Source organism: Pseudoalteromonas sp. GW168-MNA-CIBAN-0100, from assembly GCF_040309225.1.
GTDB classification, from domain to species: Bacteria; Pseudomonadota; Gammaproteobacteria; order Enterobacterales; family Alteromonadaceae; genus Pseudoalteromonas; species Pseudoalteromonas arctica.
This window is the reverse complement of record NZ_JBEOOL010000021.1, coordinates 1-87,177: the sequence shown is the minus strand read 5'-3', so window position 1 is coordinate 87,177 and position 87,177 is coordinate 1. Positions and strand designations below refer to the sequence as shown.

Here is an 87,177-nt window from a genome sequence, read left to right as displayed (position 1 = left end):
GTTAATGGAAAACCTTAATAAATAGTGGATCAATATTCAAATGGTGGAGTGGATCACTTTTCGGTTGTTGTTGACATCATTTTTATCGTTTGTCGAAAATAAAGTTAAATATTAAAGTTACTTCATCAGCTCAAAACAACTTAGTTAATTTGTTTTTTAAGAGCAATAAATGCAACCTTTTGAGTTTTAGTAACTCAAACTTAGCAGTGAAAAGAATCTTATATTGTGTGTGTAAGATGTTGTCAGTGTGAAAAAGCGGTTCAAGTTAGGTGGTGACTTGGCTTGAACTGTTTTTATTCTTGGCTCAACCACATGATATGCATTACAAAGCTACTAAAGCGTAGCAAACCGAATCTTTATATTGTGTGTGAAGATGTTGTCAGTGTGAAAAGCGGTTCAAGTTAGGTGGTGACTTGGCTTGGACTGTTTTTATTCTTGGCTCAATCACATGATATGCATTACCAGGCTACTAAAGCGTAGCAAACAGAATCTTTATATTGTGTGTGAAGATGTTGTCAGTGTGAAAAAGCGGTTCAAGTTAGGTGGTGACTTGGCTTGAACTGTTTTTATTCTTGGCTCAAACCACATGATATGCATTACAAGGCTACGTAAGCGTAGTAAACAGAATCTTTATATTGTGTGTGAAGATGTTGTCAGTGTGAAAAGCGGTTCAAGTTAGGTGGTGACTTGGCTTGGCTTGGACTGTTTTTATTATTAAGCACATACATAATATAGCTATATACAGATTAATACATTTTAAAAAGCCCCGTAAGTTATAACTTACGGGGCTTTTTTAGTTAATTTTTTATTTGATACTCTTTTTTTAATTTACTTATTTGCACTTTATGTGAAAGCAAAAATGTATCAAATTGCTTAACTACCTCAGGATAGTCAATCGACGATAATAAAAAGGCTTGTAAATCTGTCGGCAATTCGTTTTGAAAATAAACGGGTCGGGTTAATTTGAAATATTTAACAATATTATAGTTTAATACATCGTTAGATATGTAAATACACTCCACTCGCTCTTTTAAAAGCATCTCTATTAATTCCATTACGTTAGCGGTTTCAATTAGCTCAACGTTTTCGTTATTCATTAAAGGTTTAAAGCTTTGAGACGTAAACCCTCTCACCGTTGCAAAACTAACGCATTCATCAATAGTGATATTTTTATTTAAACTCGCAATACCCGTTTTAGTCACAACGGTTGGCTGCGAATAAATAATTTCATTTAAATCACCAAAGGAAGCTTTATAACTTGGTTTCCATTGAGGGTTATCTGGATATTTAAAATCAACATGATGGTGATCAATAAATTCTTTATAAAGACGATTAATTGGCAGCGTGTAAAACTCAAATTCAAAATCGTGCTGCTGTGCAAATAAAGTGAGTAACTCTTCACTGAAGCCATAATAGTCAGCACCATTTGTTCCACTACCATCAAAGTAAGGTAGATACTCTATATTCTCTACGCCGACGACATAGTGGGTTGCCGACTTAGCATCTGTAATAAAAATTAATAAAGCTAAAGGCAAATACATTAACTGCGTTGTTATTTTTATAAATTGATTCATTTACAACCTAAGTAATATTATTGATGTGTAGCTCAACGCTTTAATTTTAAAAAATTTGCAAAGAATATGATAAATCTATTTTATTTTATGCAAAAAAAAGCCTGATTAAAATCAGGCTTTACAAAGTAAAAGGTTTAGCTTTTATCTCTTGGTACAAAATCGAGTACTGTTGCGTTTATACAGTAGCGGTCTGTGCCTCTAGGGCCTTCTCCTGGGAATAAATGACCAAGATGAATACCTGTACTTTTAGAACGTAGCTCAATACGTGTTATTCCCCAACTGCTATCATCATGCTGCGTTACACTACTTTTTACTGGGTGCTTAAACGACAACCAACCAGTACCGGAGTTAAACCTATCGCTTGTATCAAATAGTGGCTCTCCACTTAGTTTATCAACAAAAGTACCATCAGGTGTATTTTTAAACTCTTTGTACTCTTTACAATAAGGTCTATCTGTTCGTGCATCGAATGCAACTTTATAAGCATCACTGTTACCTAATTTAAAAGCGCCTAATGCTTTATAAAACTCTTCAGGTGTTGCATAGCCTTGACGGCCATATACCTCAACGCCATTTTCTAAAAACAAAATAGTCGGCGTTGCCCACGTGGCTGACTTAATAGTTAAATCATTAAGTTGGTCAGCATGGCGAAATGTCATAGGTATTGTGCCTTTGTAATCATTTGCGACTGCTTTTTTAAATTTGTCACAGTACGGGCAGTAATCACGAGAATCAAGTACCACTATTTGCTTACCTGCGATTAGAGCACTGTTGTCTGCTTTTTCCACGGGTGTTTTATTAAAAACAACACCGGTAGAGTGATCGGGACAATAGCCATTAGGGTTCTTTTCTAGATAATTTTGATGATATTCTTCTGCCGATACAAAACCTGCAAGTGGTTTAATAACCGTTTCGATTTTGCCGTAGCTCGCATCAGTTAAAAGCTGCTGATATTGCGATTTAACTTGCTCAGCTACTTTAGCTTGTGCATCAGTAGTCGTTAATACAATTGAACGATATTGCGTACCGATGTCGTTACCTTGGCGATTTTTTTGCGTAGGATCGTGACTTTCAAAATAGTTTTTTAAGAGATCTTCTGCTGAAATTATATTGCTGTTATACATAACTTGCACAACTTCAGCATAATTGTTCTCATCAAAACGACGAGACTGATCAGTAATATTTCTGTACGTTGCTTTAAACCCATTACCGTCAGCATAACCCGACTCAGCATCAATAACGCCATTAAGCGCTTCGTAGCGTTTTTCTGCTCCCCAAAAACAACCAGACCCCAGTACAATGGTTTCTACATGCATGGTGGCTTCTACATTACTGTGTTCTACCTTTTCCATAGATAAAGCAAAGCTGCCTGCGCTAAATATAATAGCAGCGCCTGATAAATATAATAAATGCTGGTGTTTCATAAAGTACCTCATAAACAAGTGCGTGCTAATTAAGACCTCCTTATCTTAATTTTCATTTCAACCTAATTACTTATTTAGTACGAAATGTATTAAGTTTTAGTCCTCAATAAGTTAAATACGATTAATTGAATATAAAAACACTCTTAAAGTAAGCTGGGTAAATAAACACTAAACATAACGACTTAGTCGCAATGGTGTAAATAAATTAATAAAACTGTGTTACGTTTAAATTATGTTGTACAAATAGGTTTATTTAATGAAGCCAGCTCCCCATATTTATGCATTAACAAACAGTAGTTTACTACTTGATGCATCGCATTTAGATGCTACAGATAGACTCTCTATTCAAAATAAAATTTGGGCTTTAACCAGCCACTGTAAATGCACTGCTGAATTTACCGATTTGGTGCCAGCCATGAACTCGCTCACTCTCTATCTAAAATCAGATAAACACTTAAATAAGTGGTTACAAGTACTACCTTCGCTGTGGAATGATATTAAAACGAGTACTTTTAAAGGGCAACATCACTTAATCGAAACCACCTACAAGGGTGAGGATATTAATTACGTGGCTCGTTATCACAATTTAAGCGCTGATGAGGTTATTAATATTCATAGTAAAACCAAATACCACGTTTTATTTTTAGGCTTTCAGCCCGGTTTTGCTTACCTACACGGCTTAGATGGGCAATTACATACACCAAGGCGTGATGAGCCACGCATTAAAGTTCCTAAAGGCTCTGTTGCGATAGGTGCTGCACAAACCGGAATTTACCCCGCAGATACCCCTGGCGGTTGGCACATAATAGGTCATACAGATACTGCTTTGTTTGATTCGACCTCTGAGCAGCCTTGTTTAATTCAACCAGGCGATACGCTTGAATTTGTTCCGCTAGTTAATAAAGGAGCAACTCATGATTAAAGTACTCAAAAGTGGTGTATTACTTACAATTCAAGATTTTGGCCGTGATGGCTACCGTCATTTAGGTGTAAGCAAAGCGGGTAGCTTAGACCCTTATGCACAAATAATTGCTAATAGATTACTTAACAATAGCGACAATGATGCCGTTTTAGAAATAACTGTTGGTTTGTGCGAGCTGGAATTCACCTGCGACACAGTAATTGCGCTTCATGGTGCAGATTTGCAAGCAACCCTTGATGGACAAGCAATTTACCCTGGTTGGACATACACAGTAAAAAACAAACAAGTACTGAGCTTTGCTACTGGTAGAGCTGGATTAAGAGCTTATTTAGCAGTGAAAGGCGGTATACAAAATACTGAAGTTATGGGCTCTAAATCTACAGATTTAAACGCATGTTTTGGTGGTATTGAAGGTAGAGCTCTCGCCACTGGTGATGAAATACCTATTACTCCTTATTATGGAGAGTTTATAAAAGTAGGCGCAATTGCTCCCGCCCAGCGCAAGCTTATACGACTGCACCCAAGTCCTCATGCTAATTTGTTAGGCGAGCCTTTACTTAACAACTTTGTATCTACCCCATTTAAAGTTAGTAGTAACAGCAACCGAATGGGCGTAAGGCTTGAGCATAAAAATAATTTGGCACATTCGCACTCTTTGCCATCACTAGGGGTGAGTCCTGGGAGTATTCAACTGCCACCGAATGGTGAACCTATCGTGCTACTTAACGATGGTCAAACAACCGGGGGCTATCCGCTTTTAGGGACTGTAATTGAAGCCGACTTACATCAATTTGCACAATTTAGACCTTTAGATACTGTTGAGTTTAAATATGTAACGTTTGAAGAAGCAGCAAAGGCGAAGCAGAAACTTGACGGGCACCTACATCAATTGAGCCTTGCACTTAAAAATAACCTATAAAATATTCTAGAATCAACACGCCCTAGATTTAAAAAATAGGTACCATGTAATAAAGGTTCAAATTCCGACGGCCGTTACCTTACTCGCCGTTAATATTATTTTAATGTATAGCTTGGTGTTTAATGACTAAATCAACTTCTACTATGCCGTGTGTATTAATAACTGGCTTTGCTCCTTTTGGTGGCGAAGCTATAAACCCTTCTTGGCAAGCAGTGCAAAAACTTGATGAAACTATCATCATGAAACACAAAATATGCACACTAGAACTTGCCTGTGAATTTAATACGTCTATCAGTCAGCTTATAAACGCCATTGAGTCGCACAATCCGGCGGTTGTTTTATGTATAGGCCAAGCTGGTGGGCGCAGCGAAATATCAATTGAGCGTATTGCAATAAACGTTGACGATGCACGCATTAAAGACAATGCAGGTAAGCAGCCTATCGATACACCAATAGAAAAAAATGGCCCTGATGCCTATTTTACAAACTTGCCAATAAAGCGCATGTTACAAGCATTGCACAACAGCAATATACCTGCTTCCATTTCCAATACAGCAGGTACTTATGTGTGTAATCACGTTATGTATGGTCTTATGCATTACATAAATGATCACTGCGCTGTAATGAAAGGTGGCTTTGTGCATATTCCTTATTTACCAAGCCAAGCTGTGCACCACAATGGCGCACCAAGCATGAGCGAAGAAACCGTTATTAATGCCCTGAGAGTTATGATTGCACAAGCTTTGAACAATAATAGCGACGTAAAAATAGCAGCAGGAACCACGCATTAACCACTTTGGTGCGATTACATCTAGCTTGGTGCATAAATTATTCTTAATTAATTGTAAAAGCTATGTGACTTGAGTAATTTTTTCTGATAAAACAAGGTTTCGCAGCACAGCAAATTGGCTCTGCTGCACACATAATAGGAATGAGGAGTTACTATGTGTTCAATTTTTGGGGTATTAGATATTAAATCTGATCCCACTCAATTGCGTACCCAAGCAATTGAAATGTCAAAGCTGCTTAGACACCGTGGCCCAGATTGGTCTGGTGTATATGCATCTGAAAAAGCTATTTTAGTGCATGAGCGTTTAGCTATTGTTGGTGTATCAAGCGGTGCACAGCCTTTATACAATCCTGAAAAAACAAATATTTTAGCGGTTAATGGCGAGATTTATAATCATAAAGAACTTGCAGCAGAGTTAGACGTTGATTTTACTTTTCAAACTCAATCAGACTGTGAAGTTATTTTAGCGCTGTATAAACAAAAAGGGCCTGACTTTTTAGATGATCTAAATGGCATTTTTGCATTTTGTTTATACGATGAAGAAAATGACGCTTACTTAATTGGCCGTGACCATATTGGTATTATCCCGCTTTACACCGGTCACGACGAGCACGGTAACTTTTACGTTGCTTCTGAGCTAAAAGCACTTTCTCCAATTTGTAAGCATATTGAAGAATTTCCACCAGGGCATTACCTGTACAGCAAAGATGGCAAAATGACGCCTTATTACAAACGTGATTGGGAAACATTTGATGCAGTTAAAGATAACAGCGCAGAAGCGCAAGACGTTAAAGATGCATTAGAAGCGGCCGTTAAACGCCAATTAATGTGTGACGTGCCTTACGGTGTATTACTTTCTGGTGGTTTAGACTCATCGGTTATCTCTGCTATTACCCAGCGCTTTGCTGCAAAACGTATTGAAGATAACGACGAAAGCGACGCATGGTGGCCTAAGCTGCATTCTTTTTCAGTAGGCCTTGAGGGCTCACCTGATTTAGCGGCTGCACAAAAAGTAGCTGACATGATTGGTACTATTCACCACCCTATCATTTTTACCATTCAAGAAGGTATTGATGCATTACGTGAAGTGATTTACCACATAGAAACCTACGACGTAACAACAATTCGTGCCTCTACACCTATGTACTTAATGGCTCGCCAAATTAAAGCTATGGGCATTAAAATGGTGTTATCTGGCGAAGGTGCTGATGAGCTATTTGGTGGTTATTTATACTTCCATAAAGCCCCTAACGCACAAGAGTTTCATGAAGAGCTAAACCGTAAAGTATCAAAACTGCATATGTTTGACTGTTTACGTGCTAATAAATCAATGGCGGCATGGGGCGTAGAAGCACGTGTACCGTTTCTTGATAAAGAATTTGTTGATGTTGCTATGCGTATCAACCCTGAAGCTAAAATGTGTAAAGATGGAAAAATTGAAAAACACATTTTACGTGAAGGCTTTGAAGGTTACTTACCTGATGAAGTGCTATGGCGTCAAAAAGAGCAATTTTCAGATGGTGTTGGTTACAGCTGGATTGATACGTTAAAAGAGTTTGTAAACGAGCAAGTAAGCGATCAAGAGCTTGCAAATGCAAAATTTAAATACCCTATTAATACACCAGATTCAAAAGAAGCTTACTACTACCGTACTATTTTTGAATCGCATTTCCCTGGTGATGCATCAGCTAAATGTGTACCGCATGGTAAATCGGTAGCGTGTTCGACTCCTGAAGCACTTGCATGGGACGCATCGTTCCAAAACAATGCTGATCCATCAGGTCGTGCTGCGGGCGTTCATAACGACGCATATGCAAGCAAAGGTTAATACTCTTTGTTTAGCAAAGCGTAAGCCTAAATGGCTTACGCTTCGCTTTATAGAGTTCACTTCCACCGAATCTGTTTTTTATAGCTCTGCAAATAACTTAAAAGGCTCAAGCGCTTTAATTGTTATTTATAAAAATGGGTTAACATCAAAAACAATGCAATATATTGCATCACAATCAATTCACCCAGCTACCGTATTTTTAAATCAAAATGAGATAACTAAACGCCATTGCAATATTCGCTGGTTTAACCAAACAAGTGAAATTAAACGCTGCGGACATGGCACTTTAGCGGCCGCTAATTTTTTAATAAAGTATTTTGGTTATTGCCCTGAAGTATTTACATCAATGAGTAATGAGCGCTTTACTATAAGAGTAAAAAAACAACGCGCACAGTTGTTACTAAAAAGTATAGAGTCTAAAAAAAGCGAATTAGCTAAAGGTGAGTTACAAAGTGTGTTTTCATTAGCAATAAAAGCAGCCTACAGTGCCGGCGAAAATAACGGTTATACGTTTGTGTTATTTAATGAAGAATTTAATAAAGAGTTTAGTAAAGACGTTGAAAAAGACGATTTAAAAAGCTTACACGTTGATTTTAAAGCGTTAAATAAACTCCATAAAAATGCTGTTATAGCGCTTAGTATAAAAAATATAGACAAAAAAAATGCTATAGCGCATTTTAGATACTTTGCACCCCAGTTTGGAGTAAATGAGGACAGTGCAACGGGCTCTGCGGTGTCTATTATTGCCCCCCTTCTATTTAGACTGCATGGTTTAAATAAAGCTAAACTTATACAGCAATCAAATAATGGCGCATTGCTAAACTATGAGTTTAGCAATGCTAAAGTTGTCATTTACTAGGGCGTGTTGACCTTTGCGAATTGAAATTTGTTCAATCTAGGGGCGATTAAATCGCGGCGCGAGGTTTGTAACCTAGTGGGCTGAGTAAAAATCGAGCAACAAAGAGTTTATCGCCCCTAGGCAGAACCCGAAGGGCAGCACATGTTTGGCATTTATGCTGCGTTATCAACTATTTATGTGGAATAACCACACTTCATAGGCTCTGCCTTGCCTAAAAACCAAACATATTGCTGCAAATTCAACTATCAAAGATCAACACGCCCTAAACATATTAAGTAAACGTTTATAGCGGCCTTAATAAGCACAGGGCAAAATAGTTACTATCGTCTTGCCATGTTTGCTCTAACTTTAAATTAGCTTGCGCTGCAAGCTGCTTAAACGACTCAAGCGTGTACTTGTGAGAGTTTTCCGTATGAATGCTTTCACCTTCTATAAAGTCTATTTGCTGATCATTTATAATCACGCTTTGAGTACAATTACTTACTAAATGCATTTCGATACGGCTATGTTGCTCGTTAAAGCGTGACTCGTGGCTGAAATTGTCTAAGTTAAATGTGCCATTTAACTCGTTATTAATACGTTGTAGTAAGTTTTTATTAAACGCGGCGGTTATACCTAACTTATCGTTATATGCATCAAGTAACACTTGGCGCTCTTTTACTAAATCAATGCCAATTAGCACATAGCCATTTAAACCACATAAGCGATGGAAATTATTCATAATTTCAATTGCTTTTACAGGTGCAAAATTACCAAGAGTAGACCCCGGAAAGTACACCAAATTAGTTTGACTGTCTAAAGCGGTGTCTTTGGTTAGCTGTTTGACCATTTGGCTATGTGTAAAGTCTCCTAATAATGGAGAAATTGCCAAATCTGGAAATAATGGTGACAAATGTGCAAGTGAATAACTGAGCATCTCCTCAGATATTTCAAACGGTACAAAGGTTTTAACGTTTGCCATATGCGCTAATAAATAGGCTACCTTTTTACCCGAGCCACAGCCGGGCTCTATAATAGAGAGGTTTTCAGGTAGCATTTGAGCAATCGACTTTGAGTGTTGCTCTAATATAGAAAGCTCAGTACGTGTAACATAATACTCTTGTAAGGTTGTTATTTGCTCAAATAATGCAGCACCTTTATCATCATAAAAATATTTACACGGAAGCGTTTTTTGTTGTTGAGTTAATCCGCTTATCACGTCGTTTAGAAATTCAGTGTCGGTTATGTTGCTTTGCTTAATCGCTGTTACTTGGCTCATACTATATCCTTAGCTAGTCTTATCCCGCTGCACATCCACGCTTGATGCGGGTAATAAAAATTTCGGTATGTTTGTCGTAAATGGTTTTGAGGGGTAAACACACACCCACCACGTAACACCATTTGGTTATTCATAAACTTACCATTGTATTCCCCTGCTACTCCTTCAATAGGCTTAAAACCGGGGTATGGTAAATATGCACTGTTCGTCCATTGCCAACACGAATCAGTTAACTGATTTATTTCAGTATCACTCTTTGCTTGCTGAGGTGTTAGGTAGTGATTATTAATCTCTGTTGAAGGTGTATTTTTAGCTGCATATTCCCATTCGAACTCTGTAGGCAAGCGAGCCTTTACAAAATTAGCATAGGCGCTGGCCTCAAAATAACTAACATGACAGATCGGGGCATTTAAATTGAGAAGCTCTAATCCATAGTGTGTAAACTCAAACCACTCGTTATCTATACAATGCCAATATAATGGTTGCGTTAGACTGTTGCTTTGTATATTTGCCCAACCGTCACTTAACCAATACTGTGGATTGCTGTATCCACCTGCATTTATAAAGTCTAAATATTCACCATTGGTGACCAACCTATTAGCAAAGTTAAATGAATGAATTAATACTTGGTGTTTGGGGCGCTCGTTATCATATGCAAATTCATCGTCGGCATTTGTACCTATATTAATAATGCCTTGCTCAAAATTTATAAAATTGAGAGGCTTAATATCTGCTGATTTGTTTTGGCTGTTTAAAGGCGATGTTTTATATTGCGGAAATAATGGATTTACTGAAAAGTTATATTTGATGTCCATAAGCATTAGTTCTTGATGCTGTTGCTCGTGGTGTAACCCAAGTTCAATAATATCTTTAATTTGTGGACTAACTTCAGTTTTAAGTAATTCAACCACACAGCTATCTACATGCTCTCTATAAGCTAAAACTTCATCTAAACTAGGTCTAGATAAACTACCTCGGTTTGCCCGTTTAAATTGCTCTCCAATCCCATTGTAGTAAGAATTAAAAAGCATTCGGTAGTGAGAGTTAAACACAGTGTACTGTTTACAGTAAACACTAAGTAAAAACGTTTCAAAAAACCACGTGGTGTGCGCTAAATGCCATTTGCCTGGGCTGGCATCTGCCATAGCTTGTAATTGGCAATCTTCTACAGTGAGTGGTTCAATAATAGCCAGGCTTTCGCCCCTAACGCTGCAAAAGCGTTTAACAAGTTCGTTTTGATTGGTATTGTTTAAAGCGCATTCACGCATAATAGTATTAATCCTTTGCCTATCTATTTATAAAATATAGCTTAGTGTTGTGTTAAATCATATTCATATTACAACTTGATTAAAGATGCTTATCAGCTTATAAATTTATACTAGCCCTAAAGGGAAATTTGCTCTTTGCAGCTCGTTTTTTAATTATTCTTACGTGCATGTAAGCATGCAGAATAACGCAGGAGCAGTTATCGAACCGTTAGGTTACAAACCTAGGATCGATTAAACAGCTCCTAAATTGAACAAATTTTAATCCTAAAAGATCAACAAGCCCTAGTATTTAAGCATTAATTAAGTTGCTTAAAAGTGATCTTTTTTTACTTAACTAAGTAAATTAATACTTTTAATAGCAAACTAAATTTTAACGTTCACTGAATTTATAATTTTAGGGCTTTTTAAATAAAAGAATCATTAATTTGGCTATATAAACAGCGTTTTAAATACAAATTCATTTACATTTAATATTTAACTCATACACTACTAGCTGTATGATCACTCTTCAAATTAGTTAGTCTTCAAATAATTACGGTATTACTTTTTACTTAATATTTAAAGGCTAATGTAATTCGATATGACGCCGAATTTATTTTGGCTTGTTAGGACAACTAAAGAGGTATTGCATGAAGGAAAATCATGACAAATATAGTATTGACAATACGGACTACACCGTAGGTCAGGACAACGTACAAAAGTGGGGTTTTGATATACACAACCCTGTTTTTGGAACTAGTGCGGGCCTGATTGTCATCTTTTTAATCGCCATACTTGTTACCGACCCACAAACTGCAAAAACAGCGCTTGATAGTATCAAGACCGATATTATTAATAATTTTGATGCCCTATTTATGTGGGCTGCTAACTTCTTTGTACTCTTTTGTTTAGCACTTATTGTTTCTCCTTACGGGAATATTCGCCTTGGTGGTGATGATGCTAAACCTTCTCACTCTCGAGTTTCATGGCTTGCTATGTTATTTGCTGCAGGTATGGGTATCGGCCTTATGTTTTGGGGCGTTGCTGAACCGGTTGCTTACTTTACTGGTTGGTACGAAACACCACTTAATGTAGCCGCTAATACACCAGAAGCTGCAAAATTAGCAATGGGCGCAACTATGTTCCATTGGGGTCTTCATCCTTGGGCTATTTACGCTGTTGTTGGTTTATCTCTTGCATTTTTTACGTATAACAAAGGTTTACCGCTTTCTATTCGTTCTATTTTTTATCCTATATTAGGTGATAGAGCATGGGGTTGGCCTGGTCATATCATTGATATCTTAGCTGTACTTGCTACGTTATTTGGCCTTGCAACATCTTTAGGTTTAGGTGCTCAACAAGCCTCTGCAGGTATTAACCATGTATTTGGTACAGAAGGTGGCATTGGCTCTCAAATTCTAGTTATTGCGGGTGTAACACTTTTAGCCATTGTTTCTGTGGTTCGCGGTATTGACGGTGGTGTGAAACTGCTAAGTAATGTAAACATGTTAATTGCTTTCTCATTATTATTGTTTGTTTGTTTAGTGGGCTTTGCTGTAGCAATGGGTAATGTACCGACTACCGTGATGGGCTATGTAGAAAACATTATTCCATTGAGTAATCCTCACGGCCGTGAAGACGAAACATGGATGCATGGCTGGACTGTATTTTACTGGGCTTGGTGGATTTCTTGGTCACCGTTCGTAGGTATGTTTATCGCGCGTGTATCACGTGGTCGTACAATTCGTGAGTTCTTAATTGCGGTATTACTCGTCCCTACTGCTGTTACCATTTTATGGATGTCTATATACGGCGGTATTGCTATTGATCAAGTAGTTAATGGTGTTGGTGCACTAGGCACTAATGGTTTAACTGATGTCCCTTTAGCTATGTTCCAGATGTTTGATGCATTACCTCTATCTAATATCTTATCATTTATTGCGATTATATTAGTGTTAGTATTTTTTATTACGTCATCTGACTCAGGCTCATTAGTCATTGATTCAATTACAGCTGGCGGTAAAATTGACGCACCGGTGCCACAACGTATATTTTGGGCAACGGTAGAGGGCGCAATTGCAGCGGCCTTACTTTGGATTGGTGGTACACAAGCAATCGAAGCACTACAAGCAGGTGCTGTTTCTACAGGCTTGCCATTTACTATTGTATTGTTGTTTATGTGTTTAAGCTTAGTTTTAGGTTTACGAACTGAGCCTCGCCCAGTTAAATAATACTTTTAGTAAGCAATACTTTTAATTAGTAACGAAAGCGCCGCAATTTTTGCGGCGCATTTTTATTTAACTATTTAAGGTTATACCCATTCGCTTAATAAAGTGATCTATTTTGTGGCAGGAAAAACTTCTCGATAGTAAGGCAAAATTTCTTTATTTAGTTGCTCTAAATGAGAAATTTTTAACGCAGCTAGCGTCAGGTTTAACCCTCAATATGATTAAAGTATTATTGCGTATTAGTATTATACCCACAACTCTGAGATTGGAGTATCTACACGGTAATGATGACTCAGTTGCGCTTGTAAAAGCTCAGCTGTGGCAAGTGCATCCGTTAACGCATTATGATTTTGGTACGCAGGTAGGGAATAACGCGCACGGCAATCTGTTAATCTGAGCGAGCCTAGTTTTGTATTAAATAATCGGCCTAATAAACCTTGCCTCTCTTTTAGTGCTCTTTTTTCTAGCTCCATTGTGTCAACAAGAGCAAACTCAATACCTTCTTTAAGCCTTAGTAATAACGCATTATTTAAAAAATGGCGTTCTATTGCGGCGTAATGTACCACGACAACTTTACCACTTAGCGCTTCAAGTAAAGGCTCAATAATTCGATTAAAGTCTGGGGCGTCATCGACCTCAGAGTGCGTTATTCTATGGATTAAAATAGACTCTTCATGCAGGTTACGTCTTGGTTGAACAACCCAATGCCGGCTGTGTTTGCAATAAATACGCTTTAAATTAAACGGCACTAAGCCAACACTCACAATATCGTCGTTTTGGCTATTTAAACCTGTTGTTTCAAAGTCCATTGCTACGAAAGGCACATCTTCTACAGCGGCTTTATCTTGATTATAAGCACCTGCATAAAAGTGTTTTAGAAGTTTATTTTCGGTGCTGTTGGCAAGCTCGTTATATCTAGCTTGCCAATCAACTGCTTTGTAATTACGCGGGTTCATAGGCTACTTCACACCTGAGTTTGCTGTGTAGCTAAATTTCAAATAGCTTTGTGCTTTTTCTAAAATAGCGAATGCCTCTTTCAAGTTTCGCTGTTCAAAAGGAGACAGTAAATGTGGGTCTAAGTCGTTATCAGGCTCTTCGCCCTTCTCTATTTGCCACGCTTGATGGCGAATTCGCATCATGGCAATATACTCAAGTGAATCACGTAAATCTTGCGCTTTACCCTGCGGTAATAGCTTAGCTTCAATAATGTCTTCTAATCGCTCAAACGAGTTTTGTTTACGCGAACCAATAGCTAATGCGTGTACACGTATAACATCAGAAAGTGGTGCAGTACCTCTTCGTTTTAAGTTCATTGAACGCTTATGTTGGCCGTTATGCTCCATAACAAAGCCTTTAAAAAAGCCAAGAGGTGGTGTCCTATTTCGAGCATTTGCCGCCATATTTGCTAGAAATATACGATTCACTTTACTTTGTTTCGCTATAAATATTTTAAGCTCGTCGGCCCACTTGGTTTTGCCCCATACACCGTCTAAATCAAAAAATATAGAGCTATTAAGCAGTGCTTGTGGTTTTGGCTGGGCTATCCAATCAGCAAATTGATCAAACCACTCTGAGCGAGTTTTACGCCATTTTTTAAACGACGCCATTATTTCTCCATCACAGTAGGTGTAACCACACTGCGCTAAGCCATCACACACAAAATCGGCAATACTTTGAAAATACGCGTTATGTTTTTCGTCATCGTAACTGTCATCTAAAATTAGTGCGTTATCTTGATCAGTTACAATAAGTTGCTCGTCGCGAGCCATTGAGCCCAGTGCAATAAAACAATAAGGAACGGGAGGTGGACCAAAATTTTCTTCAGCTAATACAAGTAATCTTTGTTTAAATGTACGTCCTATAACGGCCATGGCAGTACCAATCATGTGTGAATTTGCATCTTCATTAACCATACGGACAAATACATTGGGCAATTGGCGTGCATAATGGGCTAAATCCTCAATTGTTTGTTGAGCAAGTATGCCGCGTACAAGTAATAAGCTGCTTTGCGATTCGTAACGTAAAATATCAGAGAGGGAGATAACTCCTATAGGACGTCTTTTTTGTACTACGGGCAAATGATGGAGATTATCTCTGAGCATGGCAAGTACTGCTTCAAAAATATAGTCATTAGCGTCTAAAAGCACTAAGTTAGTAGACATAATATCTTTTGCTTGTGTATTAAAGCTAAGCCCTTTAGCCACTACTTTTGATCGTAAATCCCTATCGGTTATAATGCCAACGACTTGTCCATCATCTTCCTCAGGATCGTCGTTTATTGGTTTATTTACATCGGTTACCAAAACTGACGATACCGCCTCTTCGGTCATTAATTTAGCGATATCTTGTATTGTAGAGGTTGCATCTACGGTGACTACATCTCTGTGAATTAATGATTTTACTTTAGCTGTTGTAAGGTCATTGCCATCGGCTTGTTCAACAATAGCTTGATGCAAACGTACGTTACCGTCTGTTTCAAAGTAATCAGCAAACGCATCAAACTCATCACAGTAACGATTGAATAGCTCAACATTTATACAATAAACTAACGTATCTTCAAGAGCAGTTGCAGGAAAACGCACCTTACGGTTCATCAATAAACCCATTTGACCAAATATCCCTGCGATGGCCAAACGATTGTATAGCTCACCATTTCGGCGATACATTTCTACAGAACCACTTCTAATCACATACAAATCAGATATGTCTTGTCCAAAACTCAAAATATCTGTTTTTGCTCTAAAATAAGCAACTTCTACTTGTTGAGCTAGCTCATTAAGCGCTTTTTGAGGTAAGTCATCAAAAGGAGGATGTTGTGCTAAAAATTGTGCGATTTCAACTTGTTCGGCTTGCATAAATCCCTTCCTGTATGCGCATTAAAATGACTAAATCTGTTTTGCAGATTAACACTATCATCGGAGTGTGAAAACAATTACTGCACAATTTTGGGCACAAAAAAAGAGTCTAAATAGACCCTTTAAATGTAATACTTATTGTAAAAATTTATTTACCGCGCTGAGCGTCTTTTTGGGCTTTTTTGGCTTCTTTACGTTGCTGTAAAACAGCCTGTGCCTCATTACCAATATGGCCTTCACCACGGGCTTGCGCTAATTCTATTTGCTTTTGGCGCTCCGCAAAACGTGTCCGTTGCTCGTCTGTCACTTCTTCAATACAATGATGACAAGATACACCTTCCATGTATTCAGGCTTTAACTTTTCGTCTTCTGTAATTGGCATACGGCACGCGTGGCATTGATCATAAGAGCCTTTTTGTAAGTCGTGATCAACCGCAACGCGATTATCAAATACAAAACATTCGCCTTCCCACATGGTTTCTTCTTTTGGCACTTCTTCTAGATATTTTAAAATGCCGCCTTCAAGATGATAAACTTCGTCAAAACCTTGCTCTTTCATGTAGGCCGTCGATTTTTCGCAGCGGATACCACCTGTACAAAACATCGCTACTTTTTTATGTTTTTCAGGGTCTAAGTTTTCTTTAGCCCACTGTGGAAATTCGCGAAAGGTTTTAGTATTTGGATCGACTGCATTTTGAAATGTACCAATTTCAATTTCGTAATCATTACGTGTATCAATTAAAATTACTTCTGGATCAGATATAAGTGCGTTCCACTCATTTGGCTTTACATAGCTACCCACAACTTTAAGCGGATCTACGCCTTCAACGCCCATCGTTACAATTTCTTTTTTTAGTTTTACTTTAGTGCGGTAAAACGGGCATTCATCATCGTAAGATTCTTTTGTTACGATGTTTTTTAAATTTGGTTGCTCATCAAGCCAGGCTAATAAGTTGTCTATCCCTTCACGTTTTGCAGAAACAGTGCCGTTTATACCTTCGGCAGCGAGTAGTAAAGTACCGCGTACTTCATTTGCTTCCATCACTTCAAGCAAAGGCTTACGGATAGCTTCAAATCCAGGTAAACCAACAAATTTATACAGCGCACATACTACAAAGTGATCGCCCGTTACATTATCTTTATGAACAACAGTCATTATATTTCCTATTTTGCCTTGTTAGCCAGTATTGGCGTTTACCGAATCGTAAATCCGGCGCATATGGGGCGCGTATTTTACGCTTTTTTAGTTTAATTGCAAAAAATAGCGCTATAGATTGGTTTTTACTGTTAGCGACCTATCTGTGTAAGCTATAATGCGCTGATAAATTTATAGACTTAATTTGCTCATTTTGGAGAAACACACATTGCAGTTTACTGATCTTGGGATTGATACACGCCTTGAAACACAACTAGCACATCAAGGGATCACCCAGCCCACCGATATTCAAGCGCATGCAGTGCCTACCGCACTTGCAGGGCATGACATTTTCGCTCAGTCTAAAACTGGGTCGGGCAAAACCTTGGCGTTTTTATTACCTGCTGTACAAAGGGTTATGAAACAAAAAGCACTCAGTAAACGCGATCCTCGTGTACTTATTGTTGCTCCTACTCGTGAGCTTGCTACGCAAGTATTTACCCAGCTGCGTTTATTAATTGCAGGCACAGCCATTAAGGCCGTAAAAATACTTGGTGGCGAAAACTTTAATGACCAAATAAAAGCACTTAGAAACGACCCACAATTCGTAGTTGCTACACCTGGGCGTTTAGCTGATCACATTACAAAACGCTCATTACAATTGAGTGGACTAGAACTGCTTATTTTTGATGAAGCCGATCGTATTTTAGATTTAGGCTTTACCGAGCAGTTAAAAATGATTAACGAGCAAGCTAATCACCGCTTACGTCAAACGTTATTGTTTTCTGCAACACTTGACCATGCACAAGTAGATGCTCTATCACGTAACCTATTAAAAAAACCAAAGCAAATTACGCTAAGTGCAGCGAACGAGCAACATAGCGATATTAAACAAACTTTATATCTAGCCGATCACCTTGACCATAAAGAAGCGCTATTAGAGCACTTTTTGAATCAAGATGATGTTGGTCAATGCATTATCTTCACAGCAACACGTTCTGACACGAGTCGCTTGAGTGAAGCGCTTAATGCTAAAGGCTTCAAGTCTGTAGCGCTTGCTGGTGATTTAACACAAAATAAACGTTTAGATATAATGGATTCGTTTAGTCGCGAAAACTTTAAAATATTAATCACAACCGATGTTGCATCTCGTGGTTTAGATTTACTAAGTGTAACGCATGTTATTAACTTTGATTTGCCAAAACACGCTGAAGAATATGTACACCGCATAGGTCGTACAGGACGAGCAGGCTTTAAAGGTAACGCAATTTCATTAGTTGGCCCAAAAGATTGGGCAAGTTATTTAGCTATTAAAGCATTTTTAAATGATGAGTTAAAATTTGCGAGCGTAGAGGGCTTAAAAGCTAAGTTTAAAGGTTTAAAAGAGAAAAAGCCTGAGGCAACGTGGGATAAATCTAAAGAAAAATCCGCCGCTGTTAAAAAGCCTGTATTTAAACGCAAAGCCAAACCTAAAAAGCCAACAGCACCAATTAAAGCACCAATGAACATTGATGGCGATACACCAATGCGCCGTAAAAAAAAGACTGAGCAGGAATAATTATGAGTTACCTAGGAACCACACAAACATTATTTGTAAAAGAAGTGAGTAACGAAGGTGCTTACTTAGACGGTCATGATTTAGGTGAAGTGTTTTTACCAAAACAAGAAATTAAACATGAGCTTGAAGCGGGCGATAGCATTAGTGTATTTATCTTTTTAGACAACGCTAACTTAGCAACTGCCACAACTAAAAAGCCACACGCACAAGTAGGTGAATATGCCCTGCTTCGCGTTAAAGAAATTAATAGTATTGGTGCATTTTTAGATTGGGGTCTTGAAAAAGATGTACTAACCCCGTTTAACGAACAAAAACCACGCATGCAAGAAGGTCACTCATATTTAGTTCGTTTGTACCTTGATAATGCAAGCCAACGTATTTGTGCATCAAATAACTTTAATCGCTTCCTATCTAAAGATGAGCCACAATATACTCACTTACAAGAAGTGGATTTAATTGTTGCTGGCAAAACAGATATTGGCTACAAGGTATTAATTGAAGAATCGCATTTCGGTGTTGTTTTTTACAATATGGTATTTAAAAGCTTATTTGTGGGTCAAAAGCTTAAAGGCTTCATTCAGAAAGTACGTGAAGACGGAAAAATTGATGTTGTATTAGAAAAGCCAGGTATGGGAAAAGTAAGTGACCTTGGTGAAACTATTATGCAAAAACTAAAAAATGAAGGTGGTGTTATCCCATTAGGTGATAAATCTGAACCTGAAGCTATAAAAAAGATGTTTTCTACTAGTAAAGCTAACTATAAAAAAGCAATTGGTGGATTATTCAAACAAGAGTTGATAGATATTGAAGCGAAATCCATTCGCTTAAGATCTTAATTATAAATAATAGGCTGTAATTACTAATATTATCTGTTTGTAATTAACCTAAAATATACTTATAAGGCAATGTACATTGCGTATATTGCCTTGAATAATCAAGCACTTCACCTTTTGACTCTAGGTTAAGCGGTGCCAAACGAAAAACCTTCTTTTCGCATTCTATTTTTTTATCATCAAGCTTAGATATGCAATCAGTTACTGTTATATGCTGAGATGTAAGTGTATCCTCATTTTTGTAACATAGGTGGTGTGCATAATCTTGCATTGTTTGTTTAAAATCGAACATATTGACAGGGTAATTCGTGATTATATCTGTTACTGATGTAACATCATCATATGCTTTATTAGAAAAAACGTACTTATTTACTGAAAAACCCGCAATAACAATTACTATAGAACCTAATAATAACTTCAAAACAAACCCCTACTACATTTCAATCCTAATAATGTAACATAAAATACACATGAGGTAAGGGCTTTTAGCACTATATTGCTGCTTTTTGTTAAATTATGCTATAGATCTATTAACATCACTAAGCACTTTTACGGGATCATCCGCCTGAGTAATAGGTCGGCCTATAACTAAATAATCACTTCCTGCATCTATTGCTTGCTTAGGAGTCATAATACGCTTTTGATCGCCAGCATCACTGCCTTCAGGACGTATACCTGGTGTTACAAGTTTAAAGTTCTCACCTAACTCTGCTTTTAAAGCTTTTGCTTCTTGTGCAGAACACACAACGCCATCAAGCCCTGCTTCCTTTGCAAGCTTAGCTAAATATATAACTTGCTCTTGAGCAGATTTATCAACGCCTAAACGCTTTAGTTCTGTTTCATCCATGCTTGTTAATACAGTAACCGCGATAAGTAATGGCGCTTTATCGCCAAATTGTTCTAGAGCCGATTTAGCTTTGCTCATCATTTCAAAACCACCAGAAGCATGAACGTTTACCATCCACACACCCATTTTCGCAGCTGCAGTAACAGCTTTAGCTACTGTATTAGGGATGTCATGAAATTTTAAATCTAGAAAAACATCAAAACCTAAATCAATTAACTCTTTAACAAATGCAGGTCCAAAATAAGTAAACATCTCTTTGCCTACTTTAAGGCGACATGTATCAGGAGAAAGTTGTTTAACAAAGTTTAAAGCAACCTCTTGATCATCGTAATCTAATGCTATAAGAATTTTTTTTGAGTGTTCGAAAGACATGACTATCCTAATGTATGGCTATAATACCAATCCGCAATAATACTTAATCAATTTGAGGACCAAATCTGACGCTAACTGCGTTAAAAATTTCTTATATAGAACAATAATATTACGAAATTTTTTGCCTTGTTATCGACACGATTTTCTTACCTCAAAACAGACCACTTAATTAAGCGAATTGATATAAAGTAATTGTATAAGTAGATTTAATGCAATAGTGCTAGCTGGTAATTTGAGAGAAGGTGTAGAGAAATTTATATAGACACAACATCAAAAAATTCCAACCCAGTAAACTCTCAGTTTAATTTGCTAAAATTATCATAGTTAAATCCGATATTATTTAAGGGATTATTAAAATCCGTCTAAGCCTCGACTTGGAACAATGGTTTCCCAATGCTTACAAGAAGGGCAATTCCAATATATGGTGTAGCTTGTAAAACCGCAATGCTGACATTGGAAATCAGGTTTTGTAGCAATATAAGAGGTTACAAGCTTATCAATTTCATTAAGTACTTCTTTAGTATTTTTATTTTGGTCACCCATTAATTGCAGTAAAAAACTGAAACCACGTATAGTAGGTTGACGTTTTAAGCTATCAGTTAGAAATTCAAAGGCTTGTTTAGTGTGTCCTTGCTCAAGCAATGCCTGGCAATGTTTTATTTTAATTAATACACCGCCCTTTTCTAACAAGTCACTGACTAATTCATGAAATTGATGCGTTAAATTTAATTGTTTATAGCTGTGAGCCAGCTCATCAATAAACAACGGCGCAAACAAAGTGAATTGTGATACAAGCTCACGCCAGTAATAAATAGCTTTAACGTAATCTTCTTTCGCGTAAGCAACTAATCCTAACTCGTAAAGCGGACGTACGGCTTTATAATTTAAGCTAATCGCTTTTCTCATTAGTTGGGGCGTGTTGTCACTTAAAGCTGACTCACAATAAAAATTAGCAATCGCTTTAAATTGCTGTTCTTTTGAAAATAGTTCGCTGTGGGCTTCAAACATTTTGATGCCTTTTTCCCATTCACGGGTTTGCGAATATAAAGTAATAATAGGGTCTAGCGCTTCTACATGGCCAGCCTTAACTAACCAAACTAAGTGCTCTTCTGCACTATCTAGTAGACCAGCCATTATATAATCTTCGGCAAGTTCTAAACGGCTAGTTGCAGCTTGTTGTTCATTTAAGCCTGGGTGTTTTAATAGAAGTTCATGAATTTTAATTGCGCGGTCCAATTCACCTCTACGGCGAAACATGGTGGCAAGTGTAGAATAGTGTTCAACAGAGTCAGCTGAAACTTCAAGCAAATTAATCAAGTGCTCTAAGCCTTGGTCTTCTTCTCTGTCGAGTAGAAACTTTAAGCCTTTGCTGTATTCAGAAGTGATCTGACGATTTAGTTGATGAGCTTGGTTTTTAGCACTGTTTTTACCCATAATCCAGCCGTAACCGGCGGCAACAGGTAATAGTAAAAACAAAAGCTCAATCATAGTTAGGTGTCTTTATTCGCGGCAAGCTTTTTTTTATCTTTTTCAGGCGCTAATTGCTTTTTTAAGCGGTAGTTTTGCCACTTTAATTGTGAAAACAATTTAAAGCTAATAAAACAACCCACTAAAACACCTAATAAAAAGCAGATACTTATTATTACAGCTAAAGGTAGTGTATTACTGGCTATAATATAATTTATTTGTACTAACTGTGGGTTTTGTGACCCTAATACAAATGCACTGATAAGGCATAGCGCAACCAGAATAATTTTTAATACCTTGAACAAGTAACTACTCCACTAAGTTAACTAGGCAATGCTTTCATTTACGCGGTCGCGTAATTCTTTGCCTGGTTTAAAATGAGGTACATGCTTTCCTTCAAGCTCAACTGTATCGCCAGTCTTAGGATTACGACCTGTGCGAGGAGCGCGGAAATGCAAAGAGAAACTACCAAAACCTCTGATCTCAATACGATCTGAAGTAGATAATGAGCCGGCCATTTGTTCAAGAATTTCTTTTACAGCATTCTCAACATCTTTCACTGGAACGTGTGCGTGTTGTTCCGCAAGTGTTTCTATCAGTTCTGACTTAGTCATAGCGTTTCCTTAAAAAGAGATATAGGAAGGGCAAAAAATGCCCTTCCAACTAAAAACTAATTATATATTAGTCTTTTTGTGCATTTGCGAAAGCAGCTGCCATTGCGTTTTCAAACACTGGCTCTTCTTTCTTAAGCTTCTCTAGTACTTCTTTCTCTTCTGCTTCGAAAAGAGCTTTTACAGATAAGCTTAAAGTGCGGTTCTTACGATCAACACCAACGTATTTAACTTCAATCTCGTCGCCTACAGAAACAACAGTAGTTGCATCTTCAACGCGTTCTTGAGCGATATCAGCTACACGGATGTAACCTTCAACGCCTTCGATAAGTTCAACAGTTGCGCCTTTCGCATCAACTTCAGTCACTTTACCTTTAACAATAGCACCTTTTTTGTTTGCATCAAGGTAGTTATTGAATGGGTCAGCTTCGATTTGCTTAACACCTAGAGAGATACGTTCACGCTCTGGGTCAACTTGCAATACGATAGCAGTGATTTCGTCGCCTTTCTTGAATTCACGTACAGCTTCTTCGCCAGGTGTATTCCAAGAAATGTCTGAAAGGTGTACAAGACCGTCAATACCACCGTCAAGACCGATAAAGATACCGAAGTCAGTGATTGATTTGATCTTACCAGTAACTTGATCGCCTTTGTTTTGTAGACGAGCAAATTCCTGCCAAGGATTAGCAATACATTGCTTAAGACCAAGAGAAATACGACGACGTTCTTCGTCAATTTCTAAAACCATAACTTCAACAGTGTCGCCTAAGCTAACAACTTTTGAAGGATGGATGTTTTTGTTAGTCCAATCCATTTCAGAAACGTGTACTAAACCTTCAACGCCTTCTTCGATTTCCACGAAACAGCCGTAATCTGTAAGGTTAGTAACACGACCAGAAAGTTTAGAACCTTCTGGGTAACGACCAGCGATAGCTGCCCATGGATCTTCACCAAGCTGTTTAAGGCCTAGAGATACACGAGTTTTATCTTTGTCGAATTTTAGAACTTTAACTGCGATTTCGTCGCCAACATTAACGATCTCTGAAGGGTGCTTAACACGCTTCCAAGCCATATCAGTAATGTGTAGTAGACCATCAACACCACCAAGGTCAACGAATGCACCGTAGTCAGTAAGGTTCTTAACGATACCTTTAACTTCTTGGCCTTCAACAAGGTTAGCAAGAAGCTCTTCACGTTCTTGTGAGTTTTCAGATTCGATAACTGCACGACGTGAAACAACAACGTTGTTACGTTTTTGGTCAAGCTTGATTACTTTAAATTCAAGCTCTTTGCCTTCAAGGTGAGTTGTGTCACGTACTGGACGAACATCAACAAGTGAACCAGGTAGGAAAGCACGGATTGAATCAACTTCAACTGTGAAACCGCCTTTAACTTTACCGTTGATAACACCAGTAACAGTCTCTTGCTCTTCACATGCTTTCTCAAGACGGATCCATGCTTCGTGACGCTTAGCTTTCTCACGAGAAAGTATAGTTTCACCGAAACCGTCTTCAATTGCATCTAGTGCAACATCTACTTCGTCGCCAACAGCAACTTCAAGTTCACCAGCAGCATTTTTGAACTGCTCAGCAGGGATAGCACTTTCTGATTTAAGACCAGCATCTACAAGTACAATGTTGTTCTCGATTGAGATTACTGTACCTTTAACGATAGAGCCTTGCTCTGCTTCAAAACCCTTTAAGCTTTCTTCAAATAACTGCGCAAAATTTTCTGACATACGAATATACGTCTCTATATATTATACCAATAAGCAACCATGCTGCATGGGGTTGTTAAAATAGCACTGGCATCCTGCTGGCGCATAAAATGTGTTTTAGCTTCGTTTAGGAAGCTTACCTTCAGAGATTGCAATATCTAATAAAGTTATTACTTTATCAAACACTTGCTGTGCATTGAGTTCGCTAGTATCAAGCTCAATAGCATCTTCTGCAGGTACAAGCGGAGCAACGGCACGATTCATATCGCGCTCGTCACGAGCTTGAATGTCCTGTAATAGACCACTTAGTGTAACATCAAGACCGCGCGTATTCAACTCAACAAAGCGTCTACGAGCACGCTCTTCTGCACTTGCTGTTAAATATATTTTTAACGGCGCATCTTGAAAAACCACAGTGCCCATATCACGGCCATCGGCAATTAAGCCGTTTTCAGTGCGAAATGCACGCTGGCGACGTAATAACGCTTCACGAACGCGAGGTAATGCTGCAACTTTTGATGCTGCAGCGCCTACTTCTTCATTACGAATAGTAGTAGTTACATCTTCGCCTTCTAAAATAACTTTTCCTGCATTAGTTTGGCTATCTACCAAAAACTGCACATCTAAATTTGCAGCAAGAGGGACAAGCCCTTCTTCATTGTCTAATGCAATTTGGTGATGAAGTGCAGCTAAAGATAAAACGCGATAAATCGCACCGCTATCTAATACATCCCACCCTAACTTGTCGGCTAACAAGCGACAAACAGTTCCTTTACCTGAACCACTTGGGCCATCAACGGTGATCACGGGCATTAATAACGCCTGCATTTAAAACCTCCTGCAATGCACACCTAAATAAACCGCGACATTATACGTCAGTTATTAAAATATATCTGCTATTAGTGTGTAACTTTTGTAATTACTTCTAATTAGCTTATTCACTGACTGACGCTAAAACATTGAAAAATGTAGGAAATGTTTTATAGGTACACTTTGGATCATTAATCGTTATTGGCTTTCCACCAACGGCAACCATTGCAAAACACATGGCTATACGGTGATCGTCGTAAGTGTCTATTGCTACATCGTTGAAGTGTTTAGGCGGTGTAATTTCTATAAAGTCATGCCCTTCTACCACTTCTGCACCTACTTTTCTAAGCTCAGTTGCCATCGCATATAAACGGTCTGTTTCTTTTACTCGCCAGTTATAAATGTTACGAATGGCAGTTGGGCCTTTAGCGAAAAGAGCAACAGTTGCAAGGGTCATAGCAGCATCAGGAATTGCATTAGCGTCAATATCTACGCCTTTTAATTCGCCTTTGCGAACAACTAAACGCTCATCATACCAATCGATTTTCGCGCCTACTTGCTCCATTACTTTAGCAAAGCCTATATCACCTTGAACTGATTTAGCACCCACGCCTTTAATTTCAATCTCGCCGCCAGCAATTGCAGCCGCAGCAACAAAGTAAGAAGCAGAAGATGCATCGCCTTCAACCATAATTCGTTCGAGTGATTGATACTGTTGACCACCTTTAACTTTAAAAGTTGCATAATCACTGTGTTCAACATTAACACCAAAACGTGCCATTACATCAAGCGTAATATCAATATAAGGTTTAGATACTAAAGTACCTTTAATAGTTATCGTTGTATCACCGCTAAATAATGGCGCTGCCATTAATAGAGCCGTTAAAAATTGACTTGAAATACTACCGTCAATTTCAACCTCACCACCTTTTATTTGACCACCTACAATTTTAAGTGGTGGATAGTCTTTGTGTTTTGTATAGGTAACATCACCACCAAGCGCTTGTAGAGCATCAACCAAGTGACCTATCGGACGCTCTTCCATACGTGGCTCGCCAATTAGCTCATACTCACCAGCAACGGCAGCAAGTACAGCCGTTAAAGGTCTGTAAGCAGTACCTGCATTACCTAAAAACAAGGGCTCAGTAGGTGTATTAAACACACCACCAACTCCCTCTACGGTCGCTACAGTGTGTTCATCATTTAAAGTTACATTTACACCTAATAACTTTAAAGCACCCAGCATATGGCGTATATCGTCACTATCAAGTAAGTTTTCTACAACGGTGGTACCGTTTGCCAGTGCTGCTAATAATAAAATTCTGTTCGATAGACTCTTTGAACCTGGTAGGGTTACCGTGCCATTTACTTTAGAAATAGGTTCTAAACGGAGCTGCTCCATTAGCTGTGCTCCTTTGCAAATGCAGCCATAAAATCTACAAGTGCTTGAACACCTTCAAGAGGCATAGCGTTATAAATACTTGCGCGCATACCGCCCACAATTCTGTGACCTTCAAGTGCAAGTAAACCGGCCTCGTTTGATTGAGCAACAAATTTGCTATTTAAGCTTTCATCGTTTAACCAAAATGGAACATTCATGCGTGAGCGGCAATGTTTAGCGACTATATTTGAATAAAAATCTGAGTTATCGATAAAATCATACAGTAAATTTGCTTTAGCAATATTTTGTGCTTCCATGGCTTTTACCCCACCATTGCTTTCAAGCCATTCAAATACTTCAGCCGCTAAATACCAAGCAAAGGTAGGTGGGGTATTAAACATACTGCCCTGCTTTGCTTCAAGTGCGTAATCTAAAATACCGGGCTTTGGCAAACCTTCGCGCTCAAGTAATGTTTTACGAACAATAACAATTGATATGCCCGATGGACCGATATTTTTTTGCGCACCAGCGTAAATCAAATCAAATTTATTAACGTCTATCTCACGCGATAAAATAGTTGAAGACATATCAGCAATAATCGGAGCTGTTGGGTGGCTTGGTACATCAAAAATCTCTAAGCCATCGACAGTTTCATTAGGGCAATAGTGGATGTACGCAGCGTCTTCTGGTAATTCCCAGTCAGCAACGTCTTTAATTGAAAACTCACCATCAGCATCATTACGGACATCCGTAAAAGACGTTTGAGTAAACTTATTCGCTTCATCTCTGGCGCTTTTCGACCATACGCCATTCTCGCAATAAAACGCTGTTTTGCCTTCTTGGTGTAAGTTTAATGGCACAGCACTAAACTGGCCACGACCACCACCATGCATAAACAGCACTTCAAATTCATCACTAATATTCATTAGGCGACGAAGGCTAGCTTCACATTTAGCTGTAAGCGCTAAAAACTCTTTACTACGATGGCTAATCTCCATCACAGACACACCTAGGTCTTGCCAATCTAGAAACTCTTTTTGCGCTTTTTTCATAACCGCTTGCGGAAGCATAGCTGGCCCCGCACAAAAATTATATTTACTCATTACCTTTGCCTCATTCCAGTAATTTAACTACTAAGCATGAACATTTAATACCAATCCGCTAAACCTTTAAAATTTAATGAATAATACCAATCCGCAATAATACTTAATCATTTTGCGGGGCTAAACGTGTCGCTACTTGCGTTAAAAAATTCTCATTTAGAACAACTAAATAGCGAATTTTTTGCCTAGCTATCAACACGTTTTTCCACCCTCAAAATAGATCTCTTAATTAAGCGAATTGGTATGAGTATAATTTCACACCCTATTAATTTTTTTCAACAACATTAAAAAAAGCGGCCAAGGCCGCTTTTTCAATATCAATTATTCTGAAGGAGGATTATCATCCGCTACTTCATCAATAACCGTATCTACTGTTTCAACGTCTTCAATATCAATTAAGTCACTTTCTGTAACTTCAATCTCTTCTATACGTTGTAAACCAACTACTTGCTCTCCGTCAATAGTTCTGATCAAAATAACACCTTGTGTGTTACGTCCAACCGTTGAAACTTCATTAACGCGAGTTCGTACTAAGGTACCACGATTCGAAATAATCATTATTTCATCGTTGTCATCAACTTGCACAGCACCAACAACAGCGCCGTTACGTTCACTCACCTTAATTGATACAACACCTTGTGTTGCACGACTCTTAGATGGGTAATCTTCAAGTTGTGTACGCTTACCGTAACCATTTTCAGTTACCGTTAGAATAGCACCGTCAGTTTTTGGTACAATTAACGATACTACGCGTTGCTCGTCTGGCATTTTAATACCACGAACACCTGTAGCAGTACGACCCATTGGGCGAACACCTTTGAAGCGAATCTCAGGGTTACCTTCTTCGTCTAATACTGGGTTACCGTTTTCATCAACAACTGTTGTTTCTTCAGCTTCTTTGAACCGTACAACTTTACCTGCATCAGTGAACAACATAATTTCGTTGCTACCATCGGTAATATCAACACCAATCAAGCTATCGCCATCATTTAAGTTAACAGCAATAATACCGCTTGCACGTTGACGACTGTAAGCCGTTAATGGTGTTTTCTTAACTGTACCGAATGCAGTTGCCATAAAGATATATTTATCTTCTGCGTACTCGCGTACTGGCAATATAGCAGTAATACGTTCATCAGCTTCAAGTGGTAACAAGTTAACAATTGGCTTACCGCGCGCTGCACGACTTGCTAGTGGTAACTGATACACTTTAAGCCAATATAAACGACCGGCCGTAGAGAAACATAAAATAGTATCGTGTGTATTTGCAACTAACAGACGTTCAATGAAATCTTCATCTTTCATCTTCGTTGCTGACTTACCTTTACCACCACGACGCTGTGCTTCGTAATCAGACAATGCCTGATACTTCACATACCCTTCGTGAGAAAGCGTTACAACAACGTTTTCTTCGGTAATTAAGTCTTCAAGGCTGATATCGTGAGCCGCTGCATTGATCTCAGTACGACGTTCGTCGCCATACTGCGCTTTAATTTCAACTAGTTCGTCACGAATAACTTCCATTAAACGCTCAGGTGTTGCCAAAATATAAAGTAGCTCAGCAATTAACTCTAATAACGCTTGATATTCAGTTAAGATTTTTTCGTGTTCAAGACCAGTAAGCTTGTGTAAACGCAAATCTAGAATTGCTTGAGCTTGTTGCTCAGAAATATAGTATTGACCGTCGCGAATACCTAAATCATCAGCAAGCCAATCTGGACGGGCTACATTATCTTCGCCTGCTTTTTCAAGCATACCTTGTACATGACCTAATTCCCACGGACGTGCAGTTAAAGCAATTTTAGCTTCAGCAGGTGTAGGTGATTTACGAATAAGCTCGATAATTGGGTCAATGTTTGCAAGCGCAATTGCTAAACCTTCAAGCGTATGAGCACGGTCACGCGCTTTGCGTAAATCAAACACGGTACGGCGAGTTACTACTTCACGGCGGTGAATAATAAACTCTTCAAGCATTTCTTTTAGATTAAAACACTTAGGTTGGTTGTTAATTAATGCAACCATATTCATACCAAACACAGTTTGTAACTGAGTTTGTGAATACAAGTTATTTAAAATAACTTCGCCTACATCACCACGTTTAATTTCAATAACGATACGCATACCGTCTTTATCTGATTCATCACGTAGTGCACTAATACCTTCAATTTTCTTATCTTTAACAAGCTCAGCAATTTTTTCAATTAAACGGGCTTTATTAACTTGATAAGGAATTTCGTGAACGATGATTGTTTCACGGCCTGTTTTTTCATCGGTTTCGACGTCGGCGCGTGCACGCATGTACACTTTACCACGGCCAGTTAAATAGGCTTGTTCAATGCCTTTTTTACCGTTGATAATTGCAGCCGTAGGGAAATCAGGACCAGGGATATAATCCATTAACTCTAAAATAGTTAAATCAGGATTTTGAATAAGTGCCAAACAACCGTTCACAACTTCAGTTAAGTTATGTGGTGGTATATTTGTAGCCATACCTACTGCAATACCCGACGAACCATTCACTAATAAATTAGGGACTTTCGTAGGTAACACGTCAGGGATGAACTCAGTGCCATCGTAGTTAGGAACGAAATCAACCGTTTCTTTTTCAAGATCGGCTAATAACTCATGCGACATTTTTGCCATACGTACTTCTGTATAACGCATTGCCGCTGCTGAATCACCATCAACCGAACCGAAGTTACCTTGGCCATCTACAAGCATATAACGTAGTGAGAATGGCTGAGCCATACGAACTATCGTGTCATAAACTGCACTGTCGCCGTGTGGATGGTATTTACCGATTACGTCACCGACCACACGGGCCGATTTTTTGTAAGGCTTGTTCCAGTCATTACTAAGCTCGTTCATTGCAAACAAAACGCGGCGATGAACAGGTTTTAAGCCGTCACGTACGTCTGGTAATGCACGTCCTACTATTACGCTCATTGCGTAATCTAAGTAGGAGTTTTTTAACTCGTCTTCAATATTGACTGGCAGAATTTCATTGGCGAGATCAGTCATTTGATATCACATTCCTTCAGTATCAGCTCTCAACAACCCGGTATTGGGTATTAAGAGTATTGTTATTATTTCTAACAGCCATGCTATCACAATTAATTTTAATTTACAGGCGCAAAACTTTGCGATTTATCAATTTAGCCCTATATAATGGCCTCAGATTGACGAGGAAGTATTTTATGACCGAACATCAAAATGTAGATCACGCAGAAATAGCAAAATTTGAAGCCATCGCTGAGCGTTGGTGGGACCTAGACGGAGAATTCAAACCTCTTCACGAAATTAACCCGTTACGTTTAGACTTTATAGCAAACAAAACGCAAGGCTTATTCGATAAAGAAACACTCGACGTTGGCTGTGGCGGCGGTATTTTAAGCCAAAGCATGGCGCGTATGGGTGCAAAAGTAACTGGCATCGATATGGGCCAAGAACCTTTAACTGTTGCTAAGTTGCACAGTTTAGAAACTGGCGTAAATGTAGATTATATAAAAGTGCCTGCAGAAGAGTTTGCAACACAGTACCCTGAGCGCTTTGATGTAATAACGTGTATGGAAATGCTTGAGCACGTTCCCGACCCAGCATCTATCATTCATGCTGTAGCTGCACTTGCCAAACCAGGCGCGGACGTGTTTTTTTCAACCCTGAACAAAACACCTAAAGCATATTTATACGCGATTGTTGGCGCTGAAAAACTCTTAAAAATGGTGCCTGAAGGTACACACGACCATAAAAAGTTTATAAAGCCTGCACAACTTATTGCATGGGCAGAGCAAGCCGGTTTAAAAGTTCGTGCAAGCACAGGGCTTTCTTATAACCCACTATCAAAGCAATATACGCTCAATAGTGACGTTAGCGTAAATTACATACTTTATTTTGAGAAGTTAGCTTAATGGCTAACTCTCAAGCCCCCCTACCCCTTATTGAGTACGATGCATTTTTATTTGATTTAGACGGCACCCTACTCGACACCGCTGATGATTTAGGTGCCGCTTTAAACGCAGTTCTTATTAGCAATAAAATAGAACCTGTTAGTAGTGATATATACCGTCCTGCGGCATCTAACGGCGCAGGCGCATTATTAGAGGCTGGTTTTAAAGAATTATGGGCTAAACAACCCCAAAGCGAGCTTATAAAGCAATTAGTTGACGAGTACGCCACAAACATAGCAAATCACACACGTTGCTTCAGCGGAGTTGAATCGTTACTTATCGCCCTTGATCAGAAAAAGATCAAATGGGGGATCATGACTAATAAACCAGGGTTTTTAACCGATCCTTTAGTGGCAGCTATTCCCGCATTAAAAAATGTCAGTGTAGTAATAAGTGGCGACACATTAGCTGAAGCTAAGCCATCACCTTTACCACTGCTACATTGTGCAAAGCTTATGCAGGTAGAACCAAGCCGTTGTTTATACATTGGTGATGCACAGCGTGACATACAAGCAGGCAAAGCGGCAGGTATGCATACCGCAACGGCACTTTGGGGTTACATCCCAAGTATTGATGAAGCCAACAGCTGGAATGCTGATTTTAACTGGCAAAGCCCAATTGATGGTTTTAACCATATATAGTGCTATTTTAATTATCAAACACTATATGCTGTGGTTTTGTTAGCTTTCACACAAAGCTTGCTGATAAAAAAAGCAGTCAGAATTTATTTTTAAAATGCGTAAATTTAGCAGATCACTAATTGATTTTTGCATATTTCAACTTAATTGATTGTTCGAAGGTGAGTCTCTACTAACACAAATGCGTTATCCTAAAGTTATCCACAAACAGGGGCAATTATGTCCCTTGCAAAACAACTCAGACCACATTAAAGTTTTATTAACACTTTGATGGAATTGATATTTCAACTAGGTGGAGGGGCTAACATCATACCCAAGGTTTGAATATGATGTTAGCAAAGACACTTGCTAAAATTTTAGGAAAGCGCCCAAGTGTGGAAGTTTGAGCGTAACTGATTCTTATATTGTCGGCAAGTGACTAACTCAGATTTAGGATAACTAAAGTTGAAACTCAATATTTCTATAGAAATTTCAGAGAGTGTAATAATGATTGTTTTTAAAATTATTACACTGGGTAGTTTGCTCGTAGTATAAATTTAAATGGGCTAATTTTTAGCCCATTTTTATATCTTACATTCCAGTATAACTATATCTGAAAAACTTACCTTGCCTCAATCTTATATATTACAACCATATACCCTGTACAAAAATTCGATTCAACCATATATAGTGCTATGTTAATTAATAAACACTATATATTGTGATTGAGTCAATTTTCACGCAAAGCCTGATGATAAAAAAAGCAGTCAAAATTTATTTTTAAAATACGCAAATTTAGTAGATCATTAGTTGATTTTTGCATATTTCATCTTAAATGATTGTTCGAAGGTGAGTGTCTACTAACACAAAGGCTATATCTCCTCATTATCAGATAATAGACACAATTCTACCTCTTGCAAAACAACTCAGACCACACTATCTTGTGATCATTAAATTGAACAGCACCAGATATTGTGGCCAAATGTTATTCAATTAAATTCTCCAATTTAATTAAATTTATACAAAACGAGTATCTACCTTGCTTCGGCGAGGCATAAACATTGGTCAAAATACATAATTCCCAAGGAATACAGGCAAATCTATGAACCAACAGTTATCTGTAAGCAAACGTGATGGGCGCAAAGAGCCTCTTGATCTGGATAAGATCCATCGCGTTATTGAATGGGCCGCCGAAGGTTTAAGCAACGTTTCGGTTTCGCAAGTTGAATTAAAATCGCACATTCAGTTTTACGACGGTATTCGTACTAAAGACATTCACGAAACCATCATTAAAGCAGCAGCGGATCAGATTTCAAAAGAATCGCCTGATTATCAATACTTAGCTGCACGTTTAGCTGTATTCCATTTACGTAAAAAAGCGTACGGTCAATTTGAGCCACCACGTTTATTTGACCACGTAACAAAAATGGTTGGCGATAAACGCTACGATGCTCACTTATTAGTAGATTACACAGAACAAGAATTAGACGAGCTTGATGCATATCTTGATCATTCTCGCGATCTTAACTTTAGCTACGCGGCTGTAAAACAGCTTGAAGGTAAGTATCTCGTTCAAAACCGTGTATCGGGTGAAATCTACGAAAGTGCACAGTTTTTATATATTTTAGTAGCAGCGAGCTTATTCTCTGACTACCCACGTGAAACACGCGTTTCTTACATTAAGCGCTTTTACGACGCAGTATCGTTATTTAAAATATCTCTACCAACGCCAATTATGTCGGGTGTACGTACACCTACTCGCCAGTTTAGCTCGTGTGTATTAATTGAATGTGGCGACAGCCTTGATTCAATCAATGCAACGTCGTCAGCTATTGTTAAATATGTTTCACAGCGTGCAGGTATTGGTATTAACGCTGGTCGTATTCGTGCGCTAGGTAGCCATATTCGTAACGGCGAAGCGTACCACACAGGTTGTATTCCTTTTTATAAGCACTTTCAAACAGCTGTTAAAAGTTGTTCGCAAGGTGGTGTACGTGGCGGCGCTGCAACATTATTCTACCCGCTTTGGCATTTAGAAGTAGAAAACCTACTTGTACTTAAAAATAACCGTGGTGTAGACGACAACCGTGTTCGTCACCTAGATTACGGCGTACAGTTTAATAAACTAATGTACTCTCGTTTAATTAAAGACGACTACATTACGTTATTTAGCCCATCAGATGTGCCAGGCCTTTACGATGCATTTTTTGAAGATCAAGCTGAGTTTGACGCGCTTTACGTAAAATACGAACAAGACGAATCGATTCGTAAAAAACGCATTAAAGCGATTGAGCTTTTCTCTATGTTTGCGCAAGAGCGTGCAAGTACAGGTCGTATTTATTTACAAAATGTGGATCACTGTAATACACACAGCCCGTTCATTGCTAAAGTTGCGCCTATTCGCCAATCTAACTTATGTTTAGAAATTGCATTGCCAACTAAGCCACTTAATAACGTAAATGACGAAGAAGGCGAAATTGCCCTTTGTACACTGTCTGCGTTTAACTTAGGTGCAATAGAATCACTTGATGAGCTCGAAGAGCTAGCTGAACTTGCAGTACGCGCACTTGATAACTTACTTGATTTCCAAGACTACCCAGTACCGGCTGCTAAAAATGCAACTATGGGTCGTCGAACGTTAGGTATAGGCGTGATTAACTACGCATACTACCTAGCTAAAAACGGTAAACGTTATTCAGATGGCAGCGCAAATGCATTAACACATAAAACCTTTGAAGCGATTCAATACTACTTGATGAAAGCATCAAACGAGCTTGCTAAAGAGCGTGGCGCCTGTCCTAAGTTTAACGAAACAACGTATTCACAAGGCATTATGCCAACAGATACGTACAAACGTGATTTAGATAAAATTTGTGATGAGCCACTTCATCTTGATTGGGATACACTACGTGCAAATATTAAAGAGCACGGTATGCGTAACTCAACACTAAGTGCGTTAATGCCATCAGAAACATCGTCGCAAATCTCTAATGCAACAAATGGTATTGAACCACCACGTGGACATATTAGCGTTAAAGCAAGTAAAGACGGTATTTTAAAGCAAGTTGTTCCTGAGTATGAGCGTTTAAAAGATCAATACGAGCTACTGTGGGACATTCCATCAAACGATGGTTACTTGCAGCTTGTTGGTATAATGCAAAAATTTGTAGACCAAACAATCTCTGCAAATACAAATTATGATCCAAACAAGTTCGAAGGCGGTAAAGTACCTATGCAAGTCTTATTAAAAGACTTACTAAGCGCGTACAAACTAGGTGTTAAAACCTTGTACTACCACAATACTCGTGATGGTGCCTCAGATATGCAAGAAGATACTCCAGAAGTGGAAGATGATGATTGTGAAGGCGGCGCGTGTAAAATATAACTGCTGATTTTTATTTTAAGCGGGCATTTAGCCCGCTTTTTCTGATAGTTTTTTGAGTGATAAACATGTCTTATACTACTTTTAGCCGAAACCATAATAACCAAATGCAAGAGCCAATGTTTTTTGGCCAAACTGTAAACGTATCTCGTTACGACCAACAAAAATACCCAATTTTTGAAAAATTAATCGAGAAGCAACTGTCTTTCTTTTGGCGTCCTGAGGAAGTAGATGTAAGTAAAGACCGTTTAGACTTTCAAGCGTTACCCGATCACGAAAAGCATATATTTTTAAGTAACTTAAAATACCAAACTTTGCTTGATAGCGTACAAGGCCGTTCGCCAAACGTTGCCCTACTCCCTATTGTATCGCTACCAGAGCTTGAAACATGGATAGAAACGTGGGCGTTCAGTGAAACAATTCACAGCCGCTCATACACGCATATTATCCGTAACGTAACACAAGCACCTGAACTTATTTTTGATGACATTGTTAGCAACGATAAAATTAGCGAACGTGCTGATGCCGTAACTAAATACTACGATGACTTAATTAACTCTGTATCGCTTTACAACTTATACGGTGAAGGCAAACACGAGATTAACGGTAAAACTGTTATCGTGAATTTGTTTGAGCTTAAAAAGAAACTTTACCTGGCTATGATGTCGGTAAATATTCTTGAAGCGATTCGCTTTTACGTAAGCTTTGCATGTTCGTTTGCGTTTGCTGAGCGTGAACTAATGGAAGGTAACGCTAAAATCATCAAGCTTATTGCGCGCGATGAAGCACTTCACCTTTCGGGTACTCAGCATATTTTAAACATTATGCAAGACGGTAAAGACGACCCTGAAATGGCGATTGTTGCAGCTCAGTGCCGCGACGAAGCGATTAAAATGTTTGTTGATGCTGCAGAGCAAGAAAAAGAGTGGGCTGAGTATTTATTTAAAGATGGTTCAATGATTGGCTTAAATAAGCATATTTTATGTCAGTACGTTGAATACATTACTAATGCACGTATGACTGCCATTGGCTTGCCAGCACAGTTTGAAAATAACAGTAACCCTATCCCATGGATAAACTCGTGGTTAGTGTCTGATAACGTGCAAGTAGCACCGCAAGAAGCAGAAATTAGCTCATACCTTGTTGGTCAAATAGACTCTCAAGTTGATGCATCAGAATTTGGTGATTTTGATTTATAATGAGTGACAAGTCTACTGCAAGCATAACGCTTGCAGAAAACAGCCAGTGTATAGAATTTACCGCTGGCTGCCCTTCTCTTTTACAGTGCTTAGAATCCATGAAAATAGACGTCGCATTCCAATGCCGTGAAGGTTACTGCGGCGCTTGTAGGGCAACGTTAGTGTCAGGTAGTGTTGAATATAACGAAGAGCCACTTGCGTTTGTGCGCGAAGGCGAAATACTCCTGTGCTGCTGCAAGCCTAATGGCAATGTAAGTATTGATCTGAAATAAAATTAATACTTACATCTATCGTTTATTAAACTTATCAATAGTGTGGAACAAACCGGTAATGCCCGGTAATTTTGTAATCAAAAAGCATATCGCTTTTTTGCGGACCACGCCCTATATTATGCACAATAAGTGGGTTACCCGTATCTTGAGATAACTCATTAATCACCATACCTATATGAGGTAAATTACCTGATAACATCCACGTTACTATATCGCCGGTTTTATAATCACTCACCTTACTGGATTTACTTAATACGTTTGCATGGCGCTCAAAGTAAGCTTGTAAATTTGGTACACGTCGGTGGTCTATATTTCTATCAGGCTTAGCTAAACCCCAAATACGTTTAGATGGATACAGTACAAAGTTTTTTTGCATGTCTTCATGCACGAGTTTCTGTAAGTCGATACCTAACTTTCTGTAACTTCTGATTATAACGTCGGTACATACCCCAATATTTTTAGGCACATCACCACCTGGGTAAGCAATTGAGTGATAAGCCCCATCGTAGGTAATATTGTGTTTTGTTCGCTCGAGTAAGGCTGATACTATACCTTCTTCAAACGTTACAGCTTGTGCATCAATACACATTAAAGTAAAAAAGCATCCTAACGTTTTGTTCATATAAATTCCTTTAAAATTCTGCGCTAATTACAGAGTATGAGTTACATATTTTGGCACATCTATTTTTTTACCACGACTAGCAAATTGATCATCAAGCGCGTATGCCATCTTTTCGAGCGGAGCATGGTGATATCCCTCTCGTTGAATTTCACTAATGTAACGAAGCATAAATGCGTTAGCGCCAAGCTCAAGCCACTGCGCAACATGAACAAGTTCATGAAAATGGACCCTTAAATTAGTAGCGACGTGGGGAAGTATATAATAAGTATTTTTATACGTTATACCCGCCGCGTCCATATCGACAAAATCACCTAGGCCCATTTCTCGCAGACCCGCAAAGTCTGGCTTTGGTATTTGGTCTACAACAACGTAATACGCGTTTTTTAAAAACTCGGTAGGATAAAACCCATAAAATTCATTACTGAATTTATCACAACTCACTTTTTGACTACTGTATTTTAAATTTGTAGCGTCAATCCAATTTTCTATTTGTTCTAGCACAGCTCCTCTCCTAAAGTACAAATGCAACACACCATGTGTAAACCTTAATCTAATATTGTAGTAAGTTTTTTAACCAGCACTTTTAGTATTAACACCTCGCAACTAGCGAAGAAAATAGAACGCATAGAGTATCTAAACAAAAAGCTCTAAATCAAAATTATCATATAAACATAACCAGTCTATAAACAGTAAAAACCTTTTTTATACTTTTTAAAGTGTTATTATTTGTAACTAAAACAGTAACACTTAAAATCATGTATAATTTTACTAATACACTCTTTCGCATGAAAATAATGCGTTTCAGTCCCATTGTCTTACTGGTCATATTAAGTAATACAGCAAATGCTGAAAATATAAAACCGTTCACATCAGATGGCTGTAGTGCTTTTCCGGACGGCACGACAAAAGATAAAAAGTTGTGGCTTGCATGTTGTAAAGCGCACGACTACGCCTACTGGCAAGGTGGCACTTATTGGCAACGTTTAGAAGCAGATAAAGCCTTGCAACAATGTGTTATTGAAGCCGGCGAAACGAGTATAGCGAACCTTATGCTTGCTGGAGTTCGATTTGGTGGCAGCCCTTATATACCATCGACTTTCAGATGGGACTATGGTTGGCCCTATCCTAGGTTATATCAAGCATTAACAGCTGATGAAATTAAGCAAATTGCTGCTTTAAAAACGGTATTAACTCAAACCAATTAACACATTGTGAAAAACTGTGTTATGCAAATAATATCAAAAGGAATTGAATCACTATGCTTATACTGCTAAGTATCATTTTAACTTTGTTTCCAACGGTAATATCTTATTTTGTTTCACGTAATTACGCTAAAAAGGCTAAAGCGACTAATAAAGGTGCTTACATCAGAGCAGTGCTTTGGCCTAGTGTTTTCTCGTGGACACTATTTGCTGCTGTTGGGCACGGCGCAATCATCTTCCCCTTACCTTCAACGTTTGCGGTCGTGTTATATGTGTTTCTATATGACGAACGTGGTATCTATTTTCATCCTCACATATTTTTAAGCCCAACGATTCCAATAGCCGTTTATTTAATAAGCTATTTCAAATACAAAAAAGCGGCCAATAAAGAGCTAACGCCCTAGCCCACTGTTGGCTCATAAGTATCTTGTAAGGTCCAAAGCTGCACTTACTCCTGCTGTACACTTCTTTGCTGTGAAACTACAACGTTATTATCTGAATACAATTGTGTAAATAACGGGTCTGGTAAATTAATAAAGCGTCATTACCAAAAATAACGAGTTTACTTATGCACCCAGATATACAAAAAAATCTTAAAGTAAAACCTGCTCACATCGTCTCATTTATTGTGTTTTTATTAGTTTCAATATCTACGTTTACCGTTCAAGTATATGCCGCTGATGCTGTATGGCCTTCAAAAACCACTTACAAATATGCAAATGTAAACGGTAAAAAGGTATTTTACCGAGAAGCTGGCATCCAGCATAAGCAAACCATTGTGCTTTTACATGGCTATCCGTCGTCTTCACACAGCTACCGAGAATTGATCCCGCTTTTATCAGGTCGTTATCATGTAATTGCACCCGATTATTTAGGCTCAGGATACAGCGAACGCCCAAACCCAGAAACTCAAAAATATACTTTTGAATTACTAGCTCAATACGTTGAAGGGTTACTAACAACGCTTAAAGTAAAGCGCTACAGCCTATATATACAAGACTTTGGAGCACCTGTAGGCTTTAGAATGTTGTTAAATAATCCTAATAAACTTGATGCACTTATTGTACAAAATGGTAATGCGTATTTAGAGGGGCTAACCCTACCGAGGCAAGCATTTTTTAAAGCCGCGAATGAAGATAGTTCGAAAGCTCAGCAAGATAAAATTTATTCGTTCACGTCTGAACAAGCCATTATTAATAAGCAGTATTTACGAGACGTACAAAGTAACCCAGAAGTGATGAGCCCAGATAGCTGGACGCACGATCTTCACTTTTTACAAACCAAATCCGATAGAGTAATTCAAGTTCAATTGCTACGAGATTACTACAACAACCTTCTCGACTATCCAAAGTGGCAAGCTTATTTACGCAAGTACCAACCACCAACGTTAATTGTATGGGGTAAAAACGATCCTGCGTTTATAGCCGCAGGCGCTAAAGCATACTTAAAAGATATACCGAACGCTGAACTGCACTTACTCGATTCAGGGCACTTTAGTGTTGAAGAAAAACCAGTAGAAATTGCAAAGTACATTATCGATTTTATGAATAAGCTAGCTCAATAGTAAGCCTTTTCTTTTGGTTTAGTATTTATAGCGAACATAAAAAAGCGCTGAGGGTATAAACCATCAGCGCTTTATTAAGCTCAAGCTAAATCCACAAAAATCACATTTAATATGGATAAGTTATGCTTTTATGTATTTAACCTTCTTCTTCAATAAGCGACTCTAGTAGGTCGTGTATTTCAGCTTTAAGCTCTTTGTCTTCAATTTTATTGGCGCTGACTTTAGCATTTTGAAGGTTTTTAATAGCTTCATCTTTTTGGCCAAGCTCAAGCTGTAATGTAGCCATTGAAAAAGAAACCGACGACATATGATCTTTGTTATTAATCGCAATCGACTTTTCTAATGCTTTTTCGTAAGTAGTAATTGCCTCTTCTAACTCTTCGGTAAAATCAGCTAAGGTTTCCCATTGTACAGGGTGATCTTTTGAGGTGTTTTCGTTTTCAATACAAATAGCTTTTAATTGAGCAAATAACGACTCAAACTTTTCACGGTTATTTTTGTTAGCCGCCGCCATTAAATCTTCTGCTAGATCATGTACCGCTTTGTATATTTTTGTATTCATCATCACTGGTTATCCTTTAATGCAGCTAAACTCATTTACTCACTCAATTTAGCTAAAATATATCATTACAGTCATTATAAAACGTATTTAAACAACTGATTTATTTAATTTGGTGTATAGCGTAATAATACATTAATAATGAACATCGCGTAGGCGTTAAACACTCTGTGATTAAACTTTATCGAAATTACTCTTGGTAAACTTACACGCTGAATAAACTTGCAACCCAATCCAACGTAAAGATGGTCGTAAACACTTTAAGTGCAATGACAACTGAAAATAATAGGATGATTGCCGCTTTAGCTTTGCTACTTTTAAGATTGTTCCAATACAATAACTTTGCATTAAATTCTGTTTTTAACTTAGTGACAGCCTCTTTCATAATAACGCCCTACTTAGGTATCCGCGCTCAGCAACATTTAACAATCACACAGTTGCTCAAGCGGGGTTTGTAACATTTTTCGCTACCTTTAGAGTAAACCATTAAATAAAGCCTGTACTATATAAAATGTAACAAAGGGTTTTAACTTAAGTTATTGTATCTAACTATTGTTTACACACCCAAAAATTAAAGGATAGGTAAATTCAGTAGAGCGTTAATAATAAATTTGGTGCTACACTAATAACTAACTTAAATTCGTTAACAGTCAACTAAATTAGCCAATTATGAAAGAATGCAACCAGTGTGGTAAATGCTGTATTAAATATGGCGGCGGCGATTTAAGCGCAACGAAAGAGGAAATAGATTTATGGGAGCTCTTTAACCCCGAAATTTATGAATATGTTAAAAACAACGAAATTTGGTTTGACCCAAAAACAGGCTTAAGACTTCAAGTGTGCCCATTTTTAGAAATTGCGCCTAAAAAAGATCCTCTCGCTAAAAATATGTATACCTGCAGTATTTACCTCGACCGCCCAGAAGACTGCCGCCACTACCCTAGCCTTATTTCAGAGATGATCCGCGACGAATGCGAAATGATTGAATCTGTAGATATAACAAATCAGACAAGAGCGCAGCATAAACTAGATGCGATAATGATAGATAGCCGCTATTAAATACATAGATTTACCGGCTAGCGCTATGAGTTCTTCGGTCAAATAGATAAGTTTTCTATTCACAAACCTATTATTTGAATTTTTATAATATTGGCTTAATCGTCATTTTTAGATTATTCATCGCAAAATACAAAGTTATACTATAACATTGTTGATTCGTTAATTTTGTGGTGTTATATTATATCACAACATAATAACCACGAACCAATATATCCATGACAAAGTTAACATTAATCTCCTCTGCTATTTTTTCTGTTTTATGTTCTCAATCAGCTTTGGCTGCAACCGTTACTGGTAAAGTAATGGATGATAAAAATCAACCAATTAAAAATGCCTCTATCCATGTCCATGGCAAAAACCAAAGCGTTAAAAGTAATGATTTAGGCGAGTTTGCTATCGATATAGATGCAAACAGCCAATTACATATTAGTAAAGACAACTACATAGACTCTCGTATTACTGTTACCGAATCTTCAAATAATCTGTCTGTGTCACTTAAACCAACATCGGTTGAAACAGTGGTTGTTTATGCCTCTGCACTTCATAAGAACAGCCTAGAAATGATATCGCCAGTAAGCGTGCTCTCAGGTGATGAATTAAGAAATAAATCTAAACCAACACTTGGAGAAACTCTTAAAGGTTTACCAGGCGTAAATGCAAGTTACTTTGGCCCTGTATCATCAAGCCCAATTATTCGTGGTTTAGATGGCCCTCGCGTTAAAATCACACAAAATGGATTAGATGCCAGCGATGCGTCGCGTATTGGCCCAGACCACGCGACATCAAGCGACAGCCTAGCGGCAGAACAAATTGAAGTGTTGCGCGGTCCAAGTACCCTACTTTATGGCTCTGGTGCAATTGGTGGCGTTGTAAACGTGGTTGATAACCGTATTCCTACTAGCAACATCGACGAGCTTACAGGCGCTGCTGAATACAGCAACGATACGGTGTCAAATTCAAACACCGTAGCTGCAAAACTTGAAACAGGTAATGAAGGCTTTAACTTTCATTTTGATGGTACTAAGCGCAGCGGCGATGATTACCAAACACCTACCTTTACTATTGCCGACGATGATGGCGATGTTGAAACTGAAAGATCGGTAGAAAATACTTTTATTGATAGCGAAACACTTAACTTTGGTACCAGCTATGTTGGCGATCACTTAACGATTGGTTTTTCTTACGGTAGCATTGATACTGATTACGGTATTCCTGGGCATGAGCATCATCACGATCACGAAGGTGAAACTGAAGAAGAGCATGCAGAACATGAAGATGAAGCTGCTGAAGAACCAGTTTATGCACATTTAGAGCAAGATCGCTGGCAAGGGCTTGTAAGTTACGCACTGCATAATAACTGGATTGAAACCATCAATCTACGTGTTGGCTATACTGATTACTTGCACAGCGAAATTGAAGATGGCGAAATTGGTACTACTTTTAAAAATAAAACGACTGAAGCACGTTTAAATGTAGAGCATAAGTTTGCTGATTGGCACGGAATGATGGGCTATCACTACAGCGATTCTGACTACGATGCAATTGGTGAAGAAGCATTTACACCCGCGAGTGTAACTACAACTAACGCATTATATTTACTAGAAGAGCGTGAATTTGGCGACGTGACAATAGAGCTTGGTGCACGTGTAGAAGATTACAAAATTGAAAGCCAAATCACGGCACACGAACATAGCCACGATGAAGTAGAAATAGATCATAGCGACGAAGAGACCATTGGGTATAATGAAAGCTTTACCAATTTAAGCGCCTCTGCCGGTGCCATTTGGCAATACAGGCCGGGTCATAGTATTGCAACAAGTATTTCTCATTCAGAACGAGCACCACTTTCGGCAGAGCTTTTATCAAACGGTTTACACATTGCAACTGGCACTTATGAGCTAGGTCTTGGTTACAGCATTGAAGATAATGAAGCGCATTTTGAGCCTGAAAATATTAAGCAAGAAACCTCAACAAACCTAGATTTGAGCTTTAGACGTTTTAGCGGAGACTTTGGTTACACCGTTAACTTTTTCTATAACGATATTAAAAACTTTTATTTCCAAGAAAATACGGGTTTAGTTTACGATGAAGAAGATGGTTTAGAATCAGCTATTGGTGCACATGACGATGCTGTTGCGGTTTATCAGTTTACAAGTAAAGACGCAGAGCTTTATGGAATTGAATTTGACGCACATTACCAAGTAGCCCCAAGCGCTATGGTTAAAGTATTTGGTGACTCAACTCGTGCAAAACTAAAAGACGACGAAGGCAACTTACCGCGTATTCCTGCCAATAAATTAGGCTCTGAGTTACAGTACGATTTAGGTGACTTACAATTAACACTGACGGGTACTCATTACTTTGATCAAAACGATGTAACTGCATTTGAAACAAAAACGGACGGCTATACGTTATTTGATGCACAAGCTAATTACCAATTAGGTTTAGGCGGTGTAGATGCACAGCTGTATATAAACGTGGATAACATTACTGATGAGTTAGGCTTTGTGCATAGCTCATTTATTAAAGATAAAGCCCCACTACCAGGCAGAAACTTCCGCTTTGGTGTTCGTGGTTATTTTTAATAATTAAAGATAGTTTTTAGTTTATATATTTACAAACCGCATTTTATTAATGCGGTTTTTTTATTTTTAAAATATATAATATCAATACGCAATAATACTTAATCGATTTGAAGGATCAAACCTGACGCTAACTGCGTTAAGAATTTCTGATATACGACTGCATGGATGCAGGAGGTAGAGCAATGCAAGAGCAATTAGTGATAACAACTAAACAACGAAATTTTCACCTTGTTATCGACACAATTTTCTTAGCGAAAAACAGATAACTTAATTAAGAGAATTGGTATAAAACTCTTAAATTACAAACACAAAAAAGCCGTATTCAAATTGAATACGGCTTTTTACACTTTTAAATTAAAATTTATTTAATTTAATTTAAGAAATGATTTCGTGTAGCTCAACGTCAAATACAAGCGTTGAGAAAGGTGCGATTGCAGCACCTGCGCCACGTTCACCATAAGCAAGCTCATGAGGAACGTAGATACGCCATTTAGTACCTACAGGCATCATTTGTAATGCTTCAGTCCAGCCTTTGATCACGCCACCAACTGGAAATTCAGCTGGTTGACCGCGCTCGTATGAGCTATCAAACACAGTACCGTTAATAAGTGTACCGTGGTAATCAACACGTACTGTAGACTCAGCTGTTGGCTTTTCGCCTTCGCCAGTTGCTAGTACTTCGTATTGAAGACCAGACTCAGTTACTGTGATTTCAGGACGTTTTGCGTTTTCTTCTAAGAATGAAATACCTTCTGCAGAAAGTACTTTAGACTCTTCTTCACGACGAGCTTGAATCTCTTCGTTGATTTTTTCAAATGCAGCTTGGATCTCAGGGATCTCAACTTGAAATGCGCTACCAGCGTACGCATCTTTCATGCCTTCAAATACTGAATTTAGGTTTAAGCCTTCAAAAGGATTAGACTTAAGTTGCTCACCCATTTGTAAGCCAATACCGTAACTTGCTTTTTCAGCATCTGTAGTAAAATTATCTGACATAATGTGTTTTTCACGTTTTGTTAGTTAAAAGACGCGACTATGCTATCACAAAATAAACCGCGTTTGGGGCTAGTTTTTGCTGAGTTTTAGCTTAATTAGGCCAACAATATAACTACAAAGCGGCAAACTGAATAAAATTCCAACAAGTAGAGGCATTGTTAGTAATCCTGATTCGCCAAACAGTAAAAATGGCACTACAAGCAGCCCTATACAACCAATAAAAACAGAGCCAATAACTGGCCAATGCTTATCGTATTTGGTAATAAGATGGGCAGCTAAAACATTAAAACCAACACCATAAATTAAACCGGTAATTAATGGATACTCTGGTTGAGCGTCTATAGCCATTTTTACTAATAAGCTAATAGCACTTTGATAGCAGTAACCAAATACCGTCCATAATAAAAGATGTTTTATTAATTTCTGCGAGGTTGGTAGGTTTGTTGCTTTAGTCATTTAGAAACTCCACAAAGCAAAAAACCGCCCATAAGGCGGTTTTTTTAAATAATGGTGGAGAGATAGGGATTTGAACCCTAGATGGGCTATAAACCCATGCCGGTTTTCAAGACCGGTGCATTCGACCACTCTGCCATCTCTCCGCACGGCGCGAATAATATGGCTAAATACATAACTTGTAAAGAGCTAAATAGAAATTAATATAAAATATTAACATATTGGATAAAATAGACCCACTTTGTTCTTTTGTTAAGCTCTTCACTTTAATAAAAGTGTAGTTAATGGACTAAAGTTAAACACATTAATAATATTGTTTAGGTCTACGTGCAATCCAAGAGCAGATTAAACAAGCCAATATACTCAGTGCAGTAAAGGTAACGCCTTGAAAAATTAAATCGAATCGATTTAAATCATCACTTGGTACTACAACAAACATAAAAGCTGGTAGCACACTAAGCGATAAAACGTAGCAACATACTTTAAATGCACGCCCAAAGTCGAAACGTTTGGACTGGTGCATCCACCATGTTAACAACACAAGCATACCCATCGCTGAACCGGCTATAAAGTGTGATGCATTTGTGCTCATTGCAACATACAGTGTTACAAAAGCACCAATGATTCCCCAAATTGACCATGCTAGCCAATTCTCTTTTTCACGTAAAAATAAATTTCCCATAGTTTTCGTCTTCTTTATCGTTATTTTTATTAAGACTTTCCATAATGTATCAAAAAACAACCGATTAAAAAACAAACTGAAGAAGATTTAGTAAATTTAGTGCTTCCAAGCGCTTCTTACAGCCAAGTCATTAACTTTTAAATAATACTCTTTGTAACCTTAATGAATTATGACTACGTAAGTTGCGCAAAGTTCATACTATTTCACAAATTACTAAAATAGTGTTCCGGCTTATGGCGAGGCGACTTTTTACAATCGACTTCGGGTGTACCTATATATAAATACCCTACTATTTCATCTTGCTCATGTAAGTTAAGCGCTTTTTTAACCGCGCTACTTTGAGCAAAGTAGCCTGTGCGCCAAACACCGCCTAACCCTTGGGCAAATGCAGCTTGTTGCATCGCTAATACACTACAGCCTGCGCTTTGTACTTGTTCTATTCTAGGAACTTTTGGGTGTTCTTGATATTTAGCAATTGCTATTACAATCATAGGCGCACGAAGGGGAAGCTCTTTAGCACGGTTAATTACTTTTTCTTCTTGTTGCTCTGCCACTGCACTTTGATGGTAAATTTCACCCAGTTTATTGCGTGCATCACCTTGAGCAACAATGAACTGCCACGGTGCTATACAGCCATGATCAGGAACACGTAATGCTGCTTGCTTAATTATGTCGAGCTGCTCAGGCGTAGGGCCCGGCTCTGTTAGTTTAGAGTCTGATTGGCGGGTAAGCAAAAGCTCGATAGCGTTCATAACGATTCCTCAAAATTCAAAACGCTAGAGTAACATTTAAACCCTTAAAAAATAAATACCGAGAAATTAAAATGCAAAACGGCCGCAAAGGGTCAACTATGCGGCCGTTAGTAAAGCAGATTAAATACGTTATTCTTTTACAATATTTCGCCTTAACCAGTAATCTATACTAACAAAACGCCCACCGCCCATAAAAAACAAACTAAGAAGCATAGCAAAATAAATTGCCGAAAATTCTATACCGTTATTTAAAATAGACGGCTTGCCCTTTTCGTATAGATAATCAGGAAACCCGTGTTCTTCAACTAAGCCACGAATTTTACCTATTCGGTCTTGTACTTCTAGTGAGTTTTCAAGGCTTTCTTTAGCGCCCGGAATTGATAACCAATCGAGCACTTGCGCAGCACTTGTTTCTGGGTTAGTTGGTGCTATTGCAAACCAACCATTATGCCAATGCACTGAGGTTGCAGCGACAACCATTGTGAACATAAGTGGGATACTGACCAAGCGAGTTAAAAGGCCAAGTAATAAAAACCAACCTCCTAAAAATTCACTCCAACCAGCTAAAAAGGCTAGTAAGTCAGGAAACGGTAATCCTAAACCCCATTCATTATTACCAAACCATTGAACTACATCTGGAGATGCTAAAAAATTATCAAAGAAACCTTCTGTCTCACCGCTTATAGCAAGTTTGTTATAACCTGCAATGATCATAACAGGGGCTAAAATCAAGCGAAATAGCAATGCAGGTAAACCATCTAAAAATGATAGTTTACCCAATATTGCATCATAAAGATTGGTTAGTTTATTCATGCGTATCCTGTGTGTTCACTGTTTATTAAGTTATAGACTATAAACAGCAAAGACCGCATGAATTGATAAACTATTTCAATTTATTTACAAAGGTTAAATACTTCTAGCGACCTGAAGTGCTTCAAAAATAGCGCGTTTAGCATCAATAGCTGCAGCTAGTTTAGCTCCGCCTATAACATGTACCTTTGCGTTATCTGTGTAATTTTCTAGCACTTCGTTGTTAGAAACCTGGCCAATACAGGCAATAACAGTGTCTACTGGCAGTACTTGAGTTTCACCAGCAACATTAATAGTTAGTCCGCTTTTATCAAAGCTTTGGTATTGGCAATCAGCAATTTGCTTAACGCCATGCTGCTTAGCAACTTGGCGATGTATCCAACCCGTTGTTTTACCAAGCTCGCTACCAAAACGACCCGCACTGCGTTTTAACATATACAATTGACGTTCGTCTTTATGAGGTTGGGCTTCACACTCAATCCCCCATTGCGTTTTAAACTCGCTAATAGTTTGCGATTTATGTTCGCTTAAAAACGCAACCATATCAAAACCTATACCACCGGCACCTAAAATAGCAATTGATTTACCCAGCTCTACTTCGCCGCGTATAACTTCGTCATAAGCAAATACACGCTTATCATCGCTACACTTAATAGAGGCTTCACGCGGCCTAACGCCAGTTGCGAATACGATGTCATCATAGCTTTTAAGCATTGAATCGTCATAAGCTTTACCAAGCTCTACAGTTACTTTTAATCGCTCTAGCTCATTAGTGAAGTAAGTAAGAGTATGGTTAAAGTCTTCTTTACCTGGTATTTGCATGGCTAAATTAAATTGGCCACCCATTTGCGATTTTTGATCAATTAACGTGACGTTATGCCCTTTTTGAGCCAAGTAACAACTTGCCGATAAACCAGCAGGGCCTGCGCCGACTACTAATACATTTTTAGCTTTGGTTGCTTGTTCTAACGGATAATCTAGCTCAAATGCAGCTTGTGGATTAACTAAACACGTAGCACGTTTATTTTTAAATACGTGATCTAGACAACCTTGGTTACACCCTATACAAATATTAATTTGCTTAGATTGATTCTTTGCGTATTTATTAAAAAACTCTGGATCGGCAAGTAGCGGCCTTGCCATCGAAATTAAATCAGCCTCGCCTGCATTTAAAATATCGTTAGCAATTTCTGGAGTATTAATTCGGTTAACAGCAATAACTGGCACGCTCACCACGTCTTTTAAACGTTTTGATGCTTCTTTAAATGCACCTGGCGGCACCATACTCGCAATAGTCGGTACACGCGCTTCGTGCCAACCAATACCTGTGTTAAAAATATCAACGCCCGCTTTTTCAAGCTCGGTAGCTTGTATGACAACTTCCTCTGGTGTTGAACCGTTTGGGATTAAATCAATGACCGACAATCTAAAAATGATTAAGAATTGCTCAGATACTTTTGCTCTTACAGCTTTAACTATTTCAAGCGCAAGTCGCATTCTATTTTCTAGGCTGCCACCAAATTCATCTTCACGTCTATTGGTGTGCGGCGCCATAAACTCATTAATCAAATACCCTTCAGAACCCATAACTTCAACGCCATCGTAGCCGGCTTTTTCAGCCATATAGGCAGAGTGCGCAAAGTCTTTAATTGTTTTTTTAATCGAGCCAAGCGACATCGCTTTAGGTTTATAAGGATTAATAGGTGCTTTTATTGCACTTGGTGCTTGATTGAATGGATGGTACGCATAACGTCCAGCGTGTAATAATTGCAAACAAATTTTTCCGCCGTGTTTATGCACAGCATCTGTGTAAGCGCGGTGCTTAAATACATCGTAATAACTATTAAATGAAGATGAAATAGGTGTTAATTTGCCACGTAAATTAGGGCTGTATCCGCCCGTAATTAACATTGCAGTGCCGCCTTTTGCACGTGCTTCGTAAAATGCACGTAAGCGTTTGCGGTTATGCCATCCCTCTTCAAGGCCTGTATGCATTGAGCCCATCACTAAGCGGTTACGTAATTGTGTGTGTTTTAATTGTAATTGTTGTTCTAACATCTTGTGCCCCGTTAACTGGTCTAACCTGTATACATTAGCTAATTCTGCTTTAATGGCAAGTAATAAGCAATATGTGCCTTCATTTAATTAAAAAAAGCCATAAAAACATGTATTAATAGCACCTCATAAACACTTCGTTACGATTTAGCAGTTAAATTTATTTTTATTCTAGGCTAAGATGGAACTAATGTATTAACTGTACCAAATTAAGGAGCTATTTTGATAGCAAAGGTATTTAAAGGTATTTGGGCTGGAATTAACTTTTCTCGTCGTTTAATACTCAACATTCTGTTTTTATTACTGGTAATTGTTTTCTTAGTGTCACTCTCAAGTGACGACGATAAAATAATAGTTGAAAATGGCTCTGTGCTTAGGCTTAACCTAAATGGCCCTATTGTTGAAGAAAAAACATACATAGATCCGGTCGAAGCTGCAATTAGTGATGCTACTTCTGGTTCTGAAGCGCCAAGCGAAATATTACTCGACGATATTGTTGAAGTAATAAACGAAGCGACTAAAGACGATCGCATTACGGTGATGCTGCTTGATTTACAAGAAATGCCTAAAGCGCATTTAAACAAACTTAAGCAAATTACCAATGCTATTGATGCATTTAAACAAGCTGGCAAAAAAGTGATTGCATCGGGTTATTACTATACCCAAGCACAATACTATATTGCATCACATGCTGATGAAATAGCTATGCACCCATACGGTAGCGTAGGTATTGAAGGTTACGGCATGTATCCGCTTTACTTTAAAGATGCACTTGAAAAGCTTGAAGTAACGCAGCATATTTTCCGTGTTGGTACATTTAAGTCAGCAGTAGAACCTTTCATTCGTAACGACATGTCTGAAGCAGCCAAAGAAGCTAACCGTGTTTGGTTAGGCGCTCTTTGGAGCGAATACAAACAAGATGTTGCTGCGGTTCGCCCATTTGATGAGTCAAATTTCGACGAGACAATGGACGTATACCTTGAAAAAATGAAAGCTGCAGATGGCGATGCAGGTAAATATGCACTTGACCACCAGTGGGTTGATTCTTTAAAAACAAATCAACAAGTTCGCAAACAATTAATTGATTTAGTTGGCGCACAAGAAGATGGCAAAACATTTAAGCAAGTTTCATTTCGTGAATACTTAAGCTTGGTTAAACCACCGATTGAATTTGATAACCCTATTACCGAAAAAGTCGCCGTTGTAGTTGCTAAAGGTACAATTGTTGATGGTGAGCGTAAAGCTGGCGAAATTGGTGGCGACTCTACAGCAGCCCTACTTCGTAAAGCACGCCTTGATGACAAAGTTAAAGCGGTTGTACTGCGCATTGATTCAGGTGGCGGTAGTATGTTTGCCTCTGAAGTTATTCGTGCAGAAGTATTAGCGCTTAAAGCTGCTGGAAAGCCTGTTATTGCCTCTATGAGCTCTGTGGCTGCATCGGGTGGTTATTGGATTGCTTCTGCTGCAAACGAAATTTGGGCAGCACCAAGTACTATTACAGGCTCGATTGGGGTGTTTGGTACGTTTATGACATTTGAAAAAACCTTATCTAAAATTGGTGTTTATTCAGATGGCGTTGCAACAACCGAAATGGCTGGTTTTTCTATCACTCGTCCCCTAAACGAAAAAATGGGTCAAGTAATTCAGATGAGCGTTGAAGAAGCATACGGTCGCTTTTTGAATGTTGTCGCTGATGCCCGTAATATGACGCCTGAGCAAGTTGATAAAATTGCCCAAGGCCGCGTATGGATTGCATCTCAAGCACTTGAACTAGGTTTAGTAGACAAACTTGGTGATAAACAAGATGCTATAAAAGCAGCAGCAGCACTTGCAAAACTTAATCATTATGAAGTTAAAACCATTAAACAAGATTTAAGCTCGCAAGAAAAAATGATTCAAAACATTTTTGGTAACGCGTCTATTAAATCGATGCTTGGTTTACAAACACAAAAAACATCTGTGTTAGCAACGCAAGCTAACTTGCAAAGCGTTATTAACCAATTAAGTACTGAAGTTGAAAACCTTAAAGATTACAACGATCCACAAGGTGTATATGCACGCTGTTTAGTGTGTAACGTTGCACAATAAAAGTGCATAGCTTTACCTAATCAGCTGTATTTAAAGTTACTTAACGTTATACTAAGCCCAGTTTTTTTACTGGGCTTTTTTTATGAAACGTAAACGCATTTATATCGCTTATACTGGCGGTACTATAGGTATGAAAAAATCGAGTCGAGGTTATATTCCTGCTGAAGGTTTTTTAACAGAAACCGTAGTGAGCAACGCAGAGTTTAACCGTGATGAAATGCCTTTGTTTGATATTCACGAATACTGCCCTCTTATAGATTCTTCAGATATGTCTCCTGAGCATTGGCAACTTATTGCTGATGACATTAAAGATAAATACCAAGATTATGATGGTTTTGTTGTGCTTCATGGCACCGATACAATGGCGTATACAGCCTCAGCACTATCGTTTATGTTCGAAAACCTAACTAAACCTGTGATTGTAACTGGCTCACAAATTCCGCTTTCTCAATTACGCTCAGATGGTCAAGTAAACCTTCTGAATGCAATGTATTTAGCGGCAAATTATCCAATTGCAGAAGTAAGTCTATTTTTTAATAACCAACTGTTTAGAGGTAACAGAGCAACTAAAGCCCACGCCGATGGATTTAATGCATTTGCGTCGCCTAATCTTGATCCTCTCGCGTTATCGGGTATTAGTATTCAACTTATTAAAGGCCAACTTAGTCCTTATGTTGAAAATGAGCTGCAAGTTACCCCTATTACACCTCAACCCATTGGTGTGCTTTATTTATACCCTGGTATTAGTCAAGAAGTGGTTAAAAGCTTAGTTAATGGCAATATTAAAGCCTTGGTGTTGCTTAGTTTTGGTGTAGGTAATGCACCGCAAGATCCTAACTTTTTATCAATACTTGAAGAAGCAAGTAAACGTGGCGTCGTTATTGTTAATTTAACCCAGTGCTTAAAAGGCCATGTAAATATGGGCGGCTATGCAACGGGTAATGCACTGTTAAATATTGGTGTTATTAGTGGATACGATATGACCCTTGAAGCGTGTTTAACTAAATTACATTATTTATTTAGCCAAAAGCTAGAAGTAGAGACGATTCGTCATTTAATGCAAGACAATTTACGTGGTGAATTAAGCCGTTAAATCTCACAGCGCCTAAAATACAAAAGGCACGCTAAATAGCGTGCCTTTATCGTTTTAAACAACTGTTTATTACCTAACTTTAGCGTCGATATCTACTAAGTCAGTTAAATGGCATGTTTCACCGCTATGGGTTTTAACGCCGTGCTCACCAAAGTAATCACGCTGGGCTTGAACTAAATGCCCATTACTCGGTGTGGTTAATGTTGCTAAATACGTTTGTGTAGCACCCAATACAGGGAATGCTAAACCAGTCATTATTGCTTGGCCGGTAATTTTGCGCAAAGAGTTAGACTCTTTCTCAAGGGTATCAATAAATTCAACACCTTGTGCAACGCTATCAAGGTAGTCAGCACGAATAATACAACCAGCACGCCACGTTTGAAGCGTTTTAGATAAATCAACTTTCCACTGATGAGTACGTGATGCACCTTTAATTAACGCTAAACCTTGGCGATACGCTAGTAAGCTTGCAAGTAAGAACGCTTCTTTTAGCTCTTCTAAATCAATTTCAACATTGTTAGTTGGTTTAGATGCATACGTCATCTCTTGTGCAGCCGTTGTATTACATGCATTAGTTAAATGACGAGCTTGTACAGCAGCAACAAGTGAAGGAACTGCAATACCAAGTTCTAGTGCATTTTGCGCAGTCCAAAGACCAGTACCTTTAGCGCCAACTTTATTATCAATTAAGTCCGCAAGCGGTACATTATTATGATTTTCAAGTGACAATATGTGGCTAGAAATAGACAGTAAGTAGCTATTTAATTGACCTTCTGACCAGTCATTAAATATCTCAGCCACTTCTTTTGGAGAACGATTAGTGCCTAAACGAAGTAATTGGTACACTTCTGCAATAAGTTGCATAAGTGCGTATTCAATACCGTTGTGAACCATTTTTACAAAATGACCACTTGCTGATTGACCAACACGTGCAAAACACGAGTCGCCATTATAGCTAGCAGCTACTTTTTCAAACCATGGCTCAATACGTTCCCAACCACCTTCAGAACCACTTGCCATCATTGCAGGACCATGACGAGCGCCTTCTGCACCGCCAGAAATTCCCATAGTGGCAAATTCAAATTTATTTTGGTATTTGAGTTTACGCGTTATACCATCTTTATAATTACTATTACCGCAATCGACTATCATATCGTCACAATTAACGCCGGCCTCTACAAGTTCATTACAAACTGTATCAACTAACTCACCAGCAGGAACAAGTAATAAAATAGAACGAGGTGCCTCCAAACGCCTTACCATGTCACTTAAATCAGAGACAATGTGAAGCCTATCAGCCATGCCTTGTGATTTGGCACAACTTAGTAACTCTTCACCCGCATGTGGGTTTTTATCATAAGCGACTAGCGTTATCCCTTTTTCAATCAAGTTTAGGGCAAGATTTTTTCCCATAACGCCTAACCCTACTAATGCAACTTGCATCTAGTGTCCTCCTCGGTAACAACTATTTGGTTAGAAAATTCAGTGTATAAATTAAATAATACCGCGTGCATTATACTCATACAGTCATAAAATACTAACTATGAGCCCATACAACATGCTTTTTTATTACAGATAAATAAGCTACGTAATTATATCAAACATCAATGCTCTCGGGGTGACTAAAAGCTACGCTAATTGAAATTAAGATCATTGACGCATTCTGACACCGGTGTCATAATGATGACACAATAGTTTTGTATAAAATAGTGGCAAACCTTTGAAGTTTGCACATAATTAAAATATTTTAATCTAATATAGATGTTTTAATTCAACAAAATAACGTCAACATGCTTTCACCAAGCAAACAGGAGAAATTGATGCTAAGACGCACGAAAATAGTCGCTACCCTTGGACCTGCTACCGATAGAGATAACAACTTAGAAAAAATTATTATCGCTGGGGCTAATGTAGTACGTTTAAACTTCTCACATGGTGTTGCCCAAGATCATAAAGACCGTGCGCAAGCTGTACGCGATATTGCAAAAAAATTAGGCAAGCATATTGCTATCCTTGCTGACCTTCAAGGCCCTAAAATCCGCGTTTCTACTTTTAAAGAAGGTAAAGTAACGCTTGCTGTGGGTGCAAAGTTCACTCTTGATGCAAAAATGGAAAAAGGCGAAGGCGATGTTAACTCTGTAGGTATTGATTATAAAGAACTACCTAACGATGTTAGCCCTAACGACCTACTACTCCTAAATGACGGCCTTATTCAACTAAGTGTTGATGAAGTAGCTGGGCACTTAGTACATTGTACAGTTACTGTTGGCGGTGTTTTATCTAACAATAAAGGTATTAACCGTTTAGGTGGTGGCTTAACTGCTCCAGCATTTACTGAAAAAGATAAAGAAGATTTAATAACTGCCGCTGAAATTGACGTAGATTACATTGCCGTATCATTCCCACGTAGTGGCGACGATATGCGCTACGTACGCTCACTTGCTGAAGCTGCTGGTTCAAAAGCACAACTACTTGCAAAAATTGAACGTGCTGAAGCCGTAGAAACACAAGAAGCTGTTGATGACATCATTCTAGCGTCTGACGCTGTAATGGTTGCTCGTGGTGATTTAGGTGTTGAAATTGGTGATGCAGCTCTTATGGGCAAGCAAAAACTAATTATTCGTCGTGCTCGTTCATTAAACCGTACTGTAGTAACAGCAACGCAAATGATGGAATCGATGATCGATAACCCTATGCCTACACGTGCAGAGGTTATGGATGTTGCAAATGCTGTTCTTGATGGAACAGATGCTGTAATGCTTTCAGCTGAAACAGCTGCAGGTGATTACCCTGAAGAAACTGTTGCAACTATGGCACGTGTTTGTTTAGGTGCTGAATCTCAAAAAGAAACGCATGTTTCTAAGCATCGTTTAGATAGTCGCTTTTCTAACAATGCTGAATCAATTGCGCTTTCTGCTATGTATGCAGCTAATCACTTAGATTCTGTTAAAGCAATTATCACACTTACTGAATCTGGTAGTACGGCTAAATTAATGTCGCGTATCAGCTCAGGCTTACCAATCTACTCGCTTTCACGTCATGCGAGTACATTAGGTCAAACAGCACTTTATCGTGGTGTTTACCCAGTATTTTTTGATTCTACAAAAACTGAAAAAGACGGTATGGTAAAAGCCGCGCTTGATACTTTAGTTTCTCAAGGGTCTTTACAGTCTGGCGATACAGTAATTATTACTCACGGTGACTCAATGGAAACTGTGGGCGCAACTAACACAATGAAAATTGTAACTGTTGCGTAATTAAACGCCGAATATAAAAAATGCGAGCTTAGCTCGCATTTTTTGTGTCTGTAATAAAAGCGTTGGCTTTAACTTGCTAATGCCGCTTTAACCTTATCTCGGTAGCTACGGCTCACTTTTAATTCTTGGCCATTTTCAAGTACTAATAAATACTCACCACTTACTTGTGTAACCAGTTTACTAATTTGTTTTGTATTTACTATTGCGCTGCGGTGCACACGCACAAATAACTGAGGGTCGAGCTCTTGCTCAAGCTCTTTCATTGTTTTACGTAGAATATGCGTTTGTCCGTCTTCACAGTGTAAACACATATAGTCACCTGCTGCATCAACCCATTGGATAGTCGCTACAGGTACCCGTATAATTTCACCCTGCTCTTTTACAGCAAGCGATTCTGGGTAACGTCTGTCTGTTAGCATATCGCCAGTGGCTAATTTTTTAAGTATTTCTTCGCAATTGTTACCAGTAATACCGGCTACAAAACTCGCTAGTTTTTTCTTATGGGCGTTGTCTTGCTGCGTTTTTAAGTAGGTATGCACTTTTTCTACCGCCTGTTTTAGTCTGTTATCATCAACGGGTTTTAAAATGTAATCGAGAGCATGAATTTCAAACGCTTTTACAGCAAACTGGTCAAAGGCCGTTACAAATACAATCGCTGGTAATGCTTTTGAGCTTTCGCTAAGGGCTCTTGCTACTTCAAAGCCATTCATACCTGGCATTTGAATATCTAAAAAAACCAAATCAATTTTCTCGCTTTGACACATTTCAATTGCATCAGCCCCTGAACTACACAATTTAATTACTTCAATATCAGAGTATTCTTCGAGCCTTACCGCTAAACCTTTTCGTGCTAACGGTTCATCATCAACAATGAGTGTTTTTATTTTAGTCATTTTTCACAGCCTTCTCAAAAGGTACTCGCAGATTAACTTTTAATCCACTTGGCGTATTATGTGATAATACAAACGAATAATTATTTTCATACAACGTTTTTAATCTATCTTTGGTATTAGCGACACCTACGCCTTGAGCGTTAACTAATTGGCCATCGAGTATGTCAGTACCTGGGCCGTTGTCGCCCACTTCTAGTAATAACTCATTCGCAAATACCTGTGCTTTTATATCAATTACTCCACCTTCTGTTAGATGGGCAATAGCATATTTAATCGCGTTTTCTATAATAGGTTGCAAGATTAAGCTCGGTACTAAAGCCTCTTTAGCTTGCTCGCTTATATCTACATTTACCTTTAATCGCTCATCAAAACGTACACGTTCTATTTCTAAGTAAAGCATGAGCGCATGTAACTCTTGCTCTAACGGTACTTTTTTTATTGGATCGGTATTTAATGTATAACGTAGAAAGTCACTTAACCTTGCTACCATTAAGTTAGCATCTTTGTTTTCTTTAACCAAAATTAAAGTAGAAATAGCGTTAAGTGTATTGAATAAAAAATGGGGGTTAAGCTGATACCTAAGCATTTTTAATTGCGCTTCGTGTGCCATAGTTGTGGCTTTTAGTGCTTTTTGTCGCTCACTTTGTAATAACTGATAATATTTAACGCCAAAGTACAAACCACTCCAACATAAAATAATATATACAGAATCTAAGCCTTGCTGCAGGTAATAAAACCACTCCTCTGGTCTATAACCATGGCGGTATATTTCCCACAAATTAAATTTTTGAACGACAGCCCATAAAGTACCTGTTACATAAGAGGCACCAAATACCACAATCATTAATACCCAAGGCGAGGCATTCCAAATTTTACGGTAAATATACCTAAGCGGTACTGTCATTAAGCAACCAGCGTAAGCATTTAATAAAATAACAAATACGTATATATCACGCATTTCAAATACTTTAGAGCCAATATAATTTACTAACGCATAACCAATCCAGCCTGCAATTTGCAAAAGCCAAAAAAAGCGCTGTCTGTTATCGACTAAAGATTGCCAGTTCAAAATAGATGTTTACTCCGTATAGTTAAAGACTAATTCCATAAAATAGGCGCTTGTTATTCTTTATTATTTTTACCTATGTAGAGCTAATTTTAATAAAATTAGATAGTCTTATTATATAGATTTATGAGTTTGCATAGCACTACAGCCTACCTTGCTTTTTAATAGTCTTACCGCAAACAAATAGTAGATACACTAAAAAAGCGAAAGGTTATTCACCTTTCGCTTTTTAAATATAAATAGCTTTGTGTAAATTAAGCTAGTTTGTCTGATGCTACTTTGTATGTTGGATCTTCAATCACATTCACTTCAACCAAATCGCGTGCTTTATGCAACAACTGCGTACAGTCTTTACTTAAGTGACGTAAGTGAAGTTGTTTACCTGCTTTTGTGTACTTATCAGCAAGTGTGTCAATTGCTTCTATTGCACTGTGATCAGATACGCGGCTATGCTTAAATTCAACAATTACATTTTTAGGGTCATTTTTAACATCAAATAACTCTGCAAAGTTTTTAACTGAACCAAAGAAAAGCGGGCCATGTAACTCATATACTTTAGCGCCTTCTTCGTCAATATAGTTAGTTGTGTATATGTGCTTAGCATGCTGCCAAGCAAATACTAATGCAGATACAATAACACCTACACATACTGCAATCGCTAAATCGGTAATAACCGTCACACCCGATACAAGTACTATTACGAACGCGTCAGATAGAGGCACACGCTTCATCATTTTAAAGCTGGCCCATTCAAACGTACCTAATACAACCATAAACATAACACCAACAAGTGCAGCTAGTGGGATCATCTCAATTAAGCTTGAAGCGAATATGATGAACGCAAGCAACATCAATGCAGCACTTATACCCGATAAGCGAGAACGACCACCTGAGTTAATGTTGATCATTGATTGACCAATCATTGCACACCCCCCCATTGCACCAAACATACCACAAGTAATATTTGCAGCGCCTTGGCCTATACACTCTTTATTACTGTGACCGCGAGTTTCTGTAATCTCGTCAATTAAGCTAAGCGTTAATAATGATTCAATTAAACCAATAGCCGCTAAAATAAGTGCATAAGGAAAAATAATTTGTAGCGTTTCGAAAGTAAACGGTACCATAGGAATATGAAACTGAGGTAAACCGCCTGCAATTGTTGCAGCTTCGTCGCCTGTCATTCCTTTTAAGAAATCAACTACAGTATGCGCTTCTAAATCCAAACCAATGACTAAAGCGGTCACTGTAATAATAGCGACTAATGTAGAGGGTACAGCCGTTGTTAGTTTAGGTAAAAACTGAATAATAGCCATGGTTAAAGCCACTAAACCAAGCATAATATATAACGGGTTACCCGTCATCCATTCTTGTCCGCCCATACCATCAGGCACTTTAAATTGTCCTAACTGAGCAAGAAAAATAACAATAGCTAAGCCGTTTACAAAACCAAGCATTACCGGATGAGGAACCATGCGGATAAACTTACCGAGTTTAAATACACCCGCGAGTATCTGCAGTATGCCCATGAGCAATACGGTCGCAAATAAATACTCAACACCATGATCAAGCACTAAACTTACCATAACAACAGCTAGTGCACCGGTTGCACCTGAAATCATACCGGGGCGGCCACCAAATATAGCCGTGATTAAACCAACGATAAACGCGGCATATAGACCAACTAAAGGTTCTACATTTGCAACAAAGGCAAACGCAACAGCTTCTGGCACCAAGGCTAGCGCCACAGTTAATCCAGATAGAATATCGTTTTTAGCAGAGCTAGGCGCCCTACTGAGTAAGTTAAACATTGAGTTCCTCAAATGGTGTAATGGGTATCAAAAAAAGCGCTAAATTCTACCAAATTAGCGCTCAGTTAACAATTGTCATTATGTGGTTAAACTAAACTAAAAGAGGTTTAGCTTTTAAAAGAAGTGCTTTTATAAAGGGAGGGAAGTACTGCGTTTTACACATGTCATTGTTACATTAGAATGTACTTCTTGTACATATTCTAAGCTTAGTAAATTATCGCGTACAAAGTGCTCATAACCTTCTATGCCTTGTGAAATTATGCGTAGCATAAAGTCCATTGTTCCGGCCATGGTGTAACACTCTGTTACTTGATCATAACTCATTATAAGTTTTTCAAATTCAGCAAGGTTCTTTTTACCGTGATTTGATAAGCGCACATGTGCATATACAAGCATATCAAAGCCAAGTTTTTTCTCATCTAAAAGAGCCACTTTGCTTTTTATATAACCATCTTGCTCTAGCTTGGCAATTCGACGCCAGCATGGAGACTGAGACAAGCCTACTTTATCAGCAATTTCTGCGGTTGATAAACTAGCATCTTGTTGTAAAAGTGCCAATATTTGGCGATCTACGTGATTTAGAGACATTTTATTTCTTATTTATCAAATAAACTGGTTAAATTATACAACCATTTTAAAACTCAGTCTGCTTATTTTTAATTTTTATGCAGTTTGCCAAACTTCAAATAAGTAACTTAACCAAACTTACCACTCACAAAAGGGTTTGTTTGTTTTTCAAATCCAACCGTAGTGTCGCTCCCATGCCCTGCCAATATTTTAGTATTATCAGGTAAGGTTAGAATATGCGTCTTAATCGACTCTATAAGTTGTTCGCTGTTCCCCTTAGGGAAATCAGTTCGCCCTACTGAGCCTTTAAAAATAACATCACCTACAATAACGCATTCATTGTCTTGTTGATAAAACACAATATGACCAGGTGTATGCCCTGGGCAATGCTTCACTAAAAAGCTAAGTTTACCTACGCTCACGGTGTCGTTATGGTTTAGCCAAATATCCGGATAAAAAGGCTCAATGGGTTTAAACCCGAACATTTGTGCTTGCATAGGTAAGTTTTCAAACCAGAAGTACTCATCTTTTTGTGGGCCAATAATTTGTACGTTAAATTGATTACGTAAAATATCAGCCCCACCCACATGATCTAAATGCCCGTGCGTTAACCAAATAGCACTTAATTCTAGTTTATGCTCATTAAGGGCAGCTACTATTTTATCAGGGTCGCCACCTGGGTCTATGACTACGGCTTGTTTAGTTTCACTACACCAAATAATACGACTATTTTGTGCAAATGCAGTGACGGGTATGGTTATAATTTGCATATTAGATTTCTTTACTTTTTTGATCTGGAATAACAACTTCTTCTTCAAATGACATCAATATTGGGTACTTTAAGTACGCTTGATCATAAAATGGACTTTGCTCATATAACCAGTTTAATCTCGCATCAGCGTCGCTTGCGAACGATTTATCTTTAAGCTTTTCATCAAACTTAAGCGCTAGCTTTGGATTGTCTTTTAGCATTTGGCGTGCAAACGGAATTAGTGCATAGTTTTCCATGTACTCAGTACGCTGAAAAATAGTATTAAATTCCCCCCATGCAAAAAACGAATCTGGTGCTTCAGGATGCAATAAATGCACGGCAAGCTCACCTGCTTTTTGTTGAGTATTGACTTGATACCAACCATCTAAATCTACATTTATTGCAGGGACATAATCAAAACTTGCTGACACTCTAAAACGGCCTTCAAATGGCGCTTTATCAAACGTGTAGTCTGCCACCTTTGCTACTTTTAAAGGCTGTGTGTTTGCCCCTACAAGTTTATTAATAGAGACACCATGTAACTTTAGTTTCTTAATAATATTGCGATATACAGGCGGAATAAAAAAAGCTTTAGGTACTTCAACTGTATGTTGTACATCTTTTTGCCAATAAATAGGTAAGTCGGTATATGTATGTGCTTTACCCAAATACTTCACTTCATTTTGGCCTGAGAGCGCATTCATGCTTGATGAATACTCAATACCTTTAAACTGCGCAATCGTATCAGCTTGCTTGGAATAGCCACGCTTTACTATTAACTGTTTAGGAACAAATTCCTGTTCTTTTTTTACTGCATTAGCTAATTCATGACTGTGCTTTGATAGCGCAGTAATAGCACCATCTAAAAATACGTAAGTTCCTAATACACGTTGCTTGTAAGGCTTCAATGAATGATTTTCAACTAAAATAGTCGGTAATGACTTTAAATCACCCCAACCATTTGAAAAGCGCGGCGTAGCAACCCATCCCGCTAATCCTTTTTTAAAGTCGCGCTTGTCCATAACAAAAACAAGTGGCCCTGGCATGTGCCCTTGCTTAGCTAGCGTATCGTCAATCAGAGGTTTAAAAAACTGGTTTAGTGCATCAGATACCGCAGGCGACTCGCTTGAAAATACCGGATTGTAGCCATAAGTCACATCGTATTGGTAATCTGCGCCGTCGGTTACGTGTACATCAATGTATAAATTTGGGTTGTAGTCGTTAATAACCTTTAGAACACTTCTAACTTCTGGGGTATCTAATTTAGTAAAATCACGATTTAAATTAAGGTTATTAGCATTTGTTCTAAAGCCCATTTTTGTAGGGCCCCGTTGATTGATGCGATTGAATGCACTGCTACGTTCGTGTCCATCTACATTTAAAATAGGAATAAATAATATGTTTACCTTTTTTAAAATGTCACGGCGCTTACCAGTCGCTATATCTCTAAGCAGCATAAACATGGCATCTTTACCGTCTATTTCACCAGAATGTATTCCTGCCTGGATAAAAATAGTTGGCTTAGTGCTATTAGCCATTTGCCTTGCTTCAAAAAAACCTTGTTCACTGGCAATCAACATTTTTATTGCACGCTTGCTATTACTATAGCCAATGGTTTGAGATTGAAACTGAGTAGGGTTTGCAGCAACTAATCTATCTACAAATGCCATTGTATTTGCATAATCTGGCGACGCTTCCCCTTCTGACAACTCAAAATCAGTAGTTAACGGCCCTTGTTTTTGTAAAAGCTCTACGCTTTTCCCCTGCCACTCAATTAATGGAGGTAAGTGTGCGTCATACGCCACACTTGCAGATAAAACTAGTAAACTTGCAAACATAAAATTCTCTAACAAACGCCTTAATTATATAAATTATATCAACTAAATTTTTTATAATGAGGAAACTGCGGTGATTCAACAAAAAAATGCAGCCAATTACATGTCACTCATTCACACCTGTATTTTAAGGCTATATAACGTTATTAATGTACAGTAATTCATTACATTACTATTTATACCAACTCGTAAAAATACTTAATCAATTTAAAGGATTACATCTGACGCTAACAGCGCCAAAAATGTCTGATATACGTCTGCATGGATCCAGGAAAGTGAGTAATGATGGAGCAATTGCCAAGAACAACTAAATAGTGAATTTCGCCCTGCTCTAACGTATCTTTTTATCGATAAATAGAGCTAATATAAGCAGATGGGTATTAATTTGAAAAAGCCGATTTAGCTCAGCTATAAAAAAGTGTAAGTTATTAAATTACAGGCACAAAAAAAGGAGCCATAGGCTCCTTTTTTAATACTTATATGAAAAAGCTTAAGCGGCTAGGCCTTCTTTTGCTTTTTCTACAAGCGCTGCGAATGCAACTTGATCATAAACAGCGATATCTGCAAGGATCTTACGATCGATTTCTACAGATGTCTTTTTAAGACCATTGATAAAACGGCTGTAAGACAGACCATTTTGACGTGAAGCAGCATTGATACGTGCAATCCATAATTGACGGAAAGTACGTTTCTTCGCACGACGGTCACGGTAAGCGTATTGACCCGCTTTAGTAACAGCCTGGAAAGCTACGCGGTAAACACGTGAACGTGCTCCGTAGTAACCTTTTGCTTGTTTTAAAACTTTTTTGTGACGTGCACGTGCGACAACGCCGCGTTTAACTCTTGCCATTTCTAAAAACCCCTATTAAGCGAACGGTAACATACGTGAAACTAGACCATGGTCATTTTTATGAACCATCATCTTAGGACGTAGGTGTAACTTACGCTTAGAAGTTTTCTTAGTCAGAATATGACGAAGATGCGCTTGTTTACGCTTGAAACCGCCAGAAGCAGTCTTTTTGAAACGCTTAGCAGCGCCACTGTGACTTTTTAGCTTATAAGCCATTGCAATAACTCCAAATTGTATTGCTTTTAAATTAGTAAGCAGGCGTGAGATATATTTCTATAGCTCCACTTTTAGGCCTAACTTACTGCCATGTTCCGGTGAAGACCCAACATAAATGCCGCAATCTTACTTTAATACCGGTTAACTCAGGTGAATATTCGCATATTACTTGCAGACCTGAGCTAATTTCGGTGCGTATTATCGCTTAAAAATTATTTTTTAGCAACAGGCGCCATCATCATAACCATTTGGCGACCTTCAACACGATTTGGGAAAGACTCAACTACTGCAAGTTCTTCTAAATCGGCTTTGATACGGTTTAATAATTCTATACCAATTTCTTGGTGAGCCATTTCACGACCACGGAAGCGGATAGTAATCTTAGCTTTATCGCCAGCTTCTAAGAACTTACGTAAGTTGCGAAGCTTAACCTGATAATCACCTTCATCCGTACCAGGACGGAATTTGATTTCTTTTATCTGGATTTGCTTTTGCTTCTTCTTCTGCTCTTTTAGTTCTTTGCTTTTTTCAAAGATGAACTTACCGTAATCCATGATTCTACAAACAGGCGGCTCAGCGTTTGGACTGATCTCAACAAGATCAACACCCGCTGCATCGGCCATAGTTTGCGCGTCTTGTAATGACTGAATTCCAGCTTGTTCGCCTTCAATGTCAATTAAACGAACTTCTTGCGCTGTAATTTCTTCGTTAATACGATTTTTTTGAGCTGTTTGTTGCCCTTTCTTGCCGCCTCTAATAGTACGTTCCTCCAAGAATATCAATAATATAAGCGTGTAATTGGCTGTTTGTTAATGCCTTACACGCTCGATTTTTACTGTCGATTTTTAATTTCTTCGCTAATTTTAGCTACAAAATCATCGACATTAAATTTGCCTAGGTCTTCACCTGTGCGAGTACGCACTGCTACTTCTTGTTGTTCAACTTCTTTATCGCCAACAACAAGCAAGTATGGAATACGCTTCAGTGTATGCTCACGGATTTTAAAGCCAATCTTCTCATTTCTCAAGTCAGCAGCGGCTCTAATTCCAAGTTTATTTAATTTTTGTACAACTTCTTTAACATAAGGAGCCTGTTTATCGGTAATATTCATAATTACCACTTGCTTTGGCGCAAGCCACGTCGGGAATAAACCAGCGTACTCTTCAGTTAAAATGCCAATAAAGCGTTCAATAGAACCTAAAATAGCACGATGTATCATTACAGGTGTACGACGTTCGTTATTTTCTGCTACATAAGTAGCGCCTAAACGACCCGGTAATGCAAAGTCTAATTGCACTGTACCACACTGCCACGCTCTGTCTAAACAATCGTATAAAGTAAATTCAATCTTTGGACCATAAAACGCGCCTTCACCCGGAAGATAATCAAATTCAATATCGTTTAGCTTAAGTGCTTCGGCTAAAGCAAGCTCTGCTTTATCCCACATATGGTCTTCACCAATGCGTTGTTCTGGGCGAGTAGATAGCTTAACTACAATCTTCTCAAATCCGAATGTTTCATATGTATCATAAACCATCTTAATACACGCTGAAACTTCGTCCATTATCTGCTCTTCGGTACAGAAAATGTGAGCATCATCTTGTGTAAAGCCACGTACACGCATTAAACCGTGTAGTGCACCTGATGGTTCATTACGATGACAACAACCAAATTCAGCCATACGAAGTGGTAAATCACGGTACGATTTTAAACCCTGGTTAAAGATCTGCACATGTCCTGGGCAGTTCATTGGTTTAATCGCGTATTCACGCTTTTCAGACTCAGTGGTAAACATTGCTTCTGAATACTTTTCCCAGTGACCTGATTTTTCCCAAAGTGAACGGTCCATCATCATTGGACCTTTTACTTCTTCGTACTCATATTCGCGTAACTTTTCACGTACAAATTCTTCAAGCTCGCGGTAAATGCTCCAACCATCGTTGTGCCAAAATACCATGCCTGGCGCTTCTTCTTGCCAATGCCATAAATCAAGCGCTTTACCAATACGGCGGTGATCGCGTTTTTCAGCTTCTTCAAGGCGTTTTAAATACGCTTTAAGTTGCTTTTTATCGCCCCACGCTGTGCCGTAAATGCGTTGTAGCATTTTGTTTTCTGAATCACCACGCCAATATGCACCCGCAACTTTCATTATTTTGAAGTTTTGGCAAAATTTCATGTTAGGAACGTGAGGTCCACGACACATGTCTACATATTCTTCGTGGTGATATAAACCTGGGCGGTCATCTTTAGCGATGTTTTCGTCCAGAATTTCTATTTTGTATGTTTCGCCACGCGCTTCAAATGTATCGCGTGCTTCTTGCCAGCTTACTGTTTTTTTCACTACGTCGTAGTTGGTTTTTGCAAGTTGCAACATACGCTTTTCAATTGCTTCAAGATCATCTTGTGATAATGAATGTTCCATATCAATATCGTAGTAGAAACCGTTATCAATGGTAGGACCAATTGCCATTTTTGCGTCTGGGAAAAGTTGCTTAACTGCATGACCAATTAAGTGAGCACAAGAGTGACGAATGATTTCAAGGCCGTCATCGTCTTTAGCGGTAATGATCTCAAGACGAGAGTCTTCACTAATTAAATCACATGCATCAACACGGTCGCCATTAACACGACCCGCAATGGTCGCTTTAGCTAAACCAGGGCCAATATCGTTTGCAACATCAAGCGTGCTTACAGGGTTTTCAAAACTACGTTGACTTCCGTCTGGAAGAGTAATAACTGGCATTATAAATCCTTGCTACAGTGGTGACACCTACAATGTATCACGTGTATTTTTAATAAATTAAATGAGAATGACTCGACAACGCTTTTACGAATAAGCATTGACTAATAAATGTAGATGCAGAGTCTATTCAACTACAAAGATATATTGTCGCGTGCTGCGCATTTAATTACAAGTTTTAAGGGGTGAAATCCACCCGTTTTGAGCACAAAATGTAACTTTTAGAGCAAAAAAAATCATTTCATTAAAATATAAAAGCATCAACGCACTAATTACGCACCTACAACTATACCTACACTCGCATTTTAATGTGTGTTGCGTATAATACTGCGTAATTAAGTTATTTTAGAGAATAGACATGAGAACATGTGGTGTAGAAATTACCGGTAGTGATGTACTACTTTGTATTTTAAGTAAAGATAATGACGTATTTGATATTCGCGATGTGCGCCAAACACGCTTTACCTTAGGTAACGGTAACGACACTGAAGTAATGCGTAAATTTCAATTCGATTTTGCAAAACTAATGCAAGATTACCAAATTGATTCTGTTGCAATCCGTGAGCGTCAGCCTAAAGGTAAATTTGCTGGCAGCGCAAAGGGATTCAAAATGGAAACTGCGATTCAATTAATCGACAATTTAGACGTACGTTTATTTACCACAACTGAAATTAAAGAACAGGTAAAGCGTAATCCTATTCCTATTGATTTTGAAGAAACAGGTCTTAAAAAGTACCAAGAAAATGCATTTGTAAACGCTTACGTTTACATAATGAAAAAAACATACCGCAGCGACGAAATGTAAACTCATTACTCGTTTAAAAACGCGTACTTACAGTGTAAGACGCGTTTTTTTGTGTCTAAAAAGTAGTATTAGCTTTTATTAATCTAATAATACATTAGTCTAACTGCACTTCTCTTTGTCGACAATATGTGTTTATTTTAACTTTGTAGTTTACATAACTCACACACATTTTCATGGAGAGAGCAATGCACACACACACTATTGCGGTAAAAGAAGTAGAACAAATAAATCACTTACCGTTATCGCAAAGCTACTTTAAAGGTATACAAAGCACACCTTTAACAAATTCGACTATCGGGGAGTACTTTGACTTTATTGTCGACAAAAACCCAGAGGCGTTAGCTGTTGTAGTTCATCACCAGGGTATTCGCTTAACGTATAAAGAATTTCAAAAAGAAGTTAATCAACTTGCTATGGGCTTACTGGCCCTTGGTGTAAAACCAGGAGAGCGCGTTGGTATTTGGTCTCCTAATAATATTGAGTGGTGCTTAACCCAATTTGCAACAGCCAAAATTGGCGCAATAATGGTGTGTATTAACCCTGCATATCGCCCTAACGAATTACAATACGCTTTAAATAGTGTTGAATGCTCTACTCTAATCACAGCATCAAACTTCAAAGGCAGTGATTATTTAGAAATGCTCAATGGTTTGGCTCCAGAACTTGCAACTTGCGATAAAGACACACTTAATTTAAAAGCACTGCCCACTCTTAAAAATATAATCCGCATTGGCGATGAAGCATCTCCTGGTATGTACTCTTTTAATGATGTTATTAACTTGCCAACATCGGCACATGAGCTTGAATTAAAAGCAATAGGTGCAAACTTAAATGCTGAGCAAGACATCAATATACAATTTACATCAGGCACAACAGGCAACCCAAAAGGCGCAACGCTCACTCATAAAAACATTTTAAATAATGCGCTATTCGTCGCCGAATCTATGCACTTTACGAGCGATGACAAGTTATGTATCCCTATCCCGTTATATCATTGCTTTGCAATGGTATTGGGTAGCTTATTGTGTGTTAGTAAAGGTGCAGCAGCCATTTACCCAGGTGATTCGTTCGATGCAAAAACCACACTAGATGTAGTTCAACAAGAAGGATGTACAGCGCTGCACGGTGTACCTACTATGTTTATTAGTGAGCTTGAGCTAAGTAATTTCAACGATTATGACTTAAGTACGTTACGCACGGGTGTAATGGCAGGCTCTACATGCCCAGAGCAAGTAATGCGCAAAGTACAAACACAAATGAACATGCATCAAGTACTGATTGCTTACGGGCAAACGGAGTGCAGCCCCATAAACAACATTACCGAAACAGACTCTTCAATAGAGCGGCAAGTAACGACGGTTGGCCGCGCACTTGCCCATACTGAGGTTAAAATAATTGACGAACTGGGTAACATTCAAAAAATTGGTCAACCTGGCGAAGTGTGTAGTAAAGGTGCAGGCATAATGCGCTGCTATTGGAATGACGATGCTAAAACAAAAGCCACAATAGATGAAAGTGGTTGGCTACACTCTGGCGATTTAGGTGTCATGGATACAGAAGGGTTTGTCACGATTGTTGGGCGTATAAAAGATATGATTATTCGCGGCGGCGAAAACATTTACCCTCGAGAAATAGAAGAAGTACTTTACACCTACCCGGGCATTCAAGATGCTGCCATATTTGGTATAACAGATGAAAGGTATGGCGAAGAAGTATGCGCTTGGATCCAACCAAAAGAAGATGCTGTACTTGATGAGCAAGCAATTCGTGAGTTTTTAAAAGACAAACTAGCCTACTTTAAAATGCCACGACATATCCGTTTTGTAGAAAACTATCCAATGACAGTAACAGGTAAACTGCAAAAATTTAAAATGCGTGAGCAAATGCAAGAAGAGCTAAGCGACAAAGCCTTCTCCTAATTTTTCTCTACAAAAAATCTGAACTCTGAATAATAAATCTACCTCAAGTAACGATTAAAAAGCACAGCCAATTGGCTGTGCTTTTTGTATACTAAATTTATTATAAATCTAACATTCTCTTTTTTAAACGTTCTAAATCAATCGCACTCGAGCGCACTGTTAATTTAATGTGGCTGTATTCATATTCTTCTTTAACAACACTCATACTCGATCGGATTTCGCCCACGATACCTTTGGCTGTGTACGGTATAACAATCTCTTCTTCAATCATGTCCTCTTGAGCAATGCCAATAATGTATTTGTGCAACTTACTAATATCATCTGGATTACGCGTAGAGGTCATCATCGCATCAGGAAATTCATCCATTAGCGACTGCTGCAGCTCAGTACTTAATTGGTCTGACTTATTCAGTACTAATAATTTTTTGCTGCCTTCCACCCCAACTTCTGCCAGTACTTTATGTACTACTTCAAGTTGTGAACGAAAAGAAGGATCTGAAGCATCTACAACATACAACAATAACGATGCATCATGTGCCTCAGCGAGCGTTGAATGAAATGAAGCAACCAAATCATGAGGTAATTTTTTAATAAAACCAACCGTATCTGAAACCAATATACGTGGCTGCGTAATCGGATACAGCGCGCGAACAGTCGTATCTAGCGTTGCAAAGAGTTTGTTTTCGCCTTCTACATCACTACCTGTAATTGCGCGCATCATTGATGACTTGCCCGCATTGGTATAACCAATTAAAGCCACTGAGAATAGCTCAGAGCGCTGCGTACGTCTGTCCATCATTACATCTTGAACACTAACAAGCTCACGCTTTAATTCAGCTAATTGATCGCGCACCTTACGGCGATTTAGCTCAAGTGTGGTTTCACCCGCACCTTTACCCATTTGGCGTTCTTTATCACCTGTTGATGTTTCACGAAGCCGTGGCGCTACATAATTAAGGCGAGCAATTTCAACTTGTAATTTTGCTGTTTTAGTACGCGCATGACGGCTAAATATTTCAATGATAATACCGGTGCGATCAAATACTTCTACACCCAGCTGGTTCTCAACATTACGTAGTTGAGAAGGCGTTAAATCACAGTCAAATACCACTACATCAGCACATGCAAAATCAAGTTCGTCTGATGGAATTTCTGAGGATATTTCGGTTAAAGGGTCTTCATCAAGTAAATCATCTTCTTGCTCGTTTTCAACCATCCCTTTATTGCCGGTAAGGTGTGCTATTTCAGCTAGTTTTCCTGAGCCCAGTACATTAACTTTTTGGGTAGAACTTTGCTTTTGCGATTGTGTACCTACTACTTTAAAGCCTAACGTAGTTACCAAACGAGCAAGCTCTGCAAGCGACTCTGTTGCTTCGTCACCTTTAAATTGTGGTGTACTAATAGAAATAAGTAACGCATTAGGAAGTGATGGTTTTGCAGTTAGTTGCATAATTTTTTGTCTTAATGCACCTAAAGTGCAAACCTAATTTTCATTCGAAAGTAACTTGATCCTACGCTGTTATAGCCCAGCTTTATAGGGTTATAGTTCACTAATAGCGTTAATATTTAAAACTAACCATAATATACTCAATTTTATGGCTAGTTTTAAAATCACATTATATTAAAGCCTTATTTTTCAGCTTTAATATTAAACGACGCCCTGCTCAATCATTGCATCTGCAACGCGCCTAAAGCCTGCAATGTTAGCGCCTAATAAAAGGTTTCCAGGCTCACCAAATTCTGTAGCGGTATCGTTAGCGGTAACAAATATATTTTTCATAATTTGTTTTAGCTTTTCGTCAACTTCTTCAAAGGTCCAACTTTGCATACTCGCATTTTGTGCCATTTCTAATTGGCTTGTCGCAACGCCGCCGGCATTGGCCGCTTTACCTGGTCCATACGCAATTTTTGCAGCAATAAAGCAATCTATAGCCTCTTTTGTTGAAGGCATGTTTGCGCCTTCACTTACTAATAAACAACCGCCGGATAATAATGCGTTAGCGTCTGCCTGTGTTAATTCATTTTGTGTGGCGCACGGAAAAGCAGCGGCAGCATTAAAGCGCCAAACAGCGTGCCCATCTTTAGGGTAGTCATTTACAGGAATATAAATAGCATCGGGGTGAGTTTGTTTATATGCGCTCAAGCAATCACGCGATTGCTCTTTCAAACATTTAATAAGATTTAAATCTATACCCGATTCATGATACACAGTGCCACGAGAGTCGCTGCAACTTACTGGTGTTGCCCCCATTTGATAAAGCTTTTCCATAGCATAAATAGCAACATTACCTGCGCCCGAGACCAAGCAGCGCTTACCTTGTAGGCTATCGCCGCGCGCTTGCAGCATGTAGTCAGCAAAATAAACAGCGCCGTATCCCGTGGCTTCTTTTCGTACAAGCGATCCACCCCACAATAAGCTTTTACCTGTTAAAACACCTTCATAGCGCCCAGTCAAACGCTTATATTGACCAAACAAGTAACCTATTTCTCTTGCCCCTACTCCAATGTCTCCAGCGGGTACGTCGGTTGTAGGGCCAATATGGCGATAGAGCTCGCTCATAAATGATTGGCAAAAACGCATTATTTCAGCATCTGAGCGCCCTTTTGGATCAAAGTTTGCCCCGCCTTTACCACCACCGATTGGTAAACCTGTTAAAGCATTTTTAAATATTTGCTCAAACCCTAAAAATTTAATTATGCTGGCATTTACACTTGGGTGAAAACGTAAGCCACCTTTATAGGGGCCAAGTGCAGAGTTGAACTCAATTCTGTAGCCTTTATTTACCTGAATATTGCCTTCGTCATCAACCCAGGGAACTCTAAACATAATTTGGCGTTCAGGCTCAACTAAGCGTTGTATAATGGCATTTTTTTTGTATTTTTCTGAGTTTTCTAAGATAGGTTCGAGTGATTCAAGTACTTCTTCAACGGCTTGATAAAACTCGCATTGTGCAGGACTACTATTTTTTAATTGTGCGATTGTGCTATGGATATAATTCATAATTATTCTTCCGTGTTAATAATAAAAGTATTTATCAGATGTTAAAGTAAACGTGATCAAGTTTATGATTCATGCTTTAAAGTCTTAATTTAATATAATTAACTATTACCTTAGCATGAAAAATTGAGATATTTAACGCGTGCTGCGTGAATTATTTTTGATTGGAAGTTTGATTTTTATGTATTAAAGATGAATTTAAATTCACAGATTTAAAATTAGAACAGTGCCAAGCGAGTTTTTATATTTTCAAAAGGGAATTTTAGAAGTATTAGGTTAGGTATGGGTTTGTTTAAAAATATAACAATTAATGGGTTTTATACTGCATTGCGCTCGCAAAAAACCCACTAACTAAAAGCTAATTAGCTAAAACCAGTTACTCAGCAGACTCTTCTGGACGGTGCTGCTTTTGTACGCCGGTTAAAAACAAACGTAATATTTGATCGTTACAAACACGGTAATGTTTGTTATCTACTTTACGAGAAAATGCGCTTAACTCATGTTTACTTAAATCAAAATCAACAAGTGCAAGTGTTTCTATAACATCTTCTGCTTTCATGTTTAAAGCAATACGTAGCTTCATAAAGATAATATTGTTGTTTAGCTTTTTCTCAGGCTCTGGTTGCTCACCTTCGCGTTTGCCACGTTGGGTATTAATAAACCCATTTAAAAAGCTAGCAAACTCAGTATCACTTATTGGGGTAAAAGCCTCTTCACCTTCTTTAGTTAACCATGCAATTACTTGCTCTTTGGTGACCGTATGCTCTGCTGATGCAAAAACATTGACCATAGCAGTATCAGTTAAGTTAAAAGTGTAGCGAATGCGGCGTAAAATATCGTTATTAGTCAAAGTAAATCCCAAAGTGAGGTATAGCAACCAAGCAGTTATTGCTTAATTTTAAATAAGCACCTAGTTTAACAGGTTTACTAATACCACCCTATTAATTTTTATCTGAGCTTCTTATACCTAGTTACCAAGCACCTTGGCAGGATCTACGCGTGTTGCTTGCCATGCAGGATAAATAGTGGCAAGTATCGCAAGCACAAATGTAACAATCACTGTAATACCAATATCTTCAAGTACTAATTTACTTGGTAAAAACTCTATAAAATAAACGCCCTCAAGTGGATTGGCTCCAAATAATTGGCTTATCCACGTAAAAAGCTCACTTATATTAAGCGCTAATACCACACCAATTAGTGTTCCTAGTGCCACGCCTACAAATGCTTGCATTAAGCCTTGCATTACAAAGGTGGCTAAAATAGTACTGTCTTTCGCGCCCATGGTTTTTAAAATTGCGATATTGCCTTGTTTTTCGCGTACTTCCATTACCAAGGAGGACACAATATTAAAACTGGCTACCGCTATAATTAAAAACACCACAATATAAACAATGGTACGTACCATTTGAATATCTTGATAAAGGCTGCCTTGGGTTCTAAACCAACTTGAAACATACACGTAGTCGTCAATAGTTTGGCCCACTTTTAGCGCTATTTGGTGCGCCGAAAACACATCATCAACACTTAACCGCAGCCCTGTTACTTGAGTTTCATCGTAACCCAATGTTTGCTGCGCTTTATTAAGATGTATAAACGCAGCTGTACTATCAATGGGGCCGCCCATTTCTATAACACCTGCAAGGTTAAGTGTTACGCGTTTAGGCGCTAATAATGACTGACCTTTTTGGCCTATTTGCGGAATAAGTAACGTAATGTTGTCGCCTACTTTTGCATCTAACTGTTTTACTATTTGCTTACCTAAAATTACATCGTCAAGGCCTAACTGGCTCACTAACTTACCACTGGTAAACTGATTTACCGCCGATACATTACTCTCGAGCGATGGCTCAACACCTCGAATTTCTATCGCTTTTAGCTGGCTTTTATATTGCGCCATCCCATTCACTGCAATAAATGGCGCAGCCCCTGTTACATGCGGTTGTGTTTGTAAATCCTCAACTTTTTGCGACCAATTCGCGATGGGTCTACTTGGTGCTACATATTCAACCTGTGGCACAACACTTAGCAATCTATGTACTAGTTGCTGCTCAAAACCATTAATTACCGACAGCGCCACAATTAAAACCGCGACACCTAATAAAATACCAATAGTCGACGCTTTAGCGATAAAACTAACAAAGCCGTTTTTTTCATCTTTGTGGCCTGAATAGGCTCTAAAACGTTTACTTAAAAATGCACTAAGCAACATGCTGCGACTCTTTAATAGCTAGTTTTCCATCGTCTAAATAAGCTATTTTGCCTAGCTTATCGGCAAGTTCTAAATCGTGTGTAACTACCACAAAACTCGTGTTTAAGCTTTGGTTAAGCTCATTAATTAAATCGTAAATTTTAATCGCATTTTGTTTATCTAAATTACCGGTTGGTTCATCAGCAAGCACAAGCGCAGGTTTAGTAACCAGTGCGCGGGCAATAGCCACTCGCTGGCGCTCTCCACCAGAAAGCGCAGATGGTTTATGCGAGCTGCGATGTGCAAGGCCGACTTTTTCGAGCATATCGAGCGCTTGAGCTTTGGCTTCTTTTGCACTCAAGCCTTTAATTAATAATGGCATAGCCACGTTTTCAACTGCGCTAAACTCCATTAATAAGTGATGAAATTGATAGATAAAGCCCAAATTTTGGTTTCTAAATGCGGCTTGCTCTGTTCGCGAAAGTTTTGCAACTTCTTGGTTTTTAATTTTAGCGCTACCTGAGCTTGCGGTATCTAATGTGCCAAGTATGTGTAAAAGCGTACTTTTACCAGAGCCAGAACTCCCGACAATAGCGAGCATTTCACCTTGCTGAAGCGCTAAATCAACGCCTTTTAATACTTCAACTTGGTTGCTGCCGTCTTGATAAACCTTACTTAAATTTTCACAACTAATCACTAAATCATTCATAACGTAATACCTCTGCTGGTTTTACTTTTGCGGCTTTACGCGCAGGATATAAGGTAGCTAAAAAGCTCATAGCAATACTGGCAAACGCTATTATTACTAAACTCAAAATATCAAATTTTACCGGAAGCTCTATACCCGCCAGTAAGTTTAAGCCCACTAATGCAAGTAGCTCATTTATATATAAACTAAATATTACACCTAAAAATGCGCCTATTGCGGTACCAATTACGCCGTTATATAAGCCTTGCACCATAAACACTTTTTGCACTTGCGAAGGTGTTAAACCTAACGTTTGTAGTATGGCTACTTCACCTTGTTTTTCGCTTACCATCATGGTTAATGCCGATACAATATTAAATACAGCCACCAATACAATGAGGGCAAGCAACATAGACATAATGCGCTTTTCCATAGCAACGGCTGCAAATAGAGTACCTTGGGTACTGCGCCAATCACTGTAATTGTGATCTTTTAAAATACGTTGGCTTGCTTCAATAAATTCATCTAGTTCGAAAGGTTCGTGCAATGAAACACTTAAATTTGGGGCGGTGTTTTTATCCAGCTTTAACACCCGTTGTAGTGAAGCGCCACTCGTAAACGCAAGTGCCATATCTATCTCAGATCCGGTTTCGTATATTGCGGCAACTTTAAATAAACGCTGGCTGGGTACTCGCCCAAGTGGTGTATACGTTGAAGCATTAGGCATAATAACGCGAAGCTTATCACCCACGCTAACGCCTAATTTACGACTCAAATAACGGCTTATAGCAATGTTGTAATTTTTGTTTAATACAGTTTTCCAATCGCCTTGCACTATTTTATCGGTAATTTTATACAAAGAACCACTATCGTTATAAAGGCCTTGTAGTAAAACGCCGTGCAAGTCTTTATTCGTTTGCAAAATAGCTTCGCCGTGGCGATATAAGCTTACATGATCAACATAAGGAGATTGTTCGAGGTCGGTTTTTAGGGTGTTCATTTGGGTGGCAGTGTGTTTACCTGCGCTAACTTCAACATGCGGAATAAGTCCAAGCATATTGGTTTTTAGGCTATTTTCAAACCCGTTCATTACACTGCTTACCGTAAATAATGCCATTAAACCAATAGCGATACCGGCAATAGAAAAAAACGAAATAAACGATATAAACGCATTTCCTTTAGATGAGCGACTGTATCTAAGCCCTATAAATAAGCTAACCGGTTGAAACATATTATTTTTAACACTTATCGTAAAAGTATTGAGCAATAGTAGCACGAAAAAAGTGCCTTTGGGTATGGCGTAAAATGTAAGAAATAATTTAAAAATCTGATACTTGGCTATATTTACAGCAATATGTATTTAACCATTAATTCGCGGTTAAGTTTTAAGCCCTTTAACTAAATAATCGAGCAATACCCGTACATTAGTGGCCACAAACTGCCTTGGCGGATACACGCCCCATACTCCTTCTTGCTGTGGTTGATAGGGCGTTAAAATAGGCACTAATTGCCCTGAGTTAATTTCGTTTTCTATGTAGTAGTCTGGGAGTTGTACAATACCGAGCCCCTTTTTTGCGCCATCCACCAGCGCCCAACCACTATTACACTGTAACCGCCCCGCTATTTTAATGTGTTTATCGCGCCCATTTTCGTTTACGCGCCAGTAGCTGCTATTACCAATTAAACATTCATGGCTGTTTAGCTCGCCTAAAGTATGCGGCTCACCAAATCGCGTTAAATACTGTGGTGCCGCGCACATAATAAAACGCCGCGCACTTAACCTACGCGCTTTTAAGCTCGAATCTTTTAAGTGCCCTAGCCTTATGGCTAAATCAAATCCGCCCTCTAATAAGTTTTCTTGCTCGTTACTTAGTGTGGCAACAACTTCGACCTCGGGATGATCCTTCATAAAATTATGCACTATAGGCATAATGAACGTTTCCCCATACATAACAGGGGCTGTGAGCTTAATTTTACCCTTTGGTGTAGTTTGGTGCGTGGCAAGACCTTGAGTTGCCTCGTCCATAGCGTGTTGTAAGTGCTTTATTTGATGTAAGTACACTTCGCCTTCTTTGGTTAAAACCACTTTACGGGTTGTACGGGTTAAAAGCTGGGTATTTAAACGTTGCTCAAGCGCTGTAACATGGCGGCTAATATGCGCAACCGAAAGTCCAAGCGTTTTTGCAGCCGCAGTAAAGCTGCCCTCCTCCCCAACAGCTATAAACTCATCTATTCCATTCCAACGCGCCATTATTACCATACTGTAAAAGTGTTTTAATAAAATTGAGATTATCATTATTTGAGAAACAAATACAATAAGCACATCACCCAAGCAAATTGGGTCTACAATTATTTTTTAATAGCCAGTTAAAGGAAATAAAACACATGTCTGAATTTATTAAATCAAAAGCTGCCATTGCTTGGGGTCCTAATCAACCACTTAGTGTTGAAGAAGTTGATGTGATGATGCCTAAAAAAGGCGAAGTCATGGTAAAAATTACCGCTACAGGTGTGTGTCATACCGATGCATTTACATTATCAGGCCAAGATCCTGAAGGCATATTTCCTGCTATTTTAGGTCACGAAGGCGCTGGTGTTGTCTATGCTGTTGGCGAAGGCGTAACGAGTGTTGAAGTTGGGGATCATGTTATTCCTTTATACACTGCAGAATGTGGCGTATGTAAAATGTGTACTTCAGGTAAAACTAACCTGTGTTCAGCCGTGCGCGAAACACAAGGTAAAGGCCTAATGCCAGACGGCACTACACGATTTTTTAAAGACGGCCAACCAATTTATCACTACATGGGTACATCAACGTTCTCTGAGTACACTGTATTGCCAGAAATCTCACTCGCTAAAGTAAATAAAGAAGCATCACTAGAAGAGATTTGCTTACTAGGCTGTGGTGTAACAACAGGCATGGGCGCAGTTACCAACACTGCTAAAGTAAAGCCTGGCGACACTGTTGCTATATTCGGCTTAGGCGGTATTGGTTTGTCTGCGATTATTGGCGCAAAAATGGCCGGTGCTGGTCGTATTATTGGTGTTGATATAAACACCACTAAATTCGATTTAGCTACAAAACTAGGTGCAACTGATTTAATTAACCCAAAAGATTTCGACAAGCCAATTCAAGAGGTTATTGTTGAAATGACAGACGGCGGCGTTGACTACTCGTTTGAATGTATCGGTAATGTTGACGTTATGCGCTCAGCACTTGAGTGTTGCCATAAAGGTTGGGGAGAATCGGTAATTATTGGTGTGGCGGGTGCAGGCCAAGAAATATCAACCCGTCCGTTTCAACTGGTAACTGGGCGTGTATGGCGTGGTAGCGCATTTGGTGGTGTTAAGGGCCGTTCACAACTTCCTGAAATTGTTGAGCGTTACATGGCGGGTGAATTTGCTCTTAGCGACTTTATTACTCATACAATGGGCCTTGAAGATATTAATGAAGCGTTTGACTTAATGCACGAAGGCAAAAGTATTCGTACAGTCATTCATTACTAATAAACTGCATTCGTAAAATAGCTTATTAATAAGCCGTAATACTTTTAAGTTTACGGCTTTTAAGGATTAAGTATGTTAGAAAATATCTCAAGTGTAAAAGTGTCTGGCGGTTGGCATAAACAATATACTCACAGCTCGCAAAGTACACATAGCACTATGCGCTTTGCCGTATTTTTACCACCTGGCGCAAGTGAGACAAACAAAGTACCGGTACTTTATTGGCTATCAGGTTTAACCTGTACAGACGAAAATTTTATGCAAAAAGCCGGCGCATTTAAAAAAGCAGCTGAGCTGGGTATTGCTATTGTAGCGCCTGACACTAGCCCGCGCGGCGAAAACGTCCCCAATGAAGACAGCTACGACTTTGCACAAGGCGCAGGCTTTTACGTAAATGCCACGCAAGCTCCTTACAACACTCATTTTAATATGTACGATTATGTTGTTAGTGAATTACCAGCACTTATTGAACAACATTTTCCGATTACAAGCACAAAAGCAATTAGTGGTCACTCTATGGGCGGGCACGGTGCATTAATGGTTGCACTTAAAAACCCGACTTCGTTTGTAAGTGCCTCGGCTTTTAGCCCTATTGTAAATCCGATTGAATGCCCTTGGGGTGTAAAAGCATTTACTGGTTATTTAGGAAATGACAAAGCGCTTTGGGCACAATATGATAGCTGCGAGTTGATGAAAAACGCAGAGCAAGCTCATTACTTACCTATGTTAGTGAGTCAAGGTGATGCTGATGGCTTTTTACAAGAGCAACTTAAGCCAGAAAACTTAGTCGCTATTGCTGATAAAAAAGGCTACCCACTTACACTTGAAATGCAAGCAGGCTACGATCATAGCTACTTTTTTATAAGCAGCTTTATTGACCAACACTTATTATTTCATCATCAGTTTTTAACTGCATAGGCTCATTAGTGTGTAGGGATGACTTTTCTAACTCTACACACTCTTTCAATACTTTACTCACTTGCCTGCATACTTGTACCGTATTGTTATTGCCCTTACCTTTAATAAATTCAACTATAGCCATATCGGCTTCAACACCGAGTTTAGTAAAGCTAAAGCCCTCTTTATCTTTTACAACAGGCCCCACATTTACTGGGCCAGGTTGAGAGCGCGCTGCCCCATCTAAAATTATACCCGCAGCAGCGCAACCAATTAATACATTTGAAAATAGAATAATCAAAAAAGTACGCATTATTAACCCCACCAATATAATTACCTAAATTATATACAACTTTAAAAATAGCATTGTAAATAAATGTAAGCCTTAGTGCTTAAATTCACGTATGAACTCTTTAATAAAACCAATTAATTGCAATATAAATATAATTAAAAAAGGAAGCGCTCCAATAATAGCAACGCTTCTGTTTAATGGTTCATTGTTTTGTACTAACAAAACAAAAGCGCATAAACCTAGTGCAAACGACCAAGCATACAAGCTCCATGTTTGAACTTCACTTGCACCACTTAATTGGCGAATAACCAAAACAGCAGAGTCTGCTGATGTGGCTACAAAAATGAGTAGAAGCAATAAACTTGACCAAATTAATAGACCGCCTTGCCAGCCTAATTGCTCGAAAAATACAAACAGCCCTTGCGTATAATCGACTTTAATAGCCTCTAAAATGCCTGCATTGTGAGTTTGATCCCACGCAATTGCAGAGCCCGAAAACACACTAAACCATATGATAGTCACAAAGGTTGGTACAAATACGACACCTAAAATGTATTGCCAAACCGGCCGTCCTTGGCTAATTTTTGCCAAAAACACACCAACAAACGGGCCCCAAGCTAACCACCAAAAATAGTAATTGTATGTCCAACCTGTTGCCCGTGCGGGGTCATTAAGTACGCTTTCAAACTGCCATGTACCTGTGGTTATGAGCTGAATGTAATCCCATGTACCGCCTATTGCTATATCTATAATTGGCTTTATAGGCACAAAAATTAATAGCCATGCTATAAGTGCAAATGCTAAAAACACATTAAACTTACTAAGAGTTTGAATTCCTTTTTTAAGCCCCAACTTTGCAGAAATGGTATAAAGCAGCGCAATTAAAAAAATTATAATAAACCCCGAAAATAAAGCCGATTCAACCCCTAGCTCAAGCTCGAGCCCTTTACGCAGTAATAAAGTTGAATTAGCAATTGTGCCCACGACACCAAAGAATATTGCAAGTATGGCAATTAATTTAATGCTAAAGCTCAGCTGTAACTGCCAAGCCCGATTAATAACGCCTTTAGTTGCACTGATCACAGGAGCACTAATATCGCCCGCTTTACCACTATTGCGAGTAAGCCCACCTAATAACAAGCCAAATACTGCATAGAGCGCCCATGCATGCGCGCCCCAATTAACTAAGGTAAGCGCCAAACCACTTGTTTGGTGGTTGGGATACAAGCTTTGCTTTAAAGGCGAGTTAACCGTGTGTAGTGCAGGCTCTGCTACTCCCCAAAATATAAGTCCTGAGCCCATCCCTGCTGCAAACAGCATAGAAAGCCAACCAAAGGTACTAAACTCAACAAGTGCTTGCGCTCCTCCTATTTTTCGTTGCCCTAATGGGCTTATAGCAATAGCTATCACAGAAAAAAGTAACAAGTTTACCAATATAAAAAATGGCGACCCTAAATAACCTAAAATTTTATTAATAGCGGGTTGTAAGTGCTCTGTGAGTAATTCAGGAAATAAAAAAGCAATAACAGATAACCCAACGCAAAATAGTAAGGCTGTTTTTTCAAGCTTAGTGGGGGTGCTTAATGTTTTATTTAAAGGCAAGAGATTCACATAGGTGTCTTTTAGTCTGGATAAAAGAATACGGGGCTTTAAAACTCAGATCAAATTAACTATTGCGTAAAATAGTAATAAAAACATGTAAAAGTTTCCTCAATAATTCTTGTTAAATATAGGTATTAACAATAACTCATTGATTAATAGTTATTTATGCCATGGCTTGCTGTTTGCTTATTATTAACAAAGTTAACCAGCACAGGCTCAATAATGGAAATTGATTTACAGTGGAATGAAATCATCGATAACTTAATACACTTAGGTATTGCATACCTACTTGCACTGCCCATGGCTTACGACAGAGAGCGTAGTAATGATGGCGCAGGTCTTCGTACCTTTCCTCTTGTTGCTGTTGCATCGTGTGGGTATGCATTAATTGCTATGTCGGTTTTAGATGGCGCAGAAGCTCAATCAAAAATGTTGCAAGGCATCATTACTGGCATTGGTTTTATTGGCGGTGGCGCAATTTTGAAAAATAACAAATCAACCTCCGGCACAGCAACCGCTGCAAGTATTTGGAATATGGGCTTAATTGGTATAGCTGTAGCCTACAGCCGCTACGAAATAGCAATTTTACTTGCCATTATTAATTTTATAACGCTTAGGTATGTAAAAAAGTTTAAGTAACAGTTTTTTTAATAAGTATTGCAGCAAAATTCCAATGCATTATTTGAATAGCCAAAACTTATTAATGCAATAACTCCCCATAATTTATATGTGGGGAGTTACAATTTTTATAAAAAGCTTTCACCGCTTTGCTTAAGTGTAATTGTTTGTGCTTGAGCGCTTTTTATTAATAATCCACAACGCAAATCATTTTTCGAAATAACAATTTTATCAATTGTATTAGTGTCATAGTCAACGACTTTGTTTTCGCATCTAAGTTGCACTTTGCTCAGTGGTAATTCTGATTCTAATTTAACTTCAGACTTCGACATCATAGGCATTACAGCTTGTTCTGAAGCTAAACTAAATTGTTGCTTAATATCTCCCGAGTTTTTATAAATATCGTTCACTTGAGTTAACAACTGTTCCCTGTTTTGCTCTGTAAAGGTTATGGATTCAATATTGCCTAGTGCATCTATTGCATCATAAGCACGTACATAATCTTGTTTTGATATAAACCACTGTAAAGCGTTTTTAATCACACGTTTTTGAATTTGATCTGGTAGATTATCTCTAAATAAAAACGCTTCGTAGATATGCTGATCAAAGCTCTTCCAATCTTGCACAAAATAACTGTGCTGGCTTTTAAGCCATGCAAGCAAAACAATCTCAACCGTATTTTTTGTATGTTCATTTTCTAATTCATCGATACGGCTTTTAGCTTCATCGTATTTCTTTTCGTCGATTAATTTACTAGCTTGCTCATAATCATTAAAAAAGCCGCGAGACGCTTTATCGTTTGAAAAATTAATATGCAAATTTTGCGAACTTACAGTAATGGTTTTTGCTACAGGTATAGTCTCACCATTTAATTTTGCACTTTTGTAGTTGAGCTTAGACACGTAATCCATTACTTCTCTTTGGTACTTTTTTTGCCCAACCGTAGCTACAATTTCTATATCACTAACCTGCCCGCTTTTATCAACCACGTAACTGCTCAAATTAATCCCCTCTAACCTCGAAGCGCGCGAAGAAGTATTAGTGAGCTGATCGTAGTTTTTATTAATCACTTCTGCAGGAACAAAGTCATCTGCAAAAACAGAGAGTTGAGTAAAAGTACAAGTTAAAGAAAGCGCTAATATGAGTTTTTTCATCAGTTTTATCCATCCTAGATAGTGTTTATATAATAGAAACAAACGATCAACATAAAAGCAAGTATAAATACAAAAAATTAGTTTATTTAATGAGCTTCACTTAGAAAAAACTTAATAGATAAATATATTTGAGGCATTAAAAAAGGCGCTTAAAAAGCGCCTTGCTAACAAGTATGTGTGCTTAAAACATATCTTGATAGGAATTTGTTGTGCTAAACGTAATTGCTTTTTCAAAGCCAGGCAACTGAATACTTTGCTCGTCTATTACAATATCGTTGTCATCAATAAGTCCGTCGCCAAAGCGATAAATAAGCTCATACTGGCCTAAATCAGCTTGAGTTTGATATGTTTGTTGCGCGGCTTTAACTGCCACGTTTTTCTGTATGTAACTACTCATAACTTCATTGCCATGGCGCTTAGCGAGCATTTGTATTGTTACTTTTGGTGAAAGTAAGGTTGCTGTTGCATTATTACCGCCAAAGCCTTTTGAATTTATAAAAGCAATATCCATTTCACTGCATTCGTAATGGCTATTACGAATATCAAGATGATCGGTGTAAACATCATCAGCCACTTTATCAATTGTGGTAATACCCGGCATAATATTATGGCTAAATACACCTAGAGCTATCGCTAATTGGTCGCCACTTGCAGGAGCTATAGTATGACCAACATAGGCTTTTGGCGCTGTCACTTTCCAATTATCAATAGCGAACGTTTGTGCCACTTTGTGATATATCAGCGACTCTGTTACGCGGTTTAACGGTGTACTTGAGCCATGCGCTAAAATAAAGCTACGTTCTTGCAAGGCTTCTTTGCCTAAAAGGCTCGTTGCTAAAGCAGCCGATTTAGCCATGGTAATATAGTTACCAGGGCCAGGTGACGTGATTGATTTTTTTATGCCATCTGCATTTACAAATACATCTGGTACGCAGCCCATAATGTCAGCGCCTAGTTCAAGGGCTAAGGCATCGTCCATTAAAATAGCAACTTGTGCGCCTTCACCTAATGTAAAGCCGCAGTTGTCGCCAAATGGTCGGCTACTTTTGCGATAATCTGGTTCTTCATCACTTGATAAGTTATCTAAACGGCGCAAACCTTCGACATTTGCAAGTGCGCTCATGTTACCAAAGCCTTCAATCACTTCTGGTGTAATAGCACACTCAACACTTGCGACAACCGCAACGCGTGTACGCCCTGCCTGTATGTCGTTAACCGCTGCACGTAAGTTGTATAAAAACGTAGCACAGGCCCCCGAGGTCGAAAACGTAGTCCCTACATTGCCCGTAACATACGCGTTAATAAAGTCGGTCGACATTGTATTTAAACCCAGTGCTAACTGCTTAGTACTAACACGGTCGCCTTGTTGGCGCGCCTTTACTAAACCGCCTAGGCCTTTGTCGTCCATTTGGCCAATTACCGACGCTGAATAGGTACCAATTTTATCTGGCTCTACGCTATTCATAATATGCTGCCAATCAAGCCCTGTTGATTTAATAGCATCGGTAGCTGCAAAAATAGTAGCTTGCAAACCACGAGGCTGATAGCGGCTGTTATACATAACAGACGGATCAAACCCAGTCGGAAATTGCCCTGCAGATTTAATCGGGTTATCACGTGTTGAGTCATGCTTAACATTTAAGTCGGCTGCAATAGTTACTTTTACTTTTTTGCCTTCAAGTTCTTCAACTTGCCAGCTAGCTGGAACAGGTGTAGGTAAGTCGCGAGCGCGCGTTTCAAACACAATTGCGTTATCGCTTGATGCGTTTAGCGTCATTTTTTGCTGCCACGGTGTGGCATCGGCATCAAAGTGTTCTTTTTCAATTTTACGAATAAGCGTACCAGCAATAATTTGCTCACCAAAGCGTGCTTCTATGTCGCTTTGCTCAACATTATTACCTTGTGTATCTTGTAATTGGCCGTTTACAACGCTTACTAGATTCATCAGTGTGGCGAGGCCTAAAAATGTTTCACTGCGATCTTGAGCATTTAAACTATCTAACACGATACGGCGATAACCTTGATGAAAAGAAGTACGGCCAGCGGCGTTAATGCCACCCATGCCTACTATAACGGGTAATGCAGTCATAATTTACCTTTAAAAACGTGTTATTAGAAGAAGAGGCAGTTTAAATGGATTATGCACTATGCATTGTGCTTTAATAGCCAAATATTCAGCACAAAAGGCCAAAAGGCACTGGTCGGAGCATTTATATGACTGAAAAAAACACTAATCCACCACTAAATATTGCTATAGCGGTATATCCGCATTTATTAGTGACTAGTTTAACGCTGCCTATTGAGATGTTAAGGGCCGGCGAGGCCTTTGCTAAAGGCCATCTTGATAAGCAAAGCTTTAGACCGCTTGCTATAAATTTAGTGGCTAAAAATGCTGAATTTATACCCACTCGCGCAGGCCTTGCGATAATTCCTGATTGCATAACAACTAACGCCCCCTACAGTGATTTAATTATAGTGCCCGGAATTTGGCGAAACCCGCGCCCTGTAGTGCGTACAAATCAAGGCGTAGTTGATTGGCTAAGCGAGAGCTTTAGCGCAGGCAGCCATATAATTGGTGTAGGCACTGGCAACTGCTTAGTAGCTGAGGCTGGCTTACTTGATGGGCACCCTGCTACAACCCATTGGCACTACGCCAATCAATTTAGCCACGACTACCCGTTAGTGCGTTTAAAACCCGACTTTTTTATAACCCAGTCAGAACGCATGTACACCGTAGCAAGCCTTAATGCCCTTGCAGATGTGATCGTACATATTATTAGTCAGTACTATGGAAAAGCCGCCGCTCAACATGTAGAGCGAAACTTTTCGCACGAAATACGTAAACCCT

At 38.6% G+C, this 87,177-nt stretch carries 76 protein-coding genes, 1 tRNA gene and 1 pseudogene; 28 read left to right on the top strand and 50 right to left on the bottom strand.

Annotation, left to right across the window (positions count from 1 at the left end):
- Positions 1 to 797: 797 nt before the first annotated feature.
- Positions 798 to 1,574: a transporter substrate-binding domain-containing protein gene (locus AAEY62_RS13900; RefSeq protein ID WP_024590164.1), complete on the bottom strand. Its 777-nt coding sequence runs from the start codon at positions 1,572 to 1,574 to the stop codon at positions 798 to 800.
- A gap of 134 nt (positions 1,575 to 1,708) precedes the next feature.
- Positions 1,709 to 2,998: a peptide-methionine (S)-S-oxide reductase MsrA gene (gene msrA / locus AAEY62_RS13895; RefSeq protein ID WP_024590163.1), complete on the bottom strand. Its 1,290-nt coding sequence runs from the start codon at positions 2,996 to 2,998 to the stop codon at positions 1,709 to 1,711.
- A 256-nt stretch (positions 2,999 to 3,254) separates the two neighbouring features.
- Between msrA and pxpB the strand changes: the two genes are divergently transcribed.
- From pxpB to AAEY62_RS13865, 6 genes and pseudogenes are all read left to right on the top strand, one after another.
- The gene (gene pxpB / locus AAEY62_RS13890) at positions 3,255 to 3,920 is read left to right on the top strand and encodes a 5-oxoprolinase subunit PxpB (RefSeq protein ID WP_024590162.1); all 666 of its coding nucleotides are present in this window, start codon (positions 3,255 to 3,257) and stop codon (positions 3,918 to 3,920) included.
- Positions 3,913 to 4,839 (top strand): 5-oxoprolinase subunit C family protein, encoded by a 927-nt coding sequence (locus AAEY62_RS13885; protein ID WP_024590161.1) that lies wholly within the window; start codon positions 3,913 to 3,915, stop codon positions 4,837 to 4,839. The genes pxpB and AAEY62_RS13885 overlap by 8 nt, the downstream gene beginning before the upstream one ends.
- 22 nt (positions 4,840 to 4,861) lie before the next feature.
- Positions 4,862 to 4,969: pseudogene (locus AAEY62_RS13880) on the top strand (5-oxoproline transporter, DUF979 family subunit); the annotation flags it as partial.
- The gene (gene pcp, locus AAEY62_RS13875) at positions 4,962 to 5,630 is read left to right on the top strand and encodes a pyroglutamyl-peptidase I (RefSeq protein WP_081709146.1); all 669 of its coding nucleotides are present in this window, start codon (positions 4,962 to 4,964) and stop codon (positions 5,628 to 5,630) included. The pseudogene AAEY62_RS13880 and the gene pcp, both read left to right, overlap by 8 nt.
- 153 nt (positions 5,631 to 5,783) lie before the next feature.
- Entirely contained in the window at positions 5,784 to 7,457 is a 1,674-nt protein-coding gene (gene asnB / locus AAEY62_RS13870) for an asparagine synthase B (protein WP_010552851.1), read from the top strand.
- Positions 7,441 to 8,316 carry a PhzF family phenazine biosynthesis protein gene (locus AAEY62_RS13865; RefSeq protein ID WP_350635131.1) on the top strand — a complete coding sequence of 292 codons (876 nt, stop codon included), beginning with the start codon at positions 7,441 to 7,443 and terminating at the stop codon, positions 8,314 to 8,316. The genes asnB and AAEY62_RS13865 overlap by 17 nt, the downstream gene beginning before the upstream one ends.
- Before the next feature lie 283 nt (positions 8,317 to 8,599).
- On the opposite strand, the gene egtD is transcribed toward AAEY62_RS13865, so the two are convergent.
- Both egtD and egtB read right to left on the bottom strand, forming a co-directional pair.
- Positions 8,600 to 9,574 carry an L-histidine N(alpha)-methyltransferase gene (gene egtD / locus AAEY62_RS13860; protein ID WP_024590158.1) on the bottom strand — a complete coding sequence of 325 codons (975 nt, stop codon included), beginning with the start codon at positions 9,572 to 9,574 and terminating at the stop codon, positions 8,600 to 8,602.
- The gene (gene egtB, locus AAEY62_RS13855) at positions 9,571 to 10,842 is read right to left on the bottom strand and encodes an ergothioneine biosynthesis protein EgtB (RefSeq protein ID WP_024590157.1); all 1,272 of its coding nucleotides are present in this window, start codon (positions 10,840 to 10,842) and stop codon (positions 9,571 to 9,573) included. The genes egtD and egtB overlap by 4 nt, the downstream gene beginning before the upstream one ends.
- 629 nt (positions 10,843 to 11,471) lie before the next feature.
- On the opposite strand from egtB, the gene AAEY62_RS13850 reads away from it, so the two are divergent.
- Positions 11,472 to 13,052: a BCCT family transporter gene (locus AAEY62_RS13850; protein WP_024590156.1), complete on the top strand. Its 1,581-nt coding sequence runs from the start codon at positions 11,472 to 11,474 to the stop codon at positions 13,050 to 13,052.
- 242 nt (positions 13,053 to 13,294) lie between these two features.
- Here the strand turns inward: AAEY62_RS13850 and AAEY62_RS13845 are convergent, their stop codons facing one another.
- From AAEY62_RS13845 to trhO, 3 genes are all read right to left on the bottom strand, one after another.
- Positions 13,295 to 14,005, bottom strand: coding sequence for a 3'-5' exonuclease (locus tag AAEY62_RS13845; protein WP_024590155.1), 711 nt, complete (start codon positions 14,003 to 14,005; stop codon positions 13,295 to 13,297).
- A 3-nt stretch (positions 14,006 to 14,008) separates the two neighbouring features.
- On the bottom strand, positions 14,009 to 15,904 hold the full coding sequence (locus AAEY62_RS13840) for a DUF294 nucleotidyltransferase-like domain-containing protein (protein WP_024590154.1): 1,896 nt from the start codon (positions 15,902 to 15,904) through the stop codon (positions 14,009 to 14,011).
- A gap of 148 nt (positions 15,905 to 16,052) precedes the next feature.
- Positions 16,053 to 17,060: an oxygen-dependent tRNA uridine(34) hydroxylase TrhO gene (trhO, locus tag AAEY62_RS13835; RefSeq protein WP_024590153.1), complete on the bottom strand. Its 1,008-nt coding sequence runs from the start codon at positions 17,058 to 17,060 to the stop codon at positions 16,053 to 16,055.
- A 208-nt stretch (positions 17,061 to 17,268) separates the two neighbouring features.
- On the opposite strand from trhO, the gene AAEY62_RS13830 reads away from it, so the two are divergent.
- Entirely contained in the window at positions 17,269 to 18,597 is a 1,329-nt protein-coding gene (locus tag AAEY62_RS13830) for a DEAD/DEAH box helicase (RefSeq protein WP_007583068.1), read from the top strand.
- Between the two features lie 2 nt (positions 18,598 to 18,599).
- A complete protein-coding gene (locus tag AAEY62_RS13825) occupies positions 18,600 to 19,433 on the top strand; it encodes a CvfB family protein (protein ID WP_024590152.1) in 834 nt (277 codons plus the stop codon).
- 43 nt (positions 19,434 to 19,476) lie between these two features.
- Here AAEY62_RS13825 and AAEY62_RS13820 read toward each other — a convergent pair whose 3' ends face one another.
- The 10 genes from AAEY62_RS13820 to gyrA form a co-directional block, all read right to left on the bottom strand.
- Positions 19,477 to 19,851, bottom strand: a complete 375-nt coding sequence (locus AAEY62_RS13820) for a hypothetical protein (protein WP_350635129.1) — start codon at positions 19,849 to 19,851, stop codon at positions 19,477 to 19,479.
- 93 nt (positions 19,852 to 19,944) lie between these two features.
- On the bottom strand, positions 19,945 to 20,649 hold the full coding sequence (gene pyrF, locus AAEY62_RS13815) for an orotidine-5'-phosphate decarboxylase (protein WP_010552857.1): 705 nt from the start codon (positions 20,647 to 20,649) through the stop codon (positions 19,945 to 19,947).
- Between the two features lie 351 nt (positions 20,650 to 21,000).
- Positions 21,001 to 22,137 carry a lipopolysaccharide assembly protein LapB gene (lapB, locus tag AAEY62_RS13810; RefSeq protein ID WP_350635127.1) on the bottom strand — a complete coding sequence of 379 codons (1,137 nt, stop codon included), beginning with the start codon at positions 22,135 to 22,137 and terminating at the stop codon, positions 21,001 to 21,003.
- A 2-nt stretch (positions 22,138 to 22,139) separates the two neighbouring features.
- Positions 22,140 to 22,421: a lipopolysaccharide assembly protein LapA domain-containing protein gene (locus AAEY62_RS13805; RefSeq protein WP_007583056.1), complete on the bottom strand. Its 282-nt coding sequence runs from the start codon at positions 22,419 to 22,421 to the stop codon at positions 22,140 to 22,142.
- A gap of 21 nt (positions 22,422 to 22,442) precedes the next feature.
- Positions 22,443 to 22,730 carry an integration host factor subunit beta gene (gene ihfB / locus AAEY62_RS13800; RefSeq protein ID WP_007583054.1) on the bottom strand — a complete coding sequence of 96 codons (288 nt, stop codon included), beginning with the start codon at positions 22,728 to 22,730 and terminating at the stop codon, positions 22,443 to 22,445.
- A 67-nt stretch (positions 22,731 to 22,797) separates the two neighbouring features.
- The gene (gene rpsA / locus AAEY62_RS13795) at positions 22,798 to 24,465 is read right to left on the bottom strand and encodes a 30S ribosomal protein S1 (protein WP_002961176.1); all 1,668 of its coding nucleotides are present in this window, start codon (positions 24,463 to 24,465) and stop codon (positions 22,798 to 22,800) included.
- 96 nt (positions 24,466 to 24,561) lie between these two features.
- Positions 24,562 to 25,272, bottom strand: coding sequence for a (d)CMP kinase (gene cmk, locus AAEY62_RS13790; RefSeq protein ID WP_024590151.1), 711 nt, complete (start codon positions 25,270 to 25,272; stop codon positions 24,562 to 24,564).
- A gap of 106 nt (positions 25,273 to 25,378) precedes the next feature.
- On the bottom strand, positions 25,379 to 26,656 hold the full coding sequence (gene aroA, locus AAEY62_RS13785) for a 3-phosphoshikimate 1-carboxyvinyltransferase (RefSeq protein WP_024590150.1): 1,278 nt from the start codon (positions 26,654 to 26,656) through the stop codon (positions 25,379 to 25,381).
- Positions 26,656 to 27,738, bottom strand: a complete 1,083-nt coding sequence (gene serC / locus AAEY62_RS13780; protein ID WP_010552860.1) for a 3-phosphoserine/phosphohydroxythreonine transaminase — start codon at positions 27,736 to 27,738, stop codon at positions 26,656 to 26,658. Before serC ends, aroA begins: the two co-directional genes overlap by 1 nt.
- A 321-nt stretch (positions 27,739 to 28,059) precedes the next feature.
- Positions 28,060 to 30,759 (bottom strand): DNA topoisomerase (ATP-hydrolyzing) subunit A, encoded by a 2,700-nt coding sequence (gyrA, locus tag AAEY62_RS13775; protein WP_007583046.1) that lies wholly within the window; start codon positions 30,757 to 30,759, stop codon positions 28,060 to 28,062.
- A 176-nt stretch (positions 30,760 to 30,935) separates the two neighbouring features.
- On the opposite strand from gyrA, the gene ubiG reads away from it, so the two are divergent.
- The 5 genes from ubiG to yfaE all read left to right on the top strand — a co-directional run bounded on the left by ubiG (position 30,936) and on the right by yfaE (position 37,155).
- Complete coding sequence (gene ubiG / locus AAEY62_RS13770; protein ID WP_008171708.1) at positions 30,936 to 31,646, top strand: bifunctional 2-polyprenyl-6-hydroxyphenol methylase/3-demethylubiquinol 3-O-methyltransferase UbiG; 711 nt, start codon at positions 30,936 to 30,938, stop codon at positions 31,644 to 31,646.
- Positions 31,646 to 32,326 (top strand): HAD family hydrolase, encoded by a 681-nt coding sequence (locus AAEY62_RS13765; RefSeq protein WP_024590149.1) that lies wholly within the window; start codon positions 31,646 to 31,648, stop codon positions 32,324 to 32,326. The genes ubiG and AAEY62_RS13765 overlap by 1 nt, the downstream gene beginning before the upstream one ends.
- Positions 32,327 to 33,404: 1,078 nt before the next feature.
- A complete protein-coding gene (nrdA, locus tag AAEY62_RS13760; protein WP_010552863.1) occupies positions 33,405 to 35,687 on the top strand; it encodes a class 1a ribonucleoside-diphosphate reductase subunit alpha in 2,283 nt (760 codons plus the stop codon).
- 65 nt (positions 35,688 to 35,752) lie between these two features.
- Complete coding sequence (nrdB, locus tag AAEY62_RS13755; RefSeq protein ID WP_007583038.1) at positions 35,753 to 36,883, top strand: class Ia ribonucleoside-diphosphate reductase subunit beta; 1,131 nt, start codon at positions 35,753 to 35,755, stop codon at positions 36,881 to 36,883.
- Complete coding sequence (yfaE, locus tag AAEY62_RS13750) at positions 36,883 to 37,155, top strand: class I ribonucleotide reductase maintenance protein YfaE (protein ID WP_024590148.1); 273 nt, start codon at positions 36,883 to 36,885, stop codon at positions 37,153 to 37,155. Before nrdB ends, yfaE begins: the two co-directional genes overlap by 1 nt.
- A 34-nt stretch (positions 37,156 to 37,189) precedes the next feature.
- Here the strand turns inward: yfaE and AAEY62_RS13745 are convergent, their stop codons facing one another.
- Together AAEY62_RS13745 and AAEY62_RS13740 are read right to left on the bottom strand one after the other, a co-directional pair.
- A complete protein-coding gene (locus tag AAEY62_RS13745; protein WP_407072743.1) occupies positions 37,190 to 37,744 on the bottom strand; it encodes a DUF1287 domain-containing protein in 555 nt (184 codons plus the stop codon).
- Positions 37,745 to 37,804: 60 nt separating this feature from the next.
- Positions 37,805 to 38,278: a hypothetical protein gene (locus AAEY62_RS13740; protein WP_024590146.1), complete on the bottom strand. Its 474-nt coding sequence runs from the start codon at positions 38,276 to 38,278 to the stop codon at positions 37,805 to 37,807.
- 293 nt (positions 38,279 to 38,571) lie between these two features.
- Between AAEY62_RS13740 and AAEY62_RS13735 the strand changes: the two genes are divergently transcribed.
- The 3 genes from AAEY62_RS13735 to AAEY62_RS13725 all read left to right on the top strand — a co-directional run bounded on the left by AAEY62_RS13735 (position 38,572) and on the right by AAEY62_RS13725 (position 40,543).
- Positions 38,572 to 38,982, top strand: coding sequence for a hypothetical protein (locus tag AAEY62_RS13735; protein ID WP_024590145.1), 411 nt, complete (start codon positions 38,572 to 38,574; stop codon positions 38,980 to 38,982).
- 53 nt (positions 38,983 to 39,035) lie between these two features.
- On the top strand, positions 39,036 to 39,383 hold the full coding sequence (locus AAEY62_RS13730) for a hypothetical protein (protein ID WP_024590144.1): 348 nt from the start codon (positions 39,036 to 39,038) through the stop codon (positions 39,381 to 39,383).
- Positions 39,384 to 39,547: 164 nt separating this feature from the next.
- Positions 39,548 to 40,543: an alpha/beta fold hydrolase gene (locus tag AAEY62_RS13725; protein WP_101164053.1), complete on the top strand. Its 996-nt coding sequence runs from the start codon at positions 39,548 to 39,550 to the stop codon at positions 40,541 to 40,543.
- Between the two features lie 136 nt (positions 40,544 to 40,679).
- Here AAEY62_RS13725 and AAEY62_RS13720 read toward each other — a convergent pair whose 3' ends face one another.
- Positions 40,680 to 41,108: a hypothetical protein gene (locus AAEY62_RS13720; protein ID WP_024590143.1), complete on the bottom strand. Its 429-nt coding sequence runs from the start codon at positions 41,106 to 41,108 to the stop codon at positions 40,680 to 40,682.
- 199 nt (positions 41,109 to 41,307) lie between these two features.
- Positions 41,308 to 41,487 (bottom strand): hypothetical protein, encoded by a 180-nt coding sequence (locus AAEY62_RS13715; protein ID WP_024590142.1) that lies wholly within the window; start codon positions 41,485 to 41,487, stop codon positions 41,308 to 41,310.
- Positions 41,488 to 41,771: 284 nt separating this feature from the next.
- On the opposite strand from AAEY62_RS13715, the gene AAEY62_RS13710 reads away from it, so the two are divergent.
- Positions 41,772 to 42,161: a YkgJ family cysteine cluster protein gene (locus AAEY62_RS13710; protein WP_024590141.1), complete on the top strand. Its 390-nt coding sequence runs from the start codon at positions 41,772 to 41,774 to the stop codon at positions 42,159 to 42,161.
- A gap of 215 nt (positions 42,162 to 42,376) precedes the next feature.
- Positions 42,377 to 44,746 (top strand): TonB-dependent receptor, encoded by a 2,370-nt coding sequence (locus AAEY62_RS13705; protein WP_024590140.1) that lies wholly within the window; start codon positions 42,377 to 42,379, stop codon positions 44,744 to 44,746.
- A gap of 375 nt (positions 44,747 to 45,121) precedes the next feature.
- Here AAEY62_RS13705 and bamJ read toward each other — a convergent pair whose 3' ends face one another.
- From bamJ to AAEY62_RS13670, 7 genes are all read right to left on the bottom strand, one after another.
- On the bottom strand, positions 45,122 to 45,742 hold the full coding sequence (gene bamJ, locus AAEY62_RS13700) for a BamJ family beta-barrel-assembly machinery protein (protein WP_007586200.1): 621 nt from the start codon (positions 45,740 to 45,742) through the stop codon (positions 45,122 to 45,124).
- 69 nt (positions 45,743 to 45,811) lie between these two features.
- The gene (locus tag AAEY62_RS13695; RefSeq protein WP_024590139.1) at positions 45,812 to 46,198 is read right to left on the bottom strand and encodes a hypothetical protein; all 387 of its coding nucleotides are present in this window, start codon (positions 46,196 to 46,198) and stop codon (positions 45,812 to 45,814) included.
- A 52-nt stretch (positions 46,199 to 46,250) separates the two neighbouring features.
- Positions 46,251 to 46,341, bottom strand: a tRNA-Ser gene (locus AAEY62_RS13690).
- Between the two features lie 158 nt (positions 46,342 to 46,499).
- Positions 46,500 to 46,877, bottom strand: coding sequence for a hypothetical protein (locus tag AAEY62_RS13685; protein WP_007582705.1), 378 nt, complete (start codon positions 46,875 to 46,877; stop codon positions 46,500 to 46,502).
- A 203-nt stretch (positions 46,878 to 47,080) separates the two neighbouring features.
- Positions 47,081 to 47,629 carry an NAD(P)H nitroreductase gene (locus AAEY62_RS13680; RefSeq protein ID WP_024590138.1) on the bottom strand — a complete coding sequence of 183 codons (549 nt, stop codon included), beginning with the start codon at positions 47,627 to 47,629 and terminating at the stop codon, positions 47,081 to 47,083.
- Positions 47,630 to 47,758: 129 nt separating this feature from the next.
- Positions 47,759 to 48,442 carry an HvfX family Cu-binding RiPP maturation protein gene (locus tag AAEY62_RS13675; RefSeq protein WP_007582701.1) on the bottom strand — a complete coding sequence of 228 codons (684 nt, stop codon included), beginning with the start codon at positions 48,440 to 48,442 and terminating at the stop codon, positions 47,759 to 47,761.
- A 93-nt stretch (positions 48,443 to 48,535) separates the two neighbouring features.
- On the bottom strand, positions 48,536 to 50,497 hold the full coding sequence (locus AAEY62_RS13670; protein WP_350635125.1) for an oxidoreductase: 1,962 nt from the start codon (positions 50,495 to 50,497) through the stop codon (positions 48,536 to 48,538).
- Positions 50,498 to 50,716: 219 nt separating this feature from the next.
- Between AAEY62_RS13670 and sppA the strand changes: the two genes are divergently transcribed.
- Together sppA and ansA are read left to right on the top strand one after the other, a co-directional pair.
- Entirely contained in the window at positions 50,717 to 52,582 is a 1,866-nt protein-coding gene (gene sppA, locus AAEY62_RS13665; RefSeq protein WP_024590136.1) for a signal peptide peptidase SppA, read from the top strand.
- An 82-nt stretch (positions 52,583 to 52,664) separates the two neighbouring features.
- Positions 52,665 to 53,675, top strand: coding sequence for an asparaginase (gene ansA, locus AAEY62_RS13660; RefSeq protein WP_350635123.1), 1,011 nt, complete (start codon positions 52,665 to 52,667; stop codon positions 53,673 to 53,675).
- A gap of 69 nt (positions 53,676 to 53,744) precedes the next feature.
- Here ansA and gnd read toward each other — a convergent pair whose 3' ends face one another.
- Positions 53,745 to 55,118 (bottom strand): NADP-dependent phosphogluconate dehydrogenase, encoded by a 1,374-nt coding sequence (gene gnd, locus AAEY62_RS13655; protein WP_350635121.1) that lies wholly within the window; start codon positions 55,116 to 55,118, stop codon positions 53,745 to 53,747.
- Between the two features lie 377 nt (positions 55,119 to 55,495).
- On the opposite strand from gnd, the gene pyk reads away from it, so the two are divergent.
- The gene (pyk, locus tag AAEY62_RS13650; RefSeq protein ID WP_039489818.1) at positions 55,496 to 56,932 is read left to right on the top strand and encodes a pyruvate kinase; all 1,437 of its coding nucleotides are present in this window, start codon (positions 55,496 to 55,498) and stop codon (positions 56,930 to 56,932) included.
- A 68-nt stretch (positions 56,933 to 57,000) separates the two neighbouring features.
- On the opposite strand, the gene AAEY62_RS13645 is transcribed toward pyk, so the two are convergent.
- From AAEY62_RS13645 to thrS, 10 genes are all read right to left on the bottom strand, one after another.
- Positions 57,001 to 57,825 (bottom strand): LytR/AlgR family response regulator transcription factor, encoded by an 825-nt coding sequence (locus AAEY62_RS13645; RefSeq protein WP_007582688.1) that lies wholly within the window; start codon positions 57,823 to 57,825, stop codon positions 57,001 to 57,003.
- On the bottom strand, positions 57,818 to 58,894 hold the full coding sequence (locus AAEY62_RS13640; RefSeq protein ID WP_007582687.1) for a sensor histidine kinase: 1,077 nt from the start codon (positions 58,892 to 58,894) through the stop codon (positions 57,818 to 57,820). Before AAEY62_RS13640 ends, AAEY62_RS13645 begins: the two co-directional genes overlap by 8 nt.
- A gap of 251 nt (positions 58,895 to 59,145) precedes the next feature.
- Positions 59,146 to 60,702 carry a SulP family inorganic anion transporter gene (locus AAEY62_RS13635; RefSeq protein ID WP_010554472.1) on the bottom strand — a complete coding sequence of 519 codons (1,557 nt, stop codon included), beginning with the start codon at positions 60,700 to 60,702 and terminating at the stop codon, positions 59,146 to 59,148.
- Positions 60,703 to 60,831: 129 nt separating this feature from the next.
- The gene (locus AAEY62_RS13630) at positions 60,832 to 61,290 is read right to left on the bottom strand and encodes an Lrp/AsnC family transcriptional regulator (protein WP_007375323.1); all 459 of its coding nucleotides are present in this window, start codon (positions 61,288 to 61,290) and stop codon (positions 60,832 to 60,834) included.
- Positions 61,291 to 61,397: 107 nt separating this feature from the next.
- Positions 61,398 to 62,039: an MBL fold metallo-hydrolase gene (locus AAEY62_RS13625; RefSeq protein ID WP_024592375.1), complete on the bottom strand. Its 642-nt coding sequence runs from the start codon at positions 62,037 to 62,039 to the stop codon at positions 61,398 to 61,400.
- 1 nt (position 62,040) lies between these two features.
- Positions 62,041 to 63,858, bottom strand: a complete 1,818-nt coding sequence (locus AAEY62_RS13620; RefSeq protein WP_350635119.1) for a M14 family metallopeptidase — start codon at positions 63,856 to 63,858, stop codon at positions 62,041 to 62,043.
- A 487-nt stretch (positions 63,859 to 64,345) separates the two neighbouring features.
- Positions 64,346 to 64,705, bottom strand: a complete 360-nt coding sequence (rplT, locus tag AAEY62_RS13615) for a 50S ribosomal protein L20 (RefSeq protein ID WP_002960711.1) — start codon at positions 64,703 to 64,705, stop codon at positions 64,346 to 64,348.
- 15 nt (positions 64,706 to 64,720) lie between these two features.
- A complete protein-coding gene (gene rpmI / locus AAEY62_RS13610) occupies positions 64,721 to 64,921 on the bottom strand; it encodes a 50S ribosomal protein L35 (protein ID WP_002960713.1) in 201 nt (66 codons plus the stop codon).
- A gap of 212 nt (positions 64,922 to 65,133) precedes the next feature.
- Positions 65,134 to 65,694 (bottom strand): translation initiation factor IF-3, encoded by a 561-nt coding sequence (gene infC, locus AAEY62_RS13605; RefSeq protein WP_002960714.1) that lies wholly within the window; start codon positions 65,692 to 65,694, stop codon positions 65,134 to 65,136.
- Between the two features lie 59 nt (positions 65,695 to 65,753).
- Positions 65,754 to 67,664 carry a threonine--tRNA ligase gene (gene thrS / locus AAEY62_RS13600; protein ID WP_007582683.1) on the bottom strand — a complete coding sequence of 637 codons (1,911 nt, stop codon included), beginning with the start codon at positions 67,662 to 67,664 and terminating at the stop codon, positions 65,754 to 65,756.
- 355 nt (positions 67,665 to 68,019) lie between these two features.
- Here thrS and AAEY62_RS13595 point away from each other — a divergent pair, with 355 nt between their 5' ends.
- Positions 68,020 to 68,466, top strand: a complete 447-nt coding sequence (locus AAEY62_RS13595; RefSeq protein ID WP_007582681.1) for a DUF3010 family protein — start codon at positions 68,020 to 68,022, stop codon at positions 68,464 to 68,466.
- A gap of 185 nt (positions 68,467 to 68,651) precedes the next feature.
- On the top strand, positions 68,652 to 70,385 hold the full coding sequence (locus AAEY62_RS13590; protein WP_290294301.1) for an AMP-binding protein: 1,734 nt from the start codon (positions 68,652 to 68,654) through the stop codon (positions 70,383 to 70,385).
- Between the two features lie 100 nt (positions 70,386 to 70,485).
- Here the strand turns inward: AAEY62_RS13590 and hflX are convergent, their stop codons facing one another.
- From hflX to AAEY62_RS13555, 7 genes are all read right to left on the bottom strand, one after another.
- The gene (hflX, locus tag AAEY62_RS13585; RefSeq protein ID WP_290294302.1) at positions 70,486 to 71,835 is read right to left on the bottom strand and encodes a GTPase HflX; all 1,350 of its coding nucleotides are present in this window, start codon (positions 71,833 to 71,835) and stop codon (positions 70,486 to 70,488) included.
- Positions 71,836 to 72,033: 198 nt separating this feature from the next.
- The gene (gdhA, locus tag AAEY62_RS13580; RefSeq protein WP_197110839.1) at positions 72,034 to 73,386 is read right to left on the bottom strand and encodes an NADP-specific glutamate dehydrogenase; all 1,353 of its coding nucleotides are present in this window, start codon (positions 73,384 to 73,386) and stop codon (positions 72,034 to 72,036) included.
- 373 nt (positions 73,387 to 73,759) lie between these two features.
- Entirely contained in the window at positions 73,760 to 74,233 is a 474-nt protein-coding gene (locus tag AAEY62_RS13575) for a YehS family protein (RefSeq protein WP_197118122.1), read from the bottom strand.
- A gap of 117 nt (positions 74,234 to 74,350) precedes the next feature.
- Entirely contained in the window at positions 74,351 to 75,595 is a 1,245-nt protein-coding gene (locus AAEY62_RS13570) for a lipoprotein-releasing ABC transporter permease subunit (RefSeq protein WP_008134012.1), read from the bottom strand.
- Entirely contained in the window at positions 75,585 to 76,283 is a 699-nt protein-coding gene (gene lolD, locus AAEY62_RS13565; RefSeq protein WP_007375330.1) for a lipoprotein-releasing ABC transporter ATP-binding protein LolD, read from the bottom strand. The genes AAEY62_RS13570 and lolD overlap by 11 nt, the downstream gene beginning before the upstream one ends.
- Positions 76,276 to 77,493 (bottom strand): lipoprotein-releasing ABC transporter permease subunit, encoded by a 1,218-nt coding sequence (locus AAEY62_RS13560; protein WP_169060183.1) that lies wholly within the window; start codon positions 77,491 to 77,493, stop codon positions 76,276 to 76,278. Before AAEY62_RS13560 ends, lolD begins: the two co-directional genes overlap by 8 nt.
- A 147-nt stretch (positions 77,494 to 77,640) precedes the next feature.
- The gene (locus tag AAEY62_RS13555) at positions 77,641 to 78,513 is read right to left on the bottom strand and encodes a LysR family transcriptional regulator (RefSeq protein WP_211185081.1); all 873 of its coding nucleotides are present in this window, start codon (positions 78,511 to 78,513) and stop codon (positions 77,641 to 77,643) included.
- A gap of 134 nt (positions 78,514 to 78,647) precedes the next feature.
- On the opposite strand from AAEY62_RS13555, the gene AAEY62_RS13550 reads away from it, so the two are divergent.
- A complete protein-coding gene (locus tag AAEY62_RS13550; protein WP_007375333.1) occupies positions 78,648 to 79,769 on the top strand; it encodes an S-(hydroxymethyl)glutathione dehydrogenase/class III alcohol dehydrogenase in 1,122 nt (373 codons plus the stop codon).
- A gap of 72 nt (positions 79,770 to 79,841) precedes the next feature.
- Complete coding sequence (fghA, locus tag AAEY62_RS13545; protein WP_101164039.1) at positions 79,842 to 80,684, top strand: S-formylglutathione hydrolase; 843 nt, start codon at positions 79,842 to 79,844, stop codon at positions 80,682 to 80,684.
- Here fghA and AAEY62_RS13540 read toward each other — a convergent pair.
- Positions 80,638 to 80,976 (bottom strand): hypothetical protein, encoded by a 339-nt coding sequence (locus AAEY62_RS13540; protein WP_101164038.1) that lies wholly within the window; start codon positions 80,974 to 80,976, stop codon positions 80,638 to 80,640. The two genes, fghA and AAEY62_RS13540, sit on opposite strands and share 47 nt — an antisense overlap.
- Before the next feature lie 72 nt (positions 80,977 to 81,048).
- On the bottom strand, positions 81,049 to 82,566 hold the full coding sequence (locus AAEY62_RS13535; protein WP_350635115.1) for a BCCT family transporter: 1,518 nt from the start codon (positions 82,564 to 82,566) through the stop codon (positions 81,049 to 81,051).
- Positions 82,567 to 82,779: 213 nt separating this feature from the next.
- On the opposite strand from AAEY62_RS13535, the gene AAEY62_RS13530 reads away from it, so the two are divergent.
- Positions 82,780 to 83,196: an MgtC/SapB family protein gene (locus tag AAEY62_RS13530; RefSeq protein ID WP_024590122.1), complete on the top strand. Its 417-nt coding sequence runs from the start codon at positions 82,780 to 82,782 to the stop codon at positions 83,194 to 83,196.
- Positions 83,197 to 83,303: 107 nt separating this feature from the next.
- Here AAEY62_RS13530 and AAEY62_RS13525 read toward each other — a convergent pair whose 3' ends face one another.
- Together AAEY62_RS13525 and AAEY62_RS13520 are read right to left on the bottom strand one after the other, a co-directional pair.
- Complete coding sequence (locus tag AAEY62_RS13525; protein WP_101164037.1) at positions 83,304 to 84,329, bottom strand: energy transducer TonB; 1,026 nt, start codon at positions 84,327 to 84,329, stop codon at positions 83,304 to 83,306.
- A 181-nt stretch (positions 84,330 to 84,510) separates the two neighbouring features.
- On the bottom strand, positions 84,511 to 86,418 hold the full coding sequence (locus AAEY62_RS13520; protein WP_350635113.1) for a beta-ketoacyl synthase: 1,908 nt from the start codon (positions 86,416 to 86,418) through the stop codon (positions 84,511 to 84,513).
- A 125-nt stretch (positions 86,419 to 86,543) separates the two neighbouring features.
- Here AAEY62_RS13520 and AAEY62_RS13515 point away from each other — a divergent pair.
- Positions 86,544 to 87,177: DJ-1/PfpI family protein (locus tag AAEY62_RS13515; protein WP_350635111.1), on the top strand; the 634-nt coding region annotated here is incomplete at its 3' end.

Bases quoted from the DNA above. Each gene is read 5' to 3' on its own strand.
- AAEY62_RS13900 (WP_024590164.1), bottom strand. From the start codon at position 1,574: ATGAATCAATTTATAAAAATAACAACGCAGTTAATGTATTTGCCTTTA.
- msrA (WP_024590163.1), bottom strand. From the start codon at position 2,998: ATGAAACACCAGCATTTATTATATTTATCAGGCGCTGCTATTATATTT.
- pxpB (WP_024590162.1), top strand. From the start codon at position 3,255: ATGAAGCCAGCTCCCCATATTTATGCATTAACAAACAGTAGTTTACTA.
- AAEY62_RS13885 (WP_024590161.1), top strand. From the start codon at position 3,913: ATGATTAAAGTACTCAAAAGTGGTGTATTACTTACAATTCAAGATTTT.
- pcp (WP_081709146.1), top strand. From the start codon at position 4,962: ATGACTAAATCAACTTCTACTATGCCGTGTGTATTAATAACTGGCTTT.
- asnB (WP_010552851.1), top strand. From the start codon at position 5,784: ATGTGTTCAATTTTTGGGGTATTAGATATTAAATCTGATCCCACTCAA.
- AAEY62_RS13865 (WP_350635131.1), top strand. From the start codon at position 7,441: ATGCAAGCAAAGGTTAATACTCTTTGTTTAGCAAAGCGTAAGCCTAAA.
- egtD (WP_024590158.1), bottom strand. From the start codon at position 9,574: ATGAGCCAAGTAACAGCGATTAAGCAAAGCAACATAACCGACACTGAA.
- egtB (WP_024590157.1), bottom strand. From the start codon at position 10,842: ATGCGTGAATGCGCTTTAAACAATACCAATCAAAACGAACTTGTTAAA.
- AAEY62_RS13850 (WP_024590156.1), top strand. From the start codon at position 11,472: ATGAAGGAAAATCATGACAAATATAGTATTGACAATACGGACTACACC.
- AAEY62_RS13845 (WP_024590155.1), bottom strand. From the start codon at position 14,005: ATGAACCCGCGTAATTACAAAGCAGTTGATTGGCAAGCTAGATATAAC.
- AAEY62_RS13840 (WP_024590154.1), bottom strand. From the start codon at position 15,904: ATGCAAGCCGAACAAGTTGAAATCGCACAATTTTTAGCACAACATCCT.
- trhO (WP_024590153.1), bottom strand. From the start codon at position 17,060: ATGACTGTTGTTCATAAAGATAATGTAACGGGCGATCACTTTGTAGTA.
- AAEY62_RS13825 (WP_024590152.1), top strand. From the start codon at position 18,600: ATGAGTTACCTAGGAACCACACAAACATTATTTGTAAAAGAAGTGAGT.
- pyrF (WP_010552857.1), bottom strand. From the start codon at position 20,649: ATGTCTTTCGAACACTCAAAAAAAATTCTTATAGCATTAGATTACGAT.
- lapB (WP_350635127.1), bottom strand. From the start codon at position 22,137: ATGATTGAGCTTTTGTTTTTACTATTACCTGTTGCCGCCGGTTACGGC.
- ihfB (WP_007583054.1), bottom strand. From the start codon at position 22,730: ATGACTAAGTCAGAACTGATAGAAACACTTGCGGAACAACACGCACAC.
- rpsA (WP_002961176.1), bottom strand. From the start codon at position 24,465: ATGTCAGAAAATTTTGCGCAGTTATTTGAAGAAAGCTTAAAGGGTTTT.
- cmk (WP_024590151.1), bottom strand. From the start codon at position 25,272: ATGCAGGCGTTATTAATGCCCGTGATCACCGTTGATGGCCCAAGTGGT.
- aroA (WP_024590150.1), bottom strand. From the start codon at position 26,656: ATGGAGCAGCTCCGTTTAGAACCTATTTCTAAAGTAAATGGCACGGTA.
- serC (WP_010552860.1), bottom strand. From the start codon at position 27,738: ATGAGTAAATATAATTTTTGTGCGGGGCCAGCTATGCTTCCGCAAGCG.
- gyrA (WP_007583046.1), bottom strand. From the start codon at position 30,759: ATGACTGATCTCGCCAATGAAATTCTGCCAGTCAATATTGAAGACGAG.
- ubiG (WP_008171708.1), top strand. From the start codon at position 30,936: ATGACCGAACATCAAAATGTAGATCACGCAGAAATAGCAAAATTTGAA.
- AAEY62_RS13765 (WP_024590149.1), top strand. From the start codon at position 31,646: ATGGCTAACTCTCAAGCCCCCCTACCCCTTATTGAGTACGATGCATTT.
- nrdA (WP_010552863.1), top strand. From the start codon at position 33,405: ATGAACCAACAGTTATCTGTAAGCAAACGTGATGGGCGCAAAGAGCCT.
- nrdB (WP_007583038.1), top strand. From the start codon at position 35,753: ATGTCTTATACTACTTTTAGCCGAAACCATAATAACCAAATGCAAGAG.
- yfaE (WP_024590148.1), top strand. From the start codon at position 36,883: ATGAGTGACAAGTCTACTGCAAGCATAACGCTTGCAGAAAACAGCCAG.
- AAEY62_RS13745 (WP_407072743.1), bottom strand. From the start codon at position 37,744: ATGTGTATTGATGCACAAGCTGTAACGTTTGAAGAAGGTATAGTATCA.
- AAEY62_RS13735 (WP_024590145.1), top strand. From the start codon at position 38,572: ATGCGTTTCAGTCCCATTGTCTTACTGGTCATATTAAGTAATACAGCA.
- AAEY62_RS13730 (WP_024590144.1), top strand. From the start codon at position 39,036: ATGCTTATACTGCTAAGTATCATTTTAACTTTGTTTCCAACGGTAATA.
- AAEY62_RS13725 (WP_101164053.1), top strand. From the start codon at position 39,548: ATGCACCCAGATATACAAAAAAATCTTAAAGTAAAACCTGCTCACATC.
- AAEY62_RS13720 (WP_024590143.1), bottom strand. From the start codon at position 41,108: ATGATGAATACAAAAATATACAAAGCGGTACATGATCTAGCAGAAGAT.
- AAEY62_RS13715 (WP_024590142.1), bottom strand. From the start codon at position 41,487: ATGAAAGAGGCTGTCACTAAGTTAAAAACAGAATTTAATGCAAAGTTA.
- AAEY62_RS13710 (WP_024590141.1), top strand. From the start codon at position 41,772: ATGAAAGAATGCAACCAGTGTGGTAAATGCTGTATTAAATATGGCGGC.
- AAEY62_RS13705 (WP_024590140.1), top strand. From the start codon at position 42,377: ATGACAAAGTTAACATTAATCTCCTCTGCTATTTTTTCTGTTTTATGT.
- bamJ (WP_007586200.1), bottom strand. From the start codon at position 45,742: ATGTCAGATAATTTTACTACAGATGCTGAAAAAGCAAGTTACGGTATT.
- AAEY62_RS13695 (WP_024590139.1), bottom strand. From the start codon at position 46,198: ATGACTAAAGCAACAAACCTACCAACCTCGCAGAAATTAATAAAACAT.
- AAEY62_RS13685 (WP_007582705.1), bottom strand. From the start codon at position 46,877: ATGGGAAATTTATTTTTACGTGAAAAAGAGAATTGGCTAGCATGGTCA.
- AAEY62_RS13680 (WP_024590138.1), bottom strand. From the start codon at position 47,629: ATGAACGCTATCGAGCTTTTGCTTACCCGCCAATCAGACTCTAAACTA.
- AAEY62_RS13675 (WP_007582701.1), bottom strand. From the start codon at position 48,442: ATGAATAAACTAACCAATCTTTATGATGCAATATTGGGTAAACTATCA.
- AAEY62_RS13670 (WP_350635125.1), bottom strand. From the start codon at position 50,497: ATGTTAGAACAACAATTACAATTAAAACACACACAATTACGTAACCGC.
- ansA (WP_350635123.1), top strand. From the start codon at position 52,665: ATGAAACGTAAACGCATTTATATCGCTTATACTGGCGGTACTATAGGT.
- gnd (WP_350635121.1), bottom strand. From the start codon at position 55,118: ATGCAAGTTGCATTAGTAGGGTTAGGCGTTATGGGAAAAAATCTTGCC.
- pyk (WP_039489818.1), top strand. From the start codon at position 55,496: ATGCTAAGACGCACGAAAATAGTCGCTACCCTTGGACCTGCTACCGAT.
- AAEY62_RS13645 (WP_007582688.1), bottom strand. From the start codon at position 57,825: ATGACTAAAATAAAAACACTCATTGTTGATGATGAACCGTTAGCACGA.
- AAEY62_RS13635 (WP_010554472.1), bottom strand. From the start codon at position 60,702: ATGTTTAACTTACTCAGTAGGGCGCCTAGCTCTGCTAAAAACGATATT.
- AAEY62_RS13630 (WP_007375323.1), bottom strand. From the start codon at position 61,290: ATGTCTCTAAATCACGTAGATCGCCAAATATTGGCACTTTTACAACAA.
- AAEY62_RS13625 (WP_024592375.1), bottom strand. From the start codon at position 62,039: ATGCAAATTATAACCATACCCGTCACTGCATTTGCACAAAATAGTCGT.
- AAEY62_RS13620 (WP_350635119.1), bottom strand. From the start codon at position 63,858: ATGTTTGCAAGTTTACTAGTTTTATCTGCAAGTGTGGCGTATGACGCA.
- rplT (WP_002960711.1), bottom strand. From the start codon at position 64,705: ATGGCAAGAGTTAAACGCGGCGTTGTCGCACGTGCACGTCACAAAAAA.
- rpmI (WP_002960713.1), bottom strand. From the start codon at position 64,921: ATGGCTTATAAGCTAAAAAGTCACAGTGGCGCTGCTAAGCGTTTCAAA.
- thrS (WP_007582683.1), bottom strand. From the start codon at position 67,664: ATGCCAGTTATTACTCTTCCAGACGGAAGTCAACGTAGTTTTGAAAAC.
- AAEY62_RS13595 (WP_007582681.1), top strand. From the start codon at position 68,020: ATGAGAACATGTGGTGTAGAAATTACCGGTAGTGATGTACTACTTTGT.
- AAEY62_RS13590 (WP_290294301.1), top strand. From the start codon at position 68,652: ATGCACACACACACTATTGCGGTAAAAGAAGTAGAACAAATAAATCAC.
- hflX (WP_290294302.1), bottom strand. From the start codon at position 71,835: ATGCAACTAACTGCAAAACCATCACTTCCTAATGCGTTACTTATTTCT.
- gdhA (WP_197110839.1), bottom strand. From the start codon at position 73,386: ATGAATTATATCCATAGCACAATCGCACAATTAAAAAATAGTAGTCCT.
- AAEY62_RS13570 (WP_008134012.1), bottom strand. From the start codon at position 75,595: ATGTTGCTTAGTGCATTTTTAAGTAAACGTTTTAGAGCCTATTCAGGC.
- lolD (WP_007375330.1), bottom strand. From the start codon at position 76,283: ATGAATGATTTAGTGATTAGTTGTGAAAATTTAAGTAAGGTTTATCAA.
- AAEY62_RS13560 (WP_169060183.1), bottom strand. From the start codon at position 77,493: ATGTTTCAACCGGTTAGCTTATTTATAGGGCTTAGATACAGTCGCTCA.
- AAEY62_RS13555 (WP_211185081.1), bottom strand. From the start codon at position 78,513: ATGGCGCGTTGGAATGGAATAGATGAGTTTATAGCTGTTGGGGAGGAG.
- AAEY62_RS13550 (WP_007375333.1), top strand. From the start codon at position 78,648: ATGTCTGAATTTATTAAATCAAAAGCTGCCATTGCTTGGGGTCCTAAT.
- fghA (WP_101164039.1), top strand. From the start codon at position 79,842: ATGTTAGAAAATATCTCAAGTGTAAAAGTGTCTGGCGGTTGGCATAAA.
- AAEY62_RS13540 (WP_101164038.1), bottom strand. From the start codon at position 80,976: ATGCGTACTTTTTTGATTATTCTATTTTCAAATGTATTAATTGGTTGC.
- AAEY62_RS13530 (WP_024590122.1), top strand. From the start codon at position 82,780: ATGGAAATTGATTTACAGTGGAATGAAATCATCGATAACTTAATACAC.
- AAEY62_RS13525 (WP_101164037.1), bottom strand. From the start codon at position 84,329: ATGAAAAAACTCATATTAGCGCTTTCTTTAACTTGTACTTTTACTCAA.
- AAEY62_RS13520 (WP_350635113.1), bottom strand. From the start codon at position 86,418: ATGACTGCATTACCCGTTATAGTAGGCATGGGTGGCATTAACGCCGCT.